The sequence below is a fragment of the Vallitalea pronyensis genome (assembly GCF_018141445.1).
In the GTDB taxonomy this organism is placed as follows: domain Bacteria; phylum Bacillota; class Clostridia; order Lachnospirales; family Vallitaleaceae; genus Vallitalea; species Vallitalea pronyensis.
In genome coordinates this window covers 2,800,217-2,915,559 of record NZ_CP058649.1, presented here as the reverse complement: position 1 = coordinate 2,915,559, position 115,343 = coordinate 2,800,217, and the positions used below count along the sequence as shown (strand labels likewise).

General features: G+C 36.0%; 104 protein-coding genes, 2 pseudogenes and 1 other annotated feature (2 of these 107 running past the window's edge). Of the genes and pseudogenes, 9 read left to right on the top strand and 97 right to left on the bottom strand.

Going from position 1 to position 115,343, the window contains the following annotated elements; genetic code table 11:
• The 27 genes from HZI73_RS12090 to HZI73_RS11960 all read right to left on the bottom strand — a co-directional run.
• Positions 1–1,222 carry the 5' portion of a DUF512 domain-containing protein gene (locus HZI73_RS12090; protein WP_212698479.1) on the bottom strand. Its footprint begins 92 nt before the window's first position, so the window shows 1,222 of its 1,314 coding nt (coding positions 1–1,222); the start codon lies at positions 1,220–1,222; its stop codon lies off the left edge, out of view.
• A 131-nt stretch (positions 1,223–1,353) separates the two neighbouring features.
• Positions 1,354–2,199, bottom strand: coding sequence for a peptidoglycan editing factor PgeF (gene pgeF, locus HZI73_RS12085; RefSeq protein WP_212698478.1), 846 nt, complete (start codon positions 2,197–2,199; stop codon positions 1,354–1,356).
• Positions 2,200–2,490: 291 nt separating this feature from the next.
• Positions 2,491–3,675: an iron-containing alcohol dehydrogenase gene (locus HZI73_RS12080; protein ID WP_212698477.1), complete on the bottom strand. Its 1,185-nt coding sequence runs from the start codon at positions 3,673–3,675 to the stop codon at positions 2,491–2,493.
• Between the two features lie 160 nt (positions 3,676–3,835).
• Entirely contained in the window at positions 3,836–4,468 is a 633-nt protein-coding gene (locus HZI73_RS12075) for a non-canonical purine NTP pyrophosphatase (RefSeq protein ID WP_212698476.1), read from the bottom strand.
• Between the two features lie 48 nt (positions 4,469–4,516).
• Positions 4,517–4,702, bottom strand: a complete 186-nt coding sequence (locus HZI73_RS12070) for a hypothetical protein (RefSeq protein WP_212698475.1) — start codon at positions 4,700–4,702, stop codon at positions 4,517–4,519.
• 74 nt (positions 4,703–4,776) lie between these two features.
• The gene (locus HZI73_RS12065; RefSeq protein WP_212698474.1) at positions 4,777–5,127 is read right to left on the bottom strand and encodes a YraN family protein; all 351 of its coding nucleotides are present in this window, start codon (positions 5,125–5,127) and stop codon (positions 4,777–4,779) included.
• Complete coding sequence (locus HZI73_RS12060; protein WP_212698473.1) at positions 5,114–5,410, bottom strand: EscU/YscU/HrcU family type III secretion system export apparatus switch protein; 297 nt, start codon at positions 5,408–5,410, stop codon at positions 5,114–5,116. Before HZI73_RS12060 ends, HZI73_RS12065 begins: the two co-directional genes overlap by 14 nt.
• Positions 5,411–5,423: 13 nt before the next feature.
• The gene (locus HZI73_RS12055; protein WP_212698472.1) at positions 5,424–7,049 is read right to left on the bottom strand and encodes a flagellar hook-length control protein FliK; all 1,626 of its coding nucleotides are present in this window, start codon (positions 7,047–7,049) and stop codon (positions 5,424–5,426) included.
• A gap of 42 nt (positions 7,050–7,091) precedes the next feature.
• Positions 7,092–7,859 carry a ribonuclease HII gene (locus HZI73_RS12050; protein WP_212698471.1) on the bottom strand — a complete coding sequence of 256 codons (768 nt, stop codon included), beginning with the start codon at positions 7,857–7,859 and terminating at the stop codon, positions 7,092–7,094.
• 203 nt (positions 7,860–8,062) lie between these two features.
• Positions 8,063–8,758 carry an HDIG domain-containing metalloprotein gene (locus tag HZI73_RS12045; protein WP_212698470.1) on the bottom strand — a complete coding sequence of 232 codons (696 nt, stop codon included), beginning with the start codon at positions 8,756–8,758 and terminating at the stop codon, positions 8,063–8,065.
• A gap of 88 nt (positions 8,759–8,846) precedes the next feature.
• Positions 8,847–9,695 carry a ribosome biogenesis GTPase YlqF gene (ylqF, locus tag HZI73_RS12040; protein ID WP_212698469.1) on the bottom strand — a complete coding sequence of 283 codons (849 nt, stop codon included), beginning with the start codon at positions 9,693–9,695 and terminating at the stop codon, positions 8,847–8,849.
• Between the two features lie 206 nt (positions 9,696–9,901).
• Complete coding sequence (gene lepB, locus HZI73_RS12035) at positions 9,902–10,435, bottom strand: signal peptidase I (RefSeq protein WP_212698468.1); 534 nt, start codon at positions 10,433–10,435, stop codon at positions 9,902–9,904.
• A gap of 282 nt (positions 10,436–10,717) precedes the next feature.
• Positions 10,718–11,068 (bottom strand): 50S ribosomal protein L19, encoded by a 351-nt coding sequence (gene rplS / locus HZI73_RS12030; RefSeq protein ID WP_212698467.1) that lies wholly within the window; start codon positions 11,066–11,068, stop codon positions 10,718–10,720.
• Positions 11,069–11,159: 91 nt separating this feature from the next.
• Positions 11,160–11,888, bottom strand: coding sequence for a tRNA (guanosine(37)-N1)-methyltransferase TrmD (gene trmD / locus HZI73_RS12025; RefSeq protein WP_212698466.1), 729 nt, complete (start codon positions 11,886–11,888; stop codon positions 11,160–11,162).
• A complete protein-coding gene (rimM, locus tag HZI73_RS12020) occupies positions 11,885–12,394 on the bottom strand; it encodes a ribosome maturation factor RimM (RefSeq protein ID WP_212698465.1) in 510 nt (169 codons plus the stop codon). The genes trmD and rimM overlap by 4 nt, the downstream gene beginning before the upstream one ends.
• 87 nt (positions 12,395–12,481) lie before the next feature.
• Entirely contained in the window at positions 12,482–12,712 is a 231-nt protein-coding gene (locus tag HZI73_RS12015) for a KH domain-containing protein (protein WP_212698464.1), read from the bottom strand.
• Between the two features lie 18 nt (positions 12,713–12,730).
• Entirely contained in the window at positions 12,731–12,976 is a 246-nt protein-coding gene (gene rpsP / locus HZI73_RS12010; protein ID WP_212698463.1) for a 30S ribosomal protein S16, read from the bottom strand.
• Positions 12,977–13,071: 95 nt separating this feature from the next.
• Positions 13,072–14,415 carry a signal recognition particle protein gene (ffh, locus tag HZI73_RS12005; RefSeq protein WP_212698462.1) on the bottom strand — a complete coding sequence of 448 codons (1,344 nt, stop codon included), beginning with the start codon at positions 14,413–14,415 and terminating at the stop codon, positions 13,072–13,074.
• Positions 14,416–14,493: 78 nt separating this feature from the next.
• Positions 14,494–14,865 (bottom strand): YlxM family DNA-binding protein, encoded by a 372-nt coding sequence (gene ylxM / locus HZI73_RS12000; RefSeq protein ID WP_212698461.1) that lies wholly within the window; start codon positions 14,863–14,865, stop codon positions 14,494–14,496.
• A gap of 154 nt (positions 14,866–15,019) precedes the next feature.
• Positions 15,020–16,582: an FAD-dependent oxidoreductase gene (locus tag HZI73_RS11995; protein ID WP_212698460.1), complete on the bottom strand. Its 1,563-nt coding sequence runs from the start codon at positions 16,580–16,582 to the stop codon at positions 15,020–15,022.
• A complete protein-coding gene (locus HZI73_RS11990; protein ID WP_212698459.1) occupies positions 16,579–18,990 on the bottom strand; it encodes a DUF4127 family protein in 2,412 nt (803 codons plus the stop codon). The genes HZI73_RS11995 and HZI73_RS11990 overlap by 4 nt, the downstream gene beginning before the upstream one ends.
• On the bottom strand, positions 18,987–19,685 hold the full coding sequence (locus HZI73_RS11985) for an N-acetylmannosamine-6-phosphate 2-epimerase (RefSeq protein WP_330619734.1): 699 nt from the start codon (positions 19,683–19,685) through the stop codon (positions 18,987–18,989). Before HZI73_RS11985 ends, HZI73_RS11990 begins: the two co-directional genes overlap by 4 nt.
• A gap of 14 nt (positions 19,686–19,699) precedes the next feature.
• Positions 19,700–20,539, bottom strand: a complete 840-nt coding sequence (locus tag HZI73_RS11980; RefSeq protein WP_212698458.1) for a carbohydrate ABC transporter permease — start codon at positions 20,537–20,539, stop codon at positions 19,700–19,702.
• An 11-nt stretch (positions 20,540–20,550) separates the two neighbouring features.
• Positions 20,551–21,426 carry a carbohydrate ABC transporter permease gene (locus HZI73_RS11975; protein WP_212698457.1) on the bottom strand — a complete coding sequence of 292 codons (876 nt, stop codon included), beginning with the start codon at positions 21,424–21,426 and terminating at the stop codon, positions 20,551–20,553.
• Between the two features lie 69 nt (positions 21,427–21,495).
• Positions 21,496–22,836, bottom strand: coding sequence for an ABC transporter substrate-binding protein (locus tag HZI73_RS11970; protein WP_212698456.1), 1,341 nt, complete (start codon positions 22,834–22,836; stop codon positions 21,496–21,498).
• 222 nt (positions 22,837–23,058) lie between these two features.
• Positions 23,059–23,871, bottom strand: a complete 813-nt coding sequence (locus tag HZI73_RS11965; RefSeq protein WP_212698455.1) for a MurR/RpiR family transcriptional regulator — start codon at positions 23,869–23,871, stop codon at positions 23,059–23,061.
• Between the two features lie 127 nt (positions 23,872–23,998).
• Positions 23,999–24,853: an AraC family transcriptional regulator gene (locus HZI73_RS11960; RefSeq protein ID WP_212698454.1), complete on the bottom strand. Its 855-nt coding sequence runs from the start codon at positions 24,851–24,853 to the stop codon at positions 23,999–24,001.
• A gap of 187 nt (positions 24,854–25,040) precedes the next feature.
• Between HZI73_RS11960 and HZI73_RS11955 the strand changes: the two genes are divergently transcribed.
• Complete coding sequence (locus HZI73_RS11955) at positions 25,041–26,816, top strand: ABC transporter ATP-binding protein (protein ID WP_212698453.1); 1,776 nt, start codon at positions 25,041–25,043, stop codon at positions 26,814–26,816.
• Complete coding sequence (locus tag HZI73_RS11950) at positions 26,806–28,605, top strand: ABC transporter ATP-binding protein (protein WP_212698452.1); 1,800 nt, start codon at positions 26,806–26,808, stop codon at positions 28,603–28,605. Before HZI73_RS11955 ends, HZI73_RS11950 begins: the two co-directional genes overlap by 11 nt.
• Before the next feature lie 257 nt (positions 28,606–28,862).
• Here HZI73_RS11950 and HZI73_RS11945 read toward each other — a convergent pair whose 3' ends face one another.
• From HZI73_RS11945 to pta, 18 genes and pseudogenes are all read right to left on the bottom strand, one after another.
• Positions 28,863–30,377 carry an alpha-L-fucosidase gene (locus HZI73_RS11945; RefSeq protein ID WP_212698451.1) on the bottom strand — a complete coding sequence of 505 codons (1,515 nt, stop codon included), beginning with the start codon at positions 30,375–30,377 and terminating at the stop codon, positions 28,863–28,865.
• A 313-nt stretch (positions 30,378–30,690) separates the two neighbouring features.
• Positions 30,691–31,908: pseudogene (locus tag HZI73_RS11940) on the bottom strand (ammonium transporter); the annotation flags it as partial.
• 37 nt (positions 31,909–31,945) lie between these two features.
• Positions 31,946–32,287 (bottom strand): annotated as a pseudogene (locus tag HZI73_RS11935) (P-II family nitrogen regulator); the annotation flags it as partial.
• A 323-nt stretch (positions 32,288–32,610) separates the two neighbouring features.
• Positions 32,611–34,173, bottom strand: a complete 1,563-nt coding sequence (gene lysS, locus HZI73_RS11930) for a lysine--tRNA ligase (protein WP_212698448.1) — start codon at positions 34,171–34,173, stop codon at positions 32,611–32,613.
• Positions 34,174–34,956: 783 nt separating this feature from the next.
• Entirely contained in the window at positions 34,957–35,919 is a 963-nt protein-coding gene (gene ftsY, locus HZI73_RS11925) for a signal recognition particle-docking protein FtsY (protein WP_212698447.1), read from the bottom strand.
• A gap of 9 nt (positions 35,920–35,928) precedes the next feature.
• A complete protein-coding gene (gene smc, locus HZI73_RS11920; RefSeq protein WP_212698446.1) occupies positions 35,929–39,489 on the bottom strand; it encodes a chromosome segregation protein SMC in 3,561 nt (1,186 codons plus the stop codon).
• 183 nt (positions 39,490–39,672) lie between these two features.
• Positions 39,673–40,362, bottom strand: a complete 690-nt coding sequence (gene rnc, locus HZI73_RS11915; protein WP_212698445.1) for a ribonuclease III — start codon at positions 40,360–40,362, stop codon at positions 39,673–39,675.
• A gap of 80 nt (positions 40,363–40,442) precedes the next feature.
• Positions 40,443–40,679, bottom strand: a complete 237-nt coding sequence (gene acpP / locus HZI73_RS11910) for an acyl carrier protein (protein ID WP_212698444.1) — start codon at positions 40,677–40,679, stop codon at positions 40,443–40,445.
• A gap of 49 nt (positions 40,680–40,728) precedes the next feature.
• A complete protein-coding gene (plsX, locus tag HZI73_RS11905) occupies positions 40,729–41,727 on the bottom strand; it encodes a phosphate acyltransferase PlsX (protein ID WP_212698443.1) in 999 nt (332 codons plus the stop codon).
• Positions 41,728–41,843: 116 nt separating this feature from the next.
• Positions 41,844–42,020, bottom strand: coding sequence for a 50S ribosomal protein L32 (gene rpmF / locus HZI73_RS11900; protein ID WP_212698442.1), 177 nt, complete (start codon positions 42,018–42,020; stop codon positions 41,844–41,846).
• A gap of 15 nt (positions 42,021–42,035) precedes the next feature.
• Positions 42,036–42,572 (bottom strand): YceD family protein, encoded by a 537-nt coding sequence (locus tag HZI73_RS11895; protein ID WP_212698441.1) that lies wholly within the window; start codon positions 42,570–42,572, stop codon positions 42,036–42,038.
• A 185-nt stretch (positions 42,573–42,757) separates the two neighbouring features.
• The gene (locus HZI73_RS11890) at positions 42,758–43,396 is read right to left on the bottom strand and encodes a response regulator transcription factor (RefSeq protein WP_212698440.1); all 639 of its coding nucleotides are present in this window, start codon (positions 43,394–43,396) and stop codon (positions 42,758–42,760) included.
• Positions 43,377–44,471, bottom strand: a complete 1,095-nt coding sequence (locus tag HZI73_RS11885) for a sensor histidine kinase (protein ID WP_212698439.1) — start codon at positions 44,469–44,471, stop codon at positions 43,377–43,379. The genes HZI73_RS11890 and HZI73_RS11885 overlap by 20 nt, the downstream gene beginning before the upstream one ends.
• A 37-nt stretch (positions 44,472–44,508) precedes the next feature.
• Entirely contained in the window at positions 44,509–45,600 is a 1,092-nt protein-coding gene (locus tag HZI73_RS11880; protein ID WP_212698438.1) for an ABC transporter permease, read from the bottom strand.
• Complete coding sequence (locus HZI73_RS11875) at positions 45,587–46,687, bottom strand: ABC transporter permease (RefSeq protein WP_212698437.1); 1,101 nt, start codon at positions 46,685–46,687, stop codon at positions 45,587–45,589. Before HZI73_RS11875 ends, HZI73_RS11880 begins: the two co-directional genes overlap by 14 nt.
• Positions 46,688–46,698: 11 nt before the next feature.
• Positions 46,699–47,637 carry an ABC transporter ATP-binding protein gene (locus HZI73_RS11870; RefSeq protein ID WP_212698436.1) on the bottom strand — a complete coding sequence of 313 codons (939 nt, stop codon included), beginning with the start codon at positions 47,635–47,637 and terminating at the stop codon, positions 46,699–46,701.
• A 269-nt stretch (positions 47,638–47,906) separates the two neighbouring features.
• Positions 47,907–49,097 carry an acetate/propionate family kinase gene (locus tag HZI73_RS11865; protein WP_246552486.1) on the bottom strand — a complete coding sequence of 397 codons (1,191 nt, stop codon included), beginning with the start codon at positions 49,095–49,097 and terminating at the stop codon, positions 47,907–47,909.
• A gap of 126 nt (positions 49,098–49,223) precedes the next feature.
• A complete protein-coding gene (gene pta, locus HZI73_RS11860; RefSeq protein ID WP_212698435.1) occupies positions 49,224–50,219 on the bottom strand; it encodes a phosphate acetyltransferase in 996 nt (331 codons plus the stop codon).
• A gap of 281 nt (positions 50,220–50,500) precedes the next feature.
• On the opposite strand from pta, the gene HZI73_RS11855 reads away from it, so the two are divergent.
• Together HZI73_RS11855 and HZI73_RS11850 are read left to right on the top strand one after the other, a co-directional pair.
• Positions 50,501–51,760: a nucleotidyltransferase gene (locus HZI73_RS11855; RefSeq protein WP_212698434.1), complete on the top strand. Its 1,260-nt coding sequence runs from the start codon at positions 50,501–50,503 to the stop codon at positions 51,758–51,760.
• Between the two features lie 80 nt (positions 51,761–51,840).
• Positions 51,841–52,788, top strand: a complete 948-nt coding sequence (locus tag HZI73_RS11850; protein WP_212698433.1) for a hypothetical protein — start codon at positions 51,841–51,843, stop codon at positions 52,786–52,788.
• 18 nt (positions 52,789–52,806) lie between these two features.
• On the opposite strand, the gene HZI73_RS11845 is transcribed toward HZI73_RS11850, so the two are convergent.
• From HZI73_RS11845 to HZI73_RS11815, 7 genes are all read right to left on the bottom strand, one after another.
• Positions 52,807–53,328 (bottom strand): ATPase, encoded by a 522-nt coding sequence (locus HZI73_RS11845; RefSeq protein ID WP_212698432.1) that lies wholly within the window; start codon positions 53,326–53,328, stop codon positions 52,807–52,809.
• A 58-nt stretch (positions 53,329–53,386) separates the two neighbouring features.
• A complete protein-coding gene (gene coaD, locus HZI73_RS11840; protein ID WP_212698431.1) occupies positions 53,387–53,863 on the bottom strand; it encodes a pantetheine-phosphate adenylyltransferase in 477 nt (158 codons plus the stop codon).
• A 42-nt stretch (positions 53,864–53,905) separates the two neighbouring features.
• On the bottom strand, positions 53,906–54,499 hold the full coding sequence (gene rsmD, locus HZI73_RS11835; RefSeq protein ID WP_212698430.1) for a 16S rRNA (guanine(966)-N(2))-methyltransferase RsmD: 594 nt from the start codon (positions 54,497–54,499) through the stop codon (positions 53,906–53,908).
• A gap of 171 nt (positions 54,500–54,670) precedes the next feature.
• Positions 54,671–54,862, bottom strand: a complete 192-nt coding sequence (locus HZI73_RS11830) for an alpha/beta-type small acid-soluble spore protein (RefSeq protein ID WP_212698429.1) — start codon at positions 54,860–54,862, stop codon at positions 54,671–54,673.
• Between the two features lie 192 nt (positions 54,863–55,054).
• On the bottom strand, positions 55,055–57,112 hold the full coding sequence (gene recG, locus HZI73_RS11825; protein ID WP_212698428.1) for an ATP-dependent DNA helicase RecG: 2,058 nt from the start codon (positions 57,110–57,112) through the stop codon (positions 55,055–55,057).
• Between the two features lie 154 nt (positions 57,113–57,266).
• On the bottom strand, positions 57,267–58,934 hold the full coding sequence (locus tag HZI73_RS11820; RefSeq protein ID WP_212698427.1) for a DAK2 domain-containing protein: 1,668 nt from the start codon (positions 58,932–58,934) through the stop codon (positions 57,267–57,269).
• A gap of 40 nt (positions 58,935–58,974) precedes the next feature.
• Entirely contained in the window at positions 58,975–59,328 is a 354-nt protein-coding gene (locus HZI73_RS11815) for an Asp23/Gls24 family envelope stress response protein (RefSeq protein ID WP_212698426.1), read from the bottom strand.
• 303 nt (positions 59,329–59,631) lie between these two features.
• On the opposite strand from HZI73_RS11815, the gene rpmB reads away from it, so the two are divergent.
• Both rpmB and HZI73_RS11805 read left to right on the top strand, forming a co-directional pair.
• Positions 59,632–59,817 (top strand): 50S ribosomal protein L28, encoded by a 186-nt coding sequence (rpmB, locus tag HZI73_RS11810; protein WP_212698425.1) that lies wholly within the window; start codon positions 59,632–59,634, stop codon positions 59,815–59,817.
• The gene (locus HZI73_RS11805) at positions 59,784–60,116 is read left to right on the top strand and encodes a hypothetical protein (protein ID WP_212698424.1); all 333 of its coding nucleotides are present in this window, start codon (positions 59,784–59,786) and stop codon (positions 60,114–60,116) included. The genes rpmB and HZI73_RS11805 overlap by 34 nt, the downstream gene beginning before the upstream one ends.
• Positions 60,117–60,248: 132 nt before the next feature.
• Here the strand turns inward: HZI73_RS11805 and HZI73_RS11800 are convergent, their stop codons facing one another.
• From HZI73_RS11800 to HZI73_RS11730, 15 genes are all read right to left on the bottom strand, one after another.
• Positions 60,249–60,893, bottom strand: coding sequence for a thiamine diphosphokinase (locus HZI73_RS11800; protein WP_212698423.1), 645 nt, complete (start codon positions 60,891–60,893; stop codon positions 60,249–60,251).
• A gap of 402 nt (positions 60,894–61,295) precedes the next feature.
• Entirely contained in the window at positions 61,296–61,949 is a 654-nt protein-coding gene (rpe, locus tag HZI73_RS11795) for a ribulose-phosphate 3-epimerase (protein WP_212698422.1), read from the bottom strand.
• A 1-nt stretch (position 61,950) separates the two neighbouring features.
• A complete protein-coding gene (rsgA, locus tag HZI73_RS11790) occupies positions 61,951–62,829 on the bottom strand; it encodes a ribosome small subunit-dependent GTPase A (protein ID WP_212698421.1) in 879 nt (292 codons plus the stop codon).
• Positions 62,826–64,763 carry a Stk1 family PASTA domain-containing Ser/Thr kinase gene (gene pknB, locus HZI73_RS11785; protein ID WP_212698420.1) on the bottom strand — a complete coding sequence of 646 codons (1,938 nt, stop codon included), beginning with the start codon at positions 64,761–64,763 and terminating at the stop codon, positions 62,826–62,828. The genes rsgA and pknB overlap by 4 nt, the downstream gene beginning before the upstream one ends.
• A gap of 11 nt (positions 64,764–64,774) precedes the next feature.
• On the bottom strand, positions 64,775–65,497 hold the full coding sequence (locus HZI73_RS11780; protein ID WP_212698419.1) for a Stp1/IreP family PP2C-type Ser/Thr phosphatase: 723 nt from the start codon (positions 65,495–65,497) through the stop codon (positions 64,775–64,777).
• A 12-nt stretch (positions 65,498–65,509) separates the two neighbouring features.
• The gene (rlmN, locus tag HZI73_RS11775; protein ID WP_246552481.1) at positions 65,510–66,592 is read right to left on the bottom strand and encodes a 23S rRNA (adenine(2503)-C(2))-methyltransferase RlmN; all 1,083 of its coding nucleotides are present in this window, start codon (positions 66,590–66,592) and stop codon (positions 65,510–65,512) included.
• Complete coding sequence (rsmB, locus tag HZI73_RS11770; RefSeq protein WP_212698418.1) at positions 66,585–67,967, bottom strand: 16S rRNA (cytosine(967)-C(5))-methyltransferase RsmB; 1,383 nt, start codon at positions 67,965–67,967, stop codon at positions 66,585–66,587. Before rsmB ends, rlmN begins: the two co-directional genes overlap by 8 nt.
• A 15-nt stretch (positions 67,968–67,982) precedes the next feature.
• Entirely contained in the window at positions 67,983–68,921 is a 939-nt protein-coding gene (fmt, locus tag HZI73_RS11765) for a methionyl-tRNA formyltransferase (RefSeq protein WP_212698417.1), read from the bottom strand.
• A gap of 4 nt (positions 68,922–68,925) precedes the next feature.
• On the bottom strand, positions 68,926–69,387 hold the full coding sequence (gene def / locus HZI73_RS11760; protein WP_212698416.1) for a peptide deformylase: 462 nt from the start codon (positions 69,385–69,387) through the stop codon (positions 68,926–68,928).
• Positions 69,388–69,412: 25 nt separating this feature from the next.
• On the bottom strand, positions 69,413–71,641 hold the full coding sequence (priA, locus tag HZI73_RS11755; RefSeq protein ID WP_212698415.1) for a replication restart helicase PriA: 2,229 nt from the start codon (positions 71,639–71,641) through the stop codon (positions 69,413–69,415).
• Positions 71,642–71,813: 172 nt separating this feature from the next.
• Positions 71,814–72,041 carry a DNA-directed RNA polymerase subunit omega gene (gene rpoZ / locus HZI73_RS11750; protein ID WP_212698414.1) on the bottom strand — a complete coding sequence of 76 codons (228 nt, stop codon included), beginning with the start codon at positions 72,039–72,041 and terminating at the stop codon, positions 71,814–71,816.
• Positions 72,042–72,674: a guanylate kinase gene (gene gmk / locus HZI73_RS11745; protein ID WP_212698413.1), complete on the bottom strand. Its 633-nt coding sequence runs from the start codon at positions 72,672–72,674 to the stop codon at positions 72,042–72,044. It abuts the gene before it with no gap.
• 124 nt (positions 72,675–72,798) lie between these two features.
• Positions 72,799–73,059, bottom strand: coding sequence for a DUF370 domain-containing protein (locus HZI73_RS11740; protein ID WP_212698412.1), 261 nt, complete (start codon positions 73,057–73,059; stop codon positions 72,799–72,801).
• A 17-nt stretch (positions 73,060–73,076) separates the two neighbouring features.
• Complete coding sequence (locus HZI73_RS11735) at positions 73,077–73,952, bottom strand: YicC/YloC family endoribonuclease (RefSeq protein ID WP_212698411.1); 876 nt, start codon at positions 73,950–73,952, stop codon at positions 73,077–73,079.
• A 303-nt stretch (positions 73,953–74,255) separates the two neighbouring features.
• Positions 74,256–77,066 (bottom strand): tetratricopeptide repeat protein, encoded by a 2,811-nt coding sequence (locus HZI73_RS11730; protein WP_212698410.1) that lies wholly within the window; start codon positions 77,064–77,066, stop codon positions 74,256–74,258.
• A 176-nt stretch (positions 77,067–77,242) separates the two neighbouring features.
• On the opposite strand from HZI73_RS11730, the gene HZI73_RS11725 reads away from it, so the two are divergent.
• Positions 77,243–78,856 carry a fibroblast growth factor gene (locus HZI73_RS11725; protein ID WP_212698409.1) on the top strand — a complete coding sequence of 538 codons (1,614 nt, stop codon included), beginning with the start codon at positions 77,243–77,245 and terminating at the stop codon, positions 78,854–78,856.
• A gap of 103 nt (positions 78,857–78,959) precedes the next feature.
• Here the strand turns inward: HZI73_RS11725 and HZI73_RS11720 are convergent, their stop codons facing one another.
• From HZI73_RS11720 to HZI73_RS11700, 5 genes are all read right to left on the bottom strand, one after another.
• Positions 78,960–80,945, bottom strand: coding sequence for a class I tRNA ligase family protein (locus tag HZI73_RS11720; protein WP_212698408.1), 1,986 nt, complete (start codon positions 80,943–80,945; stop codon positions 78,960–78,962).
• A gap of 344 nt (positions 80,946–81,289) precedes the next feature.
• Positions 81,290–81,527, bottom strand: a binding site (T-box leader).
• A 66-nt stretch (positions 81,528–81,593) separates the two neighbouring features.
• A complete protein-coding gene (locus HZI73_RS11715; RefSeq protein ID WP_212698407.1) occupies positions 81,594–82,514 on the bottom strand; it encodes an AEC family transporter in 921 nt (306 codons plus the stop codon).
• 49 nt (positions 82,515–82,563) lie between these two features.
• Positions 82,564–83,757 carry a class I SAM-dependent rRNA methyltransferase gene (locus tag HZI73_RS11710; protein ID WP_212698406.1) on the bottom strand — a complete coding sequence of 398 codons (1,194 nt, stop codon included), beginning with the start codon at positions 83,755–83,757 and terminating at the stop codon, positions 82,564–82,566.
• A 77-nt stretch (positions 83,758–83,834) separates the two neighbouring features.
• Complete coding sequence (locus HZI73_RS11705) at positions 83,835–84,536, bottom strand: hypothetical protein (protein ID WP_212698405.1); 702 nt, start codon at positions 84,534–84,536, stop codon at positions 83,835–83,837.
• A gap of 374 nt (positions 84,537–84,910) precedes the next feature.
• A complete protein-coding gene (locus HZI73_RS11700) occupies positions 84,911–86,269 on the bottom strand; it encodes a citrate/2-methylcitrate synthase (RefSeq protein ID WP_212698404.1) in 1,359 nt (452 codons plus the stop codon).
• Positions 86,270–86,794: 525 nt separating this feature from the next.
• Between HZI73_RS11700 and HZI73_RS11695 the strand changes: the two genes are divergently transcribed.
• Positions 86,795–88,540: an Rqc2 family fibronectin-binding protein gene (locus tag HZI73_RS11695; protein ID WP_212698403.1), complete on the top strand. Its 1,746-nt coding sequence runs from the start codon at positions 86,795–86,797 to the stop codon at positions 88,538–88,540.
• A 109-nt stretch (positions 88,541–88,649) separates the two neighbouring features.
• Here the strand turns inward: HZI73_RS11695 and HZI73_RS11690 are convergent, their stop codons facing one another.
• From HZI73_RS11690 to HZI73_RS11680, 3 genes are all read right to left on the bottom strand, one after another.
• Positions 88,650–88,838, bottom strand: a complete 189-nt coding sequence (locus HZI73_RS11690; RefSeq protein ID WP_212698402.1) for a hypothetical protein — start codon at positions 88,836–88,838, stop codon at positions 88,650–88,652.
• A gap of 107 nt (positions 88,839–88,945) precedes the next feature.
• Positions 88,946–89,647 (bottom strand): DUF4652 domain-containing protein, encoded by a 702-nt coding sequence (locus tag HZI73_RS11685; RefSeq protein WP_212698401.1) that lies wholly within the window; start codon positions 89,645–89,647, stop codon positions 88,946–88,948.
• Positions 89,648–89,663: 16 nt separating this feature from the next.
• Entirely contained in the window at positions 89,664–90,848 is a 1,185-nt protein-coding gene (locus HZI73_RS11680) for an AAC(3) family N-acetyltransferase (protein WP_212698400.1), read from the bottom strand.
• 92 nt (positions 90,849–90,940) lie between these two features.
• Between HZI73_RS11680 and HZI73_RS11675 the strand changes: the two genes are divergently transcribed.
• Positions 90,941–91,117, top strand: a complete 177-nt coding sequence (locus HZI73_RS11675) for a hypothetical protein (protein WP_212698399.1) — start codon at positions 90,941–90,943, stop codon at positions 91,115–91,117.
• A gap of 119 nt (positions 91,118–91,236) precedes the next feature.
• Here HZI73_RS11675 and gatB read toward each other — a convergent pair whose 3' ends face one another.
• The 22 genes from gatB to HZI73_RS11565 all read right to left on the bottom strand — a co-directional run.
• Entirely contained in the window at positions 91,237–92,667 is a 1,431-nt protein-coding gene (gene gatB / locus HZI73_RS11670; protein ID WP_212698398.1) for an Asp-tRNA(Asn)/Glu-tRNA(Gln) amidotransferase subunit GatB, read from the bottom strand.
• A gap of 17 nt (positions 92,668–92,684) precedes the next feature.
• Positions 92,685–94,145, bottom strand: coding sequence for an Asp-tRNA(Asn)/Glu-tRNA(Gln) amidotransferase subunit GatA (gene gatA / locus HZI73_RS11665; RefSeq protein WP_212698397.1), 1,461 nt, complete (start codon positions 94,143–94,145; stop codon positions 92,685–92,687).
• A gap of 18 nt (positions 94,146–94,163) precedes the next feature.
• A complete protein-coding gene (gatC, locus tag HZI73_RS11660; RefSeq protein WP_212698396.1) occupies positions 94,164–94,451 on the bottom strand; it encodes an Asp-tRNA(Asn)/Glu-tRNA(Gln) amidotransferase subunit GatC in 288 nt (95 codons plus the stop codon).
• A 583-nt stretch (positions 94,452–95,034) separates the two neighbouring features.
• Entirely contained in the window at positions 95,035–97,017 is a 1,983-nt protein-coding gene (gene ligA, locus HZI73_RS11655) for an NAD-dependent DNA ligase LigA (protein WP_212698395.1), read from the bottom strand.
• Between the two features lie 118 nt (positions 97,018–97,135).
• Positions 97,136–97,315, bottom strand: a complete 180-nt coding sequence (locus HZI73_RS11650) for a hypothetical protein (protein ID WP_212698394.1) — start codon at positions 97,313–97,315, stop codon at positions 97,136–97,138.
• Positions 97,316–97,544: 229 nt separating this feature from the next.
• The gene (locus HZI73_RS11645) at positions 97,545–97,733 is read right to left on the bottom strand and encodes a hypothetical protein (protein ID WP_212698393.1); all 189 of its coding nucleotides are present in this window, start codon (positions 97,731–97,733) and stop codon (positions 97,545–97,547) included.
• Positions 97,726–98,781 (bottom strand): hypothetical protein, encoded by a 1,056-nt coding sequence (locus HZI73_RS11640; protein ID WP_212698392.1) that lies wholly within the window; start codon positions 98,779–98,781, stop codon positions 97,726–97,728. The genes HZI73_RS11645 and HZI73_RS11640 overlap by 8 nt, the downstream gene beginning before the upstream one ends.
• A gap of 185 nt (positions 98,782–98,966) precedes the next feature.
• Complete coding sequence (locus tag HZI73_RS11635; protein ID WP_212698391.1) at positions 98,967–99,692, bottom strand: YebC/PmpR family DNA-binding transcriptional regulator; 726 nt, start codon at positions 99,690–99,692, stop codon at positions 98,967–98,969.
• Positions 99,693–99,828: 136 nt separating this feature from the next.
• Positions 99,829–101,007 (bottom strand): FtsX-like permease family protein, encoded by a 1,179-nt coding sequence (locus tag HZI73_RS11630; protein ID WP_212698390.1) that lies wholly within the window; start codon positions 101,005–101,007, stop codon positions 99,829–99,831.
• Positions 101,004–101,693: an ATP-binding cassette domain-containing protein gene (locus tag HZI73_RS11625; protein WP_212698389.1), complete on the bottom strand. Its 690-nt coding sequence runs from the start codon at positions 101,691–101,693 to the stop codon at positions 101,004–101,006. The genes HZI73_RS11630 and HZI73_RS11625 overlap by 4 nt, the downstream gene beginning before the upstream one ends.
• Before the next feature lie 42 nt (positions 101,694–101,735).
• Positions 101,736–103,442, bottom strand: coding sequence for a hypothetical protein (locus tag HZI73_RS11620; protein ID WP_212698388.1), 1,707 nt, complete (start codon positions 103,440–103,442; stop codon positions 101,736–101,738).
• A gap of 85 nt (positions 103,443–103,527) precedes the next feature.
• Positions 103,528–103,989, bottom strand: coding sequence for a hypothetical protein (locus HZI73_RS11615; RefSeq protein ID WP_212698387.1), 462 nt, complete (start codon positions 103,987–103,989; stop codon positions 103,528–103,530).
• A 510-nt stretch (positions 103,990–104,499) separates the two neighbouring features.
• The gene (locus HZI73_RS11610) at positions 104,500–105,852 is read right to left on the bottom strand and encodes an MATE family efflux transporter (protein ID WP_212698386.1); all 1,353 of its coding nucleotides are present in this window, start codon (positions 105,850–105,852) and stop codon (positions 104,500–104,502) included.
• Positions 105,853–105,917: 65 nt separating this feature from the next.
• Positions 105,918–106,844 (bottom strand): AEC family transporter, encoded by a 927-nt coding sequence (locus tag HZI73_RS11605; RefSeq protein WP_212698385.1) that lies wholly within the window; start codon positions 106,842–106,844, stop codon positions 105,918–105,920.
• A gap of 189 nt (positions 106,845–107,033) precedes the next feature.
• Entirely contained in the window at positions 107,034–107,381 is a 348-nt protein-coding gene (locus HZI73_RS11600) for a type II toxin-antitoxin system PemK/MazF family toxin (RefSeq protein WP_212698384.1), read from the bottom strand.
• 223 nt (positions 107,382–107,604) lie between these two features.
• Positions 107,605–108,768, bottom strand: a complete 1,164-nt coding sequence (gene alr / locus HZI73_RS11595) for an alanine racemase (RefSeq protein WP_212698383.1) — start codon at positions 108,766–108,768, stop codon at positions 107,605–107,607.
• A 224-nt stretch (positions 108,769–108,992) separates the two neighbouring features.
• Entirely contained in the window at positions 108,993–110,519 is a 1,527-nt protein-coding gene (locus HZI73_RS11590) for an NAD(P)H-hydrate dehydratase (RefSeq protein ID WP_212698382.1), read from the bottom strand.
• 48 nt (positions 110,520–110,567) lie between these two features.
• A complete protein-coding gene (gene acpS / locus HZI73_RS11585; protein WP_212698381.1) occupies positions 110,568–110,942 on the bottom strand; it encodes a holo-ACP synthase in 375 nt (124 codons plus the stop codon).
• On the bottom strand, positions 110,942–111,577 hold the full coding sequence (locus HZI73_RS11580) for a peptide chain release factor 1 (protein WP_212698380.1): 636 nt from the start codon (positions 111,575–111,577) through the stop codon (positions 110,942–110,944). The genes acpS and HZI73_RS11580 overlap by 1 nt, the downstream gene beginning before the upstream one ends.
• A 278-nt stretch (positions 111,578–111,855) precedes the next feature.
• Positions 111,856–114,216: a sensor histidine kinase gene (locus tag HZI73_RS11575; protein WP_212698379.1), complete on the bottom strand. Its 2,361-nt coding sequence runs from the start codon at positions 114,214–114,216 to the stop codon at positions 111,856–111,858.
• Positions 114,194–114,880, bottom strand: coding sequence for a response regulator transcription factor (locus HZI73_RS11570; RefSeq protein ID WP_212698378.1), 687 nt, complete (start codon positions 114,878–114,880; stop codon positions 114,194–114,196). Before HZI73_RS11570 ends, HZI73_RS11575 begins: the two co-directional genes overlap by 23 nt.
• Before the next feature lie 166 nt (positions 114,881–115,046).
• Positions 115,047–115,343 carry the end of a LysR family transcriptional regulator gene (locus HZI73_RS11565; RefSeq protein ID WP_212698377.1) on the bottom strand. 591 nt of this gene lie beyond the right edge of the window, so only the last 297 of its 888 coding nucleotides appear in the window; its start codon lies beyond the right edge, outside the window — the gene reads right to left on this strand; the stop codon is at positions 115,047–115,049.

The window sequence follows — 115,343 nt, the reverse complement described above, 5'->3', positions numbered from 1 at the left end:
TATCATCTAATAATGTCTCTTCACCAGAGCGTAATAGATTAATAGGCAAGAGTAATTCATCACCTACATCCATACCCTGTAGTTGTTTGATAATATCCGTACCTGTTAGTAAACCCGATACGGTTATTTGTTCACCAAAAAAGTAATTGATGATGGGTTTCACCCTTATATCAAGCTTGGGATATTTCTCATGTAATCGTGCTACCATATCCCTTATCATACCTTCTGCTAAAACACCTGTAACAATGGTTTTGTGACGACTTAGTACCCCATTGCCCTCCAAATCCTTATAACAGATATCAAATTCATCCCTTAACAATCTGGACATACCCACACCGTTTTCAAGTTGTACATAACCATCGTAATTATCTTCTTCTGGAAATGGTTGTTCAGCCAGTAAATAGAACTCATCACCACCATGAATAAAATGGGTCCCATACTCAGCATATAGGATATCCTGCCACTTATGAATGGTTTTGATAACCTGTTGTGCATCTTCTTTAGTAAAGGGTTCTAATGAATATAAGCCTGTTCTATATTTAGAAAGACCTACAGGTACGACCGATACACTCTGCATATGAGGGGCGAATTTTGATAAAGCCTCAATGGAATGATTCAGTTCTTTTCCATCGTTAATCCCTTTGCAAAGCACAATCTGGCCATTCATGGTAATCCCAGCTTCATAAAACTTTTCCATGTACCCGATTAAGCGATCTGCAAAACGATTATGCAGCATGTTTTTCCTCAGTTCCATATTCATGGCATGAACGGATATATTAATGGGTGCTAATCGGTATTTGATGATGCGTTCCACATCTTCATCTTTCATATTAGTTAATGTAATGTAATTCCCTTGTAAAAAAGATAATCTTGAATCATCATCTTTAAAATAGAGTGTATCCCGCATGCCTTTTGGTAATTGGTCAATAAAGCAGAATATGCATTGATTACTGCATGATTTATATTCATCCATTAGGTTATTTTCGAATGTGATGCCTAAGCTTTCATCATCATCTTTTTCTATATCTAACAGCCATTCTTCTCCATTACTTTTTTTAATGCATACCTCTAAGGCTTCATTCTCCACAAGAAAATGATAATCCAGAGCATCTTTAACAGGCTGGCCATTAATACTCACTAATAGATCTCCCTGTTCCACGCCTACTTCATAAGCTATACTCTCTTTTTCTACCTGTATAATCTTATGGTATCTATTTTTCATTTAAAACATTCCTTTCGGTGTCCCTAAGCTCAATTGCATCCTAGCTGTCAAGACTACCTCTGTTCTCCTACTCAGATAGTAGCTCCACTCTACTACTATATAGTTTTCTCACAAAAAATGCAAACATATTCCTAATAATAGAAGTGCTTAGGCTTCAACTGCATAATAGCGGCGAGGCTGCCTCGCTTCCCCTTGGTTGCTCGATGAGAAAACATGACGTCATGATTACATTTTGTACATATATCTGTTACTGTGATATGTTCAGGAAGAATGCCTGCACTCAGTAATACAAGCTTATTTGCAGTCCATAAATTAATCTTATATTTACTTTCAGGCATCTTTCGTATTACTTTTTTCTGTTCGTACTCATTAAATGTTTGTCTAAATTCCTGGACAACCTCTTCCCCAACTTCAAAACAACAAGGACCAATGGATGGTGCTATACATACAAGAATATCCTCTGGCTGACTATCATATGCCTCTACCATCTTATTGACCGTCTTAGCTCCAATTGCTTTTACTGTGCCACGCCAACCTGCATGGGATATAGCAATAACCTTTTTAACAGTGTCCAAAAAATATAAAGGTACACAATCAGCATAAGTGGTATGTAAGGGCACTTTCACCCTATTGGTCATCAAGCCATCCACACCGACTATATCATTCTCTCGCACAATACCTTTACCTCTATCGTTCTCACCTACTGTCATGATCACATCTTTATGAATCTGATCTGAGAAAACCAAATCCTTGGCATCAATGCCTATAGCACCACATAAGATCTCCAGGTTCTTCTTTACATTCTCATCCGAATCACCTCGACCAAAAGACACATTCATACTTTCATATATACCTTCACTAACACCACCAAGTTTCGTACTAAAACAATGATGAACAAGCCCTGTCTTATCAAAAGCTGGTATGGTTAAATACATTAAATGACCTTCTCTATGTATAGTAAACACATCTGATTCCATGGTAATACCTCCTATTTCAATCAACGTATACCTTACTAATATATAATCTTATCACAAAATATGCAACTAATTCTTGGTATCCATATTTAATCCCAATTCTCCTACGAAAAATAAACGCAACAAATGGTTACTCCAATAGTAAAGAGAAATATTCCCACTTAGTATTGTATACCTTGTGTACGCATTTCATAGACATTTAACAAGAAAAAAGCACCTAATAGATGTGTGTCTACTTGATGCTTTCTACATTACGTAAGCGTTCTTTATCCATGTTAATCCATCTAACAATGACTAATCTTGGTATGTTATGAATTCTCGATAAATCTTTTTGATGTCTTCTTTTGAAACTTCTCTTGGATTAATCATGCGACAACCATGAATATAAGCATCTTCTGTCATGGCTTCTATGACTTGATCATCCATGATGTATTTTTCAAGACCTTCTTCTAGATGTATCCCTTTAACAAGTTTTTTAATCATTTGAATCAGATATGTATAGGAGGCTCCTTCGTTTATTTCATCTGCATCCATATGGAGATTGTGCAGAATGTATTTTATTTTATCTTCCAAGACATGACCATTAAAGGCCAACATAGGAATCTGTAATAAACCAACAGCTAATCCATGAGGCATGCCTGTATGACCTGTTAAGGGACAAGCAAGAGCGTGGGGGATGGTTGCACCACAATGACTCATGGCTACGCCTGCTAACATGGATGCATAGGCCATATTATTTCTAGCATCCATATCCCCTGTATTCACTGCATCTGGTAGATGCTTGAACACCAAGCGAATGGCCTCAAGGGCAAATAAATCGGTCATGGTGTTGTCTATGGTGGATGTATAGGCCTCTAACGCATGTCCTAGAACATCCATACCTGTACAAGCAGTTATATAAGAAGGAAGATTGGCTGTTAATACAGGATCAATAATGGCTGTTCTTGGGTATATTTTATGGGATGATATAGAATCTTTTATCTTGGTTGTTTCATCTGTTAAGACGGAGTAAAAAGATACTTCTGAACCTGTACCTGCTGTTGTAGGTATGGCAATGATAGGTAATGGCTCATGGATAATTTCTTTCTTTTGTTCTCCTCTACCATCTAGATAGTCATAAGCACTGCCGTCATGAGTAGCAACCACTGCTATGCCTTTTGTTGTGTCCATCACACTACCGCCACCAACGGCAAGAAGCAGGTCACAATGTTCTTCTTGACATCTTTTAGCTGCCCTGTCAACACTATTAATGGTTGGATTGGCTATCACATCATCATACATATAATAGTCTATACCAGCTTTTTCAATGTCCTTGATAACACCATCTAATAAACCGGCCTGTATCAGTCCTTTATCTGTTATAATCATTGGCTTTGTTGCTTTCATGGTCTTTAACTCGTCTATTAGTGCATGCATCTTATTTTCTCCAAAGATGACTTTCGTTGATAATAAAAATTGAAATGCATTGACTTTATCCATGTTGTCACATCCTTAAATGTATTTTTTTGTAGTGTCTGCTAATAAGATTATAAGCCAGTTATTTTTTCATTTCAATCAATATATCCTTATGTCATTAACCAAATTTCTGCATCAATCACTGCAAATATATAGTCAAGAGATCCCTTTGCCACTGTTTATGTCAATGGACATGCTTAAGACGATAGTCCATCATCGCATGGGTAAAAAAGTCTTGAAAACCTTTGTCGCTCACATGATATCCTGTCTCAGGTGGTTTATCAAAAAAATATTTTCCTGACTGCATGTCCTTGGATAATGAATCCAATGGAAACCCTGATTTTCTTAGATGATGAGGGTTACTGACGAGTAAAAATGGTACAGAAGCTATGTCCTTACCATCATATGTATAGGTATGATTTTCATCCACTATGAAGCAAATAGCATTGATATACTGAGCTACAATCTGACCCCCATGTTCTTTCACCAGTTTGCTATAATAATCAATCATCTCATCATCCGATAAGGTTTTGTTCTTCACCCTTCTCACATGAACACCCGGTTGTCTATCTTCTTCTACCCCTTCTAAATACAGACCTGAATCACAAGAAAAAACGGGTCTATTATAAGCTTTAAAATATGCCCTTGCCTTGATACATGCATTTTCTAAAGGACTGTTCCCATTTTCATTTATGTCTGGCATCATCCTTGCATCTACATCATCTAGACATATGATATCAAAGCATGTGTCCCCTAACAATGTGCGCATATGTTCTATCTTAGCTCTATTATAGGTGCCGTATAGTACTTTTATCATCTGTACCTCCTCATGTATATCCTATAGCCTGATGGACTATTTCTATCTCTACTTATGGCGCTTATCTACCATGTCCATACGTGTTATGTCGTAACCAATGGCTTTCATCATTTGGCCAATCATCCGTTGTTCTACTTCTAATTTCTCTTCTTCTGTGAGTGAATCATAGGATACTTCTTCCCCTGTGGTAAGATTGGTTATATAGGATTCTATTGTATAGCCATCGATGGTCATAGCGTCACCTCTCTACAGTATATGCTGTATTGGTTGTACATCAGTACATGAGTACAAGGTAACGCTCACATGTGCTAACAACTAAAAGCGTTCTTAATCACTCTAATTTTCTTGTCTACAATCTCAACCACATCAAACCTGACATTACACTTGAACAATCCTTTAACTTTAGCATAATGCATAGCCGTCTTAATGATCCTCTGCTGCTTATAATAACCTACAGCTTCACTAGGATACCCTGTCTTTGTATCCTTACGATACTTCACTTCAATAAAGACAAGGTAATCCCCGTCTTTACCGATAATATCAATCTCACCTATCCGACATCGATAATTCCTATCTAAAATCGTATAACCATTCTTTTCCAAAAACCAAGTGGCAATGGCTTCTCCTTTAGCGCCAACTGCACGGTTATTTCTGCTCATACTTTCTCCTATCATACAAGGCATCTAAATCATTTACAAAAACCATGATTTCTGCCACAATCTGATACAATTCCTCTGGTATTAAGTCACCAATATCCAACTGGGTTAATGTGTTTGCTAATGCCTCATCTTTATAGACAGGCAGCTTTTCATCCTCTGCTTTTTCTAAAATATTATCTGCCACAATACCTTTACCCCTAGCAATAACTCTAGGAGCAATATCCCCTGGGTCATAGCGTATAGCTGCTGCTTTTTTTATTTTATTCTGTTTCACGATGATCATCCTTTCATGCTTATTAGACGCGCATATCAAAAGAATATCGTTTAACACTGGCTGCTTGCTCTTTTCTATCCAGAAAATCTTCAACCACTTGAAAAGTATCCTGCTGCTTACTGACGGATATATTCGTCATATGATACCCGAAGCTATCTATTTGCTTGTACAGCTTATGCAAATGTTCATTTATTCTCTTGTATTTTTCATCATCTTCTACATAAAACTTGCACTCCACATGATGACCTTGTTTCTTCACATAGATATCTAAATGTCCAAGATTAAGGTAATCCAGCCTTAATAGAGCTGAGACCGCATCTGTCTTACCTTTTGATTTCAATTCTTTTTTATTTTCAAAAATATACAGTTCACTATTTAATAACCCCTGGCTAAACTTAAAGGGCAACTCCACATATGTATACTGTTGGTTCAGGTAATGCATAAACTCAATATTCTGTTTAGCCTTAACAGCATGTTTCATCAAACCACCATTTTTTTGTCCCATGGCTTCCTTGCTCTGAATAATCTGTGACAGCTTATCATAGATCTCATGATAATATTCTTTAATAAGCTCGGGTTGTTTTAAGGCATCCTTACTTAAGAAAACACTTTTATCAACAGCTGCCATGAGTATTTTATTGGTAATGGTCTTATGCAAAGACTGCTTATCCTCTTCATCCAATTCTAAACCTGCTACCCATGCTTCTAGCTGTTCAAGGGTCATGTCTCCTGTTAGCGGTGGTATCGGCTTACTCCCATTAGAAAAGGTGTGGACTGTATCATTTATGTCTTTTAAAACAGATTCAGGTAGAATACGTTCCAGCTTAGGGCTTTGCTCCGTGGTCAGTTGTTCAACAGGATGCTGACTATTTTCTTGACTGATAATCTGTCCTTCTTTATTGCTTATGCTTTCTTGATTGGTTACGTTTTCTTGGCCGGTTATATGTGCTTCATGTACTGGATTTTCTGGATTTGGAAGTCCTTTGCTGACCGTGTTTTGTTGGGTATTTTCCATGCTTTGCCCATCCAACAAAATTCTAATCAGCTCTTGCTGAGTCTCCTTCGTTGCTTCGTGAAGGATACTATGACTTAAATCCAGTATATTTTGCTTCATATTGTTTTGGTTATGTATGAATTGTTCTAAGTGCTGAACATTCTCTTTTGTTACAGGAATATCCTTTTCAAGCATGAGTAGTAAACGTTCTAAGGGTACATCATTAAACTTATAGGCTAATCGCATCATTTGATTAAGGGATTTTTTATCCACAGGCATATGACGGCTTAAGAGTTCATGGACCAATTTCATATTTTTTTCATTAACAGTTACACCTGCTTCATCTAATACCTGTAACATCTTCGTGTCTTTTGGATTAAACATCTCTTCCAGCATGGGTTTTAGAAACACTTGCTCCGTACTGGCATCTTTAACTTGAAATAAAAGCTCTTGACCGATGGATAGTTCAATGTCTTTTGTCAGTGTTGCCGTAAGGTGCGTACCATTTGCCAATTGTATCGCTACATTTTTTTGTTGTATGTCGAGTATTTCTCCTTTTAACACTTGTCCTTTTGTAAAACTTTGTCCATTAACTTTGGCAACTTTTGATACCTGTATTTTTCGATTCAACGGTTCATGATGATGTATTCTCATAGAACTTCCCCTCCAACACTTAACAGAAAGAATCTAACACGGTTAAGAACTTAACACGGTCTGTACAAATATTTTACGATGTAATGGGCATGGGCCATAAGTCTTAAGGGCTTCAACATGCTCTTTGGTACCGTAGCCTTTGTTCTTGGCAAACTTGTAGGCGGGATATAGTGCATCATATTCTTTCATCATTCTATCCCGGTATACTTTTGCTATGATACTTGCAGCAGCAATGGATATGCTTTTTGAATCCCCTTTGACAATGGGTTCTTGTGGAATCGTTACATCGGGTATCGTCACTGCATCCACTAAGATAACTTCTGGCTGCACATCCAAACCTTTTAATGCCATTTTCATGGATGCATAGGTTGCATTCAGTATATTGATTTCATCAATGATGGCTACATTGGACAGCCCTATATTGATGGCAATGGCTTTTTCCGTGATGATATCATAGAGTTCTTCTCGTTTAGCTTCATTTAATTTTTTTGAATCATTGATATAATGGATATGTGTATCCTTAGGCAAGATAACAGCAGCACTAACGACAGGTCCAGCCAAAGGACCTCTTCCAACCTCATCCACGCCGCATATGTATTGTCTATGGCTATATTTATTTTCATAAGTGCGCATGGCTGCCACCCGTTTTAATTCATCTTCATAATCCAATATTTTTTTACGATACCGATCGATTAACCGTTGCACACCTAGTCTTTCATCCACTTGAAAAAGACGTATTTCTTCTTCTAATCCGTGAATCGGTATGGCATCTAGCTTATCTTTTATATCGGATATTGTCATTTTCCCCATTATACTTTTCTTCCTTTCTTTTGTAGAACATTCAAAAAAACCATTAGGACAGATTCCTTTTGGTTTTTTATTAAAAAGCTTCGTCCGATGAATCTACCTCACCATTATATACGTTTAGTAAAAATCCATCAACAATTATTCTGCTTTTCTTGACGGCATCTTATATAATATTGCAAAATCCTATAGACTTATTACTTTTTTACTTATTTTGAACTTAGATGGTGACGCGCATGATTGTTTAAGTAGTTTTTTATGTCTTCAAGATGTTTTTCATGGTTATGATGATGCAAATGAACCTTACATTTATCAAGAAACGTTATTTCCATGATTATAGCTTCTTCCATGTTCTGCTTTGTCAATGGACCTCTACCCATACGGTCGCATAGGGATAGTAAAGCAACTTCTCCTACAGATACATCACCTATCATAGCTTTAATATCCCCAAAGGGTAGGTCTTTTACAACAAAAAAAGGCTGCATATGCCAACGTACCAGACTTTCTACTTCTTGTATGAGCACCTTATCTTCCGTTAAAACGTCTAATAGCTTCTTAGCAAGGATTGCTCCTTTTTCATCGTGGCCATAAGCCGTTATCCTTCCTTTTCTAACCTTAGTGGTGGTAAGTTTCCCAATATCGTGTAATAGAGCTGCCCACATAAACACTTCTGGATGTAAACTCTTATGTTTTACTTTTGCCCCATGATCCACCACTTCCATGACATGGTTAAAAACACTACCTTCTGGATGATATTTTGGGTTTTGTTTTATCGCCTTAAGCCTGGACAGCTTTTCTATAAGTACATTGCCTTCTTGCTCCCGAAGGAGCCTTTTTATAAATCGAGAAGGTTGATCATCCTCCATGAGGTGCTGACTTATATCCTTAAAAAGTTTTGAATACATACCATCAATCTCCTATCAAGTGAGGGTTTCTATTATATACCAAGTATGAATAGACTGACCCTCATATAGTCAAAAACAGCTAGGTGCATTACCCAACTGTTTCTAATGTTATTCTACCAAGAACACCATTTCTATATTCATCTAATAGTATTTTTGATGCTTTATTCAAATCAAGTGCATTACCTGATTGAATGAAATGACGGTTTTTTGCAATGGTTTCAAGTATTTCAATAGGCTCTTTCTGGGATATATTCTCTAACTGATAGCGTTTTATAAGTAAATCTTCATAATGCTCTTTTAGGTACGTTATAAGCATTAATGCAAGTTCACTTGTATCCAGTATCTCATCTCTTATAGAACCAATGAACGCTAAGTTGATACCCACCTGCTGATCCTCAAATTTAGGCCATAAAATACCTGGTGTATCCAATAATTCCACGTCTTTTTTTAGTTTAATCCATTGTTTACCTTTGGTGACACCTGGTTTGTTTCCGGTCTTAGCACTGGCTTTCCCAACCAGTTTGTTAATAAACGTGGACTTTCCCACATTGGGAATGCCAGCCACCATGGCTCGTATAGGTTTATTAATTAATCCCCGTTTACGGTTACGTTCAATTTTTTCTTTGCAAACTTCCAAAGCTTTACTCATCACTTGATTAATACCTTTACCACTCTTAGCATTTACCAAGACAACACTTGCTCCTCTTTCTTCATACCATTTAATAAAAGCATTTGTTCGAGCTGGGTCGGCTAAATCTATTTTATTAAACACAACAATACGTGGTTTTTGTCCTGCGATGTTAGCCATATCTGGATTTTGACTACTAATGGGGATTCTTGCATCCACCAATTCAATAATAACATCAACCAGCTTTATGTTCTCCTGCATCATACGCTTGGCTTTGGTCATATGTCCTGGGTACCACTGTATGTTCATACGGATTCTTTCCTTTCAGTGTGGTTATCTTATCGAATACATGATGATAACCCTCTATAACTTCTTCTTTTAAAAAAGGGACTGTCATAAAAGATAATTTTCATGTCATCTGCAACCTACATTTTCCTAAAGGAAATTATCTTTTAAGGCATCCCCTATTTCTTATATGTGATGTTGTATATGTTATTATGGTGTAGCCACCATCATTATTTCACAAAACCAAAGTCCTTAAGAGGCCATATTCTTAGACCAGCTTTACCAATAATATCCTCCCGGTTAATGGTACCAACGTCTGAATAGCGACTATCTGAACTATGGTTACGGTTATCACCCATAACAAAATATTCGCCTTCTGGTACAATTAGTGGATAGTCACGATTACCCATCTTGCCTTCATCAATAAGGTCATATTTTTCTTCTAGTTTTTCACCGTTAATGTATACCTGACCATCTTTTATGTTCACCTCATCACCTGGTAAACCAATGATGCGTTTAATATAGCTTTGTGATGGCTTTTTCTTATATGGAAATACCACAATATCATACTGTTTAGGAGACGTAAAACGATAACTAATTTTGTCAATAATCACATGATCGCCATTATGAAGTGTTGGTTCCATAGATTGCCCAATAACACTGGTTTTTTGAAAAACAAATGTTGTAATAAGTAATACAGCAACAATGACAATCCCTATGTCCAGTATCCAACTCAATATCTCTTTGCCTAAAGAATCCTTCATACATAAACCTTCTTTCATTCAACCTCTAATCATACTATTTCTATTTCTTCAACATATCATGCAACTAAAAAGATATCTACTGCTATGCTTATTATATAGTAGAAACTTATCTGGAAAACTTTCCTATAAGAGAACCCAAATAGAGCTTCCTATAGGTCAAGAAAAGGGACTAATACATCGTACTAAGTCCCTTACCAAGTCTAACATTATCAATAATCGCTCATAATACCATGTCATATCTGTATTTATTGGTCTTCGTCTGCTTCTTATTAATCAGACAAACTATCTAATTAATTCTTTAACCTTAGCAGCTTTACCAATTCTGTCTCTTAAGTAATGAAGACGAGCTCTTCTAACCTTACCACGTCTAATCACATCGATATGATCAATGTTTGGTGAATGTAATGGCCACGTTTTTTCTACACCTACACCATAAGAAATTCTTCTCACTGTAAATGTTTCACGATTACCACCATTTTGGCGCTTAAGTACAACACCTTCAAACATCTGGATTCTTTCACGAGTTCCCTCTTTAATGTTGGCATATACACGAATTGTATCTCCTACATTAAATTCTGTTAAAGCTTTTTCTCTTAATTGATCTTGCTCAATTTTACGTATTATATCGTTCATTGTTTCCTCCTAATATCCTAGATATTCTTAATACCTTTTGTAACAGCGGAATATCCGTACTCACATTAAAATACTATAACATATTTCAAACCTATTTGCAATATTTATCTAAGAATTTCCTGTCTGCTTCTGTTAAATTCGCTGTTTCAAGCAAATCTGGCCTTTTATGATACGTCCGGATGAGTGATTGTTGTCTCCGCCAAACATCAATGTTCTTATGATGCCCTGATAACAATACATCTGGGACTCTATCATCCATAAACACAGCTGGTCTTGTATACTGAGGGTATTCCAATAAATTATCATCAAATGTTTCAATCTCTGCTGATGTTTCATTGGATAAAACATCAGGTATAAGCCTTGATATGGCATCAATCATAACCATGACAGCTAGTTCTCCACCTGTTAAGATATAATCACCTATGGATACTTCATCGGTAACAATCCTGTCAATTACCCGCTCATCAACACCTTCATAGTGACCACATAGAAAAATCAGTTCTTCTTCTTTTGAAAATTCTCGTGCCATGGTTTGATTAAAGGGCTTTCCTTGTGGTGTAAGATAGATAACACGTGGTGTCTTATTACCATCTTCTATAACACTTTTATACGCTTCATAGATTGGTTCTGGCTGCATGACCATACCCGCACCACCACCGTAAGGGTAATCATCCACTTGTTTATGTTTATTATAAGCATAATCCCTAATGTTAACAGCTTCTATTTGGATTAACTTTTTTTCTTGAGCCTTTCCCATAATGCTGGTATTAAGCCCTTGTTTAATCATATCAGGAAATAAGGTTAAGATGGTATATTTCACTCTTCAATCAACCCTTTCATGAGTACAACAGTCATGGTTTTATCTTCCATGTTCACCTGCTTAATACACGTTTTTAGGGCTGGTATTAAAATTTCTTTTTTTCCTTCTTTCTGAACCACATACACATCATTACTTCCCGTAAAGATAATGTCTTTAATCTTGCCAAGCTGTTGTCCTTCTTCTGTATTAACCACAACACCGATAAGGTCTTGTACATAATATTCATGTTCCTCTAGTGGCAGTGCAAGCTCTCTTGGTATTTTAATAATGGCTTGTTTAAGAGCCTCTGCTTGATCCATATCCTCTACTTCTTTGAATTGAATGATGACCATGTTTTTAAAATACTTAATGTGGTCAATGGTGTACGCATCTACCTTACCACGGTGTTCAATAAAAACCTGTTTAAGCAACTCAAATCGTTTAGGGTCATCCGTTAATGGAAGAATCTTAACTGCTCCTTTTATACCATGGGTGTTTACGATTTTACCAATATTAAAATAGTCCATACCTATCACCTCTTTATTATACCTAATAGGCTCTATTGGGATACATACAAAAATGGCTAACCAAAAAGGTTAGGAAAAATCCTAACCTTACTGTAAAATTTCAACAACAACTCTTTTTTCTTCTTTTGTTGCTGCCGCCTTAACTACAGTTCTTATAGCTTTAGCAATTCTACCTTGTTTTCCAATAACTTTTCCCATATCGTCAGGTGCAACTTTTAATTCTAAGATGATTGAACGTTCTCCCTCAATCTCATTTACTCTTACATCATCAGGATTATCGACTAATGATTTAGCGATAACTTCTACTAATTCCTTCATGTTGTACACCTCCAATAACTACTTTACAACGCCAGCTTGCTTTAATAATCTTTTAACTGTATCAGAAGGCTGAGCACCATTGCTTAACCACTTGTTAGCAACTTCTTCGTTAATTTTTAAGTCAATTGGATTCTTGGTTGGATCATAGTAACCTACTTGCTCAATAAAACGACCATCTCTTGGTGATCTTGAATCAGCAACTACAATTCTATAAAAAGGAGCTTTTTTTGCACCCATTCTCTTTAAACGCATTCTTACTGCCATGTTTTTCACCTCCCTATCATGATCTATCTATTTGGTACGCTAGACATAGCATCATAACCGTACCTTAGGCTACTACATGATGTAAATCCACTGTATTAGCCCATAAAAGGAAATTTGTTTAATAATCCTTTTTTACCTTTGCCTTTCATCATACCACTCATCTGTTTCATCATTTTCTTAGCTTGCTCAAATTGTTTGATGAAGCGGTTAACATCTTGAATGGGATTACCAGAACCCTTGGCTATTCTACGCTTCCTTGAAGGATTAATCACAGCAGGGTTATTTCTTTCTTCAAGGGTCATGGAATAAATCATGGCTTCTACTTTTGATATTTCTTTATCATCCACTTCCACGTCTTTTAGCTGTTTATTCATTCCTGGAAGCATGGACATGATATCACCTAATGAACCCATTTTCTTTACTTGCTGCATTTGCTCAAGAAAATCATCAAAGGTAAATTCTGCTTTTCTGAATTTCCTTTCCATCTCTGCGGCTTTCTTAGCATCAATGGCTTCCGAAGCTTTTTCTATAAGGGTTAACACATCACCCATACCTAGAATACGAGAGGCCATTCTCTCAGGGTGAAACACTTCGATATCTGTAAGTTTCTCACCAATACAAGCAAATTTAATAGGTTTGTCTGTAACGGCTCTAACAGATAAAGCCGATCCACCTCTTGTATCCCCATCAAGCTTTGTTAAAATCACACCATCAATGCCAATTTTCTCATTAAAATTCTCAGCTACATTAACAGCATCTTGACCTGTCATGGCATCAACAACCAACAATACTTCCTGAGGTCTTATTTCTTCTTTTACTTCAATTAGTTCATCCATCATATCTTGGTCAATATGAAGACGTCCTGCTGTATCCACAATGACAACATTTTGTCCATTTGACTTAGCCGCCTCTATGGCTGCTTTTGCAATGTTAACAGGCTTGTTTTTATCCCCCATTGTAAAAACAGGTACACCCACTTGTTCACCAACCACTTGCAACTGTTTGATGGCTGCTGGACGATAGATATCACAAGCTGCTAATAGTGGCTTTTTACCATTTTTCTTTAACATACCTGCTAATTTAGCCGTTGTTGTTGTTTTACCAGCACCCTGCAAGCCAACCATCATATAGATTGTAGGCGGTTCACTGGAAGTGGTTAAATCCACTTTTTCTTCACCCATTAATTTAATGAGTTCTTCATTCACAATTTTGATGACATGTTGACCAGGTGTCAAGCTTTCCATGACCTCTTGGCCAACTGCTCGCTCTTTAATATCATTTATAAAACGCTTAACAACTTTGAAGTTAACATCTGCTTCTAATAGGGCAAGTTTTACTTCCCGCATAGCAAGTTTTACATCTTGCTCATTTAATTTCCCCTTTTTCTTAAGGTTCGCAAATATATTTTGAAACTTATCTGACAAACTTTCAAAAGCCATTATAAACCTCCCATCTGTATAACTGAATACATCTCATATCTACCTGGACCTTCTATATCTACTTTTCACACACATTCTCTATAGGTCTTCTAGTATCTTTTGGCATATCTTCCGAATCTCTGCTACTTTGCCAACTGTTTCTTCACACGTCATCTGTTCTTCTGATAGTTCCTTAAGCACTTCTTCAACGTACTTAGAAACTTGATTTACCTTTTCTTTGTTCCTTAAAAACTTATTCACCAATTGCAACTTATTTTCATAATTCTCCAATAGCTTGTCACAACGTTTAACTGTATCGTATACACCTTGACGACTAATCTTAAGTTGTTCAGATATTTCTCCTAGAGAAAGATCGTCCAAATGATAGCGTTCATAGATTTCTTTTTGATGATCTGTCAGTAACTCACCATAAAAATCATAGAGTAATGTCTTTTCAAAAATAGTCTTCAAAAAAAATCACCACCTGTAAAGGTTATTCGCTTTACAGATGGTATTATATGCTACTGTGGTGTAATTGTCAAGGTTTTATTAAAAAAAGTTACAATATGTGCGCCTTTTTGGCTAACTATGGTATTCAACTTAATCCTATCATTGTAACCACTGATTAATTGAATGACCAATGTAACTGTATACCCTCTCGTTCAATGTATGCTTGAAATGCGACTAACTTGTTTTTGTCATGGTATATTTCTTGTACACTTAATCCATGATTGATACAATATACGGCTAATAGTCCAGCTACTTCTCCAATATTCCATTCACAAGGATGCACGCGAAAACAGCTATTCGTGATATGTGTTGTTCCTACATTTTTGGATGCTGGAATACAATTGTTCATTTTTTTAGAAACCATAATACCTAATGGAATTTCAAATGGTAAACATGTATCATACATAAAACGATTTGTTTGAGTCGTCATATGAAGATCTAAGTGATAATAACCCACCCCAATAGTATCTTCAAAAGAAGCCACGCGTTGCCCTTTCTTCTTGGGTTTTATATCTTGTTCTTTAACTATAAATTCAGCGTCTAAGCGCCTACCTTCTCTTATATAAGGAGCTTTTGCCAAACCATCCTTTGTTCCTAAAGCATCACCCGACAATCTTAAATGAGGGTAGCCTTTTCCTCCATCAGGTCGTTCAGCTTCTGTTTGAAGCCAATAAACCAATGATAAGCTTAGCTCCTTGGCTGCTTCTTTATGTTCATCAATATGCATATTTTCAATGATGTTTCCATCTATATAATCGTTTTGTGGCCAGTTAATAAGCGATCGTTCACAACCCTTATTATCACCTAACCGTTTAGGATCAATGATTCTTCTATAAGACCAAAGGGCTGGATGATTCCCTTTTTCATGACCGTACATTTTAAATGTATGAAGACTTTGCGTGTTGGAGTCAGGACCAAACCAACTTAATTGATGATAATAACTTGCCTTCATGGGCAATAACTTATTACGAATGGCTTCATAATTCTTGGGCTTATGAATTGGTTTTTGTATGGCCTCTGTTTTTTCTAAGCAAGCTACCCACGTAATGGGTTGTAAATCAAGTGGATTTGGTGTTACTTCACCAAGTTCTTCTTGAAACATCTTACCATCTGATCCCACATGGTAATCCTCACCAATAATAGGAAAGAGATCACCTTGGTCCGTAGCATCCAGGTATATCTTGCCTTTTACTTTTGTACATGCCTTTGTCCATAGATGCTCCATGGTCAACTCTTGTATTTCTGTCATGGGCTTTGATCCATGGATAACTTTTGTTACCCCATCCACTATTTTATGATGGTAACAAATATCCAATTGACCATTCTTTACATAGGGCTGTAACCATGACTCCAAAATCTGTACAGCAACAATGGGTTCGTGTGTAATACGACTTACCCACCCATTACCTGGATTTTTATAACCTTCTTCCTGGCCATTTGGATAATGTTTTCTATAATAGGCTCTAATAGCCTCACGTAATTGTCGATAGGTTTTTGTGCAGCCTTCTTCTTCAATCCAAGGGTGTTCATCAGGGGGAACAGCTTGCGACGTCAACTGCCCTCCTATCCAATCTGTTTCTTCTATTAATAAAACTTTTTTACCAGCTTTACAACATTGGTAGGCAGCTATGGTTCCACCTAAGCTAGCGCCTATAATCACTACATCATACGCCTTCATGATTTACACCTACTTTTTATTTGTTGTAATGCCATCCAAGCTGCACCCATATATCCAGCATGATTACCTAACCTAGCAGGTAACAATTGAGCTTGTATATACGGTTGTTTATCCTCTAAAAGATGCCACCATAGATGAGCTGATTCCATAACACCACCACCTATAATGATACATTCTGGATCAATAATAACCTCTAAATCAGCAATGAATGCCTGCATATCTTCTATTAGCCTATGCATGATTTTTACAGCTCTTTGGTCATTTTCTTTATAATACATCATGAATTCTTTACCATGTTTTATATGGGGGCTAATTGCTTCTTGAGCACTTTTTATCAACGCTGTGCCTGATAAATATTGTTCCACACATCCTTGACGACCGCAATTACATTCCTTTCCGTGTCGATATAAGGTCATATGGCCTAATTCACCGCCATGATAGTGAGCTCCTCTAAGAATATCACCTTTTTGAAATATTGCTCCTCCCACACCTGTACCCAATGTAATCATGACCGCATCTTTGTAATGTTTCCCAGCTCCTAACCACATTTCACCTAATAGTGCTGTGTTACCATCATTATCCACAAAAGTTGGTATGTTATATGCCTTTTCCATACATGCCTTTAATCCAACCCCTTGCCATCCAGGTAGATTATCTGTTGCATAGATTATCTGCCCTGTTTCTGTGTTTACACGTCCAGCTGTCCCAATACCAATTGCACTTACCGTATGTGCTTCCATCAATGATTCGACAACTGTGCATAGTTGGCTAAGAATACCTTGTCTACCTTCCTGGGCGTGAGTAGGTATGCATTCTTCTTGCATCACATAGCCATCTTCACATACAACAGCACCTTTTATTTGGGTACCACCTAAGTCAATACCTATTGTCTTTAAGGGGGTATCAAGTGTTAAGTCTACTTGAACTTCAAACATACGCTCCCAAGGTAACAAACACTGTCTTAAATATATGTTATAAGGCGTATCGGCGAATAATAACTCTATTTCTTCTTCTAAACGATGACCCACATCACCTGCAACTTGACCTTGTGGTCCATCTACACGAAAATAGGTGCAATGATACTGGTCTAGCTTATGGTGTATTATCTCATCTCTTGTTTTAGCTTGATAGAGATAATCCTCTACATACCGATGGGCAAGATTCATATTTTTATGACGAAGATGTTGTGGGTTATGACCATAGAAATGATGCATAACCAGCATGCTAATGGCGGTACCTAGTGTGTTAGATGAGGTATTCCATCCAGCATACCCGTGGACAGTAAATAACAGTGCCCTTTCTTGTAACCCTTGTATAAGACATGTGTCTGATCCGTTAGTATAATACACATCTGCAATACCTTTTGTTCCATCATAATCCTCCACATGATTTAAGAATTCCTGTAAAGATACGTGATCATAACGGGAATCTTCTTGTAAATGAGGTAAAAGGTCTAACATTGATCCATTGGTGTTATTTAGGAATAACACCGCATCTGCTTCTTCTAAGGTTAATGCTAGTTGACAACCTGCACTCTTTATTTGGGCTTCAACAGACATGCTTAATGGACGGTCTTCATAGAGCGGTATAATATTTTTGCCTTCTACATGTCGATAATAAGGATAGATCAGAAATGTTTTTTCTTTATGGGTTATCAGCCTTGCTAATAGCGTTAACGATACTTCATCTGCACCTGGGTAAATAAGAATGTCATTTTCTAAATGGGCGTCCTTGATATATTGAATCATCTCAAGTTGATCTTGTTTAGTCAGCCCATAAGGTGATGAATCATCTTGAGGTATGACCAATTCATCAACTATGCCTTGTTTCTTAAGCTGGACAATTTTCTTATTCATTATTTTGTTGGTGTGCCTACGGTGTGTATAATCTTCGTAATAGGCTAATGGCATTGTTTTTTGGATGGATTCTAGTTTAGATACTTCATGAGACGTTAATGTGCCTAATAATTTCTTATGCTCATATACACCGCGCATATGAATGGCTTCTCCCCATTCTTCATAATAATCAGGTTCTTCATCGTTACTTGAATAGGAAGGGTTACGCATGATTAACGAATAACCATATATTTTAATTTGAGGATTATTTTCTTTTATCTTAAATAGGATGTTAAGTCTATGGGATAATGTAGCCACATCATTATTATGTAATCTAGAAGGTATGATGCCACCATATAATAACATATCAAAAGCGACTACTATGGCAGTAGCTTCCTTTGCTTCTTTCAATAGCCAATTGTGTATCGCTTCTATATTGGCTGGTTGTTTCTTGTGCCCTAATAATGCTATGGGGGGAACAACAACCGTATTTGGACTCATATGAGACAATTGTATTGGATAAATAGCATTACATGGTCTTTCATCTAATGGTATAACAATTATTTTACTCATAATAGCTCCTTCATAGCTGAAACAAATTTTTTGGTTATCTCTTGAGGTCTTGTGATAGCTGTACCAACTACAACGGCATAAGCACCTTTTTCTAAGGCTTTTCTTGTATCCTGATAATCCCATATGCCACCTTCCGCAATAACTGGAATAGATAAGGATTGCGTCATGGCTTCAACTAAATCCAAATTAGGCAATACAGATGTCATGGTGTATTCTGTATAGCCATTAAGTGTGGAAGATACTAAGTCAAAGCCAATTGATTCGGCATAAATAGCTTCTTCCAATGTGGCCACATCTGCCATCATGTATAGGGAAGGAAATGCTGTTTTGATCTGTTTCACCATATCAACAAGCAATTCCCCTTTTGGTCGAATACGATGCGTTGCATCTATAGCCACAACCTCAGCACCTGCTTCTGCAACTTCTCTAACTTCTCTCATGGTTGGTGTAATATAGATTGGAGAATCATCATAATCGCGTTTTACTAGTCCAATAATGGGTAAATCTACTTCTTCTTTAATTGCTTTTATATCTTCATAAGAATTTGCACGTATGCATACAGCACCGCCTTCATAGGCCGCTAATGACATTTTTGCCATAATAAATGAACTATGAAGAGGCTCATGGCTAAGTGCTTGGCATGAAACAATTAATCCCGTTCTAATAATATCTGTTATTTCTTTTTTTCTATTCAATGTATTCGTCCCCTCTAACCTTTAATTGCACCTGCTGTCGCACCTTTCACAAAATGTTTTTGTAGTGTAATAAAGACGACAATCATGGGTAAAATGGACAAAATAGCACCTGCTGATATGACCCGCATATCCGAAACAAAGATGCCATTAAGCTTATTCACTCCTAATGGTAACGTATATAGATTTTGATCGTTAACGATTATAAGAGGCCATAAGAAGTCACCCCATGCTGCAACAAAGTTAAATATTGTTAAAGTAACTAATGATGGTCTAACCAATGGCAATAAGATATGCACAAGTATCTGAAAAGTAGATGCACCATCCATATAAGCGGATTCATCTAGCTCTTTTGGTATTTGTATAAAAGCTTGACGCATTAAAAAGATACTGAATGCTGTTATGGCATGGGGTATAACCAGCCCTATATAGGAATTTTGTAAATTCATTTTGAAACACAATTCATAGAGTGGTATCATGAGTAATTGAAAAGGTACAATCATGGTGGATAAAATAAGAATAAATACCACATGTTTACCCTTAAAGTTAAACCTTGATAAAGGATACGCTGCCAAAGATGCAAAAACCAAGTTGCATACTACAATGATAAGCGATACGATGACACTGTTCATTAAATAACGTACGAATGGAAACGCATCCATGGCTCTAACATAATTATGAAGTGTTGGTTGATCGGGTATCATCATTGGAGGATAGCCATATACTGCCTCTCCGCTTGATTTAAGTGATGTACCCACCAACCATAAAAATGGCCCTAATGTCATACAGGCAATGAGTATCAGTAGCCCATATGCTAATACCATATTGAGTACTTTTTTAAACTGCTTAGTTTTCATGCAAACTACTCCTATCCTATATGTTCTTCTGATTTACGTGACAAAAAGATATGCATAACTGAAAACAATAGTGATATAGCAAACAAGATGACACCTGCCGCACTAGCATAACCTACATTCAACTTATCAAAAGCTTGATTATAGATAAAATAAACTAATGTCTCCGTACTTCCAATTGGCCCTCCTTGAGTCATGATGTATATCTCATCAAAAATCTTCAAAGCATTAATGGTTGTCATAACTGCAACAACAACAATTGAAGGCATTAACATAGGTACGGTTACTGATATAAACTGTTTAAATCTATTTGCACCATCAATTCTTGCTGCCTCATATAAGCTTTCTGGTATATTCTGCAATCCAGCAAGATAAATGACCATATAGTAACCTAATCCACGCCAAATAATCACCATGCCAACAGCCATAAGGGCTGTATTTGGATTGGTTAACCAATTAAATGATTCTTTAATCAGCCCTAATTCAAGTAATATATAGTTAATAATGCCATACTCTGCATATAATCCTTGCCATATAATACCCACTACAACCATAGACGTAATAACGGGTACATAATAACTTGCTCGAAAAAAATTGATAAACTTAAATTGTCTATTAACCAATACTGCTAATAGAATAGGTAATATAATATTGGCAATAATAACCACAACAGATAATCGTGCTGTATTCCATAAAGCAGCTAAAAAATTCTTATCCTCTATCAGTTCTTGATAGTTTTCCATCCCATTAAATGAAGGAGAACCTATAAAATTAAAGTTACTTACGCTTAGCGATAGGGATCTAATCATAGGATAAAACATGAATACTGCTAAGATAAGAATAGCAGGCATTAAGTAGATCCAAGCTAGGAGTTCTTTTCTTCTTTTCATTTGCCAACACCTTTCAAAGACTTTATAAGAGGGCTATCGCAGATAACCCTCTGGTAAATAAGAATATGGTTAGAAATCTATTGGGTGTTCAACTTTTTCTAACACTTTATTCCATCCTTCAAGAGCATTGTTAATGGCATCATCACTACTTTGATTACCAATCATTGCCTTTTGAACTTCATCTACCATAATATCGTTAAGATCTGATAATTTTTCCATTGGAGGAATAAGCGCTTTAGAGTTTTCTAATTGCGATGCAGCAATCATTTTAGCTTTTCCTTCTATGGTTTGGTCATCATTTTTAAAATAGCTATCTTCTAAACTGGCTTTTGTAGCTGGTAAAATTGTGCCTGCTACCTTACAGAACGCCAATTGGTTTTCTGCATTGGTTACAAATAGAGCAAATTTAGCTGCAGCTTCATACTTCGTATCATCTTTTTGCTCTGGGATGGCTATATTCATAATAGCAGCATTGTGATGGCCAACTGCACTGGTTGGGGCTTCTTCAACATCTGTTATATCATAAATAGCAGGTGCATCATTCTTGATAGGTCCTAGCATGGTTGGTCCACTGATTAAAGTAGCCACATCACCTGACATATACATTTCTCTAGCTTTTTGATGCCCACCTGTTAGAATCTCTGTTGGAATAAGCTTTTCTTTGTATAAGGTGGTATAGAGCTCAATCATCTCTTTCATGTCATCTGTGTTAAATGCGGCTTTTCCATCTTTCACAAGTGGAATGCCTTTGGATGCAATGGTTTCCAATAGATGTGTACCGTCAAAGGATGGAAAATAAGCATATTTTCCTGTTTCTTCTTTAATCTTTCTCGCTACTTGAATTAAATCATCATAGGATGTAAACACATCAGCCCCTGCTTGTTCATAGAGATCCGTATTATAGATTGTGATGCTATTGGTTATATACCAAGGCAATGCAAATATATTACCTTGATATGCATTTGATTCATAAATGAACTTAAAATAAGCATCTTTTTCCTGCTCACTCATATATGCTTCAGGATTAATCAAGGACCCTGCAGTAGCTAGTTTTGCTGCAAATTGTGGATTAAGGTTAACAACATCAGGAGCAGAACCTCCAGCAACGGCTGTTAATATCTTTGTCTCCATATTTCCCCAAGGTACATCTGTCCACTTCACTTTTATGGATGAGTGTTCTGCCTCAAAAGCCTCAATCATACCGTTGATATAATCGTCAAAAGTTGGTGATAAAGACATGGTCCAAAAATCAATCTCAATGATCTTATCTTTTTCTTTATCACCACTACTATCGACATTACCATTACTGTTTTGCTGATTGTCATTATCTTGTGATGTTTCTTTGTTACCACATGCTACCATACTGAGTGTTAAGCTTAATACCAATAAAACAACCATAAATTTTTTCATCAATTACCCTCCTTGGATTATTTATCCTAAAATATTTTTATAAAATGGAGCGTTACTCCTATTCGGATTATAGCAAACTTCTTATGAAAAAGCAATAAAAAAATATCATAACTGTTAATAAAAGTTATGCTCAATGTTTAATATGCCAATTTTGGGTAATAAATAAGCCAAAACCATTTAAAAAAATGGATTTGGCTTCAATTGTCAACATAAATGACATGTTCAGTTATTAAAAATGGCTTGGGATGTTTTTTCCTTGATTTCAAGTGTATGCTGATAATCCTCTAAGGATAATCCTGTACATAATAAATCGATAATATATAATTGAGCTATTTTAGCTATAAGAGATCCTCCTTCTAAAGGTTTCTCTTTCCCAGCTGTTATCAACACAATATCAGACAAAGTAGCTAACAGTGACTTTTTTTGATTGGTTATGGCGATGATGCAAGCACCATTTTCTTTAGCAACTTTCACAGCATCAATAATTTCTTTTGTTGATCCAGATAAACTAATAGCAACGATCACATCCTGTTGTTTAATGATTGCAGAATGAATAAGTTGATAATGATTATCACTTATAGCCTGTGTAAAATATCCAATCCTCGTAAAACGCCCACTAGCTTCTGATGCCGTTATACCCGATGCACCAAGGCCATAAAAAAGTATATGTCTAGCCTGCCGAAGTCTTTGAACGGCTTGGTCCAATGCTTTCTGATCAATAATCATTCGTGTGTTATCAATGGACGTCATCATATTTTGAGCAATTCTATCCACATAATTATCAACAGTTAATACTTCTTCTATTTCTTGATGCGATTGTTTGGCAAGTTCTATTTTAAAATCTTGAAACCCACTGTATCCTAATTTACGACAGAATCTTAATATGGATGTCTCCCCTACCTTTACTTCCTTTGCCATCTGTGTTAGGGACGAATATATAACTTCTTGTTCATTTTTGATAATATAGGCCTTTATTTTTTTATCTGCCTTAGTCAACTCAGAATCATATATGTCCATTAACTTCCATATATCCATAATGCCCTCCTTTAGCGACGTCACATATTCTAAATGCTATTTTATATCTGCTTTTTCATCTTATCATAAAATAATAAGACGCTCAATACATATGATGTAAGGTCAATCACCCAACACGTCTATTGCTTTACAATAATGTTTTTTTCTTTGCCACAAGGTATTTAGATGGGGACAATCCCAAGTGTTTTTTAAACACTTTACTAAAATAATAAGCATCCTCATAACCCACTTTTTTGGCTACGATTTTAATGGCTGTCTCTTCTTCAAAAAGTTCACAAGCTTTTTTTAAACGGTATTTAATTAAATAATTAATGGGCGAATCCCCCATCACTTCTTTGAAGATTTTTGAAGTATACACCGGACTTAAGTATATGTTTTCTGCTATTTTAGTCAGTGATATGGGCTTCATATAGTTTTCCGTAATATAGTCAACAATTGTATTCACAATGGATTGTTTATCATACTGTTTAATAATGATACCGTTACTTTTTTCTAATACCGTAGAAAAATACTTTTCTTTGAGTATCAGCACAATCAGTTTCATGGTCAATGATTTTAGTAGCAATGGTTTACCGGCGTCATTTTTTTCTTGCTCATGAATAATTTCCTCACAGCAATTGTGAAACGACTGACCGTATTTTACAAATTCAAGTATCGGTGAATCATGCTCTGAAATAATCTGTTCTTTGGGGAATCCTTGCAACTTTAAGTTACAGAAACCAATATGTAGTTCTTCAACTTGCTCTTCTGGAGCCAACAAGCGATGGTGATAAACACCTGCATTACAAATGATCAGATCGCCAGGTTTGACCTGATAATGTTCCTGACCAATTTTGTAACGACAACTTCCAGATAATATATATATTAAAGATATAAAATCGTGTTGGTGTGAAGGCGTTGGACTCTCTCCATCAAAGGACAGGGTAAAGCAATACAATATCTTCGGGTTAAAATGATCGGGTTTAATATGATACTCTTCCATAGACTTCTCCTTAATATAAAATATAACTCTATCATAAACTATTTAGTATTCAAAGTAAATTCATATAGGATAAAATATTACATCTATAGGATAAAATGAACCATTTTTATCATCTAATAATCCACATAGAATAGAACTAAATATTTATAATGACCAAAACTAACGAAAGGTATACGAGGTGGGTTCTGTGAAAGCATTAAAATGGATATGGCAGTATATGAAGTTACATAAACGAAAGATGGCCTATGGCTACACTTCCGTCATTATTTTTTCTTTTCTAGGTGTCATTATACCCTATTATATTGGAAAAATTGTGGATGAGGTGATTGAAGGAAAAGATTATAGTCTGCTGCAGCCTTATCTACTGACAATTATTGGCGTCGCACTTCTAAGAACGCTCATGGCTTATGGACATAATATGGCATTTGAATCTTTATCTCAAGGCGTCATATTTAAAATTCGTTCTCAAATGTACGATTTGCTTCATCGATTAGACTTTACTTTCTTTGACAGTAATAGGACAGGTGACCTGATGTCACGTATGACAGGTGACATTGACGCAATCAGGCATTTTACAGCACATGTGTCCCATCAACTGCTTAAAGCTGTTGTGATGTTTGTGTTTGCCCTAGGTATGATTTTTACAATTAATGTGAAGTTTTCACTGGTTGTTTTATCGGTAGCCCCTATTATTCTTGGTGTAGCACTTCTATTTTCTAAGGCAGTTCGGCCACGATTTTCAGATATCCGAAAACAATTCTCAAAACTGAATACAGTTGTTCAAGAAAATGTCAGCGGAAATCGTGTGGTTAAGGCTTTTGCTAATGAAGATTTTGAGACCGAAAAATTTACAAAAGAAAACGAAGCCTATAAGGAAAAAATGATATTAGCAGCATCTGTATGGGAAAAATACCTGCCTATCATGGAATTTTTCTCCAAATCCATGTTTATAGTTGTTATTCTTGTAGGCGGTCTCTTGGTGATTAACGACAACCTGTCCTATGGTGAGCTTGTAACACTCAATACCGTTATATGGCGGGTCAATATGCCTTTACAAATGGCAGGATGGCTCATTAATGATACACAGCGCTTTATAGCAAGTGCTGAAAAAATACAAGGCCTCATTGATACAAAACCTGTCATTAAAAACGAAGGGGTTGTCTTAAATGAAGAAGACTTTCCTCTTAATGGAAAAATTGAGTTTAAAAATGTAAGTTTTAAATATAAAGATGAACCTGTGTTAAAAGATGTCTCTTTTTGCATTAATCCAGGACAAAAAGCTGCTTTTATTGGTGCAACAGGATCAGGCAAGTCCACCATTATGAATCTCATATGCCGATTCTATGAAGTTGATGACGGTCTTATTACCCTTGACCGGGTGAATGTTAAAAACATCGATCTAAAGACCCTTCGTTCTGTGGTTTCCATTGCCATGCAGGATGTCTTTCTCTTCACGGATACCATTGAAGGAAATATTGCTTATGGTGTACCCGATGTGAGTGTTGAGCAGGTCTATGAAGTTGCAAGATTAGCGGATGCTCATGAGTTCATTAAAAGCTTCCCAGAGGGCTATGATACCATTGTTGGTGAACGAGGCGTTGGTTTATCTGGTGGACAAAAACAAAGGATTGCTCTGGCAAGAACACTATTAACCAAACCAAACGTGCTTATATTAGATGATACAACGTCTAGTCTTGACTTGAAAACAGAACAGCAAATTCAAAAGAATATCGAAACCATTAATTATAAAAATACAACACTCATTATTGCCCATAGAATATCTTCTGTAAGAAATGCTGACCAGATTTTTGTCATGGAGGACGGTGTTGTTATTGAGAAAGGCACCCATGAATCTTTATTGGAACAGAAAGGGCATTATTATGATGTCTATAAAAATCAATTGGGTGATTTTGACCATGTAGCTAGCAACACAAGTCAGAAGGAGGTCAACTATGGCGCGTAATAAATTTGATGTAGATGAAGAATTACAAACCCTTTTTAACGGGCAACACCTTAAACGGTTGATGGGATACATTAGACCTCATAGAAAAGCATTAACCATAACCGTTATGCTGATGATTATTTCCAGTATCGCACTACTATTAGGACCCTATCTGGTCCGAGAAGCCATTGACCATAAAATTCCAGACAAAGATGTTGATGGTTTAATCATGATATCCATCGGTTTAGCTCTGGCCATGTTAACCAGTAGTGTCTGTCTGAAGTTTAGAATACGTTTGATGTCTTCTGTTGCCCAGAAAATAATATATACATTAAGGGAGGACATTTTTTTACATCTACAAAAACTGCCTTTTTCTTACTTTGATAATCGCCCTCATGGTAAGATTATTATCCGTGTGGTGAATTATGTAAACGCCCTTAATGATTTACTGCAAAACGGGATCATCAATGTCATTACGGATATGTTTAGCCTCATCTTTATTGTTATATTCATGTTTGCCATTGATGTGCGCTTAACGTTAATTAGTATGGTAGGTTTACCTGTACTCATTGTGGTTACATTCTTACTTAAACGGGCACAACGTATTCGTTGGCAAAGGGTGAGCAGCAAACAATCCAATCTAAATGCCTATGTTCACGAAAGCATCTGCGGTATTAAGGTGACCCAATCTTTTGCCCGTGAAGAAGAAAACAAAAACATATTTAACACGTGTAATTCCGCCTATAAAAAATCATGGATGTCAGCTGTGCGCTTGGTACATCTTATGTGGCCGATTTCTGAAAATATATCAACCTTAAGTATTTCACTCCTTTTCTACATGGGTACGTCCTGGCTTGCTTATGGTGAATACATCATCACTGTAGGTACACTCGTTGCATTTGTAAGTTATATTGGCAGGTTCTGGGGTCCCATTATGAACCTTAGTAATTTTTACAATCAAATTATTATGGCCATGGCTTATTTGGAGAGAATATTTGAAACCCTTGATGAAGAAATTGTTGTTAAAGATCAAAAAGATGCTTATCCCATCCCAACCATTGCAGGCAGTGTCACTTTCTCCAATGTGGGATTTGCTTATGAGGAAAATAATCCAATTCTAAAAGGGATTAATTTTCATGTTGAAGCAGGTGAGAGAATTGCTCTCGTTGGTTCTACAGGTTCAGGAAAAACAACCATTATTAATCTTATCAGCCGTTTTTATGACATACAAGAAGGTGACATCTTCGTTGACGGTCATGATATACAGAAGGTAACACTTGCATCACTTCGTCAGCAGATGGGCATTATGATGCAAGATACATTCATCTTTTCTGGTACAATTATGGATAACATCCGCTACGGTAAAAGGGATGCAACCGAAGAAGAGATTATTCAAGCTGCTAAGGAAGTGAAAGCACATGACTTCATCATGAAAATGCAAGATGGTTATCAAACAGAAGTCAATGAACGAGGTTCCAGGCTATCTGTTGGACAGCGGCAACTTATTTCTTTTGCTCGAGCTCTCCTTGCCAAGCCTGCCATACTCATCTTAGATGAAGCCACTTCAAGCATTGACACCAAAACTGAGATGGCACTCCAAGAAGGCTTAGAACGTTTATTAGAAGGTCGTACTTCCTTTGTTGTTGCTCATCGCCTTGCAACCATCAAGAATGCTGACCGCATCTTCTATATCCGTGATGGTAGAATTATTGAAGCAGGCACACATGAAGAGCTCATTGACTTAGGAGGCGCTTACTATAAATTATTCATGACACAGTATGAGATTCTGAATAATGACATAGCACTTTAAAGGATTAATGTATAACTTTACAAGGATTTATATTTCGGAATACTGAACTGACATTTACAAAATGGACTACATAATAGAAGCCAAGAACGCTACGCATCCTAGCATAGAGTTCTTGGCTTTTTTAACAATAATAACATGACCAGTTGGTGATTTACATACCATAGTGAAACCATCTCTTTTCAGGTATGATGTTTGAGAATATACATTACATATGACTTGAGCTATTGTAGTATACAATGGGTAGTAACTTATAGCTTTTATTCCCCATTGGTAGAAACCTTTAATGTAAATGCTATGTCCGTTAATGGCTCTTTGGGAAGGTTAACAACTAATCCATTATCTATAAATGCATACCCAATGGCTTCATTACAACCCAGAAGTTTCACATGGGTCACATGATCTGATGGGTTAATGGCCTGTATACGAACTTTACCATCCTTTGGCCATGTAAATCCAAAGACATAGATAACATCGTCTTTTTTCGTGAAACGCAGTTCCCTATCTCCTATGATAAAGTCATCTTCATTTTTACTCTCTGTAGCCTTCAATTTTGTTTTTATATTTTCCCCGTATACCCGCCAAGGTCGTGTTCCGTATATGGCCTCACCATTTATATCAAGCCACTGACCTAATATTTTAAGTAAAAGGTCACAAGTTTCGTCAATTTCCCCATTGGGCATAAGGGGTACATTGAGAAGCAAATTACCGTTTTTACTGACGGTATCAACGAGAAATGCTACCACTTGATGAATTGTCTTATATGGGTAACCTTTTTCATAAAACCAATTTCCAAGGCATGTATCAATTTGCCAAGGCTCTTCGGTAATCTTATTTGCCACGCCACGTTCCAAGTCCAAGGTACCTACCCCTTCTACATATTCACAGAGGTTGGAAATATTCTTGATGTTAAATACACCTTCCAGCTTTTTATTGGATAGAAGATTATGGTTATAATAGTATGCCATCAGTTGGCGTCCAACGTCTCCAAAGGGTATACCCCCATCAATGTAGAATAAGTCTGGATCATGTTGATCAATTAAATCCTTCATTCTGTGGAACCATTCATGCTGCCAATATGCAGGTGTTATATCCGGTGTATTAAATACCCTCATATCTGTGCCATGTACTTGTGAAAAATACAAATCCGCATAATCCGGGTCATTACCATCATAGAGGATATCTTTATGGCTGCCATCTTGGTCCGCCAGTTTACTTGGCCCTAACCAGTAATAATAATTAGAAAGATGTTCTGAAACACCAAATCTTAATCCTCTCTTTTTTGCAGCTTCTTGCCACATACCTACAATGTTTTTCTTAGGCCCTAACGTGACTGCATTCCATTTCGTATACTTGGAATGCCAGCAATCATAATTGTCCACATGCACACCAAGTGCAACAAAATACTTAGCACCTGCCGCCACATATTTATCCATTAATTTTTCTGGATCAAAGGTTTCAGCTTTCCAAAGAGGTATAATGTCTTTAAAACCAAACGTTGATGGATGCCCATAATGTTCTCGATGATACTGATATGCTTTGGAACCTTCCATATACATGTTCCGGGCATACCAACCATCACACATGGGGACACATTGAGGACCCCAATGTGCCCATATGCCAAATTTAGCATCTCTAAACCATTGGGGACACTGGTACTGCTTCAACGATTCATCTGTGGCTTTAAAGGGACCGACCCCTTCTGTTCTGGGTAACCTAAGCATATCGTCACGACGTTTTTTATATTTTTCTTTTATGGCATTATTAAAATACATCTATGCCAGCCTCCTTATGTGAAGTCTTTTTTTTAGATTACACTGTCCTGAGTAATTAATCCATGTACTTATTAACCATATATATGTACTTTTCTTCTTTTTATGGATTCGTTGGGAAAGTATCTTCACCCCATATGAAAATGCTTCTATTTCATATGCTTCATTCAAAGACTTTTTAAAGTTAAAATAGCCCCCGATTAAGAATAATCAGAGGCTCATTATATTTATTTTACTACACACCATTTAGCTGACATTATTTCAATTATAACCTGCAAAGACTGTAACTCAGCATTTCCTAAGCTCCTCTTACTTCGAAATCCGCATAGCTTTCAATACCATGTTCTTCAATATCTAACCCCACGTGTTCTTCTGCTTTACTAACCCTTAATCCAATAACCTTATCCACTAACTTGAATATGATATAAGCAGATGCAATGACCCAAAAACCAACTGCTACAACACCTAGTGCTTGAACACCGAGTTGCTTAAAGCCACCTCCATAAAATAAGCCAAGACCAACGCCACTATCTGCCGAGAATAATCCGACCATAAGTGTACCAAATGCACCACATATACCATGTACGCCTACTGCACCAACAGGATCGTCGACTTTAAGTACTTTATCAACAAATTCTATACCAAATACGATAACGATACCTGCCAATGCACCTATTATAGCAGCACCTACAGGTGTTACAACAGCACATCCAGCTGTTATAGCAACCAGTCCAGCTAAAGCACCATTTAATGTCATGGATACATCCGGTTTTTTATACTTAACCCAAGTAACACCCATTGTAACGATTGCTGCAACTGCTGCGGCTAGGTTCGTCGTTACGAATATCTTACTAATTGCTGCTGCATCAGCAGAAGAGGACGCTGCAAGCTGGGACCCAGGATTAAAACCAAACCATCCAAACCATAAAATAAAGACACCAAGAGCTCCTAAGGTTAAACTATGTCCTGGGATGGCATGGGATTTACCATCTTTTGAATATTTACCAATACGAGGGCCTATGATGGATGCACCAATTAATGCACACCAACCACCTACTGAGTGAACCACTGTGGAACCTGCAAAATCATGGAAACCTAAATCAGATAACCAGCCGCCTCCCCAAATCCAATGTCCTGCTACCGGATAGATAATAACCGATATAAAGAAACTGTATATGAGGTATGCTTTAAACTTAGTTCTTTCAGCCATAGCTCCAGATACAATCGTAGCTGCCGTCGCACAAAAAACAGTTTGAAAGATAAGTGATGTATAATCTGTACTTCCTAAAAAGAACAAATCAGGCTTTCCAATAATTGAACCTAATGTATCACCATACATAAGCCCATAACCTATAGCCCAAAACATTAATGAACCCACTGCAAAGTCCATTAAGTTTTTCATGATAATATTTCCTGCATTCTTGGATCGCGTAAAACCAGTTTCAACCATTGCAAAACCTGCCTGCATAAAGAAAACAAGTGCTGTAGCAATTAATACCCATATTGTATCTAAGACCATTTTAATTTCATCCATTTTATCTACTCCTTTAACATTTTATTATGACATCATTTTATAGCGCATCCACGCCTTCTTCCCCAGTTCTCACTTTAATAACATTTTCCACTGGGTAAATGAATATTTTCCCATCTCCAATTTCACCTGTCCTAAGAACCTGCTTAGCTGTCTCCACCACTTTTTCAACGGGTACTTCACAGACGACAATTTCTATCTTAACTTTTGGTAATAAATTAATACTATACGCTGTACCACGATAAAATTCTGTTTTCCCCTTCTGTAATCCACATCCTAACACATGAGAAAATGTCATACCCGTAATATCAATCTGACTTAACGCTTCTTTTAATTCTTCTACCTTACTTGGTCTTGTTATAATATCGATTTTGGTGATTTTATGCATGTAGTTCCCTCCCTTAATTCACGAGTATATGTTTGAAAATAAACAAAAAAGGTCTACACACTCCTACCCGGAGTATGTAGACCTCATTGCCCACTCATAATACCTCGTTGCATTTATGATGATTTAAATTCTGATTATAGTATAAACGTGCTTTTTGTATTTGTCAATAACATTTTATATTTTTTTGAATTTTTACCAATGACAACCTTCATTTATTCTATAATTCTATACATATTTATCCTACTATAATGGATTATTTATTTTATTTTCATGTATTTTTGCAAGCACACATTAATTTCTTGCATTTTCTATCCTAACTACATCTCTTCAAACGTCAGCAGGTACAGAAGCCTCTTAGACCCTATGGCTTTCATTAATAGCGGTAGTCTTGGACCACTGGTGGCATTAATGGTTAATCCATAAATCATCGTAAACAAACGCTTCTGCTGAGTCCGCATAATTTTCTTATCTTCATCATGACAGATGGCATAGATATCACCCATTAATACATCCATATCCTCATCACCATTCTCACCAATTAATTGACAAAAATCTTTCAGCCACTTCTTCTCCAAGATACTTAAGGTACCATAATATGCCTTATCTTGCTCCTCATTTAAACGAATCATTTTCTCTGGACACCAAGTAGTAATCCAATGTTCTACCCGATGACTAATGCTCTCAATGGCCTCTTTATCGTATATTAACCCAACCTTTTCAAGCACATCTTGTAACACGCATCTATCAAAATTTACAAGAGGAAAGACGCCTGCTACCTGACTGTAACTGGGCAAACACCGCCATGTATCAGCAACTTCTGATAACGTCATGGCATAACACAAATCCTCATCCGTCAATAACCCCTTATTGTACCGTTCCCTATAGCGCTCATACTCTGTATAATGCCTCACCACATCACCATCTAACCCAATATTAAAAGCTGCACTAGGCTTATACTTGGCAAACATATATAAAATTAGCTCTGGCGTATACACCTTCAATAGGTCCTCAGGGGTCATAATATTACCTACTGAACTGGACATCTTACCCTGACTGCCTTTAATACCAATAAACTCATAAGCTGCATACTCTGGACCAGGATGATTAAAAATATGCTTGACCACTTCCTTGGACACCATATAACTCCCACCAACATCCGAATGATCACGTCCACCTGGCTCAAAGACCACATCCTCAACCATCCACCGCATAGGCCAATCCACTTTCCATACCAGCTTCATGCACCTAGCCTCCAAAACATCAACAACGCCTTCATAACCACATGCACATCCATAACTTAACCGAGAACCATCATAATCCTTAACCTCAGTCAAATCTTTACCACACTGCTCACAATATACCGTCACCGGATAATATGCCTGTCTCTCTTCCTCAGAAGGCTCCTGGGTCTTAAAACCCATAATGACATCATAGATCTGTTGCCTGCAATCAAGTGCATGCTTGATATACCGATTATAACGCCCACTCTTATAAGCTCTACTCTGATAAATCATCTGGGCATCAATACCAAATTCACCCAAAGAAGCCTCAAATGCCTTCTCAAAATGCTCTGCATAAGACCCATGACATCCATAAGGGTCCGGAATCTCCGAATAAGGCATCCCAATGTACTGCTCATATGACCCATCAATCCCCTTGGGCACCTTCCTAAACCGATCATAATCATCCCAAGAAAAGATAAACCTGGTCCTCTTACCAAGCCCCTCCAACGCCTTCACCACAAAATACGTAGTCACTATCTCTCTAAAATTCCCTATATGCACCGCCCCCGAAGGACTAATACCCGAAGCACAAACATACGTTTCTCTCTCCGGATACTTCTCAATTAACTCCCTAGCTATTCGCTCTGCCCAATGCATCCTCAACACTCCTTCATCTATTTTCTATTACAAACACATCATTTTTTACATCACCTATCCCATACCACCATCAAATCCAATACTTTAACCCCTATAAAACACCAAACAACACAGCCCAGTAGGTAGGTATCTCTATAAATCAAGTGATTTCCAGTCATCCATTAGAAAATCTTAGCGAATGGAAGTCGATGTTACATTAAAAACCTTAATTGTCTGACCGCAGGGAGTTTTAAGGTTTCGTAACATCTACTGGAGTGAGCTTAGTTTTTCTTATGGATAACTGGCCTGAACTGATTTATAGAGATACCTACCTACGCCGTCTTGCCCTATCCTTACCTTCATTCACTCAACCTTCATAAAACATTCCTGCAATTATAGACAAATATTAAGCATTAAAAAAACTCCCACCCCCAAGAATCCAATTCTTGAGGACGAAAGTTATCACTTCGCGGTACCACCTCAGTTTATTGACATGTCACCATATCAACCTCTTCAAGTACGGCAAGAAAACATCTTACGTATACTCTATCTCTATAACGTGAGAAACACGTCGTAACATCCCTAAGACAATCTTAGTTCCATACGAAGCTCAGAGGCTTTTTCATTAAGTTATCATCGTCACTCCTTTTCAGCTACCGGAGCTCTCTGTTCACGTGTCAACTTAACCATCTATCTCGTCATCGCCATTTGCTCAGATTACAGCTTATCATCAGCCTTAATCCTATAATATTATACATAGTATATAAAAAAACAATATCTATGTCAAGTTATTCTTTTAATTCTTTAACCCTCTTCATTAAACAAAGCTGTCACAAACTCTTCTGAATCAAAACGCTGCAAATCATCCATACCTTCGCCAACACCAATATACTTCACAGGAATATTAAGCTCCGTCTGTATGGCAATAGCAATACCACCCTTAGCTGTCCCATCAAGCTTGGTCAACACAATACCTGTAATATCTGCAATGTCTTTAAACTGCTTGGCTTGCTGTAATGCATTCTGCCCTGTTGTACTATCCAGTACAAGCAAAACCTCTTTATGGGCTTCTGGATACTCCCGACTAATAATTTTAAATAGCTTTCTAAGCTCTTCCATGAGGTTTTTCTTATTATGGAGACGTCCAGCTGTATCGCAGATTAATATATCGGCATTACGTGCTTTAGCCGCTTGAACAGCATCATAAACAACAGCACCCGGGTCAGAATTCTCCTGTTGTGAAATCAGTTCAACGCCAGCCCGATTGGACCACTCTGCTAACTGGTCAATGGCTGCAGCCCGAAAGGTATCACCTGCTGCAAGTATGACCTTCTTACCTGCTTCCTTGTATTGATGAGCCAGCTTGCCGATGGTTGTTGTCTTTCCAACACCGTTAACACCAATGATTAGAACAATGGACTTCTTCTCTGTAAAATCATAGAGATTCTCTTCATTCTTCATGAGTTCTTGTAACTCTTCCATTAATAAATCTCTAACTTCAGCTGTATCTTTTATCTTTTTCTCTTTTACTTTTTGGCGCAAGTCTTCCATAATGGTCATGGCTGTATTGACACCTAGATCAGCCACAATTAATGCTTCCTCTAACTCCTCATAAAAATCTTCATCTATCTTTGTAAATGAACCCAAGACTTGGTCAACACCACCTAGAATATTATCCCGTGTCTTGGTTAATCCCTTAACCAGCTTACCAAAAAAACCTTTTTTTTCTTGGGTATCTTTTTCTTGATTATCCTTCTTTTTAAACATATGTTCCTCCTAACCTGTCAATTCATTCTCTATTAACTTTACTGAAACTCTTGTTGATATACCCTTTTCCTGCATGGTTATACCATACAAAGCATCTGCTGCTTCCATTGTACCCCTTCTGTGGGTGATGATAATAAACTGGGTATTTTTGGAGAGTTTCTGTAAATACTTTGCAAATCGTTCCACATTGGCATCATCTAAAGCCGCTTCAATCTCATCAAGTACACAGAACGGTGAGGGCTTCAGCCGCTGGATAGCAAATAGCAGAGCGATTGCTGTAAAAGCTCTTTCACCACCGGATAATAACATCATACTCTGTAGCTTTTTTCCTGGTGGCTGGGCTTCAATGGTTATCCCTGATTCTAAAATATTATCTTCATCTACAAGGTATAATAATCCTTGTCCACCACCAAACAACTCACGAAATACTGCATTGAATTGATGCTTAATTTCATCAAATCGTGACTTGAATTGCTTTGTCATTTCTTTATCCAGTTCACCAATTACCTTAATGAGCTTCTTCTCTGCCTCAATGAGATCATCTCTTTGCTCTGTTAAGAAGTCAAATCTTGTCATGACCTCTTTATATTCCTCGATGGCATTGACATTCACGTCACCAAGTAATTTAATTTCCTGCTTTAAATGCTTCACTTTACTTTTTAACTGGGTCATGCTGCCACAATCATCTTTATAGTCCAAAACCATATTATAGGTTACAGCATATTCATCCCACATATAGTTGGTAATATTTTCAATCTGTAATTCATACTTTATTTTAGAATTACCCAGTCGCAAAACTTCTTTCTCTAGAAGATTCACCTTTTGACTTAAGTCTTCACGTTCTTCAAATAACTTATTTTGAGAAAGGGTCATGGCCTCTTTTTCCCTAGTCAACGTTTCAATTTCTTTTTCCATGCTTGCTATTTTCTCTAATATAAGGGCCACGTCTTGTTTATATTGATGAATGATATCTGTTTTGGCTGCAATATCCTCTTGATTTTTTGTTATTTCTTCTTGGTTTTTTTCCTTTTGCTGCTGGATGTCATTGGATTCATCTTCCAATCGACTAAGATTCTCTTTTGTGCTTTTTATTTTCTGTTCTGTTGATGTTAGGCTTATCTTTAGATGGGTTATTTCTTCCGATAAGGCTTCTTTATCAACCTTTTTCTTTTGAATCATATCCGTTAAATAGACAACTTTATCTTCTGCGTCTGTATTTTCATTTTCTGTCCCATATAATTTTTGATTATAGGTATTAGTGGTTTCTTTTAATTCTCTGCTTTGAACATCCAATTCCATAAGTTCACGTTGTCCATCTTCCATTTCCTGAGACTTCTGTTGCCTATCTTTGTTCATTTGTTTCATACGCATCTGGGATGCATTTAACTCAATATTAAGGCCATGACTACGGCTAACAAGTTCATCTAATTGTTTTTTTAATGCCGTTTCTTTTTCCACAAGTTTTTCTTGATGGTCATTGCCTTTTTCAATACGACTTGCAACCTCTTTAATTTTTACCTGATATTCTTCTAATTCTCGCTTACGGGATAAGAAACTGTTACCCTTACTTTTAAAGCTACCACCTGTCATGGAGCCTCCTGGATTCAGTACCTCACCAGATAACGTGACAATCTTTAACTTATAGTTGAATTTCTTAGCTAACCGTACACCATTGTCAATATGGTCTACGATGACCACACGACCTAACAGATACTTAATGACATTCGTATAGAGCTGGTCATGATTAACCAACTCACTTGCATAACCAATAAACCCTTTCTCTTGGCTAAGGGTCTGCTGATACCCGTTTGTACGTATACTGGTTAATGGCAGGAATGTAGCCCGTCCATAACGATTGGTTTTTAGATGATTAATTAATAACTTTGCCGTTTCTTCATCCTTGGTAATAATATTCTGTATGCCGGCACCAAGAGCTGTTTCGATGGCTGTTTCATATTGTTTATCCACTGAAATAATATCTGCCACAACGCCTAATACACCTGATAAGTTCTGTTTCGTTTTTAGTTCCATTACCTTGCGAATACTGTAGTTATAGCCTTCATAGTGTTCTGTAATATCATTCAGAGCATTGTATCTGGATTGAAATTGGTTTAACTGTTGATTCAGTGACCCTAGTTTGTCACTGACTTGACGTTTTTCAGTGCTGCACGTGTCCACTTGTTGCTCTAGCTCATTGATTTGCTGCTTTGTATGAGTAATATCTTGATTTAGATTTGTTAATAAGGTTTCAAGATTTTTATGTTTCTCTTTCAATGCTGCTTGTTCGCCATGGACTTGGGTCATTTTTTCTGTGAGCAATTCTTTTCGCTTCTCAACATTTTCCAACATGGTCTGATAACGCTGTAAATTACTTTTAACAACGGTTATTTCATTCATTCTTTCAATGATATTTGTTTTTATCTCTTCAATGGTTTCTTCTCGAAGTTTAATATCACTGTTTATTTTTTGTAAATTTTCTTCTTTATCATTGAGACCCGCTTTAACTTTTTTATAATCTTCGTTCAAGGATAGTAGCAACCCATGATATTGCTCCACATTGCCCTTATTCATCTCATATCTTGCCTGAAGTTCACCCATATTTTCTTCAATACGTGTAATAGCTTCATTAATTGAACGAATACGTTCACTGGTCATGTTAATGTTATTGTCAATTTTTTCTTTTTCAATGTTGTAGGCTGTTCGTTCATCTTTCTTCTCATCGATCAACCCGCTCATTTGCTCAATATGATCCTGCATCTCATGATGTTTATCCTTAGCCTGTTGATATTGATGTTTAACAGACTGAATCTCTTCATGAATATCCTGCTCTTTTTCTACAATGTCTTTGACCCCATTGTTTAATTTTTCATAGTCATTGATGAAGATATTCACTTCGTGTTTTTTCAGATCTTCTTTCAATACAAGATAATTTTTTGCTACCTCAGCTTGTCCTTCTAACATGTCCCGTTGACCATCAAGCTCTCGAATGATATCATTAATCCTTACAAGATTCTGCTTTTCTTCTTCAAGTTTTTTATAGGCATCTGATTTTCGATGCTTGAATTTCACAATGCCTGCCGCTTCATCAAAAAGATTTCTTCTATCTTCCGGTTTGGTACTTAGAATCTTATCGATTTGACCTTGTCCTATAATGGAATAACCTTCTTTTCCAACACCAGTATCCAAGAATAATTCATGAATGTCTTTTAGACGACAAGCTGACTTATTAATGTAGAATTCACTTTCACCTGAACGGTATACCCGTCTAGAAATGGTGACTTCAAGGTAGTCGATAGCCATGCGTCTATCATGATTATCGATGGTAATGTCCACCTGGGAATAACTGACGGGTCGCCTATTTTCAGTACCAGCAAATATAACATCTTCCATCTTAGAGCCACGAAGCTGCTTAGCGCTTTGGGCGCCAAGAACCCACCTGACAGCATCGGCTATGTTACTTTTACCACTACCATTTGGTCCTACAATACCCGTAATACCTTCATCAAATTCGAAATTTATTTTGTTGGCGAAAGACTTAAATCCTTGTAATTCAATACTTTTTAAATGCATGGTATCCCCTTACCTTACTTTAAGCACTAGCGGCTTTCAATAGGCAATGAACAATGGACAATTATATAATCATATTGTATGATGGCTTTGTTTCCTTGCAAGGACAAAGTCATAAACAATGGCGGGAAACTTTATTGTTACACATATCCCATAATAGTTGTCAATTGTACACTGTCAATTGTGTTATTTAATATTTTTAATAGCGTCGTAAGCACCATCTTGTTCTGCTGATTTCTTACTGCGACCTCTACCATAACCAATGACTTTTCCTTCATGTCTTACTTCAACCATAAATAGCTTGTTGTGATCGGGTCCTTTTTCTTTTACAATTATGTATTCAATTGGATGTTCACTGGTTTTTTGAATAATCTCTTGCAGATGTGTCTTACTATCAATAAATAACTTACGTTTCTCTACATCTTTTAGTAATGTGCGAAGGATAAACCCTCGAGCTGCTTCTAGTTCTCCATCCAGATAGATAGCACCTATAAGGGCTTCTACTGCATCGGATAGTACAGATGCTCGAAATCTTCCTCCAGAGTTCTCTTCCCCTTTTCCTAATCGAATAAACTCACCCAGTCTTATTTCATTAGAAAAATTGGCTAATGTAGGTTCACATACAATGCTGGCTCTAAATTTGGTCAATTCACCTTCAAGCATGTCTGTATATTTCCCAAATAAAAAATCACTGGTTACAATCTCAAGTACCGCATCTCCTAGAAACTCAAGGCGTTCGTTGTTTTCAAACTTAGACATCTTGTGCTCATTAGCATAAGAGCTATGGGTAAGTGCTTGAGACAATAATTTTACATCCTTAAACCTATAACCTACAATTTTCTGAAACTCATTCAAGTTCCGATACTTATTCCTCAAAATATTCCCTCCTCCTTGTTTATGATAACATATTTAGAGGTAGCTAATAATAGTAAAGCCCTTAAACGTAAGGGCTTAGATTAGTCGTTATTAATTTCTGAATTAATGGCTTCAACTGCATCATTAACTGTGACAATCTTTTCAGCTTGTTCGTTGTCAATTTCAATATCAAATTCTTCTTCAACTGCCATAATAATCTGTACTAAATCAAGTGAATCCACATTAAGATCGTCAACAAATTTCGTCTCTTTTGTAATCTTATCCTCATCAATATTGGTGAACTCAGATATAATGGCTACTAACTTTTCAAATTCCATTTTGATTGCCCCCTTTTAAGGATTATTTATTATTTTCTCTTACCTTAAGCTAAAACTTTTGTTTAATTTTATGATTAATGTTTTGTTCTGCAAAGGTTTTACACTGAATAATGGTATTTTTGATGGCTTTCGCATCCGAACTGCCATGTGTCTTCACAACAAGCCCTTCCAAGCCAAGAAGTGGTGCGCCACCATATTCGGTATAATCCAATTGCTTTTTAAACTTTTTAAGAGCTGGTTTTAACAACAAAGCTCCCAATTTGGATCGGGTATCTTGTAAGAAAGCATCCTTCAACATACTGAGTAACGTTAAACCAAATCCCTCTGTATATTTAAGTATAATATTACCAACAAACGCATCACACACCAATACGTCCGCTTTACCTGACGATATATCTCTTGCTTCAATGTTGCCAATAAATTGAATGTCGTCTTCTTGTTTCAATAATGCATAGGCTTCTTTTACAAGACTATTCCCCTTGGATTCTTCTTCTCCAATATTTACTAACGCTACTTTTGGATTCTTTACCCCCAAAACATTCTCGTAATAGATAGAACCCATCTTAGCAAACTGCACCAAGTAACTTGCTTTAGAGTCTACATTTGCACCACAATCAATGAGCAAAGAGACACCTTTTTTATGGGGTATAAACGGTGCAAGTGCAGGTCTTTCAACACCCTTTATTCGACCTACAACAAATGTTCCACCAGCAAGCAGAGCACCTGTGCTGCCTGCAGAAACAAAAGCATCCGCTTTTTTTTCTTTTACAAGCTTTAGCCCTTTTACAATTGAAGATTCTTTTTTTCTTCGTATGGCCATAACAGGTGATTCATGAAGGTCGATTATTTCTTTAGCATCAACTACCTCTATCTGTTCTTTATTATATGTGTACTTAGAAAGCTCATCATTTATGCTAATATTATGACCAACTAAGTAAATCTTTATGTTACGGTTATCCGCTATAGCATCGATCGTACCTTTTACAACTTCTGCTGGGGCATGATCGCCTCCCATTGCATCAACTGCAACAGTTATCATATCCTGCATATAGTACCCCCTAATCTACATTCTAAAAATACTATACTAAACTTTGTTCATCTTTTCAATAACTATTTTGAAATTAATGATATGAATAATTAAAGGCAGCTTACGCTGCCTTATAATTATTCAGTTTCAATAACTACTTTATTCTTGTAAGTTCCACATGCTTTACACACTCTATGAGGCATAATTAATTCCCCACATTTACTACATTTCGCTAAGTTAGGAGCTGTTAACTTCCAATTAGCTCGACGCTTATCTCTTCTAGCTTGGGATACTTTTCTTTTTGGTACTGCCATGTGCCTAACACCTCCTTAAAACTCTTTCATTAAATCTTTAAAAACGGCTAATCTTGGATCTATGTCACTGCGGTCGCAGCTGCAAGTTTCTTGATTTAAGTTAACACCGCATTGGTTACAAATACCTTTGCAGGTTTCACTGCATAAAACTTTCATAGGTAACTCAATAATTAATTCGCTTAAAGCTAATTTTTCTAAATCTAGATGATGACCTTCTACATAATAGATATCAGGATCATCTAATTGTACATCTTTAGAAAAATCAGTTTCAAAGGTGTAGTGAACTTCATCCATACATCGGTCACAAGGCATCATCAATGTGCCTGTTAAGCAACCTTCCAAATGAATTTTCTTTTCTCCCAGATTTGTCATTTGCAAATCAAGATGAAGAACATCCTCTACTTGAATCTTATTTCCGCCAAGAGTTAACTGTTTAACACCTAAGTCTGACGATAATTCTCTATTCGTCTCATGATCGAATAAAAAGTCAGTTAAATTAATGTGCATAACCTCACCCCATATATATTTTATATTTGGAAAGTTTACTCGCATAAAATAACCACATGTAATTATACATATCAATCATACTTTTGTCAACGCTTTTAGCAAAAATAGGATACTTTATAGGCCTTTACAACATCTGCATGCATTCATAATTATCTGGCGAAATAAGTCATAGACTATCTTTTCTTATAAATGTATGCTTATCATGTTATTTGCTTTATACAAAAGACACGTCAGTGGCCATGTAGTTTTAGGTACAATATAGCCAATTGTGTTCTGTCCCTTAATTGTAATTTATCAAGAATGGATGTAATATAATTTCTAACCGTTCCTGTACCGATATAGAGCATCTCGCCAATTTCCTTATTGCTTAATCCTTTTGCTATGAGGGCTAGAATCTCTATCTCTCTTGCACTCAGACCATACTGATCTAAGGCATCTAGCTGCTGCTTAGGCTTTTGGTGAATCATGCTCTTGAATACATCCATAATCCCTTTTTCACACACAAAAGTACCTTTATTTAAGGTTCTTATACTTTCAATGATGACATCCGCTGATTGATTTTTTAATAAATAACCTTCTGCACCGTTTTTAATGGCTTCAATAATATAAGCCTCATCCTTAAATGTCGTCAGCACAAGAACTTTTATATGAGGAAACTTTTCTTTAATCATCTTGGTGCCTTCAATGCCATCAACCAATGGCATTCGAACATCCATTAAGACAATATCTGGTGTTTGAGTAGCGCATTGTTCAAAAGCTTCTCTACCATTAGCTGCAACGCCTACCACTTCCATATCCTCTTCTGTTTCTATTAGAATTTTTAGACCATCACTAACCAGTGTATCATCATCAACTATCATAATTCTCATGTTCATTCTCCGTTCTTACGGGTATAACACATACAATGCGTGTGCCATTTTCACCATCAATACTAAAATATCCATCCAATTGTTCAATCCGCTCTCTCATAATTCTTAAGCCAACACCTCCTGCTGTACCCTGATAGCCTTTACCATTATCCTTTATTTGCATTCTAAGAAGCTTGCCAGTATTGGTCATATGTACCTGTACATGAGAAGCACCTGAATGTTTACTCACATTGGTAAGAGCTTCTTTTAGTACAAAGCTTAATACTTTAAAATGATTCTCAGGGATATGCAGGAAATTTCCTCCGTAGGTGGCATCAATTGTACAATAGGTATATTGGTCTATTATCCTTTTAAGGGTATCCATAGTCACACGTTTAACGTGATACATATTATGCACCGTATCCCGTATGGTTTCCAAAGATGTTTGAAGCTTCGTTACACACCCATATAACATGCCTTCTGCCTTCGGTTTATTGGTATGAAGAATTTTTATTGCTGCTTGTAATTGCATCAACATACCTGCCATACTATGCCCTATGTTATCATGTAAATCTCTGGCGATACGATTCCTTTCCTTTACCTCCGTTAAACGCTCAATTTCTTTATTGGATTGTATCAAGGCATGTTGCACCACTTCCAAATCATACCTGACACGTCGTTCATTATCCAATATACTTCTATCACGTATTTCTTTTGCCTTACTTCTTTTCAATACATATGCGGTGGCTCCTGTCATGACAAATAGTAGCATGTGATGCATCATTGAAAACATGGGTAAACCCGTAAGCATCATGTACAAAACAGGTAGTAAGCCCACATAAAATCCAAAATATAAACTATCGAATATCATGAGTGTTAAAACTGTACTGGAAAAACCCAACCCTTCATACATATAGATCATCATGATGCACTCGAACAAAAAAATCAATGTTTGCCACTTTCTACCTACTTCTTCCATAGACAAAGTGACCGTTATTAATAACAGGAAGAAAATAATATCCATGGATGTAATGGACACCTGAGCCATTTCAAATGCAATGCTCCCTATGATTAAAGCTTTTACCATATACTTCATCACATGAACGCCTGACCTTTCATCAAATTAAACAGTTCTAATAAATGGTATTTTTACGATAAGCTATTATACTCATCATAAAAAATGTTATTGCAAATGTCAAGAGAACAGCATAGTTGTTAAAGATTTTGCTGGTATCATAATGGATGAGTAGGTCTCTAGCCCCATCCATTACCCAAGTTGTGGGAACAAACTTAGCCACTTTTTGTAAACCATCAGACATCATAGCCGGATCAAAATACCCTCCCCCAATCATCACCAGTGGGGTTGCACTAAATAAAATAACACCATAGGCGATTATCTCTCGCTTTACCATGGATACAATGAGCATACTAAAGGTCATGGCTACGACTGCAAAAAGAGATATAAGTATTAATGTATAACTTAGCTCATCAAAGTGAAAACCCATTATCCCTATATAAACGCCAAAGATAAATAGGATTTGAATCATAGCAATGGTAATAAAACTTAGTAGATTTTCCGCCATGTATCTCATCTTTGACATATTGGATGTCATGATACGTAAGATGGTTTTTTTCTCTTTATCAATGAGGAGTAATGCGGTTGTTACGACGGACATGAATAATATAAACTGTAACATCATACCAATGGCTGCAACAGCTTCTTCAGGGGATTTTTTATATTGGGTCTCTTGATGAACCCTGAAATAAGCCTTTTGGTTATCCAAACGATGGTATACATCATCCTTATTACTTGCGTTTGCAATGGTTTGCTGTATATTATCCATATAGTTATTGATATATATTCTAACCGGTTGAATCTTTCCAGAATCGATAAAGTAATGTTCGTTTATATGCACTTCTTCTCCTTGTAACAAACGCTCTGTAAAGCCTTCCTCTATGGTGATGGCATAATCCAAAGCACCTATAATTAATAAATCGTTGATGGTATCTTCCTTTTGCTCCACTATGCTGTTATGCTTGCTTAGTGCTTTGATTAAATCCCTTGTTACTTTAGTCTGATCATCATCCGTTACTGCCATCTTCACTGTGATTTCGTTACTATCACTTAAGAATAGTACACAAAATAAAAGGGGTAGAACAAAAATAATAAAAAGCCTAGCCTTGTTTGTGAATAAACGTTTTATATTGTTCTTATAAACAACCATAATTTTCCCTCCTATTCCATCCATATACCATACAAAATGAAACGAAGATAACCAATAATATAATGATTAAAGCAACCATGGATTCTATCATTAAACCATGACTTCCTTGATAGATGGTCCCATACAACAGGTTTTTTGCATGGACATTTGGGGACATGTAAGACAATATCCCAGTGGTTGGGTCTGGTCCAAATGCTCCTGATAACTTAGAAAAAATAATTTGAAAGATAATCATGATGCCAATAGAAACACTTATTGATTTCGATACTAAGCCTACAAACATACCTAGGCCTGTCACAATGGTCACGTGTAAAAGAATGGCTATTGCTATGATGCCATAATTTCCAGACCAATTGGCACCAAATAGAAAGGCTGAAAGCCCAATAATCATCACCGCTATTGTAAACAAATAACAGATGTTCGCTGCTAATCTGGCAATCATGATACGTATTTCTGTGACAGGAGAACTTTTAAGACGTATATAGGTATTTTTGTCTACATCTTCAAGCATTGAAAACACACCTACTATGCCCCCTAATACCAACATCTGCAAAAGCGTTTGTACACAGTAATAATCAATACCTATGGGTGTACCCCCATGGCTTTGCTCTTTCACTAACATACTTTTTGGGTTCTCCTTCTCCCATTGTTCTCCCCTAATATGGGCATTAAGCTTAAAATTAGATGTTTCAGCAAAGGTTGATACAATGCTTCCCATTGGAGACAAAGGGTTAATGGAATAGATCGTCAATACATTTTGACTCCCCTCCTTAACAGCATGTATAAATGTCTCAAACTTCCTATCTTCAATGCCTTGTAACCCTTCTTCTATGTTTTCCATGTTCATGACATGAAACACATCACCAAATGTTTCGTCCTCCATTAACTGGTCCAACATTTCACCATAATGACCATCTAATGCATTCAGCAATGCAATTTTTTCATGGTATATAACTCCTGTCTCTTGTCTTTCTTCCAAAGCATTACCAATAACATAGATTAATACTAAGGTTAATAGAATTAAAAAAAACGTAAATGGTACCATTCGCATATTCCTTTTTAATGTTAATCGAAACACAGCAAACATAAGTCTCCCCCCTAATCTCTTAATGTTCTTCCTGTCAACGTTAAAAAAACATCCTCAAGACTGGATTGCTTCATGTGAATACCCTCAATGGACCCTCCACTTGCTTGCACGGTGGCAACAATGGCTTCAATATTTTTGTGTTGGGAGATAATGGTCAATATATGATGATCCATCGTCACTTCTTTAATACCACCTATTTTTTTAATGGCTTCAACAAGGGTATAATTAGACGCCGATAATTCAATCTGTATAGTATGATCATCCGAAATCATATTTTTTAACTGATGAAGGGTACCTCCTACGATGATTTTCCCTTTATCCATGATTTCTACGTGATGACACAGGGCTTCTACCTCTTCCATATAATGAGTTGTATAGATAATGGTTGTTCCCTGCTGATTAAGGTAACGAACAGATTCTAGTATATGATTTCTAGATTGAGGGTCAACACCCACTGTTGGTTCATCCATAATGATAAGCCGAGGCCGATGAGCAATTGCACAAGCAATATTTAATCTTCTTTTCATACCACCTGAGAATTTTTTGGGTTTATCTTTTCGCCTATCCCATAAGTTGGTAAACATCATGGCTTGTTTTACTTGCTCTTTGAGCTCATTGCCTCGAAAACCAAATAAGGATGCAAAAAAAGAAACATTATCGTAGGCACTAATATCATAATAGACGGATAATTCTTGGGGTACGATACCAATATATTTTTTTAATGCTTTCAAGTGTTTTCTCATGTCTTTTCCAAATAACTGAACATGACCGGAATCATAAGGTATAATGGACGATATGGTGTTGATAAATGTGGATTTACCAGCTCCATTAGGTCCTAACAAACCAATAATCTTACCTTCCTCTATGTTCACGTTTACATGATCAAGAGCAATATCTTGACCATATCGCTTAATTAAATCATGGGTTTCTACCACATACATCACGTTCATTCCTTTCTTATATTAACTATGCCATAACTACGCAAACTTCTATATGTCATAAACATCGCAAAAACCAAACACTTTAACGAAGACATATTAGGTTATAATGACATTATAAAAAAAGTATCTCCCTCTTGGTAGTGAGGAAAATACTTTTTTACACATGACAATTGTCATATCTCTTCTATTGTTCTATAGCCATTCAATTATATTTGCTCTTATACAAGTCATACAAATGATTATCTAAATAATCATAGCCTAACTAAGAAATTGATTATTTATAGTAATTTAGCTGTTTCACGAGCAATCATCATCTCTTCATCCGTTGGAATAACAAGTGTACGTACTCTTGCGTCTTCATGAGAGAAATCTCTTTCAATACTGCGACACTTGTTGGCTTCTTCGTCTACATTGACGCCTAAGAATGTAAGATAAGAACAGATTTCACTTCTAACTGCGCCATTGTTTTCACCAAGACCAGCCGTAAATACAACGGCATCTATGCCATTCATAGCAGCAGCATAAGCACCCACATATTTTGCTACACGATAGCAGAATACATTCATGGTTAATGCTGCTTTTTTGTCCCCCTGTGCTATGGCATTCTCTAAATCTCTAAAGTCACTGGAGATTTCAGAAATACCAAGAACACCCGACTCTTTATTTAAAACGGATGTTACTTCTTCCAGGGTTTTATTTTCTTTTTCTGCTAGGAATTGAAGAATGGCTGGATCAATGTCACCAGAACGTGTACCCATTACAAGACCTTCAAGAGGTGTTAGACCCATACTTGTGTCAACAGACTTGCCACCATCAACAGCGCATACACTGGCACCATTACCTAAGTGACATACGACAATTTTCATGTCCTTTATATCCCGATTAAGGAATTCTGCTGCACGATAAGCCACATATTTGTGAGACGTACCATGGAAACCGTATCTTCTTAATTTATATTTTCTATAATATGCATAAGGTAAAGCATATAGATATGATTTTTTAGGCATGGTTTGATGGAAAGCTGTATCGAATACACCTACCATTGGGATATTTGGCATGATTTGCTTACATGCATCAATACCAATTAAGTTTGCTGGGTTATGTAAAGGTGCTAAGTCTGAACATGTTTTAACAGCTTCAATAACCTCATCTGTAATCACTGTTGAGCTAGCAAATTCTTCACCACCGTGCACAATACGATGACCCACTGCATTAATTGCATCCATACTGTCAATAACACCATGTTCTTTGGACACGAGTGCATCAATCACATACTGTACTGCATTCTTGTGGTCTGGCATATCCCCTTTGATAATAACAGCCTCTTTACCAATAGGTGTATGTTTAATCTGTGAATCATTGATACCGATTCGCTCACAGATACCTTTTGCCAATACTTTCTTTTCCTCCATATTAATTAATTGATACTTAAGTGATGAACTTCCACAGTTTAATACTAAAATATTCAATTTCCTTGTCTCCTCTGCCATTTTATTGTTACTTGACTTACTATTCAAGTAACGTTTTATATCTACTTCTACTACGGATAATTAACTAACGCCATTTCATGTACGATTACACATGTGATTTACAGATTATTGATTCTGAGCTTGTACCGCTGTTATCGCAACAACACCTACAATATCTTCTGCTGTACAGCCTCTTGACAAGTCATTAACAGGCTTAGCAATACCTTGCGTTACTGGACCATAAGCATCCGCTTTTGCTAGTCTTTGTGTTAATTTATAACCAATATTACCTGCATCAAGGTCTGGAAAAACAAGAACATTAACTTTTCCAGCTACTTTACTTTCGGGAGCCTTAGAAGCACCTACACTTGGTACAATTGCAGCATCTAATTGAAATTCGCCATCTAATTTCACATCAGGGTTCTGCTCTTTTGCTAAACGTGTAGCTTCCAGTACTTTATCCACATCAGGGTGTTTTGCACTTCCTTTTGTAGAATGGGACAGCATGCCAACTACGGCTTCTTCAGCCACTAGATTTTCAAATGATTTGGCTGAACTTAATGCAATAGATGCTAATTCTTCTGCATTTGGATTCTGGACTAAACCACAGTCGGAGAATATGAATGTGCCATTAGCACCATAGGTACAGTCAGGTACAACCATAACAAAGAATGACGATACCAGTTTCGTACCTGGAGCAGTTTTTAAAATCTGTAAGGATGGACGAAGCACGTTAGCCGTTGAATGAATGGCACCTGCTACCATACCATCTGCCATACCGTCTTTTACCATCATCACACCCAAATAAAGAGGGTCCGATTTAAGAATATCTTCTGCTTTTTCTCTTGTCATCCCTTTCTTGCTACGCAGTTCTACTAATAAATCAATGTAAGCATTCATTTTTTCAAAGGACATGGGATCAACAAAAATAGCCTTAGAAATCTCCAGACCTTCTCCTGCTTTCTCAATGTCCTCTTTGTTGCCAACTAAGATGACATCCGCAATATCTTCTTTGATAATCTGTGCTGTAGCTTCTAAGGTTCTTCTTTCTAAGGACTCAGGTAATACAATTGTTTTTTTTGCTTGTCTTGCTCTTTCCTTAATGCTGTTTATAAAACTCAACTTAATAATCTCCTTTCAAAACCTCAACAAAAATAATCTAGGTGGTATAAACTTTCCTCTTTAACTCTATTATAATATCAATGTTTATTGTATACAATGTTTTTTTTAATTTTTTTAATATTTTTTTTGCTTTTTTTACTATTTTTGTCAAAAACCTTTTATGTTATTACGGTTTTTCATTTATCCCTTGATTAAATAGATATTATACTTTAATATTAAGTCATACATGGTGAGATTGTGCATCAATCCCGAATTTTTTTATAGATAGTAGGTGTTATATATTGAGTACAGTTGGCATTATTGCTGAATATAATCCTTTTCATAACGGTCATCAGTATCAATTGGAAGAAGCTAAACGCATCACAGGTGCGGACCAATGTGTCATCATTATGAGCGGTCATTTTGTACAACGTGGGCAGCCTGCGCTTGTTGATAAATGGACGAGAACAAAAATGGCACTTTCATGCGGTGCGGACCTGGTCATTGAACTCCCCGTACACTTTTCAACTTCCAGTGCTGAGTTCTTTGCTTATGCATCTGTAAAAGTATTACATGATCTTGGCATGGTTGATTGCCTATGTTTTGGCAGTGAAATAGGTGACCCCCATATTCTTGGGCAGATAGCGTCTATCTTATGCCATGAACCACCACTTTTTAAGGAAAAGTTAAACCAATTCCTCCAACAAGGAAATAGCTTTGTAACAGCTAGAGCAAATGCACTTATTCATTATCTCACTCATCAAGAAGACTTAGATATAGACAAAGATACATTGATTGACTTAATTGGCTCACCTAATAATATACTGGGCATCGAGTACTTAAAAGCCTTGCAAAAACTCCGTAGTCCCATTAAACCATATACCATTAAACGTATCGGCTCATCTTATCATGCAGATGATCTTCAGATGTGTTTATCCTCTGCAACAGCAATACGACAATCATTAGTAAATCAACCTGACATTAGCCATCTTACCCATTGTATGCCCAAAAAAGCTTTAAGGTATTTGGCAGAAGCCATTGATGGATGTATTGCTCCTATGGATTATGATGATTTTTCTACAATGATGAATTATCAATTAAAAAATGCCACATCCAGCTTGCTTGAATCCTATATGGATGTTAGTGAAGGTATTGAAAACCGATTTAAAAAAGCAGTTAGTTGTTATCAGCCCATTAGCTATATCGTTGATTATACCCGTACCAAGCGTTATCCTATATCCAGGATTCAACGGACCTTGTTGCATATTTTATTAGGCCTTACCAAAAAAGATTTCCAAGCATTTGTGGATAGAGGTTATGTGCAATACATTAAGCTTCTTGGTTTTAAGAAAAATAATGGGGATTTACTCAAGCGATTAAAACGTCATGCCACATTACCCATTATATCCAATGTAGCTGATAGTATCCCTTCTCTTGATAATCTTCAGCTGCGGATGTTAGAAGATGAAATGAAAGCGACTGACCTCTATAATATTGCACTGGGTAACAAATACGGCACATCCATTAAAACCGACTATACCCAACCTGTTATTATTTTATAGCGCTTAGTCATGGACCTGTTCTAAAAAAACTTACAGTTCAATATACTTGTATTAATAATGCCAATAGAAAAGGTCCTCTTATGAAAAGAAAAATAACCAAAAACTTTATGATTAACCTCCTTCTCATCCTTTTATTATGCCTTGTCCTTCTTATGCCAAAGTCATCTATGAAAGCTGCTGAAGAAGGTTTATTATTGTGGTTCAATGTGATGATTCCTACATTATTTCCTTTTATACTCTTATCCAATTTGATCATTAATTCCAACATTATCTACTATATTAATATCTTTTTAACGCCTATTATGCGTAGAATTTTCGGTCTACCTGGTGTAGCCGGTTATGCTTTTGTAACAGGTCTTTTATCTGGTTTTCCTGTTGGTGCAAAGATTACTGCTGATCTATTAAAAAAGGGGGCTGTTACGTTACCACAAGCTCAATACATGCTTACTTTCTGCAATAATGCTAGTCCCATGTTCATCATAGGCTTTATCGCCACAGGCTTGTTTGGTCGAGCAGCCATAGGCATCCTCATGCTCATGGTCATCTATACTGCCAATATAATAACCGCCTGTATTTATCGTATTGTTTATGCTAAGGCATTATCCCATAACCATCATGAAGGCTCAGCAAAACATACTAGTCGAAAAATTACTTTTTCCATATTCGATGAGAGTATCATGAATGCTATTACCCTTATTGTAAAAATTGGAGGCTATATTATTTTTTTCTCCATTATCATGAACTGCCTCAAGTTAATTCCTATTCAAGGTCATATTCTTAAAGATTTTACCTTTGGTTTGATGGAGTTAGCCAATGGTACCAAGCTCTTAGTAAGTGCATCTGCCACTTTGCCCGTAAGATTTGTATTATTATCCACTTTGGTTGCTTTTGGAACTTTTTCTGTTCATGCCCAAACAGCCAGCGTTATTCATGACACAGACTTACACATAAAACCCTATATCATGGCAAAATTAATAAATGCTGTAATAACATTTATCACAGCATTTCTATTCATACCATTATTATAGAGCATAGCTATTATGCACTTAGCTGCTTTTTCTTTTGACTTTCCTATCTTGCAGGTCTTGACGGTTATTCAAAAGCATCTCCACTTGTCCATTCATAAAAGCTTCCATTTGTTGATAGGCACTTTGGGTTTCTATCATGGTAGCTCGTGCTGCTTCCTCAATCTTAACTAATATTTCATCAGCATATTCGTAAGCACCTAATTTTAACTCTCGTGATGTATTTTTTGCTTCCGTTAAGATCGTTTCCGCTTCTGAATAAGCTTGCTGCATGATTTCATGTTCGTTAACCATCTCAAGCATTTTGTTTTCTGTTTCTTTTTCCACATTAAGGGCATGCTGCTTTGCTTCCATGATGATTTTATCTTTTTCATCAAGGACTCTTTGACATCTTTTTATCTCTTCAGGAATTTTAAGACGCATATCGGTGATTAACTCATAGATGACTTCAGGATTAACCATGATCTTGCTGGAAAAAGGTACCTTGTTACAACTTTCAAAATAATCTTCCATTTCATTTATTAAATCCATGATACTACTCATTCTTGTTCCCCCTCCTATTATGCTTAGCACATTATTGTTTTTTTATTGTCAATACGTTTTACTGAAATTTTCTTTTCATATACTCAATGGTTTTTTCTGGTACCATGTTGCTGATATCGCCACCATACATGGCTACTTCTTTCACCACACTTGCACTTAAGAAGGAGTATTCTACCCGGGTAATGAGGCATATGGTTTCAACACTGTTGTCCAAACTATAATTTGTTTGAGCTATTTGTAATTCATATTCAAAATCAGATACAGCTCGAAAGCCTCTTACAATGATCTCAGCGTTTTTTTCCTTGAGAAAATCCACTAATAAACCTGAAAAACTATCCACTTCTACATTGCCCATATCTTCCGTTAGCTCTTTTAACAAATTAACTCTTTCTTCAATGGTGAATAATGGATTTTTTGCACGATTATGCAAGACCCCCACAATCAGCTTATCCACTAATTTAGCACTTCTTTTAATGATATCTAAATGACCCAAAGTAGCAGGGTCAAAACTTCCAGGATAAACACCAATTTTCATATCTGTCACCTCTATTTAACAATCTATTACATGATGAAAGGTTCATCCAATGAACGTAAATTTATTTGTTTTAAAATACTTTTCTTTTAAAATCATACAAGATAAATCATCAACGAAATCCATTGAGGTATCAATAGCACTTTCACAGATGATCATACCACCCTCATTTAATAATCCATAAGATACAATAAGAGGTATAACACGACTTTCCCATCCATGGTTATAGGGAGGATCCATAAATATGATATCAAATGTTTGCTGACGTTTATTAAATTGTTCCAAAGCTTTAACAACATGCATACTGCATATGTCTGCTGCTTCTATTAACATGGTCTTATTAAGATTTTCCTTAATACATGTGAGTGCTGCCTTATGCTCATCCACAAATACTGCATGTTTTGCACCTCTGCTTAACGCTTCTATGCCAATAGCACCACTACCACTGAATAAATCTAAAAAGTCACAATCGTACACATCATGTTGAATCATATTGAATAATGTTTCTTTTGTACGATCGGTTGTCGGTCTTACTTGAAGCCCTTCTGGTGATACCAATGGTCTCCTTCTAGCCTTTCCAGCTATTACTCTCATGCTGTATTCCTTTCTATACACAAGCTTTGAAAATAAATTGTACATTCTTATTTTATCGTATTAAGCATAATTGTCAATAAGAATTCTGTCTTATGGTCATGAATTCAAGAAAAAACAAAAAGAATGACATAGTTTAAGAGGGTATCCCAGCCAAAGGCTTATAGGACACCCTCTTTATTAGCGATTACGAAATCGCTTCTTAGTCTCATTGATTGATTATTGACCCATTAAACTGTGTTCTGCTCTCTCGATCATTTTTTTAACCATGTATCCACCAACTGATCCGTTTTGAGCAGATGTTAAGTCACCATTGTATCCTTGTTTTAAAGGTACACCAATTTCGTTTGCTACTTCATATTTGAATTTTTCTAATGCTTCTCTTGCTTGTGGAACTACGTTTTTAGCCATTACTAGACCCTCCAATTTTTACAATGTTGTTTTCTTTGACCCTTCGAAGGTTGTTTAATTAGGTTACGCTATTATTATGTGTAATCCTACGGTTATTACACTAGAAAATAATGCCTGTATAACTAAACTTTACTACTTCATAAAGGCCATCTATAACTTCTGTGTTATCAAAAACAGCATAACGAAATGGTATTATAATGCAATTTGTTTCACATGATGGCTAAAATATTTTTTTATTTTATCATGAAGATATCGGTACTCTTCTTCCTCCAAGGTTTGCTTGTGGTTTAAAATATCCTTTGCAAGTGTATTGGTATCTTTTAGAATATCTATATCTCTAAAAATATCTGCAATCTGAAATTCAGGAAGTCCATGTTGCTTTCTACCAAACACATCACCTGGACCTCGTAATTTTAAGTCATACTCCGATATAATAAAACCATCCGTATGTTCACACATGATCTTCATTCTTTTTTTGGTCACTTGATTTTTAGAATCTGAAATAAGCACACAGTAGGATTGATGCTTACCACGACCCACTCGTCCTCTTAGCTGATGTAACCCTGCCAAACCAAATCTTTCAGCATTTTCAATAATCATTAATGTTGCATTAGGCACATTAACACCAACTTCGATCACCGTGGTGGAAACCAACAGGTCGATTTTATGCTCACTAAATTTTTCCATTATTTCATTTTTAAGCTGAGGTTTCATTTTGCCATGTAAATAGTCAATGCGTATGTTTTTATCCAATTTTTTACGAATCTTGTCCGTGTATGCTATAACCGATTCAAGCTCCAAGGTTTCCGATTCTTCTACCATAGGGCAAATAATATACACTTGCCTTCCTTTATTAATTTCTCCTTCTATGAACGTATATATACGGTCACGATAGGATGTATTTACTGTATAAGTTTCAATTTTTTGCCTGCCTGGTGGCATCTCATCGATGATGGATACATCCATATCACCATATACAATCAGTGCTAAAGTCCGAGGAATAGGTGTTGCACTCATAACAAGTACATGAGGATGGTGACCTTTTCCGGCTAAGACTTCTCGCTGTTTAACACCAAAACGATGCTGTTCATCCGTAATGACCATGCCTAGATTTTTAAAATTAACTTTTTCTTGGATAAGTGCATGGGTGCCAATCACAACCTGAACGCTGCCTGTTTCAATGGCTTCATATACTTTTTCTTTGTTTTTTTTTGTCGTAGAGCCTACTAATAAGACCACATGTATACCCAGTGGGTCCAAAAGTTCTGTAACAGAAGCATAATGCTGTTTTGCCAAAACTTCTGTGGGTGCCATCATACAAGCCTGATACCCATGGTCAACAGCTGCTAATAACGCTAATGTAGCAATAACTGTTTTACCCGATCCTACATCACCTTGCACCAATCGATTCATGGTAATGGGTGACTGTATATCCTGTTTAATTTCCTGCCAAACTTTTTTTTGAGCATTGGTTAAGGTGTAAGGCAAAGCATTAAGTAAATCCTTTTCTTTTTTTATCTCACCCATTACATACATGTTAGGCAACTCATGACTATGGGATTTAATAAGATGAAGACCTAATGCAAACAATAAGAACTCATCAAAAACTAATCGCTTCCTTGCCACCTCTAGAGCTTCCATATCATCCGGTTCGTGAATCTGATGGATGGCATAGTTATATTCTGCTAGAGCATAGGTTGTCCTAATAGACTCGGGCAAAAAATCTTTTAATTGTCCCTTTGTATAGGTTAACGCCTGCTTAATAGCACCACTTATAAATTTCATGGATATATCCTTTGTTAATGGATAGATAGGCTTTAAACAGTTGACACGCTCTTCATAAGCATCTACTTCTATAATGTTTGGTGATAGTATCTGTACCATATTGTACTTATATTCTACTTTTCCTTTGAAAATAAAGTGATCACCAGCTTTTAACTTGTTTTTAAGATACGGCTGAGAGAACCATATGGCAAATATCTCGCCACTATGATCCCTTATTTTTGTTTTTGTGATGGTCATGTTACGCTTTTTAATATTTTGCGTATGCATACAGATGGTACCACGAATAACGTTCATCTCATGGATACGGCTGTCAGCAATAGCTGTTATCGGCATGTTTTTCTCATAGTCTCTTGGATAATGATGCAACAAATCATTAATGGAGCTAATAGCCATGACCTGTAATGCACGACTTTTTTTCTCCCCTATACCTTTTAACATGGTGACTGGTAAATTCAAATTCATCATAACGCCGCCTTTATTCGCTTATTCTACAAGAGGCTATCTCATCAAAGCATGATAGATGGCTAGAGGCTTTCTCAGAAGATTATCCTATAACGCTAACACTGCTTTCATGAGATAGCCCCTACTCAACGACTATCTTTAAACAAAAGAAATTCTTTTATTCAACGGATAAAATATAATAATAAAGTGGTTGACCACCATAATGCACTTCTACATCACAATCCTCAAAATGCTCTTCGATGAATTCACCTAGCTCATCCGCTTTATCTTCATTCACCTCTTCACCATAATAAATGGTGACAAGTTCACTATCTTCATCAATTAATTGATGAATAAGTTCTCTTGCTGCAAGATCTAAATCTTTCTCAACTGTAAGAATCTTATCGTTTCCAATGCCTAGAATATCGCCTTCTTTTATATCTTTATTATCCACGCTTGTATCCCGTACAGCAAATGTGAGCTGTCCTGTGGATACATACCCCATGGCATCTTCCATGTTCTTAGTATTCTCCTCAATACCTTTTTCATGCTCAAAGCTGATCATAGCGGATATACCTTGTGGGATTGTTTTGGAAGGAATCACAATAATATGCTTATCTTCACACAAGTGTTTTGCTTGTTCAGCGGCTAAAATAATGTTTTTATTATTGGGTAAAATATAGACATTCTCTGCATGTACTTGGCTAATGGCATTCAAAACATCCTCCGTGCTTGGGTTCATGGTTTGCCCACCTTGAATAATATAATCTGCACCAAGTCCTTTAAATATGTCATTTAATCCTTCACCAATAGAAACGGCAACAAACCCAACTTTTTTTTGTCCTGCTTGCTGGCCTGCTGATTCTACCTGTTCCGTACTCTGAGTTTCCATGATTATTTTGGATGTGTGCTGCTCACGCATGTTATCAATTTTAATGTTAACCAATTCCCCAAGCTCCAGGGCTTTTTGAAGAGCTAATCCAGGATTATCTGTATGTACGTGAACTTTGATAATATCTTCGTCTGTAACGACTACAATGGAATCACCCAGCGTTTCAAGGTAATCTCTTAACTGAAAACCATTTTCTTCTGATGCTTCAGGTTGCTTAGCATTGATAATAAATTCCGTACAATAACCAAATGTGATATCTTCTGTGGCAATCTTAGCCAAATGAGAAACATCCATTTCTTCTGACACACTATCTTCCACATCAAAATCTAATTCTTTCCCTACTTGTAATGATTTTAGAGCCCCTTCCAAGATGTAGATAAACCCTTGTCCGCCAGCATCAACGACACCAGCTTGTTTTAAAACATCCAGCATATCCGGCGTCTTATCCAGTACTTCTTTTGCATAATGAATGCTTTCACTTATGACAAACTCAACATCATCAGAATCCACTGCTAACATAGCAGCCCGCTCAGCTGTTTCTCTTGCCACTGTTAAGATTGTACCTTCTTTTGGCTTCATCACTGCCCGGTAGGCTGTATCGGACCCTTGTTGTAATGCTTTTGCTAAAATTAGCGTATCTATTTTATCATGGTTGCTAATCACCTTAGCAAATCCTCTTAATAATTGTGATAAGATGACACCAGAGTTACCTCTAGCTCCTCTTAATGAACCTGTAGATATGGCCTTAGCTACAGCTTTCATATCATGGTCGTTGGCATTTTTTACTTCTTTAGCTGCTGCCAATATGGTTAAAGACATGTTTGTACCTGTATCACCATCTGGAACCGGAAAAACATTCAGTTTATCCACATATTTTTTATTTGACTCTAAATACTTTGCCCCAGAAACAAACATTCTTTTTAAAGTACTTGACTCAATATATTCTATAGCCACAACTTTTCCTCCTTAATATAGTAACCGTTCCTTCGCAAGCTTAATCAACACGTACGCCCTCTACGTAGATATTGATTTTACCGACTTCCATACCGGTAAATTTCTCTAGTTTGTATTTCACATTGCTAATCAAATTATCTGCAACGGCTCTTATATTAATACCATATTCAATGATGACATGAAAATCTATAGTGATGTTCTTACCATATACATCAACTTTTATACCTTTTGATAAACTCTCACGTTTTAGTAGTCGTGCAAATCCATTTGTTACATTAATGGATGCCATCCCCACGATGCCGTAACACTCAATAGCAGTATATCCAGCAACCTTAGCAATGACATCATTGTCAATGCTAACCTCACCAATATTTGTTCCCATTCTACCAGCCATGATTTAGACCTCCTTTTTATTCTCTAGACGACTTGTTACTATTCCTATCTAAAACAAGCGTTCATACCCTTATTAATAATCTATCCATTATTTAAACTATTTTACAATAACTTCTTATTTTTTTTATCTACTTTATAGAAATTTACGGCTCTATTATTATGTATTATACCATTTTTCCTCTAGATTTTAAAATCTTTTTTTGGGTTTTCTTAAATTATTATAATCTAATGCTTGCATTATGTCCACTTTTTTGTTAAAATTGTTTTGTTGTGAACATGTACGTATGATTAAGGAGGTGCAAGTATGGCTAGATGTGATATTTGTGATAAAAGTGTTCAATTTGGAATTCAAGTAAGCCATTCCCATAAAAGAGCAAATAAAATGTGGAAACCAAACATAAGAAGAGTTAGAGCAATTGTTAATGGTCAACCAAAAAGACTTCATGTTTGTTCTAAATGTTTAAAATCAGGTGCGGTAGAACGCGCATAAAACAATCCCCATTTGTTTGGGGATTATTTTTTTATCTATCCAAAGTGGCTTATAGCCACTTTTTTAGTTACGATTATCCTAAAACCAAAGACCGGCCTATTCAACATCGTTTTAATAGTATTAACCCAATACATAAAAAGGTCAGTGAAAGAATAACACCAATTGCCCCCTTTGGTAATATGGATATAAGTAACATGCCAAAAGCTACGCATATAAGGATTAATCCTGCTAATCGTGGTCGTAAAAACATTTCTTTCACCCATTACAATAATATAAGTATCATTACATTATATGAATAAAACCATGGAATCATGCTATGATCCATGTAAACTTATTGAATATTTAATAGCCTCTACCTGAAAACTAATTATCACCATCTCTAAGTTAATGTTTTTATGTCTATCCAAAATGCCTAGATTCTGTATACTATATTATAAATCCCGTGATTGAATAACAACCAATATACCCTCTTGAAGTGTAACGGCACCTACTTGATTTAATATTTCATTACTAATCCCTACAGAAATTCCTTGTACCATGGTATAGTCATGCAGAGGATATTTCATATCATGGGTGGTAATGCCTTCCACCTTACTGGTAAGGGGTATAAGGGAAACATAGGGATAATGCCCTTTGTTTAACTGAATATGCTCATTGGCAAGACTAATGATATTACTTTCATCAATCATCCTACATAGTATGCCCTGCTCTAAAGGCAACTTCATAATATGGATATTAGCTAACGTGTGATCCATACGGCTTCCAATACCACCTATCATATCAATTCGTGTACTCCCAAGCTTTATAGCCTCTAAAAGTGCCAGATGGGTATCGGTTTCATCTTTTTCTACTGGAAAACAGTGTACCTCTATATCTTTTATATGCTCATAATATGCCACCACATCGCTACTGGCTGAATCAAAGTCACCTAACACCATATCCGGCTTAATACCAGCTTTATACGCATACTCTGCCCCTTTATCAACACCCATGCAAAAATCATACACATGCTCTTTATAAAACCCTTTCAAAAAATCTATATTAACTGTCCCACCTGTTATAATCAATGTTCGCATTTCATACTCCTTATCCTTGTAATCCACAAGTCATCCGCCAAGTTTTATACCTAAACCTATCCCTAAACCTTTTGCACTAGACCCCATCTATCCTATCCCCAGAACAAAAGAGGCTACGCCTCGTTCCGCAAAGCGGATTTGTCCGTTAGGAAAGTTTCCTTGACGCATATGAAAACGTTTCTATTTCATATGCTAAATTCATAGTACTTTCCTATAAGAAGAACAAAGCGACTACGTCGCGTCTTGCAAAGCAAGTTGTTGCGTTAGGAAAGTTTCATTTACGCATATGAAAACGCTTCTACTTCGATATGCTAAATTCAGAAGACTTTCCTATAAGAATAAAAAGCTGCTTCATATCCCCATCATATGAAACAGCCTTCATACATCTATTAAAACGGCTACTTATTCAGCAGCATCTCTAAAAGCCTTAATTCGCTTTTCCACATCATCGCAATTAAAAATGGCTGATCCAGCGACAATCACATTCGCTCCAGCATCTACGATGGACTTTACATTATCAAGGGTTACGCCACCATCCACTTCAATGTCACATGTAAGTCCTCTACCACAGATGACATCTCTTAAGGCGTTGATCTTATGAAGTGCTGATGGTATAAATGCTTGTCCGCCAAATCCAGGATTAACAGACATAACAAGAACCATATCAAGCTGGTCAATGACATATTCAATGACGCTAATGGGTGTGGCTGGATTTAATGAAACCCCTGCTTTTATACCATAACTCTTGATAAGGGATACAACACGATGCAGATGCTTGCAAGCCTCAGCATGAACGGTAATGATATCTGCCCCTGCATTCTTAAAAGCCTCAATATAACGACTTGGCTCTTCGATCATCAGGTGCACATCAAAAACCTTATCCGTATACTCACGAACACGCTTAATGACAGGTACACCTAACGATATATTCGGTACGAACATACCATCCATTACATCGATATGAATATAGTCACAACCTGCTTGATCAATCATCTGAATGTCTTGTCCAAGATTAGCAAAATCAGCTGATAGTATGGAAGGTGCTAATTTAATCATGTTACCATCTCCTTATGTCCTTTAATTCTTCATATAGTAAGGTATAACTATTATAACGTGATTCACTAATTTCACCATCTTGCACTGCTTTTTTGACAGCACATTTTGGTTCACTGATGTGATTACAACCACCAAATTTACATCCATCTTTATAACGTTGAAATTCTATAAAATAGTCTTTTAATTCCTCTTTTTCCATATCTTCTATAAACAAGGAACTGAATCCAGGTGTATCCACCACATAACTGTCTTTGTGAAAGGCCAATAAGGACGCATGTCGTGTTGTATGCTTGCCCCGCTTAATCTTATGGCTGACTTCTCCTGTCTCAAGAATCTCTTCTGATTGAATGAGGTTTAATATGGACGATTTGCCAACCCCTGATGGACCAGCAAAAACCGTGGTTTTGTTAAATAAAATATCTTTTAGAGGCGATATACCAATCTCTTCCACAGCGCTGGTTAGCATGATATGGTACCCTGTGTTGCTGTATACATCTTTGATGGCATTTACGTCCTCTTTGCTTAATGTATCAATCTTATTAAAGCAAATGATAGGGTTCACTTCTTGTCGCTGTGCCATGACCAAAAAACGATCGAGTAAATTAAAACTGGGTTTAGGATTCTCTACAGCAAATACAATAACGGCTTGATCAATATTGGCTACAGTTGGTCGAACTAAACTGTTCTTTCTAGGTAAGATTTCAAGAACATTTCCTAGTTTTTCTTTCTCATCTAGTACAGCTATCTTCACATTATCACCAATATAAGGTTTGATTTTTTGATTCCTAAAAATCCCCCGCGCTTTACATTCATAGACACCTTTGTCCGGTACGTGTATATAATAAAATCCTGCGATACCTTTAACGATCTTTCCTATCATTCACCAACCTCCTTGGTAAAAATAAATGTTTCTTCGTATTGAAATACGTCATCAAGGTATGCTTTTAACACAGCTTCACCTTCGCCTGTAACCATTACACTCAGTGGAAAATCTTCATATTTGACTAATTTTTTAAAGACAACATTTTCCTCACCTTTATTCACAAGAACCAATTTTACATGACCTTCCGTCTGACCTGTCGCAAGTAAATCCGGTACACTTAGTGTTTCGATATAAGTAATCTTTCTACCTAAACTAATGACCACATCAATTTCATAGTCTTCTTTAACCATTTCATCTTCTTTGACATTCTGACTAATGATAATCCCTTTTGGTATGGTATCGTGATGTGTATAGGTTGTGGCACCGATTTCTAAGTTTCTACTATTTAAATTACTCTCTGCTTTGCTGAGCGTTAAGCCTTCAATTTTTGGAACCCGTACCTCAATTTCTTTTTTACCATTACTCACGTAAATGGTCACCAATTCATTTTTTCTAAGCTTTGTATTACCTATTGGGCTTTGCCTAATAACATTACCTGTTTCAACAATATCATGATCTTCCGTAATGATTTTCGATTTTAAATTTTCTTTACGAATCCTATCCTGAGCTGTGGTGAACTTAAAGTTCGTTACATCAGGAACGGTACACATTGGCGGACCCTTGCTGACAACAAGGGAAACCACCTCATTCTTATCCACTAAAGTGTCCTTTTGAGGTTCTTGCTCAATGATTTCATTAAGGGCATATTGATCATCATAGCGTTCTTCCTTGATAAACTTGCCCAACATATGCTCTTCTAATATCTCTTCTGCCTCTTTAATATCATACCCTTGTAATGCTGGGACACTTATCTTTTTAGGTGGTGCAATTTTATCTTTTAATCCATTATATAGTAAAAAGGATACAATGGAGACGAATACGATGGCAGAGATGATACCCATGAATACAACAACCTTTTCTATCATGGATTTGGGTTTATCCGTTGTCTCTCTTCTTTTTTCTTTTTGTTTTTCTTCTTCACTCCATATTTTCTCCATGTCATGGTCCGACATAAAAAGAGTAGGTGCATCGTCGTCCACCCCACGTATATTAACAAAATTCTCTTCTGGTGTCAGATTTGCTTTTTTCAGGTCACTCATCAATTCTGCTGCACTGGAATACCTGAACTCTGCTTTTTTGAGGGTTGCTTTTATGATAATGGATTCAAGACATTTACCTATTTCATCATTTTTTTCACTTGGTTTTGGCAAGTCTTCATGAATATGTTGTAATGCTACAGAAACAGGGCTCTCTGCTTGATAAGGCAACGTTCCTGTAGCCATCTCATACATGGTTATACCTAGGGAATATAGATCGCTTTTTTCATCGCTAAAACCACCTCTCGCTTGTTCTGGTGAAATATAATGAACAGACCCACTTGCATTAGAGGGTACGACAATGGTTGTATCTGTGGATACTCTAGCGATACCAAAATCAGCAACTTTTGCAATACCATCTTTTGTAATGATGATATTTTGTGGTTTGATATCTCTATGTATGATATGGTTGTCATGAGCATGCTCCAATGCAGAAGCAATGGATGCAGCAATCTTAATTGTTTCAGTATCGGATAATGGCGCATTATTTTTTATATACTCTTTGAGGGTGATACCCTCTAATAACTCCATCACAATATAATAGATTTTTTTATCATTTCCTACATCGTATATGTTCACAATATTATGATGGGATAGGCTAGCAGCAGATTGTGCTTCCACTTTGAACCGTCGAACAAATTCTTCATCTGTACAGAATTCATCACGAAGAACTTTTACAGCTACAAAACGCTCTAACTTATTACATTTTGCTTTATAGACAATGGACATACCGCCTGATCCAATTTTTTCAATGATTTCATAACGACCACTTAAAATTACGCCTGGTTGCAACATCTGGTTTCACCTCATTCCCCTTTTATAAGAACAGCTGCTATGTTATCTGTTCCTCCGTTATTCAATGCCAGTTCTATGAGCTCATCAAGTTTATCCTCTAATGTCTGATTCGATTCTACAACACGTAGAATTTTATCATCTTCTAGCATATTGGTCAAACCGTCCGAGCACATCAATATAAATTCGTCATTGGAAACATTCAGTGTAAATATATCACATTCAACATGTTCGTCAACCCCAACAGCCCTGGTAATAATATTTTTATTAGGATGATTCCGCTCTTCTCCTCTTGTGAGTTCACCGCATTTAATCATTTCTTCTACTAAGGAGTGATCTTCAGTAATCTGAGCAATGGTATCGTTAATTAAATATAATCGACTGTCGCCAACATTGGCCACATGAAGACAATTATCTTTAATGGAGCTTACAATAAAAGTCGTACCCATTCCATGGTAACTTTCATTGGATAATGATTTTTTGTAGATAAAATCATTTATGTAATGTATGCCTGACGTAAAAGCATCTTTTACATGTTCGTGGTGATGTGTCTTGGTATAATTCAAGAATTCTTCCACAGCACACAGTGAAGCATATTCGCCTGCTTTATGTCCTCCCATCCCATCAGCAATAATATATAGGTTGGGGAGGTTGCCAACTGCTTCATTAGAAATATAAAAACTATCCTGATTAATACTTCTAATTTTCCCTTTATGGGTCCTTCCAATAGCTTTCATAGGGCCTCCTATTTAATCGGTTTCATTTTTATTTTGATTTTTGTCATGTGTATAAGTTCGTCTTAATTGGCCACACGCTGCATTAATATCGCTTCCAAGTTCACGTCTAATGGTGGCATTAATGTGTCTTTTTTCTAATAGATGTTTGAATGCTTGTATGGTATCCAAACTGCTATGTCGATAATCTCTTTCCTCAATGGTATTAACAGGAATAAGATTCACATGACATAAGATACCTTGTAACACACCAGCTAACGCCATGGCACATTCTTTTGAATCATTAACACCTTTTATCAAGCTGTATTCAAAGGTTATTCGTCGCTTCGTTTTATGGACATAATCCTTACAAGCTTGAATAAGCTTATCATAATCATACTGACTTGCTATGGGCATCATGGTTTTTCTTATGGTTTGATTCGGTGCATGTAAGGATATGGCTAGTGTAATCTTCAAATCTTCCTCTGCTAAATCATAGATTCTATCTATTATACCACAAGTTGAAACGGTTATGTTCCGTTGACTAATCCCCATGCCTTCATTGCTGGTGACAAGACGTATAAAAGATACTAATGCATCATAATTGTCTAAGGGTTCGCCTGTCCCCATGATGACAATATTGGATAGCCGTTTACCGCTTAGTTGGTTAATGGCATATACTTGACCAAGCATCTCAGATGCATGTAACTGCCTTTCTAAGCCTCCAATGGTTGATGCACAAAAACGGCATCCCATACGACACCCAACTTGGGATGATATGCAGACAGAATTCCCATGTTTATATGTCATAAAAACACTTTCAACCACATGACCATCATGTAATTTTAGAAGATACTTGATGGTACCATCTTGTGACACGAATTGTCTAATGGCCTGTAATGGAATGAGTGCACATTGTTCTTCTAATTTATGTTGTAAAGCCTGAGCGATATTTGTCATTGCCTGAAAAGAAGTCACCCTCTTTTCATGTAACCAACTGTATATCTGCTTAGCTCTAAATTTCTTCTCATTCATTGAAACCAATAGGGTTTCAAGTTCACTTAGTGATAGGGATAATATATCCACTTTACCACCTAATCGCTGCATATTCTCATTCATATAAGTCTACCGCTCTCTTTTTTAACTTGGCTATAAAAAAGCCGTCTGTATGGTGAAATCCAGGCAATAATTGAATCATGCCACGTTCATCTTCCTCTAAAGGTTCTGGTAATTCATCTTGTATGGGTACAAGATCAAATGGATAATTGCGGGTAAACCATGTTACATTATTCTGATTCTCTTCTGGATTAACGGTACATGTACTATACATCAGTATGCCTTCTGGTTTTACATACTGCTGTACCACTTTTAATATGTCTTTTTGTAGACACACTAATTCCTTGATACCTTCTTCATGTATGTTATAGCGTATATCGGGTTTTTTACGTATGATACCAAGCCCGGAACATGGTGCATCTACCAGTACAATATCTGCCTGACCAACCATATCCTTATCAATCTCTAATGCATTATACGCTTGTATCTCTACATTTTTCAAGTGTAATCTTTTAACATTTTCTTCAAGTAGTTCTAATTTCTTAGGGTATATATCCCTTGCTAGGACCTGTCCTGTATTACCCATTAATTCGGCAACATGGGTGCTTTTTCCTCCAGGAGCAGCGCATACATCCATAATCCGTTGTCCATTTTTAGGACTGGCAAGATGCCCAACAAGCATGGAACTTTCGTCTTGCACTGAGAATTTCCCTTCTTTAAAAGCCTGTACAGCTCTTAAGTGGTCATAATCTTTAATATGAAGCGCATCGTCCAAGAGATAACCCTGTTCCACTGTAATGTTCTCGGCTTCCAGCTCTTTTTTTAGTGCATAGGCTGTTGTACGTGTTGTATTACATCGAATGGTTGTATCCACTGTTTTGTTACTATTCTCGCACATCTCTTTGACCGTATCATAAGGATAGTGTTTTAACCAAAGTCTGATTAACCATTCAGGAAAGGAATACATGATGGATAGATACTGGATGGGATCATGGACCTCTTTGGGGTAAACAACCTCATCAAGCTTTCTTCCAATAGTCCTTAAAACACCGTTAACAAAACCTGATAATGGATGAAATTTCCTTTTTTTCGTAAGTTTTACGGCTTCATTACAAATAGCTGATATTGGTACTTTATCCATATACTTTATTTGATATACGGCTAATCGAAGAATATATAGAATTATTTTTTTCATCTTAGGTGTCTTGGTTTTGGAAAATTGATTAATGATATAATCAAGGGTGATACAGTGTTCAACGGTTCCCTCAACTAATCGCGTAATAAAAGCTCTATCCTGTTTGGATAATCCCTTGTGCATCTTAAAATAGTGATCAATGGCTACATGGGTATATGCCTGATCCTGGAAAATACTTTGTAATATGGTAAGGGCTATATTTCTTGTATTCACTTGTGTCTTAAGCTGATTTTGATTTGCCATAGTATCTCCTATTGATTAACATCGTCTGCCAAGTATTTCACCTAATTTTACATCATAGCCACGAAGGAAGGCATCTGCTGTCATCCTCTTCTTACCTTGTAACTGAACCTCATTTAATAGTAGACTCTTCTGTCCACATTTTACAATAAAACCTTCTTTGGTTTTCTTAACAATCTCACCTGGTACGCCTGAAATCGTTTCCTCAATGACCGTTGCTGACCATATTTTCAATATTTTATTGCCAAGATACGTGTACGCACTTGGCCAAGGATTAAGGCCTCTAACAAGTAACTCTATCTTGGCTGCATCTTTTTCCCAATCAATATTACCTAAGCTTTTTTCCAGCATGGGTGCATAATTCGAAAGACTATCATCCTGTTTTTCTCTAGGTGCAGTATGCTGTGCCACTTCTTTTAACGTTTTTATTAATAACTTTGCACCTACAACGGATAATTTATCATGAAGGGTACCACCTGTATCGGTGTCTTCAATCTTAACCACTTCTTTGTGAATCATATCGCCTGTATCAATACCTACATCCATATACATGGTGGTAACACCTGTCTCTGACTCACCGTTTATAATGGACCACTGAATAGGTCCCGCTCCTCTATATTTAGGTAATAATGAGGCATGCACATTAATACAACCATACTTGGGCAAGTTTAAAATACGCTTAGGCAGTATCTGACCAAAAGCAATGACAATCATCACATCTGGATTAATGGTTTCCATGGCCTGTATAAAATCTTCTTCTCGCAATTTCTTAGGCTGATATACGGGTATATGATGGGCTATAGCCACTTCTTTCACCGGTGTACACACCACTTTTTTCCCTCTGCCCTTAGGCTTATCTGGTTTTGTTACCACAGCGACAACCTCATGTTCTGAACCTATTAACTCCTGTAAGGTTGGCACTGAAAAATCAGGAGTTCCCATAAATACAATCTTCAAATGATCAACTCCTTTGCTCTTCTTCTATGTTTTCAGCTATATCAATAAACAATCTACCATCAAGATGGTCGATCTCATGACATAACGCAATGGCCAATAGTTCTGTACCCTCAACCATAAAGGTTTCACCCTCAATATTCTGTGCTTGTACTTTCACATAAGTTGGACGCTTAACTTCTCCAGCCTTACCTGGCACACTTAAACAAGCTTCAAGATTGGTTTGCTCCCCCTTGGTTTCAATAATCTCAGGGTTTATAAGCACCAATGGTCCTTCTCCTACATTTATAACCACCATACGCTTGAGTATACCTACTTGTGGTGCTGCCAATCCTACACCACTAGCATGTTCCATGGTTTCAAGCATATCTTCTGCAAGTATCTTGACATTCCGGGTAATTTTTGATACTTCTTTTGATCGTTTTCTTAAAATCTCGTCGCCTTCTGTTCTAATTTGTCTTAAAGCCATTACGCTTCACTCCTTATCATTATCGCTAATATGAAATTAACGGATTCATATCCCACTGAATGGTTATATCATTATATTTAACATGTAATCGGTGCATATATTTATTAAAAAATAGGGTAAGTGTCTTATAATCCTTCGTTTTTAATAAAATAACACGACGATATGTATGATTTATCTTGGATAGGTTGGCAGGCGATGGTCCAATAACTTCGATACCAAGTCCCGGTGCGACTAACCCAATATCTCGAGCCAGTTCAAACGAACGTGTTATCAATTCTTTTTCATGCTTTGATTGAAGCAATAGGACCAATAGGTTCGAAAATGGCGGATAACCCATTAATTGTCGATACATGATTTCTGCTTCATAAAAGCCCTCATAATCTTGTTCCTTAGCACAAGTAATGCTGTAATGATCCGGTGTATAAGATTGTATGATGGCTCTTCCTTGCAGTATACTCCGCCCTGCTCTTCCTGTTACCTGAGTCAACAGTTGAAACGTTCGCTCTGAGGCTCGAAAATCACTCATGTATAAGGATAAATCAGCAGCTATGACGCCTACTAATGTCACCTTCGGAAAATCATGTCCTTTGGCAATCATCTGTGTACCAATGAGGATATCTGCTTTTCCATCTCTGAAACTACCTAATATCGTATCATAACTATTTTTTTTCGTGGTCGTGTCTAAATCCATTCTGAGTATATTTGCCTGAGGGAATTCCCGCTTGGTTAAGTCTTCCACCTGCTGGGTACCAATACCGAATTGCTTAATGTATTTTGATTCACATGCAGGGCATTTTTTTACCATGTTGATGGTTTTCCCACAATAGTGGCATATTAATTGAGCGCCTGTAGCATGATACGTATAAGGTATATCACAATGATCACATTTTACCACATAACCACATTGACGACAGGAAACAAATCTTGCATAACCTCTTCTATTTAGAAAGAGAATGATTTGCTCGTTTCTCTCAAGTTTATCCATGATAGCTATTTTTAATGCTTGGCTAAAAATGGATTTGTTACCGTTAGCTAATTCTTCTCGCATATCCACAACATCCACTTGCAATGAATGAGACGTTGCTGCTTTTTCTTTCAAGGTGACTAACGTGTAATGACCTTTTTGAGCCATATGATAACTCTCTAAGCAAGGTGTAGCAGACCCAAGCACCACGGTTGCACCTGTCATCTCACCTCTTTGGATTGCCACTTCTCTCGCATGATATTTCGGCGAAGTTTCTGACTTGTAGGTCATCTCATGTTCTTCGTCAATGATGACAATTCCTAATCGACTAAAAGGTGTGAAGACGGCTGACCTTGGCCCAATCATAATATCAATATCACCTTCTGTAGCCCTCCGCCACTGGTCATATCGTTCTCCTTGAGATAGTTTACTGTGCATAACGCCCACACGATGACCGAATCTAGCGATGAATCTTTTTACTGTTTGTGGTGTGAGTGCAATTTCTGGTATAAGCACAATGGCTTGCTTGCCTTCACTGATGACTTTATCAATAATCTGCATGTATACTTCTGTTTTTCCACTACCTGTAATGCCGTGTATAAGAAAAATCTTATTTTCCTCACCTAAGTGGTTATTTATCTCATTAATAATACGTTGCTGTTCTTTATTGGCCTTTATTTTATCCGTTGGCTTGATACCTATTCCATATGGATTTCTATATATACCTTGCTCCTTTATCTGAACAATACCTTTTTTCTCTAAGTTCTTCAGTACAGCTGTTGTCACTTTTATATCTTTGGTCATCTGATCCTGCATGACTTTTTTATGGTGCATCAGATACTCGCCTGCTCGATAGAGCCCATGATATTTTTTCTGTTTCCATGCATCTATTGCCTTTTGTAATGTCTCTTCATCCACTAATCGTATAATTTCTTTATTCACTTTTTCATGAACTTTACGATTAACAGGCAGTAGTACCTTTAGTGCTGACCTTACCGTGCAGCCATAACGTTCTTTCATCCAAGCTGCAAGACTGATTAAATGAGACTCTATGGATACACTATCAGAAGCTATACTGATGACTTCCTTAATCTTCGTCACATCATAGTCCGTTGTATCTGATAAACCAATGACATAACCTTTTATCTGTTTGTTACCTTTCCCAAATGGTATGTTGACCACCATACCAACTTGTATTTCATCCATTAAGCTTTTAGGAATACGATATTGAAATATTCGGTCTAAGCTTGAGTGGGAAATATCCACAATAATATCGACATATATTTTCATAACATCTATCCCTTTTTATCGGTTGATACCTACGGTAAAAACCCTTGTGAGTAGGAAACATCCCTATTTATCGTCGTTAATCACTAACTTTTATTATACCACATATATAGATATATAAGCAATGGATGATGTTTATGACTAAAACAACCGAAACGAGGGGTAGATCCCCTCGTTAATTGTTTGATACAATATCAATTTTTCCTTCGAATAACTCATTCACTGCATTGGATAACGGTTTTGTGTATATTTCTTCTGTTAACACATCATCCCCAGCAATAATCTCCCTTGCCCGCTTAGACGAAGCGATAACAATAGAGTATCTACTCTTTAATTTCTCTTCATCACTAGTCATGCGCTCGTTAATCGTTGTCATTAAATCGGTATAAGATGGATGTAACATCTAAACCTCTCCTTTCAATAGTTCCTCAAATTCATTTCTTAATTGCTGTATAAGCTCTTTATTTCGCCTTGATACCTTATGTTCAACATGGATAATAGCTTTAATATCTTCAACACATTGATCGATTTTATCATTTACAATAAGATAGTCATAGCGCTCCATAACGGCTGTTTCTTCATAAGAACGAAGTAAACGTTTGTGTATAACATCTTGACTTTCTGTTCCTCTTCCTTCTAATCTATCCTTTAATTCCTGTACTTTAGGAGCTGTAATAAAAACCAGTACAGAATCAGGATACAACGCTTTTACATTCAGCGCTCCTTGCATCTCAATTTCTAAAATAACATCCTTACCTTCTGCCATTTGTTCTTCCACAAACTGCTTAGGTGTTCCATAATAATGGTCACAGTAAGTTGCCCATTCAATTAATGCATCATTAGCAATCATATCTTCAAATGTTTCACGGCTTTCAAAGAAGTACTCTCTTCCATGTGCCTCATACGCTCTAGCTGGACGTGTTGTGGCAGATATGGATAGTGTATAGTCCCCTTTTTTCATGAGTTCCTTTACAACCGTTCCTTTACCCGCACCAGAAAAGCCTGATATAATTATGAGTATACCCTTTTTTTTCATTTCATCACCTATATATTATATTCTTGTTATGCTTGTAATCATATAAAGGATAATCCAGTGACTTTTCATGTGACCATCGTCACACATACCATGAATCATATATATGCAATAGTCCTACCATTTATTATGCCATATCCATGGTATTTTCCTTTGTCAAACGATGACCTACCGTTTCAGGTAATATGGCGGATAATAAAACTTGACCATTATCCATGATGATGACAGCTCTTGTTTTTCTCCCATAGGTGGCATCAATTAAATTCCCTTCATCTCGGGCATTTTGAACCACTCTTTTAATGGGTGCTGATTCCGGACTAAGTACTGCTATAATTCGGTTTGCAAAAGCAATATTTCCAAAACCTATATTGACCATCTGTACCATCATCTATCACCCCAGTTCTCTTATTCAATATTTTGAATTTGTTCTCTAATTTTTTCTATTTCTGTTTTTAGCTCTAGACCTTGTTCCGATATGTTCATATCATTGGACTTGGATAGAATGGTGTTGGACTCTCGATTCATTTCTTGAAGCAGAAAGTCAAGTTTCCGTCCAATGGGTATATCCTTCTCAAGGGTTTGCCGCATATGTTTAATGTGGCTCTCAAGACGAACGATTTCTTCATCCACGCAACATTTATCCGCAAAAATCGCCACTTCAACTGCTAATCTCGCTTCATCAATTGAAGTATTTAATAAATCATTTATGCGGTTTTCAAGCTTTTCTTTATACTCCATTGTGACATAAGGGGCTCTTTCTTTTATAAGACAAATGAGTTCATTAATGGTATCTAGTTTACTCATGATATCTTGTTTCAATAAGTCGCCTTCTGTTTTTCTAGTGGCTATTAACTTATCAACGGCAATAGACAATGCCTCTTCTAAGATACCCCATAGTAGATTTTCATCCATTTCATGTTCTTCTATTTTAATGACTTCTGGATATCTTGTGATATGGGATACTTTTATATCATTGTCCAGTCCATGTTTCTCACTGATGTTTTGGAAGTATTTTAAGTATTGCGTAATTAAATCTTCATTAAGTTTAATACATTCGTTACCTTCTGAATGGTCCTCATAAGAAACATAGATATCGACTTTACCTCTTGACACCCGTTTTTTAACAAAACTTCTGATGAGATTCTCTAGAAAACTAATCCGCTTAGGCATTCTAATGTTAATATCACAGTATCGATGATTAACGGACTTTAATTCAACGGTCATCTTAATGTCATCGGATACATGCTCACCTCTTCCGAAGCCTGTCATACTTTTTACCATATCATCACTCATTTCTTTTTTAGTGACATGACGCTGTTTACTTGATAAAACATCGTCACAACAGCGTGTAAATGTTCCATTTCACACTTATCCTGATGGTATTATACCTTACTCTATTTATCAAGTCAACTGATGTTACGTTTTCAAGACAATTTATGTAAAAAACCATGGATAACTTAAGTAAAATGTATCTATCCTATTAAAAGAACGATTTTTGTGGCTTGTTACTTTCCTAATCCTTTTTATCAAAAGTAACAAACACAACCTGAGAACGTTAATAGGATTGATACATTTCAATAGCCATCATTGATTGATTTCAGATAAAACTTTATAGGCTTTGATGAGTTCAGGATGATCTTTATTAAAAATTTTTTCTCGAATGGCAATGGTTTTTAATTGGTATTCCAGGGCTTTATCCACCTTATCTATTAGCCGGTAAATACATGATAGATTTTCATAGGAATCTGCAAAATCATGATGATATTCATCAATCATTTTAGCTTTTATATCAATGTCCTTTAATTGATAGTCTAAGGCATTCTGATACTGACCTACTTTTCTGTAAACAATCGATAAATTACTATAAAAATTCGCCAATTGCAGATTTGCTTTGGGATACAATGTCTCAGCTATATGAATAGCTTTTAGTTGGTGTTCCAAGGCTTTATCAAATTCTCCAATATTTCGATAGATGATGGATAAATTATTATGGATAATAGCTGTATTTGGATGATTTTCAGATAAACTATGATACTGTATATCCATAGCTTTCAGTTGATAGTCCAGCGCTTTATCATACTGATCTACTGCGTTGTAGATCATGGATAAATTGCTATAGGAACTAGCGCGTTCAGGATGATATTGGTCACATATTTTTTCGACAATTTGAATGGATTTTAACTGATAACTTAGACACTTTTCCATATTGCCCCGATGTCGATATATAATGGACAGATTATTGTAAGCAACCGATAGTTCAGGATGATACCTATCAAACACCTCTTCCATAATATGCAAAGATTTTAACTGGAAATGCAGCCCCTTGTCAAGATCACCCATGGCACTATAGATATAAGCCATATCGTTATAACATAGGGACAAATCAGGATGATTTTTATCAAATACCGCTTCACGAATAGCAATGGCTTTTAATTGGTAATCTAAACTCTCATCAAACTTGCCCATCTCCACATAGATTGATGATAAGTTAAAATAAGAAGTGGCTAAATCAGGATGCTTCTCATCAAAGGCCTCTTGTCGTATGGCCAGAGCATCAAGTGCGTGTTTTAAAGCTAGGTCTGATTTCCCCATTTCTGTATAGATAACCGATAAGTTGCATAATGAGGTGGCTAAATCAGGATGATTCTCTCCTAACACTTTAGCTCTTATTTGGGTGGCTTTTAATTGATAATCAAGCGCTTTACTTCGTTGACCACAAACCCGATAGATTTTGGACAGGTTATTATACAAAAGACCAATGCTTTGCGTATCTTCATCCAAATATTTTAGAAGACTATCCCCAAGGGCTGTGTACTGGACCTTATCATAGGGATTGTCATAACCACTAAAAAAAAGTTCATCTGCAATGGCTTGAATAAAATGATGGCATTTCCCTGCATCCGGTTTGAGGCTATATCTGGTGGTTTCTTGTATTAAAGGGTGCATGGTAATCTTCCAAAAACCGACTCGCTTAACCCATCCCTTTTCAATGATTGTATGCATGAGACTAGCATTTGGAAGGTTTAACCATTTTAACAGCTCTCTCTCATTAATGTCAACAGGCGGTAAGACAGAAAGATGCATCAGGACCTCCTTTTCCTCTTCACTTACATGGGATAGGGAAAATAATTTTAACAGATGGTTAAAAATCGTCTCCGTTTTTCTCATATTATGCCAGCTGGTCTTTACTTGAGCATTGATCATGCTGCCTAAATTAAAGCCCAATGCTAAAATCCCCTTATACAATTCTTTAATGGTTACACCAGAATAATAAGCTGTTTTAGCCAGAAGCTCAATGGTTAAGGTATGATTACCAGCCAGTTCAATAATCTTTTCTAATATCTCATCATCTTTCTCACCTTCATAAATCGTATAAAATAAATCTAAACAATCCTTCATCTCTAGAAAATCTAACACATACTGGTGGAAACCTTCTAACCGTTTTAGTTCATTGAATTGACACCTTGAATTAGCAATGATTTTAAAAAATGGGATAGCACTCATATCCCATAAGCTTTCATCATCTTTATCGACAATATTATCAATAATTAATAAGGATTCTTCACGAATGCTTTGAAGGAAAAATATTACTTTATCGTATTTCTCATCCAAAGTATCCTGCTCATTGAATAAGACAGGATGCCCATTCATCTGGCTCACAATGGATTCTTTAAAGCTGGATATGTAATTAATCCACCCTATATAACTGTAACTACCTTTTATAACATGGTCATGAATATAAGCTTTACATATTTCTGTCTTACCTATACCTCCTAAACCATTCACTAAAAGAACCCTGTGATTCTCTGATAAATCATGTTCAATATCGGATAATTCTTTTTCTCTACCAATTAATTTAAAAGAGGCTTTAGGAAGCCTTGTTAAATATTGAGTCCTATTTTTTCTCACGCTATTGACGTTGTTGCCTTTAGGAGAAATATGTTGCCAGATAGTTTCTGTTTCTATGGCATATTGTTGAGGATTGTCCAAATACATGATAACGTGTTTGATGTACGCTTCATCTTCTTTTTTCTCATAAAAATTCTGTAGTATATGGATAAATCTATTAAAGGAATCATGGCTATCTGATAAAGCTATGTCATGGCTATTAACGTCAGTATGTACATACGTAACAAGCTCTCGCAGCCATTTCATGTTGTTTTTTGGAATTATATTTTTTTCACTTAATCGAAGATAGATATCTTCAGCACGAAGAGGAATAAAACCCCGCTTTCTATAATAAGGATAATTTTTAGACCCTATACCAAGAGCGCCCTCTATAGCAGAGTAGGTATTAAGTTTTGGTGAATATTTGTTATAATCGGGCCTTAGTCCATTAAATTTTTTTAACAAATAGAAAAAATCAAAAATGTTATGTAAACTTCTATCATGCATATACACATCATTCCTCTTTTTATATCTATTATACAAGCAATTATTAATTAAATCTACTAATTTTACGAATTTTTCTACGAACTATACAATAATAAGTTATATTATAATATTTATCATAGTACATGTACTTATATAAATTTCTTGTATTTTTATAATTTAATAGGAGGTAAAACCATATGAAAAAAATTAACCGATTACCTGTTTTGGCGTTGACTGTCATCATGCTCTTTTCCTTTTGCTTGTCAACGAACCCTATCCGGGCTCATGAGGCATGCCATCAATCTATTGCGTATCGTTTTGACCCCGTATCTGGAGAGTTCATCGAAAGTACAGACCGCCACCTGAACGGGCCCTCGTTACAATTTGACTTAGGGGTATTACATGAATTTTCTGTCAAGCCCAGCCAATTCACAGATGAAAGTCAGTATAAAGTAAAGCTTATAAGTGCCAATTACAATGAACAAAAATCAAAAGCTGCTCCTTACACGGGCTTGAAAAAGCTAGCTTCAATTGCAAATGGACAAATCAAAAGAGTAGCCTCTACCCAAGACCTTACCCATACAAGTATTACATCCATAACGAAAATGAAGTCCTCCAATACTTCATTTAATATGGGGCTTACATTTAATAAAGATTCAGCAACAAAGCTACTTAAAGACGTAGGCTACAATCTTTCTTTAGCTAGTGTCTTAGAGCAATCCCTTGGAAAACAATATACTTTTAAAACATCATATTCCTATACGGAGAAAGATACGACCATAGAAAGTGTCAGCAAAAAAGTGGAAAAAACATTTGAAATACCTTCTTTACCAGAATTTAGCTCCTGTAATTCAGCGGATTTTTACCTTTATTGGGATCATGAAATCTATGATATGAAAGCAGAAATATGGGATGCTAATGGAACAACAGATCCAACAAAAGGTATAATTGATGCCCAAAAAATATATCTTGAAAATGATGGTGGTTCAAACAAAACTTTTTATTGTCCACACTGCGACAAATACGTTCCATATAACATAGGCGACGCTGTTTATGTCCTCCTCTACGCAGATGGACATCATGAACATGTATCCGAACACTTCTATTACTTAGGAAAAGAGCTTGGTAACTATAAATGGTATAAGCATTCTCCTGAAACTGTTATTGAATATGAATTTTATTACCCTATTATTAAGGGAAAAACCTTTCCATGGAAGTTAAATGAAAAATCTCATGAGAATATAATCGCAGATAAGCCTCTACATATGATGCTTCCAGGCAGTGAAGAAATTGTTTATGATAATGGTAAGTATTACCTCCTTAGGGTCTTGGAAAGTTCGCTCGCTGATAGTGGTAATAAAACAGAAAAAACGCAGTTAGGTCTTCCCGTTTTACCTGGTTTTACCCAAGAAGTTAACGTAAACAGGACCATCACCCTAAAATCCTTAAGGCATGAAAAAGTAACAACAGGTCATAGTTCAAGTTCTTCACTGGTTAGCAAATTTTTTAGCTTACTTAGCATAGGCAGCAGTACCAATACCAGCTCTTCTACCATCAAAGAAACCACAGATATTACGGAGAAAAAAATGACTTTAGCTGAAGTGAACACCTATAAATTCCCTAGTTTTTTCAGTAACAATGGTTTTTCTGGAGGTGTTATATATCTGGGTAAAGACTATTTGACTTTTATGGTAAAAGGAGAAATAATACCTATCGCTACGGATGGTTCCTATAATGAATCACAAAAAACCTTTGTAAGCTTTAAACATCAAGAAGAGTTCCCCAAAATTTTTATTGACCCTTATAAATAAATCCAAGAAAAAGGACGGGGCTGTCTCATAAAAAAGCAATTTTGTTGCCTACGATATTGACGTTATTTTGCTTTTTTGAGACAGCACCGTCTCTTCTTATTCCTTATTTAAACTGACTTTCATGTTTTTTAAAGAAATCAATTCTTGGTTCAAGATACTTCAATTCATGGGTAGCTACATCATCCATCAATGCACTAATGGGTTCAAAAATATAATCCCAGTTCCAAATGTTCTCACTCACCTGTAAATAATCCCTCACCATTTCACAACTGGTGGGTGCTATTGGATGAATCAGTGTTAGAGCTGATTTTACACCATAAAAGGCGTCAACAAGTACTTGTTTTCTCAGATCATTATTCTCATCGGTATCGGCTTTTTTCATGTGATTCACCCAATATTTATTGAGTTTACGAATATAGCTGTCAAGGACATAGACAATACGGTGAAAATCATGCCGATACATATGCATCTCATAATTAAGAACAGCATCCTTCGATAAGTGAAGGATTTCTTCACTGACTTCTCCATGGGGTATCTTGGTATCAAAATACTTCTGAGCGGTGTAAAAACAAGATCGTACTAAACGATTAAATACATTGGTTAATAGATTGCCATCTTTTAACACGGTATCAGGACCTTGCCGTTCTTCTTCAGGCATATAAACCTGGGGCATAAAGCTAACACTTTTCTTAGCAAGACCTAAGCTTAAGAAATGCATTCTTAATTGCTCTGCTGTATAGTGGTCTAAGAGTTCTTCTGCCATAGGCGGCTTAATGTCACTGCTACTACTGGCTTTTTTATCCATGAAAAGCACATGATTATTGGGTACTAAGTGAGGTAGATTCACATGCTCCCAGTCCACTTGATCCTTGCTGTCTATACCTAATAAGCTTAGACCCATTGCCATCTCAGCGATACCATAAAAATAAATATTGTCTTCACCAATAAATTGATACACTTTTGACTCTTCAGACAGCCACCAATTCTTCCACTCATCCTTATCTTCTCCAATGGATTCAAGATATGTTTTTGTAAAAGAAATAGGTGCCCACAGGGATTCAGGCCATACCCAAAAAGTTAAATCGTCAAGTCCTTCTTTTTCTGGTACTTTGATGCCCCAATCAATGTTACCAGATAGTCGAAATGGTACAAGGGTTTTACCTGTTCTAAAGTGAAGTCCCATACTGTCCAACACTTCACGGGCTTTATCACGATCATTCAGATTGTCAAATATAAAGGTTATGGATGGTTTCTTAGGTTCATCAATGATGGTATGCTTTGGTAATTTCGCCTGTAAGCTTGCCACACCATCTTCCAATTGCTTACGCTTTACATAGATGATGGGTTGTTTTAGAAATTCCTCAATGGTTTTAATCAGGTATTTTCTAGCAGTGGAATGTTGCTTTAGATAATCCATTTGCCCTTTTAATGCTTCGGTATAATCTTCTAGTTTATAATACCAATTGGTGACATCCCTAAGTTCTGGCTTTTTACCTGATAACACACTCTTAGGATCAATCAACTCGTTTGGCATATACATATGCCCTAGAGCACATTCATCAGCATATGCTTTATCAGATTGACATCCATCAATAGGACATTTACCTACCACTTGGCGACCATTTAATAACACTTTAAAGTCAGGATCATAAAATTGAGGCGTTGACATTTTAACAAGATAATCATGCTCATACAATGTATTAAATATTTTTTCTGAAACTTCTTTATGAATCTCTCCTGCTCTATCAAGCCCTGATGCTGCATACAAATTAAGGTTCATATCATATTTATCCAGGACTTCTTTCTGTTTTTCATAATTTTTTCTCACATAATCTTCTAATGAACCTGTTATTTTACCCTCCTCAACCAGTTGGCGATAATTGGCTGCAATCGGTGAACCATAACAATCTGTACCCGAAACAAAAATAACATTATCCTTACCTATTCTATCTCTTAAGAAACGGGCATAGGTGTCTGCGTGAACAAAAAGTCCGCCAACATGACCAAAATGCAACTCTTTATTACCGTAAGGCATACCTGCCGTTACAACTGCTCTTTTAGGAAATTCTGGTCGTTTTCTTTCTCTCATCCTTTTAGCTCCTTATATGGTATTTTCATGCCTACTTTCAATTGCAAGTACAAAAGAGGCTACGCCTCGTCTTCCGTAGGAAGTTTTAGTCGTTAGGAAAGTTTCCTTAGCACAAATGAGAATGATTCTATCTCATTTGTTAAATTGAGAACTTTCCTATAAGAGTACAAAAGTGACTTCGTCACACTTTATTTTAGCAGTGACTTGCATTTTCAGAAGTTATTTTTGTACTGCGCATCAAGATTTTCTCGTTCACGAGAAATATCTGCGCATAAATTCAATTCTTTTTTTATTGGATAGGAGAACTTTTCTATCCAATAAAAAAAACGCCACCTACAAATAATTGTAGGGGCGAGTTCTATCGCGGTACCACCCTATTTTATTAGTACGTCATCGTACCAATCTCATTAAGTACATCTGTACTATTGTTCTGTAACGGGAACACACGTCATAGCATCACTTATTACATAAGATCCGTATGCAGCTCCGAGGCTTGTTTCATCATCTTATAATTATTCCATCTCAGCAACAGGAACTCTCTGTAAATCTTCACATGATTACTCTTCTCTTCATCGCTTTTATTTTTTTCAAGTATAGTCAATATTCATCCATTTGTCAAGGTATCTTCTTGTATATTTTTACATGGCTTTACATGACTAACATAATGGTTCCTGTGACTGTTATAAAACTTAATAAAGTGGTCAAGAGTACCGCTTGTGAAGCATATGCCGCATCACCTTCAAATTCAATAGACAACATGACACTGTTTACTGCTGTAGGTGCAGAAGCTCCTATAATAAGCACTTGTGCCATTGTGCCTTGAATCCCAAATACATACACCATAGCAAAGGCTAATAAGGGCGACAAAATAAGACGCATGACAGCTGCTATGGATATGGTATAATCCTTAAAATCAAACTTGGTTTCAGCCAATTGAGCACCCATTGTAAACAAAGCAAGGGGTACAACACCATTACCCATAATCGTTAATGTGGTCATGATCGATTCTGGTAACGTAATATGCATATACTTACAGATAATCCCAAGACCAATCGTATAGATCATAGGCATTCTAAGAATTTTACTTAATGCTTCTTTACTGGTATATGTACCACTACTTGCATTGTACAAGCCTACAGTGTTTAATAAAACATTGGTATTGAGTAAAACAACCATATGTATGGATAATGCTAATTCAGCTCCACTTTCTAAATACAATAATGTAATCAAGGGTATACCATAATTAGCCTGATTTCTAAGAATCACAGCATTTTCAAAAGCTTTCCTTTTTTTCTTTGGCAATTTCAGAACTTTTCCAACACCTGCTGATATTATCATGAGTATAAAGAATAACAAAATGGTGAAGCCGCTGATTTGTAAGATATATGCACCACTTAATGTACTGGTATAGAATTTAATAAAGATTAAAGCCGGTATAAATGCATAAATCTGTACCCTTGATAAACTCCTAATATTTAATTTTAATCTTTTCTGCAATAAGAAACCTACACCTATCTGTATGAAAATAGGCAATAAGATAGACGTTATGATAAAAGACATACTTGTCATAAGGTATTCTCCTTCACTTTCTTGTTATCTTAAGTAACATGTAAGAAAATCAACTCTTCTTCTCAATCAATACAACTTTTAAGTAATTCCCTTCCTTAAAATGGTCATTAAGGTGGAAGTCATAAGGTAATGAAAATGTCTCTAAGATGTTATACGCATGCTTACTCTCTATAAAAGCTCGATGAATCATATCCTTAAACTGCTCTATATTAAATGTACTACAATTGGTAGAAACAACGATTATTCCTTGTTTCTGAGTTATGGCTATGGTTTGTTTTAATAAATCTGTATAATCCTTAGCAGCACTAAATGTAAATTTTTTGGACTTCGCAAAGCTAGGCGGATCTAAGATGACCATGTCAAATAGAAGTTTCTTTTTTATAGCATATTTAAAATAATGAAAAATATCTTCAACAATAATGTCATGTTCATCTGGATTAATATGATTCACCATAAATTGTTCTCTCGTCTTAGCTCGACTTCTATTGGCCAAATCAACACTGGTTGTTTTAATGGCACCGCCTAATGCTGCAAATACTGAAAATGCTCCTGTATAAGAAAATGTATTCAGCACTTTTTTTCCTTTAGCATAGTGACTTCGAATAACTTGCCTCACATCCCGTTGATCGAGAAAAAAGCCTACCATAGCACCTTCATTTAGATAAACGGCAAAATTAACACCATTTTCTTGAACAAGGATTGGCATCTTGGCTCTTTCCCCACAGACAAAATCATCATCATCGATATATTGTCCACCTTTATTAAATCGCTTCTTTTCATAAATGCCCTGATAGTCAACAAGTTCCTTTAACACATCAAGTATATTGTTTCTAAAGGTGTATATACCTTGGCTATACCACTGAATAAGATAATAACCAGCATAATAATCAATGGTCATACCACCAATGCCATCACCTTCACCATTAAACACCCTAAAAGCATTGGTATCTTTTTGCTGATACATTTTACGTCGATAATCAATGGCTTTTTTTAAGGTCTCTTTAAAAAAGGCTTTATCAATAGAGGTATTCTTCTCATCATGAAGCACCCACCCATTGCCTTTGTTTTGTTTCCCATAATATCCTTTAGCAATAAAACGGTGTTGCTCATCTACTAATCTAAGAATCATACCCTCTTTTTTCAACTTATTATTATCCATTAAAGCATCCTTCTCAATGAGAGGATAACCTATTCTTAGCTTGTTCACATAATTTTTCTTCACTCTAATTGTTGTTTCCTTCATATATGTCAGCCTGCCTCTTATCTATTTAATATATGTTCAAGATATTATATCACAATCAAAGGTTTTTAACATTAATTTCATGGATCTATGCTCTTATTATCAAATGTTTTGGTATTAGGATTCCATAATAACTCTTTCTGAAATGTATAATCGTATTCTGGGGAAGAGTCCTCTCCTACCAGCACGTTTTTAAAAACTAGCAAACCACGGCTTGTAGCTTCTACACGATGGCCTGCCCAATCCTGCTCATCTTGTTGATAGGATACATGCCATGCTTTGGTTCTTGCTTCAAATAACATGCTTGTATAGGTTGTCCACCCCTGATAAGTGACACTGCCTGTAAACATCATGTATTGTTTTCCATGACTCCCTTCATAAAAAACAAATCTTCCTTCATCGGCGTGAACATCTTGAATCGGACTTTTTAGCAGCAAGGTCTTACCATCAAATACCCCCATGTAGATGGAATAAAAACCTGCTGCATGGGGTACATCCAGCTCTTTCAGTAATACGAGTATTTCATCTTCATGGTCAATAAATTTTCCATAATGTATGGCTTCTAATTCAAACTTTCTGGTCATGTTCATGTCTTTGTGATCAACATATAGTTTTTTTCCTTCTGTCTTGGTTGTATAATCTTGAAAGAACTGTGTTAAAAGTTTTTCATAGGGCTTTGGTTCTGCTTTTAATGCATTTGTTTCGAGTCCATAATAGGTGAAAATAGCACTTAATAATAATAGTGCTATCAACATCATAAAAATTCTATTCATGTGTTTCATGATTATTCCCCTTATCTTCCCTGGTTATTATCGTTTTAGATTATACTTATTATACCATAAACATAACGTTGCATATGTTATTTAATCGTTATTTAGTATTCCAGTTGACGAAACCAATCGTGAGCCTGAGACTTTAAATTATCAGCCGGTCACTCCGATAGCAAAAGGGAATATTACGTCAGCAGATTAAACGTCCATGTTTAATAGTGCAACTTGTAAAAGTTGCTGGAACCTATGCTGAACGCGCTGTTCGTCCGTGGCTCGTAGCTCCATATTCCCCTTTACTATCTCCGCTCGGTATGTCATCAACTGGATAGATTGGTTGTTTCTAAAAATAAAAAGACTACATCTTTAAGATATAGCCTCTCATATATTTATGCTCTTTCTTTTATCTTGGTATAATTTCTATAGTCTGTGATGCTTCGATAGGCTGGACGAATGATACGATTGGCGCCATAAAATTCTTCTATACGGTGTGCACACCATCCACCAATTCTTGCAATGGCAAAAATAGGTGTATATAACTCTGGCGGTATTTGAAGCATACTGTACACAAAGCCTGAGTAAAAATCCACGTTGGCACAGATATCTTTTGTAGACCCTTTTACTTTTGCAAATACTTCTGGTGCCAGTTCTTCGATAATTTCATAGAGTCTAAATTCTTTCATCATATCTTTTTCAATGGCAAGTGCATGGGCTTTCTTTTTGAGCATAACTGCTCTTGGGTCGGATAAGGTATAGATTGCATGCCCCATGCCATAGATTAATCCTGAGCCATCATTTGCTTCTTTTCTAAGTATTTTAGTTAAATAGCTTTCAATTTCAGCTTTATCTTCCCAGTTGTTGATATGAGCTTTAATGTCTTCCATCATCTGTCTAACCTTATTATTAGCTCCACCATGCTTAGGACCTTTTAAGGAACCGATTGCTGCTGCAATTGCCGAATAGGTATCTGTACCTGACGATGATACAACTCGAGTTGTAAAAGCAGAATTGTTACCTCCACCGTGCTCAGCATGTAACACAAGGCACAAGTCCAGTAGTTCAGCTTCTGACTTGGTAAAGTTATTGTCCATCCGCAGCATATGAAGGAAGTTCTCGGCTGTACTAAGATTAGTTGTTGTATTATGTATATACAAGCTCTTATCATCATAATAATGTGATTTTGCTTGGAATGCGTAAGCCACGAGAATTGGAAATCTTGCAATGAGTTGAATACACTGTCTAAGCATATTATTAATGGTTGTATCGTCAGGTTCTTCGTCATAAGAATAGGTTGCAAGTACACTACGTGCTAATTTATTCATGATGTCAGAACTTGGTGCTTTAAGGATCATATCTTCTGTAAAACCATCTGGTAAATCGCGATTCTCACCAAGTACTTCATTGAATTCTTCTAATTCACTTTTTGTAGGTAGTGAACCAAATAACAAGAGATAGCAAATCTCTTCAAAGCCAAAGCGCTCATCTTCTTGAAAGCCATCAACGATATCTTTTACGTCAATACCTCGATAAAACAATTGCCCATGTGCTGGTATTTTTTCCCCATCTTCCATGGCATAACCACTTACATTACCAATCTCTGTAAGACCAGCCAATACTCCCGTACCATTTTTATTACGCAAACCACGTTTTACACCAAACTTATCGTATAATACTGGGTCAATTTTATTATTGTTCTCTGCCAAGTTTGTGAATTTACTAATCCGCTTGAATATTTCCTTGTTACTCACCTAATCAACTCCTTTTATTTATATAATATCATCGCAATACATAATTATTCATTAGCATTGACGTATTTCTGTATACATATTTCATTTTCTTTGATTGGATAACACATTATTCAACAGATAAATGGATCATTCTACATATTGTATACAATCATACAAACCTTTGTCTTTTTTTCTAAAACCTGTTTTTAACCTATTCCAATGCACGATATACTTGTATACTATTGTAATATAAAATGTTTTGTTTTGCAAGCTTTATTCGGAATTTAGGATTGAATTATTGTATACAATAATTGTTTTGCAGTATTCATTTATGCTATATTTCATTTTTTAGAATAAATATTCCCTTGTCTTATGGATTTTTTATACATAACCTCATTGCCCTAAGTAAGCATCATTAGCCCCTTTCATTTTCTGTTTATTAATGCTATACTGATGGTTGATAATTTTTTATAATGATGAAAGCCGCTTATTTGCTTCATAACATTTTTTTATACATAATAGCGGTTGTGAAAGGACTGATGTAACATGGCATTAGATGGAATTGTCATTTCAAATATTGTATACGAACTCACCCAGAAAATAGTCGGTGGTAGAATCGATAAAATCTACCAACCAGAAAGTGATGAAATTGTTCTATCCATACGTCATCAAAAAACTTCATATAAATTACTTTTATCTTCTTTAGCTAATATGCCTCGCATTCATTTAACAGATGTGCCTAAGAAGAACCCTCTTAATCCTCCTAATTTTTGTATGCTTCTTAGAAAACATATTGCAGGAGGTAGAGTTATAAAAGTAATACAACCGCATTTTGAACGTATTGTGGAACTGTACATCGAGCATCTTAATGATCTGGGTGACCGATGTATCAAAATATTGATTATTGAAATCATGGGACGTCACAGTAACATCATTTTCTGTGATGAAGATAAGCGCATATTAGATAGTATTAAACATGTATCCGCTAACATAAGTTCTGTTCGCGAAGTACTTCCTAATCGTCCTTATGCTTATCCACCCTCAAAAGATAAGTTAGACCCAACAGAACCTTTGACTTTAAATGCTTTTGTTGAGAACATGAAAGAAAAGAAAGCCATTATCCTAAAAGCTTTATATTTTACGTTTAATGGTATTAGTCCCATTATATCTGAAGAGTTATGTTATCGTGCTTCTATTAACAGTTCCAGCCATACAGAGGAGCTCCTATTGGATGATTATGAACGCTTATATGACGCATTTATAGAGTTGATACATGGGATTAAGCAAGAACAGTATATCCCTAATATTGTTAGCCTCAATGGGCAGGTCTATGAGGAATTTTCTTCTGTACCTCTTACAAGCTATGGGTCTGAGTCCACCATCACTTATGATTCTATCTCAGAAGTTCTTGATGCTTATTACGCCAAAAGTTCTAATGCATCACGTATGCATCAGAAGTCAAGTGATATGAAAAAACTTGTTACGACGAATTTAGAGCGTTGTTATAAAAAATTGGATTTACAGCTTAAGCAAATAAAAGATACAGAAGACCGTGATAAATATAAAATATTAGGAGAACTGATTACGGCTAATATACATGCCATAAAAGAAGGCGATGAATCGTTGACTACTGTTAATTATTATACCAACGAAGAAATTACCATTAAGCTAAAACCTCATCTTACACCTTCTGAAAATGCTGCAAAGTATTATGACCGTTATAACAAGCTAAAAAGAACTTATGCTGCGTTAACGGAACATATTCAAGATACACAATCAGAAATTGATCACCTTGAATCCATCCAGAATGCTTTATCGTTTATCGATGCAGAAGAAGATTTATTGCTTATACGGCAAGAGTTAATGGAATACGGATACCTGCGTTTCCGTAAGAACAAAAATAAAAAGGCTCTGGAAAAATCGAAGCCTTTTCATTATAAAACATCCGATGGTTTTGATATATACGTTGGTAAGAATAATTTGCAGAATGATGAACTCACCACCAAAGTTGCTGCATCACTTGATTGGTGGTTTCATACAAAGGAAGTACCTGGTTCTCATGTTATTGTCAGAACCGATGGTAAAGAACTAAGCGATACCGCCTTTGAAGAAGCTGCTGCTCTTGCTGCTTTTTATAGTAAAGCCAATAAGTCCTCCAAGGTAGCCGTTGATTATACCTTAAAAAAACACATTAAAAAGCCTGCTGGCTCTGTACCAGGTTATGTCATCTATCATACGAATTATTCCATGTATGTAGCACCAAGTGATGAAAAAGTAACCCTTGTGGAATAAATAATAAAGGACTGTAAGATACATTAGCGCTTTCATGTTGCATGTATCTTACAGTCCTTTTATATCATTCATGATTGATAGCCCTATATGAGACAAACTGTAGGTCATTTTACAAATCTTCTTGCATGATGGGATAGTGTTTTCCATTATTATTACTAAATCTTTCTTGTGGTCGTTGCCCATCTAAAAAAGCACCCTTCATGTATACGTCCCGCCCAACAGATTGTCCTTTACACCCAGCCAAAGACATGGCTATCATTAATACCATGATGCACATCCAATAACATTTTTTTTTCATGATGACGAAGCTCCCTTCAACATTATTGTCTACATACTGTTAGATGCTAGTATGCATAGTATATGTGTAAGGAGCTTATTTTATTTTCATCATTTTTTTATAACATGTTATTGCCCATTAACCATGGCTAATAAGTCTTCCCGTTTATAGATTACTGTATCTGTTTCATATGCATTAAAGGTATCATCTGTCCATGTTGCTCGCTCCACAATAACAGAATCTTTTTTAAAAGCATCTATACGACGATACTCTGATTTTTCATCTGGAATGAGTAGAGGTGTTAGCTTACCTGTGTCACGATGATAAACATCAACTTGCCCACCTTCATGGACTCTTCCATGGCCTAAGCCTCGAATAATCAGTAAGAGCTTATCATCAAGCCAAAGTATGTCTTTAGGGGTCTGCTTGCCTTCGTCATTTCCTAATACCATCTCGTTTTCTTGGCTTTTTACATCATATCTATACAATGCTCCAGGTGCATCATCTTCACCTGTGGTATACATGATGATTCGCTGATCATTGGATACGGCATAAGAACGTATAAAATCTGTCAGCTGTGTATAGTCATCGTTGACTTTGGCATACAGCACATTGTCGTTGCTTATAACAGATAGTTCATCATTAACAACCAACAAACCATATTCACCTGGTGGCAATGAAAAATTTCTATTGGACTCAAGATTATCTTTCCCTTGACTGGTATTACCAACATGATTTCCAGTTTCCACATCCACATCTTTCACATCTGTCATACATCCTACTAACAATACAACACTCATCCCCAATATGATTAAAAACTTATACTTCATCCCTTCACACTCCTCATTATCGATTCTCTTCCATCCAATGACATGCAAAATCAACAGCATCTCGCTGATCCATGAGTAAAGTCTTGGCTTGACCAATGTGGCCTACTGCAATTTTTCCTGCCTCTTCCATAGCCTTGCCAATGAGGTTAAAATCATTCACATTTAAATCAATATCCTTATAACCAACCCACTTGGTCTCTTGGCCTACCTGCATAGGCGACGTGTTCTCTATTTCTTCTCTTTTGCCAATACGGTATTCAGCCAGGTGCAAGGATGTATTTCTATCATTGGATACACCTAGCAATAACACTTTACCGCCTAAATCATAGACTTTTGCTAAAGGAGACGTATCACCAAGACCATAATCCAGTTCATGATTGTCAACAATGGTTTGTGCATGTTTTCCCCATGCTGCAAACGATACCTGAGGATGGTCACTGCGCAATACACCTGGATAATTTCTAAATAATTCTGGGATAATTCCCATACCACATGTAGGTGTATAACGTTTATCAAAAGCTGGCATACTGTCTTTTACAGGTGCTATCCAATCTTTTGGTATCGGTGGACTCTCCCAATGGGTTGGGTCCGAATAATCAGCTGTATGGGCTGGCATAACGATGGTACCTTCTTCTGTTACAGCATCCATTAATCCTTGTATAACCGCAATAGGTCCACCACTAATCCATCCAATCTTACTCATAGCACTATGGACAATAACGGTCATACCTTCTCTTAAGCCCATTGCCCTTAATTGTTCCCCTATCTTCGTACGTGTCATGGGGTGTGATGATTGTTGAATAAGTGTTTCTTGTGTACGGGCTTTTTTACTTTCCGTTTTCTTATTTAATTCATTTTCTTGCTTATTACGATAGGCTTCCATCTCTTGAAGATAGTTCTTCTGCGTATCCGTCATGTTTTGATAGGATGTGTCTTGGGGTGCTTCTGGTGAACCGCCTTGCTGCACCTTTTCCACTAATTGATTAAATAACTCTTTTTTAATAATCCGTCCAGCATTACACTTGGTACATATGAGCATTCTTTTTATACTCACTGGCATAACAGGTATGAAAAAGAGTGTAAACCAAGTTGTCACTTTCACCAATTGCCACCCTGACTCGGTATGACATGTTTGACACATCTGATGACTTAGCATACCGTATCGCTTAACTGTTTTTAACCCCCAACCAAAAATTAACATATGGTTCTCCCTTCATTCTAAGCACTTTTTTCCATTTGGATAAATTCAATAATTATGGAGAAAATACCATAACAGGAGGTGCATATTGACCGATGGACATTAATTGCACACATGATTGTATTTATCAAAATGAAGGTAAATGCCATTTATCTTGTTCTGTAACATTAAGTCATATGAACAATAGTCGTATGGCCCACGTGGACTGTCCTTATTACTTATCCCAAGAAGACTTAGAGCAACCTTCACAGATGCAAGATCAACATTCTTAATCCTATCTAGCCATCTTATCCAGTTGCTCTGTCGTTTCGCACTTATACACATTTCGCATGGTATGAGAACACGTTGAATGCTTCATAACAGTGCGAAACGAATCTTGCTTCATCATCAATTATTGCAGTAAATCCCTTAATAAACCATTGACAATTTTAGGATTTGCTTGCCCCTTTGTTGCTTTCATCATCTGACCCACAAGAGCTCCAATGGCTGCCTGTTTTCCACCTTTATAATCAAGAACAGCTTTGGGATTTGCTTCTATGACTTCTTTCGCTAACGCTTTTAATTGACTGTCATCATTAATCTGGGTGAGTCCTTTTTCTGATACGACTTGACTTGGTGACTTATCAGACCCCCAGCATTCTGCAAAGACAGTTTTACCTATACTATTACTTATTGTACCACTTTCGATAAGATTTACAAGTTCTGCAAGTTGTAGTGGTGCAAGTGGAATACGTGCTTCTTCTTTTTCTTCTTCATTTAAGCGGCTAAAAATTTCAGTAATAATCCAATTGGCTACAGCTTTACTGTTTTTTGCCTGTTTAACTGCCTCTTCAAAATAATCTGCCATGTTTCTTGAAGCAATGAGTAAGGAGGCATCATAGTCGGTAATATTGTATTCTGTTACATAGCGTATTCTACGACTATCAGGCAACTCTGGTAACGATTTTCTTATGGCTTCTATCTTGTCATCTGAAGTGACAATAGGCATAAGATCAGGTTCAGGGAAATAACGATAATCATGGGCTTCTTCTTTGCTTCTCATAGAAACGGTTACGTTTCTTGATTCATCCCATCTTCTTGTTTCCTGGACAATCTTTTCTCCTCGTTCTATCAGACGAATCTGCCGCTTAGCTTCATATTCAATGGCTTTTACTGCAAAGTTAAAGGAGTTCATGTTTTTCATTTCCGTACGTGTTCCAAGTTCTTTTTCGCCTTTTTTCCGAATCGATAAGTTAATATCACACCGGAGAGAACCCTCATTCATTTTACAATCGGATACATCAGCATAGAGTAACACAGACCTGATCTTCTCCATAAACGTTCTTACTTCTTCTGATGAGCGAAAATCCGGCTCTGTTACAATCTCAATGAGAGGCACACCGCAGCGATTATAGTCTACTAACGTGCCACCATATTCATGAATTAATTTTCCCGCATCTTCCTCAATATGAATTCTTGTAATACCGATGTTCTTTTTATTACCATTAACCTCGATTTCCACATCTCCATTATAACATAATGGTAGATCAAATTGGGAAACTTGATAAGCTTTTGGCAAATCAGGATAAAAATAATTCTTTCGGTCTTGCTTACTATGCCCTTGAATCTTACAATTGGTTGCTAAACCTGCGCGAATGGCAAATTCAACAACTTTTTCATTAAGCACAGGTAACGTACCAGGCATACCCATACATATGGGACAACAGTGTGTATTGGGCTCACCACCAAATTCAGTGGAACAACTACAATATATCTTTGATTTCGTTTTTAATTCTGAATGGACCTCCAGTCCAATAACAACCTCATAATCTGCATAACTCATAGGACTTCACCTCTCCCTTATAATTCTATGTTTTTCTCGACTAATTGACGGTTTTGTTCATAAGCATAGGCCATTTGTAAAAGACGTGCCTCTTGGAATGCATTGGCTATAAATTGTACACCTATTGGCATATGCTGTTGATCATACCCACAGTTCATCGATAGGGCTGGTAAGCCTGCTATATTAATCGGTACAGTACAGATATCGTTCATGTACATCTCAATTGGGTTATCACTTTTTTCACCACATTTAAAGGCCGTTGTGGGTCCTGTTGGCGTTAAAATCATATCATATTGATTAAAGACTTCATCGAATTCACCCTTAATCAAAGTTCGTACTTGCTGAGCTTTTTTGTAATAAGCATCATAATATCCAGAACTTAAAGCATAGGTTCCAAGCATAATACGACGCTTGACTTCTTGTCCAAATCCTTCACTTCTTGATTTTTTATATAAGTCCAGTAAACTGCTATATTCATTAGCTCGATGACCATATTTAACACCGTCATACCTTGCTAAATTAGACGAAGCTTCAGCCGAAGAAATAATATAATAAGCTGACAGTGCTAAGTCTGTCATGTTCATATTGACCTCTTCCACAATGGCACCCATATCTTGTAACAATGTGGCAACAGCTAATACATTGGTTTTCACTTCTTCTTGTATACCTTGACCAAAATATTCCTTAGGAAGAGCAATCTTCATACCTTTTATATCTTGTCCTAGATGTTTTGTTAGGGAAGTGTAGTCTACATTAGCAGAACTTGAATCCATTGGGTCATAACCCATGATATGGTCAAGGACAAGTGCCATGTCCTTAACATCCTTAGTGAGTGGTCCAATCTGGTCCAATGAAGAGGCAAAAGCAACCAATCCATATCTAGATACTGTACCATAAGTCGGCTTCATACCTACAACGCCACAATAACCTGCTGGCTGTCTGATAGAGCCGCCTGTATCAGAGCCTAATGTAAAGACAGCCTCCTTGGCAGCTACAGCAGCAGCTGATCCGCCTGAACTTCCCCCTGGTACACGGGATAAATCCCAAGGGTTTTTTGTTGAGTGAAAATAAGAATTCTCAGTGGAAGACCCCATGGCAAACTCATCCATATTTAGTTTACCCAATATCACCACATCTTCAGCTTTTAATTTTTTTGTCACGGTGGCATCATAAGGTGGAACAAAATCCTCTAACATCTTGGAACCGCAAGTGGTTTTTATACCATGTGTACATATGTTATCCTTAATAGCTATAGGTATTCCTGCAAGCTTTCCTAGTTTTTCACCTTTTACCCGTTTGTCATCCACTTCTTTTGCCTTTTTAAGAGCCTCATCTGATGTACATGTAATATAAGCCCCTACCCGGTCATCTACTTGACTTATTTGGTTAATATACGCCTTGGTAATTTCTTCACTGCTTATATGTTTAGCCTCTAAACCCGCTGAGAGTTCATGGGCTTTCATCTTTAATAAATCCATTTCTATTAATCCTCCTTTTTATTCAACCACTTTAGGTACACTAAAACATCCATGCTGCTTACTAGGAGCATTAATAAGTAATTCATCTCTATTATTAGAAGGGTGTACCTCATCTTTTCTAAACACGTTGGTTATGGGTATCACGTGATCTGTGGGATTAATATTTTCAACCTCTTGTTCATTGATTTGATTAGCAAAATTAATGATGGCCACCATATCTTTCGTCATCTGCTCTTTTTCATTATCTGTTAAATTGAGTCTTGCTAAATTGGCTACATGTTCGATTTGTTCCTTTGTAATCTTCACAGTCATTCCTCCTTTTTATTATTTTTTATATTTAATTCATACATACGACCTTAGTCTATAAGGCATATATAAGAATGAAATGCATAAGATAAACAAAATTTCTATATCAAAATAGAAGCGTTTAACGCCTCTATATAACCCATGACTATCCCTTAATTAATATGGAAAAAGGGGCTGTCTCATTAAGCAATATAACGTCAATATCATAGAAAAGTATAAGAAGTTAAGCGTAAAGCAAGCCACGAACCGTAACACAGACCCTCTAAATATGGACATTTAAGGGTCTGAAATGCTTAACTACTTATATTTTCCAAAAACCTCTAGCATTAAATTTGCTTTTATGAGACAGCGCCTTTTTCAAAAAATCCCCTAAAATTCTTAGGATACATTGTACCATATGACTGGATGGAATACAATGCTTAATTTAAATTTTAAATATAACTTTACACTTTATAAAAAATATTGTTTATTACATATGACTAAAATATATGCAAATATCTTCATTATCCCTTGACAAAATAGAACATTATTATTGGGAAAGATTAGAAGCTTTATCTATTCCTTCTTAAAAACTTACCTTATTTCATTGACCTTCAATTAATTCCAAAAATGCTTCTTCATTAATAATAGGTACATCCAGTTCTTTTGCCTTTTTATTCTTAGATGACGTGGATTCTGTATTATTATTAATCAAATAATCTGTTTTGCTGGTTACACTACTCGTTACTTTACCACCAAGATGTTCAATACGCTCTTTCAGAGCCTTACGGTTATCATGTCGCTCTAAGCTGCCTGTAATAACAAATGTCTTTCCTTCTAACACAAGATTAGCGCTACCAACCTCCATCTGTTGGAATACAATATAATGAAGCAAATCATCAATGATTTGACGATTCGTTTCGTTACCAAAATAATGAACGAGCGCTTTTGCAATAACCCCACCATAACCTTCAATGGTCATCAGTTCTTCTTCTGTGGCACATAATATAGCATCAAAATCATAGCGATAATGCTTACATAATAACTTGGCATTGCTAAGACCTACATTAAGTATACCTAACGCATAGATAAAGTTAGGTAAAGCTACATGTTTACTCTTTTCAATGGAATCTATAAGATTAACATAAGATTTTTCTCCCAGTCCTTCCATGGCAATAATCGCTTCTTTATGTTGTTCAATACGGTATATATCTGCAAAAGTCTTTATAAATCCTTGTTCAATAAATTTCTGTAAAGTTGATTCAGATAATCCTTCAATGTTCATGGCATCCCTGCCAACAAAATGTGTGAAGGACTTAAGTTTCTTGGCTTGACAATCCAGATTCAAGCAATATAAAACTTTTACATCATTCACTTGCTTAACATCTGTTTCCCCACCACAAACAGGACATGCTTCTGGAATATGCACATGTCTGTCTTCATCCTCTTGATGATCGTATTCTAATTTCGTTAAGTTTTTGGCTACTTGAGGAATAATCATGTTCGCTTTGTACACTTCAATGGTATCACCGCTAATGAGCTCCAGTGATTCCAGTATACTCACATTATGAAGACTGGCTCGCTTTACAGTTGTTCCTTCTAATTCAATGGGTTCAAAAATAGCGATAGGATTAATAGCTCCTGTTCTAGAAGCGCTCCATTCAATTTCAATCAGTTTTGTGGCTTTGATTTCATCACTCCACTTATAGGCAATGGAATGCCTTGGAAACTTGGATGTTTGCCCTACACTTCTGGAATAAGTGATCGAATCATAGGTTACTACTAAACCATCGGACCCAAAATCATTATCTTTAATTCGATTCTCAAAATCTTCCACAACAGACCCTATATTTTCTTGGTTGACTATCTGATAATCAACTGTATCAAATCCTAATGATTCTAGCCACTGTAAGGCTTTAATCTTCGAATCGTCAAAATCCATTTGCTCAGCTTCTACCACTGCAAATGCAAAATAATGAACATTTCGTTTTGCTGTAATCTCATTATTAAGCTGTCTTACTGTGCCGCTGCATAGATTTCTTGGATTCTTATATTTATCTTTATCAACAATCTGATCATTAATGACTTTAAAATCCGAATACTTGATAACCGCTTCACCACGTACAATCATTTCACCATCATAAGCAATTCTAAGGGGTATATTCTTAAATACTTTGGCATTATTGGTAATCACTTCACCTATTTCTCCATTACCTCGCGTAACTGCTTTAACAAGCTCACCATGCTTATACGTTAGGACGATGGTTAAACCGTCTAGTTTCCATGACATGATGCCTTTTTTATCCTTAATCCACTCTTTCAGCGCAAGGATGTCTTTGGTTTTATCTAACGATAACATGGGAATCTTATGTTTTTCTTTGGGCAAATTGGATAATAACGTATAACCTACCTTAGACGTTGGGCTATGACTAAGAACGATACCTGTCTCTTCTTCCATAGCAACAAGCTGGTCATATAGTTCATCGTAATCATAGTTACTCATAATTTCTCTATCTTCTTGATAGTAGGCTTTGCTTGCTTCATTAAGCTTAGCCACTAACACTTTCATTTCTTTTAACGTATCCATTCCTAACTCTCCTTAATTAATCTCTCTATAAGTTATTCTTTGTATGTTGGACTTTTATTAAACATGCGCTCTCTTATTTTACCATTTTTTTAGGCAAAAAAATAGTCGTATAAAACGACTAAGCTTTTAAAGGAATATGATTGTCTCTCATTTTATCTATAAATTCTATCTTTTTTTCAGTCATTTCCGTAAATTGAGTAGCAGTTATGTTCCCTTGTTGGTAAAGCAAGTCCAAAAATTCCAGAAAATTTTCAGTGAGTTCAATTAAGGTCTTAACTTCTGAGTCGTTTACATACATCTCGACCACACCCATCCCAAATTATTTCTTTCTATCTATTTATTATTTATATATTATTATATATTAATTATACACAATTATTAGAAAAATATGTCAGCTTTTTTAGAAAATAGGACTAATTACCTATAATTTTCTCCTATTATTCGCCTTTTTTCTACAAAATCAGCGTAACTAAAGGTTATTTTATTACCTTTTTGTAAGATTTTTTCCTTGGTATTTTTATGATTTTTTAGCGACAACTGAACATTTTTTTCTCCTCTCTTGTTAAGTATATATAGTCGGTTGCTTCTGCTGTCTTTTGATTTTTTAGTGAGCGGTACAAAATATTATTTAGCTTTTGAAGCAGTACCGGGTCATTGGTCTCACTAATTATTTTTGAAGCCTTTATAAATGCCTCTACTGTGTTAATCTTAGCCATTGTTAGCCTCCCTTTTATTTATAATATCGCACGCATCTATAAACTCTAGTAGAAAGAATTGTATAATCTGATCAATCTTGCAATATTTTAAAAACGATCGATACTCTCTGTACTTGGAGCTATTCCTTATGCGTATCTCCAATTTAATTATATGCACTTTATTAAATTCTATGAACATTATATCTTCATCTTCTCTTTTTTTCTCTTCATTGTCAAGTGCATTTTCTTTTACTGCAAATATGGCATTGTTTCCAGTAACTTTATATATGCTGTCCGTACGGTCTGTATTCGTACATATTTTGTTTCTTATACCATCTACGATATATTCAGCGCATACAACAACATCTTTATTGGTGTCAAACAGCACTTTGCATGTAATCATAGCAATGGCATATATGTAACCTTGGAGAAATTGCTCTTTATTATGTCGATGCTGATTATAATTTTTAATAAACATGTCATTCTTCTTGTAAAGTTGTGTCATATAATTAGCGATGTTCTCAACATATTCTGGTATACGATCGACAAAATACTGTGTAATGGGAATATGCTGCTTGCCTAGGTTCAGATAAACCCCTTGATTAATCTGCTCCCTAACCTTGCGTTCAAAAGTTCTTAATTCTTGTTTCGCAAGCTCTATTTCATTTCCCTTAGCAATTAGCTCTTCATTTTTAATTTTATTACGGCTTTCTATCTCCGCTTCCATATCCCGGTATTGAGCTTCAAGTATATTATAGTTATTCATAAGGATGTCAATGGGTTTTACTTTATAATTTCGGTCTCCTTGTTTGTTTAGATAATAAATGTAAATAGCAAAGCAGAGGATAAAGCCAATAATGAAAAACAAAATAAACCAGATAAAAACGTCGGCCTTGTTTATACTCGGTTCATCTGTAAATACATTGTAGACTGCCATAAACGTACTTACAATGCACCCAATCCCAAAAGATGCAATACTTCTCTTTTTATTATTGATCTGACAGAATAGGATAGCAATGAAAACGCCATATATGAGTCCACATGACATGAAAATGATCCCATACTTCATTCAATTCCCCTCCCATATCATTGTAACATATTATTTTATAATTTTAAATATTAAATTAATTTAATCTTTCTACATTATATTGCACTAAACATCAAAAAAATAAGCCCTTACAATGTTGATGTGTCATACATTGTAATAGCTTATTTTTTAATTGATATTATGTCAAATAGGCATTTGCTTTATCACTAACCTTCAAAGTTATGCCATACATTTTGTACATCATCGTCCTCTTCCAATAGATCAATCATTTTATCCATTTTTTTAAGGTCATCATCTGATGTTAGTGCTGTCAAGGTTTGAGGAATCATGGTAATCTCAGCTGACACACATGTAATACCAGCTTTTTCAATTGCTGCACTTACTTCACCAAAATCTTCAGGGGTTGTTATAATCTCATAATAACCTTCTCGCACTTGAAAATCTTCAGCACCCGCTTCAAGGGCCATCATCATCATATCATCTTCCTCTAGATCATCTTTAAATTCAATAATAAGTTGCCCCTTTTTATCAAACATAAAAGATACACAGCCTGTTGTACCAAGGTTTCCTCCACCTTTTGTAAAAGCATGGCGTACATTAGCAGCTGTTCTATTTTTGTTTTCAGTTAAACAATCTACAATAACTGCTACACCACTGGGTCCATAACCTTCGTATGTAATTTGCTCATAATTAATAGATCCAAGCTCTCCAGAGGCTTTTTTGATACTTCTGGAAATGGTATCATTGGGCATATTACTGGATTTTGCTTTTGCAACAACGTCCCTTAATTTTGAGTTAGTGGCAGGATCGGGACCACCTTCTTTAACAGCAACAGCTATTTCACGACCTATTTTTGTAAAAATTTTTCCCTTTTTAGCGTCCTGTCTCTCTTTTCTATGTTTTATATTGGCAAATTTAGAATGTCCAGCCATAAACATTTCACTCCTTCACATGAATTCAACTGTCATTTTAACATGTTTTTATGAAATTGACAATATGACCTTAATGCCAATATACTGCGAATACTTCACCAAAAAACGTCTAAACGATGACACCAATATGGATTGACTATTTTAGCACTTCCTTGTAATACGCCATGGTATTTTTTGTGTTAAGCAACCTTTTAAGTTTGATGAAACCGTTAATATTAAGAATGCCAACGGATAGTATAAAATTAACGATATAATAGATATATTGATAATTGGTTAATATATCAAAACCTAAAAATACTTTAAAACCATAGAACAAAATTGTCGTGATGAGAGATGTCGCAAAAAATGTTAAGAGACCATATAGGAAGAGTTCAGCCATAAACATCCTCATGACTTTTACTTCTTCAACACCAAATATATCAAATAACACCATATCTCTTTTTCTCAAATTAAATATTTGATTCAAGTTTGACGAAACACTTAAGGTACTTATCAGAAATAGTATGAACATAACAAAAACACTGATCGTCACAATAATGACTGCAAAACGAGGTAAATTACCTGTTGTTTCTAATATGTACCTGGTTTTTAGACTGGGGGATTCTTGTTTTATCACATCTGATATGTCTGCCAATTTATTAACCTCTGGAACAATAACAATTAATCTTGAAAAATAAGGCTCACCTGTTTTTGTCATCCCCATGGCGATTTCTTGAGACATATCCTCATGAATTAAGGACAAATTGTTATTAAACATGGATAAATCGTCACTATCAACAAAACCATAAAAAGTTCTTTCAATTAAATACTCTGAACTGGTCCACGTGTCACCTTCTTTTATGTACTTGTAATCTTTCATATACAGTTTATCGCCAATGGTTAATTGACTAAACTTATCGTTATGTTGTAACGATTGACTCAAGAAAATAAAATCATCATCGACCGCGTCCGCATCGATTTTAAAATACTTCAAGGCCTGTGTGCTAACGCCAAAAATATTGGTCATATCCAGATTATGAAGATCATGACTCAACAATTTAACTGGATGAGAAGCATCCCAAAATGCTTCCTCAACCCCATGGTAATTTTCAAGGTTTTCTTTCAGCTCATGGGGTATACGCATGGGATCATCCTCATTATATACTTCCATAAAATATAAAGAGTTGTTATCCACGATACCCATTTTCATATTGTCATAGACCGACAACACAATACCTAATACGAGGTTTAGAATCAGCAGAAAAGTCATTAATGAAAACATCACCCCAATGAATTTCTTGAAATTCCGGTTAAAAAATAAGCATACGTTTTTCATTTTACCCCACCTCGATTCACTTTGCTTAGATTCCCCTTATGTAACCGATAGATGTCGTCTGCAATGTCATCATAAAAATCATCATGTGACACCAGGAGTATCACTTTACCTTCACGCTTCCATTCTTTAAAATAATTAACAATCATTTTCTTATTTTCTTCATCAATATTGGCGGTAGGCTCATCTGCAAATATAATGGACTTATTCGCTAAGAATGCTCGCATAATAGCAATCCTTTGTCTTTCTCCTCCAGATAATAGTTTAATAAATATACTTTTTCTATCTTCCATTTTAAATTTTTTTAAATAAGTATGGATGTCTGCTTCAATTTCATCTTCTTTTTTGTTTGTTGAAAGACGTAAAAATACTTTTAAATTTTCTTCAAGGGTCAAATCTTCAAATAAATTATAATCTTGAAATATAAAACTCATGTTGACTTTTCTCAGTCTTTTTTTGCCTTTTATATCCAATTGACTTATGTTTTTTTCTTGCCAATATATGTCCCCTGAGTCTATGGGTTCTAATAAGGCCAATATGTTTAATAAAGTCGACTTCCCTTCTCCTGAATCACCTTTAATTAAAATAAGTTCACCATGCTTTAACGCTAAATCCACATTTGACAGTACTACTTTGTCATGATATTTTTTAGATACCTTATTTAATCGGATAATCGTTTCTTTCATCATTAGAGCTCCTTTATATATCTTTAGTCATCAACTGTAAAGGCATTAATTTGAACGGATCATATATTGTATTTCTTGACCCAATTGGGTAGCAAATAAGTTTACATGCTTCGCTTCTTTCGTCCTAGAATAACCACCAGCTACCTTAAATGTCTTAAGTTTATGCAATATTTTTTCTTTAGACGTATCCGAGATTTTAGTTTGTGAATGATGGTATATTTCTGTATAGATATGAAGAAGAAAAATCTCAGAATCTCCCTTATAATTTAACACCTGTTCTTCATAACTGGGTATATCTTCTTGTATCACTTTCTTATGAGCACACGCGTGGGTATTGAGTCGCATGGTTTGCATAAATAATGTTTCATGATCATGACCATCATGTAACACATGCTCAAAAAAATGTATCAGTTTATCGAATACCTTCTTACGACTTTTATGCTCTTTCATTTCCAATGCTTTGTATAACATGAAATGATCATATACATTATTTTTCGTTATGGTCATATCCCCCACATTATCAATCGTATTTTTAATACTTCGTTCTACCAGCTCATTTAACTTTTCGTTATCTATGTAATTTGTGAGCATATATGCATAATAGATATCCCCATTACTTAGCATACTTTGGTTATATACATTCAATATATTATTCAAATAATGATTGGCATGATGTGTGAAATCCATCAGTTTCATATCATTCAATTCAATGGATCTTAAAAAGACATATAAGCTCCTAAACGTGGGTATCATATCAACGGGTTTAAAATAAATATAACCTTCATTGCATGGTATGTCTCTTACCCATTCATAGATTCCTCTGTTCATATAATTTATCACATGAGCCATTTCATAAAATTGTATTTTTACAAAAGCCATAAAATCATTTTTACTTGTTAACATTAAACTGAGTTCATCCATGATACTTGATATTTTTTCATCCTCTATCACAAAGTCGCTAAACAAATGTAACCCTTTATTCAATATAACCATATCACCTATATTAATATGACCATCAATGTCATAATCATTAACTTTATCGATGAACTGTTGCTGATAGCTCTCTTCTAATTCAATATCCCTTATACCCAACATTCTTTTTATGTCTATTAAGCTTAGTCCAATCATCATTTGTTCTTGGTTTGTATAATGGTCATAAGGCATATGACTTATTGTTTCTACCATATCTACAATAACATGCAGTTCTTCTTTTTCTTTATTGAGTAAAACAATTTTACTTAAAATTTGCAGATACATGACGAGATTTTTCTGATCATTTTCTAAAAAACCAGCCACTCGCTCTATATCTTTTTGTATAACTTGGTCATAACGAATAAAATCCATAGCATCTAAGGCTACTTCCTTACAAAAGTTATCAACAGAATAGAGCAAGTCATATTTTTTATATAACCCCATTTCATTTTCTTCTAAACTATCCATTTCATCAATAATCATTTTTTTTAGAGTATGTTGGTCGAGCTTTTTAGGATCATAAGTACCAAATTTATTAATCATTCTTATATTAATTAACGTATCCTCTAATGAGGGTAATTCTGTATACTCCATCATTTCAATGTTATCATTGGTGACGAATTTGCTTAAATAATTACCTATATGCTCATCATAAACGAGATACTTTTCCTGAGTTGTTGAATCCTTCATGGTACTTGATGTATGATTGCTTTTATTCATTGCATAAATGATAACAACACCTATTATAATTAAACCGATATAGATTAAAAATTTTTTCATATTGTTTTCCCCATATTTTAGTTTATTGTTAATAATACAGGGTTGTCTCATCATACCATGAGACAACCCCCATCATCTTAATTCTCTAAACTCTTGCAGTTGTTGAGAATGGTACGCCCGCTGCAAATCCTGAAGCAGTGTTTTCACAACCAACATAAATAGTAAAACCGTTAGCTCCTACTCTTCCTCTATACCAAGCCATGCTTGCGCCATTTGAATTTTTCCAATAGCCACCGCTTGTAGATGTATAGCCAGAACCGGATATTGAACCTGAACCTGCTTTAAAAGTGATGGATGCAGATATGCCAATTACATAAAAATCCCATTCTGTTTTTATCCATGTTGGGCTAGGATAAGAAGAACTATTATAGTCAGCAGTCACTTGAAACTGTCCAGTGCCATCAGAATCAGCAAATGATTGAATCCATACATCTGATCTAATGGTTCCGTTTAATTGTGGGATGTTATCTGTTCTTGTTGCACTTCTTGCAAATACGCTTTGTGATAATAATGCTAAGCAAAATACAATTACTAATGCTTTTTTCATACGACATTCTCCTCCGTTTTTTTACTGTTTTTATCAACAGTTTTTTAATGGTTACTTTTTTCTTAAACTATCTGATCAGGTTAGTTTATCTATGTTAAGTGCTGTGAAGCACTGAACATCTGCATTATGTATAATTTTTTGACTATTTTTATTAATGTTATAAAAAATGATGTGTATTTAAATATTTTTATTTATGTCTTAACATTTCAAAAATATTATATAATCATTATATTGTGTATCAACCTCTTATGTCAAGGGTTACATTCCATAAATTTATAGTTTTTTCTTATAATTTTATGGTTATTATTGATCATTAGTCTCTTTTTACCATTATTTAACTCAACAAATTACCTAATTAACTTAATATTTACATATTTTTTACATATTTTTCTAAATTATATAATCATTTTAACTGGTTATTGCAGCATAACAAAACAAAAAAAAGAGAACCTCAAGTTTTTTGAGATTCTCCATCATATTTATATCTTCTATTTCTATAGCTATATACGACTATACAAGGTTATTTAACCATTTCTTAGAATACATCCGTTTAACAGAAAAAATTAATTTCACCACTTCTTCAAACAAAACAAATGCGTATACATACTGTATATCCAGTTTGAGCCAAAGCCCACTTATAAATGCTAAAGGTACGCCAATGAGCCAAACACCACCCATATCCAATAACATGGTAAATCTTGTATCGCCACCACTTCTCAGAACACCTACAATCAGAATAAGGTTAACCACTTTGAATGGAATATAGATACTAAAAACAATCAAGGATAGCCTTGCAAAATACTTGACATCTTCCGATACATTAAATAAACTTACCACAGTACCTGATAAGGCAATGACCAATACACTCATAAACACAGCTACTAAGATACCCAACTTAATAAATTTCTTCGCGTAGGAAAAAGCACGGTCCAGTTTATCTTGACCAAGATCATTCCCCAGCATAACGGCACAGGCACTTGACATACCAAAGAACCATACCATAAAAAGCTGTTCAATGGTCTGGGTCAATGTCATGGTAGCCATAACCGTCTGCCCCATACAGCCATATACAAATGCATACGTGGCAACACCAAGTGACCACATGACCTCATTACCTATAACCGGTGCAACTGTTGTAAGATACTGCTTGACAAAATCTTTGCTGAAGTTAAAGTAAGACTTGATACGACCACAAATAGGCAGTTTAAAGAAATTGACACTTAATATGAGCAAACACGCTTCAAGAATCCTTGCAATAAGGGTGGCATAGGCAGCACCTCGAACACCAAGGGCTTCAAACCCTAGATGACCATAGATCAACATCCAATTCAAGAAAGTATTCACCAGTATGCAAAGGATGGTGATACCCATGGGTATCTTCACATAGTTCATACCCCGAAGAACAAAAATATACCCAAAGGATACTGCATTAAAGCAATAACTCCACCCAATAATGCGTAGATACTTAGCGCCTTCTACAATAACGGGTTCATCCTGAGCAAAGATATTCATGATAAAACTGGGAAAACATATTGCCCCAATGGAAAAAATAAAGCCACCTGAAAAAGCAATGACTAAGCAGATACCAAGTACTTTTTTAAGGCTGGAAATATCTTTTTTCCCCCAGTATTGAGCCGCGAATATAGCTGTACCGCTACTTGTACCAAACAAAAACAAATTCAATAAAAAATATAATTTATTAGCGCCTCCCACACCAGCTACAGCTGTATCACCAAGTGAACTGATCATAAATACATCCACCATGTTCAGTGCAGATGTGATAAAATTTTGAAAAGCTATGGGTAGTCCTATAGCTAATAATTTTTTATAAAAGTGTTGGTCATTTTTTATTATATTTACCATACTTATCATTCCTTACTATGTCTAAAAAATTGTATAGGGCGACTATGATATTGCTACATGCTGACTTACACCATGCTTAATAAATAAACCATCAGCGGAATGGTGAGAATAGATAACATGGTACTAATAAATACCCCTTCTGAAGCTAACACCTCATTCCCACCAAATTCTTTACTTAATATGACTGCATTAGCTGCTACAGGCATACCTGTAATAATAACAGGTACACCAGCCATAATGGGATTAAACCCAAAATTTCGAATAGCCAATAAAATGGCTACTGGAAAAACAATTAATTTTAGTACACAATATATGTATAATCGACCATTTGAAAATATATTTTTAATGTTTACATTGGCTAATGAAGCACCGATTACAATCATGGATAAGGGGGTTGTAAGACCTCCTATCATGTTTACGGTATCTTTTATGGTAATATGTGGTGACCATTTGAGTGAAAATAGAATAAGCCCAATGATGATCGCACAGATACCAGGGTTTAGCATTTTTTTAAATTCAAACTTAGTTTTTTCCTTATTGTTCGAGGAAACAAAGAATATACCTAACGTATACACCAACGCATAGAATGGCAGATTGTATATAGAAGCATAAAAGACAGCTTCTCGTCCAAATATAGCATTCACAACTGGAAACCCCATAAAGCCTACATTTGAAAACATAATCATAAATTTATAGACCCCCAAGTTGTGCTGTTCAACCCGTAGCAGACGCGGCACAATAAAAGTCATAAGAAATAAACATATGTACACCATAACGGATAGCAATAATATCCCTAATATCTCATCCCTACCTAGATTTGATTTACTCATCATTGAACTTAAAATAAGCATGGGCGCTGTTACATTAACGATGAGACTTGATAATTTTTTACTGGTATGATCGTCAATGATATGTCTTTTTCGAATGAAGTAGCCTAAAAACAGCACTAAAAACAAAACAATTATTTGATTGATAATTGCACTAAAATTCATGATATATCCCCTTTTAATGTTTATCACGTTTCATACATATGTAAAGCAACTCATCTATCATTATATACGTTTTATTCCAAAAGACAAGAACTATTTTTTGCATGATCTACCTGCATTTTTACAAACTACTTCTATTCGGCTTATTTCATTTTGCACACTAATTAAGGCTCCCTTACGGAAGCCTTTTAACTATGTATCAACGCCAAAACTAACAATCAAAGCTTTATCCACTTTTTCCATTACTTGATCTTCCAAATGACACACTTTTTCTTTCAAACGCTTTTTATCGATTGTTCTTACTTGTTCAAGTAAGATAACCGAATCTTTGACGAGGTCATATTTCTTTGCTTCAATTTCCACATGGGTTGGAAGCTTAGCTTTGTTAATCTGCGATGTTATAGCTGAACAAATCACAGTTGGACTATATTTATTTCCGATATCATTTTGAACGATAAGTACTGGACGTATACCACCTTGTTCAGAACCAATAACTGGTCTTAAATCTGCGTAAAATACATCCCCACGTTTTACTACCACATTACTCACTCTCCGCTATTTTGCTGAACTTCTTTACCTCACCTTCAAAAATAACAACATATTTAAATTTTCTTATCATGTGTATTTCTAAAACATATGTAAAAGTTCAACGCTATTCTCTTATATTTACCATTATCACCAAATACTCTTTTCCTATACCAAAAAAAATAATTTTTTTATTCGGTGTGATGAAATAATGGAAATCTAAAAGCTTGCGAAGTATTTATTCAAAGTAGTCCACGCATGCCACTACTTGATGATTCCTCATATATACCCGAGGTATTCTTTTTCCTAATTGACAAACCACCTCATAATTAATGGTCCCTTTAATACGAGCAATGTCATCTGCTGTAATGTGATTTTTTCCTTGTTTTCCTATTAATACAACCTCATCTAAATCCTTAACACCTTCAATGTGGGTCACATCAACCATAAACTGATCCATGCACACGCGACCTACAATGGGTGCATATTCTCCGCCAATCAGTACGCTGCCTTTTGATGATAAGAGACGATCATATCCATCACCATAGCCTACAGGAATTGTAGCAATCTTAGCTTTTCCTTTTGTTCGATATGTACCACCATATCCTATATAGGTACCAGCCTCTACTTCTTTTATATGTATGATATGGCTAATAAGTGATAAAACAGGTTGTAAATCAACTTTATTCTTTTGCACATCCATGGATGGATAAAATCCATATAAAGAAATACCTAGCCTGACAATATCTTTGTGAGCTTCATCTATATCAATAATGCCAGCGCTATTAGCTGTATGCTTAATAGGTATAAAACAACCCTTATCTTCTAATTTCTTCACAAATTGGTCAAATTGATCCAGTTGGTTGTATGTAAACGTCTTGTCAGCTTCATCCGCTTTTGAAAAATGGGTATAAATACCCTCTATCCTTAAATGAGGTAAATCAAAAATACGACTAATCGTGTCTATGGATTCGTCATGAGGTATAAATCCTATTCTACCCATTCCAGTATCCAGTTTCAGATGAATATTTGCCTTTTTCTTATATTGCTCTGCTGCTTTCGATAGATTCTCTGCCATGGAATACTTATATACCGTTTGAATTAAATCGTACGTAATGACCTTGTGAGCCATGTTATCTGGTGTGTACCCTAATATAAGAATGGGTACATCAATATTATGTTTCCTAAGGCTAATGGCTTCCTCCAGTGTAGCAACGGCTAAACGCTTTATACCATTTTCTACAAGTACTTTTGATATAGGTATTGCACCATGACCATACCCATCTGCTTTTACAACCGGCATAAGTATGCTGCCTTCGGATAATCTTTTTCTACAAGCTTTAACATTATGTATTAATGCATCTAAATCAATGGAAGCGTATACTCTGTTGTACTTATCCATAAGAATCCTCCTAAGTATCTATAAGTCATCATATCCTTCGTTATGGGAATGGTATCAATCTGTTATCATCCAATGAACGATGCAGATATGCTGTCATCTGTTATCTCAAACATGATTGTATTATACTACGAATATAAAAAGACTGTCAAAAGTCAATATATAGAACGCATGCTTCGACAGCCTCAAGTTAAACCCACTATATTATATTATTATTCATGAATACTTCATTTCATTACATCTGGAAGATGTCTAATCACATCTGTTGCCATTAAACCATATTCCCCCAGGTTCTTTTTGGCACAATCACCTGCTTTACTGTGCAAATAAACACCTAATAAAGCACCATCATAAGGTTTCAATCCTTGAGCGATTAGAGAAACGATAATACCTGTTAACACATCACCTGAACCTGCTGTAGCCATGCCTGCATTACCATAAACATTAATACATGTATCATCCTCAGGTGATGTAATTATTGTGCGAGCACTTTTTAGAACACATACAAGGTTATACTGCTTACTAAATGCCTGAGCTACGCCTATTATATCTTTTGATACTTCCTCAACAGTCGATCGGGTCAATCTTGCCATCTCTCCTAAATGAGGGGTGATGATAATATCACAACTAGCCGTATCCAGAATGGCTTTATCCAGTGATAAACTACCCAGACCATCAGCATCGATCACTAGCGTCTTGTGGTAATATCTTAACACACATTCTAATAACTCTCTGGTTATACTATCGTTTCCAAGTCCTGGACCTATAGCAACCGCATCAGCCCATTCTAAATTGGCAATTAATTTTTCTTTATCTACTTTGGATAAGAATTCTCCACGACAATAAGTCTCCACAATGGCTTCTGGTACACAACTGGGGATTGTATGGGCTACATTCTCTTCTATAAATACTTTAACCAACCCTGTACCAGCTCGATATGCTGCCAAGGTGGTCATAACAGCGGCTCCAGCCATATTCGATGTACCAGCAATCATCAGTGTCTTTCCATAAGTACCCTTATGGGATTCTTGTTTGCGTTTAGGCAGTAAATGCTTGCACATGTGGTCATCCATCAACATCATGGATGGTTTAACGTACCGGATGGATTTGTCAGGTATACCTATATCTGCAACGACCAATTCTCCTGTATAATCTGTTCCTGGGTGTAATAACAAACCAACCTTTGGTAAACAAAATGTAATGGTACGGTTGGCTCTTATGGCCATACCTAATATCTGTCCTGTATCCACATGAACACCTGAAGGCGTATCAACTGCTATTATGTAGGCATTTGATTGATTGATGCAATGAATGGCTTGTTCATAGATACCTGTAATATGCCGACTTAGTCCCGTACCAAAAATAGCATCATAAATAACATCAGCACAACTTAATAGTTGGGCTAAATCTGCTAAATCATCTTCTGTACGACAAGCGATCATCGGAATCTCAAGATTTCTAGCTACTTGGAAATTGGTATAGGCATCGCCCTGTATCTTTTCATAGTCACCAATAATAGCAATGGATACCTGTACATGGTTGCATTGCAGAATCCTGGCAATGGCAAACCCATCACCACCATTGTTGCCAACACCACAACAAATAACCACCCTCTTTGCTTCCCGTACTTGATTAATGGTCTCACTGACTACAGCCATGGCTGCATTTTCCATTAACACTGGACCAGGCAGTTCTAGCTCTTCTATGGTGTACCTATCGATGTCTCTCATTTCATGACCTTTTACGACTTCCATATTATATCCCCTCTCCATGACTAAGCCTGTAGTGACTTGGTCGTTTACTTACATAGCACCCTCACCAATGGCAACAGCAACAACATAATGTTCTGAATGTGAAATGGACACGTGTATGTCCCTTATTTGACTGGCATGTGCTAGATTTTTAGCTTCTCTGTATAAGTGTATATACGGTTTCCCCTTATGGTCTCTCAACACTTCAATATCTGTCAGTGTAAAGCCTATAAAACCAGTACCTAAAACTTTCGACACCGCTTCTTTCACAGCAAAATTGCCTGCTATGGTTTCCACCCTGTAATCCCTTTTTTTAAACAGTGTGTTTTCTTGAGCAGTGAAGTATTTATCTAAGAAACGTTTATTTTCAATGGATTTTTTTATTCGGGCTATTTCCACAATATCCGTCCCAATACCTTTTATCATCACTTGCCTCCTAGATACTTCTTATCATACTTCTTGTCATACTTTTTATCATACATCTCTATAATCTCATATCCTACAAGGTCATGCATATAAGAATATAATTTATCATATTCTTCCTTTGCTTCTGTTTGCCTTACCAGCTTGTCCTTCAATTCCTGTCTTACCCGCTCTATCCACGCTTCTAATTCTTCCAATTCCTTCTTGTCTTCAAACATGCGCATATAACAGTTTTGCATGGTGTAGGTCAACAACTCTTTATTGATGTTCTCAATATCTTGGGGCAGGGTAACCATACGTTCTTCCATCTTTTCTATTTTATCCTTAATATCCTGAATATATTTCTTGCTCTTGGCCATTTCATGAATGGCATAATCATCTTCATCTTCAAAGGCATCTTTCATGTTTTCCATGATGTCTGCCATCATTTTCTTTTTTAATAAGGTATATTCTTTAAAATCAACGGTCAACTGTCCTTGTTCTGCTAATAATTTGGTTAATTTTTTTTCTAAATCTGCAATATGCCTTGGCTTTTTTATCCCATCAAATAATTCATGCCATCGACTATCCAAAGTTAACATATGCACTTTTCGATTAATCTTGATTGGCTCTTCTATCTTTTGTTTTCTGAAAAACATGCATTCACGTCCTTGTCATCTCTATCTATTGAACTTATTTAACCTATGATTCATGGTGTATGACCCATCATAACTTAAGCTTGCATTGTATAATTCTTAATCGTATTTATTATATCGTACTGAACCTCATAATTCTATAGCCTATTAGTACATATTGCTTAATTATAATGTCATTAAAATACGTAGACCGAAATACCTAACATACACTGAAATTTTTTACACAAAAAACTCCATGTTTGATTGCCGCACAAAATGCAGCATCAACATGGAGGTTTACATTAAATCTTTTCTTTTGGGAACGCAAGGGTTAGTTTAAACAGGTCACCATCTACATGAATCGTCAAACGCCCCCCTTGGAGTTCAACTAAGCTTTTGGCAATGGAGAGACCAAGACCTGACCCTTCTGTGTTCCTTGATGCATCACCTCTGGTAAATCGTTCTGTAATATCATGCACATCAAAGGTCATTTCATAGGCTGAAGTATTCCGGAAGATAATGGTCACTTCCTCTTCTCCATCTATCATATGAATATACACCCGAGAACCCTTCATAGCATATTTCAATATATTAGTCATAATGTTTTCAAACACACGATAGGTCCTTCTACCATCTAACTGACACATAATTGGTTCTTCAGGTACATTAAGACGGATGATCAAATCGCTCTTGTTGAGCTTTTCCTCTAACTCACCCAAAGTCTGACGAAATAATGCGTTAATATCTAAGCTTTCTAGCTGTATGTCTATATTGCCACTGCTTGCCTTACTGGCTTCAAAAAGATCTTCAATCAGTACTTTTAACCGTTTTGCCATTGTATCTAATATAGTCGTATATTCCTTCCTCTTATCTTCGTCTAAAGTCTCGTCTTTCAATAAATCCACATAAGTAATAATAGAGGTTAAAGGTGTTTTTAAATCATGAGATACATTCGATATTAATTCTGTTTTCATTTTTTGGCTCTTTGTGGCTTTATTCACTGCAACACTAAAGCCTTTTTTTATGCGATTCAGATTCTCTGTAATAGGCCTTAGGATACCTCCTGTGCTTTCATCGATGACCCTATCAAAGTTACCTTCTGATAGTTGAGCACTTATGTCATCAAGACTCTTAATGTCATTGGCTAGTTTCGTTAATGCTTTTAGCAGCAAGCCACCTACAGCAATGGCTAATAAGACACCTAATTGGGCAGGTAAAATAGAAATCATCAATAACAGCAATACACTGCCTAAGGCCATTAATATGATCTTCCTTGTACTATGATGGCGTATATCAATGGATAGCAGCTGTTTAAGCCTATTAAAAAACTTTAATAACAAGAGAAGTACAAAACTGTTTTTAATGAAACCATTAACGAAACCCTCATAGTAAATATATTTTATATAGACAACAAACAAATGTATGAACAAGAATAGAATACTAACAACAGTAATACCCATTGCATAATAATAAGTATCTGTGTTCAGAACAGCATCAAACCATAGATTAGGATGAATCATAAAACCCAATTCATGAAAACCACTTGCAATAAATACGCCGATTAATAAGCATAATCCTATTTTGAATTCTATATATAATTTGTTAAAAATACGGAATAAGGGTATGTTGCTCTGAAAACCATAAGGTATAATAAATGCAATAATCATCATGATGAGCATACTGATAAAACCAATGGCTAAAATTAAGAGCACATATTTTTCAACCATATATTGTATCATACCATCTGCGACAACATCATCATATGCTAGCAGGTTATCCTTCACCATATAGGTAATATCAAGGTCTCCAAACTTTCTATGATGACTTGATTCGTCAAACTTATTGTTTGCATTGGTTGTAATGATCTCTATAGTATTATCATTATGGTCAATAAGTCGAATTTCATCATACGCAATTGTCAATTTCTCTTTATAATGATTCATCATATCTTGGTAATCGGATAAATACATTGTTATAACTGTTTTATTCCTCCTATCTACCCTTTCCTCCCCAAAAGTAAATAATTCCTTAATACGATAATCACCAAAACTTATTTCAGGTGTATGTTCTAGCGTCACCTCAGCATTTTCATTAGACTGGATATGCAAATAAAAGGGGTTATTCTTTATTTGGCTGTCTGTAATATCCTCATCATCAAAATTGCTCAAGGTCTTTTTACTTCTTTTATCTATAATTCGATATTTGACACTCATTACATGGATATTCGTATTATTTATAACCTCATCTTCTGGCTGAAGATCTTGACGGAGTTTATCAATAAGATTCCTTGTTAAGTATAGTATTTCCCGATTAAAAGCACTGGTTTCCATATAGCGCTTTTGTTCCGACTCAGTATCAAATACCCTATCCCTAATGGGTCTGTAGCTGCTTACAACTGCAATTGCTGACAAGATAATCATTAGAAATGTTATGCATGTTCTAGGTATATACCTGATTTTATGTGTCGAACCTTTTCTCCCGCTATCCTTCTGGGTGCCTTTTTCATTGCCGACTATCTCGTCCAGCTGCTCTTTACCTTCTTCTATATTCAACTCATAGTAAGCGTCATCGGATTGGTTATCATTGGTTTCAGCTTGTTTAACTTGCCTATCGTGTTCTTGATTCATAGATTCTTGCTCTTTATTTCTGGAATTTGTATCCAATTCCCCACACCACCTTTAGATATTTTGGCTCTTTTGGGTTAATTTCAATCTTTTCACGAATACGTCGTATATGCACGGTTACCGTATCAGGGTTATAAGCAGGTTCTTGCCAAACTTTTTCGTATATGTCATGAATGGAAAATACACGGTCAGGATTGCTCATGAGTAAATATAAAATCTTATATTCTAATGGTGTGATTTTTACAGGCTCCCCATCGACTAATAATCTTTTATAGGTATCATTCAGCTCAATACCACCAATCTGTAACGTATCTCTATCCACTTCATCTGCCTGCCTATAACGGGTATAACGCCTTAAGTTTGAATTAACCCTTGCTAACAATTCTAAGGGATCAAAAGGCTTGGTAATGTAGTCATCTGCTCCAATATTCAACCCTAGAATTTTATCGGTGTTTTCTGACTTAGCCGATAATATGATAATAGGTACCGTGCTTATCTCTCTGATTTTAAGGGTTGCAGCTGTTCCATCCATACGAGGCATCATCACATCCATTAACACCAGATGTATATCCTCCTTTTTAAAAACCTCTACTGCCTCTAACCCATCATAAGCCTTAAACACATTATAATTTTGATTCTTGAGATAAACTTCAATTGCATTAGCTATGGCTTGTTCATCATCAACAACAAGTATATTGTACATATGCACATGTCACTCCCTGACCACTAAGATATCTTACTTGCTTATCTTAGCATATATTTTCTAAATTACTACTACCCTAAACCTTACAAATTTCTTAAGAATTTCTATCTTGATTTTAGATATTTCTATTGAATAGTAAACCATTACATGGTTCTTTTGTTCCATACTAGCAAAGTATTTCTAGAAACTTCTTTCCAGCTGAAGATATGGGTGTATTTTTTAATGTCACAACACCCACATGTCTTATCGGTATTTCTTTTTTTAACTTGATTTCAAAGACATCCTTAGCTATTAACTTTTCTTTTATAAAATTCTTGGTGACGCAAGCAATACCTAATCCAATGCGAGCAAATTTAACCAGTAAATCAAGACTCCCTAACTCTATATCCGGTTCTATTCGTTGTCCATGCTCCCAAAAAAAGTTATCCACATATCGTCGGGTATTACTTCCTTTTTCTAATAA

Coding starts and splice junctions, on each gene's coding strand:
- pgeF (WP_212698478.1), bottom strand. CDS start 2,199: ATGGAATCAGATGTGTTTACTATACATAGAGAAGGTCATTTAATGTAT.
- HZI73_RS12080 (WP_212698477.1), bottom strand. CDS start 3,675: ATGGATAAAGTCAATGCATTTCAATTTTTATTATCAACGAAAGTCATC.
- HZI73_RS12075 (WP_212698476.1), bottom strand. CDS start 4,468: ATGATAAAAGTACTATACGGCACCTATAATAGAGCTAAGATAGAACAT.
- HZI73_RS12070 (WP_212698475.1), bottom strand. CDS start 4,702: ATGACCATCGATGGCTATACAATAGAATCCTATATAACCAATCTTACC.
- HZI73_RS12065 (WP_212698474.1), bottom strand. CDS start 5,127: ATGAGCAGAAATAACCGTGCAGTTGGCGCTAAAGGAGAAGCCATTGCC.
- HZI73_RS12060 (WP_212698473.1), bottom strand. CDS start 5,410: ATGATCATCGTGAAACAGAATAAAATAAAAAAAGCAGCAGCTATACGC.
- HZI73_RS12055 (WP_212698472.1), bottom strand. CDS start 7,049: ATGAGAATACATCATCATGAACCGTTGAATCGAAAAATACAGGTATCA.
- HZI73_RS12050 (WP_212698471.1), bottom strand. CDS start 7,859: ATGGGGAAAATGACAATATCCGATATAAAAGATAAGCTAGATGCCATA.
- HZI73_RS12045 (WP_212698470.1), bottom strand. CDS start 8,758: ATGTATTCAAAACTTTTTAAGGATATAAGTCAGCACCTCATGGAGGAT.
- ylqF (WP_212698469.1), bottom strand. CDS start 9,695: ATGAACATACAGTGGTACCCAGGACATATGACCAAAGCCAAGCGTATG.
- lepB (WP_212698468.1), bottom strand. CDS start 10,435: ATGAAGGATTCTTTAGGCAAAGAGATATTGAGTTGGATACTGGACATA.
- rplS (WP_212698467.1), bottom strand. CDS start 11,068: ATGAACGATATAATACGTAAAATTGAGCAAGATCAATTAAGAGAAAAA.
- rimM (WP_212698465.1), bottom strand. CDS start 12,394: ATGGACTATTTTAATATTGGTAAAATCGTAAACACCCATGGTATAAAA.
- HZI73_RS12015 (WP_212698464.1), bottom strand. CDS start 12,712: ATGAAGGAATTAGTAGAAGTTATCGCTAAATCATTAGTCGATAATCCT.
- rpsP (WP_212698463.1), bottom strand. CDS start 12,976: ATGGCAGTAAGAATGCGTTTAAAGAGAATGGGTGCAAAAAAAGCTCCT.
- ffh (WP_212698462.1), bottom strand. CDS start 14,415: ATGGCTTTTGAAAGTTTGTCAGATAAGTTTCAAAATATATTTGCGAAC.
- HZI73_RS11995 (WP_212698460.1), bottom strand. CDS start 16,582: ATGAAGGCGTATGATGTAGTGATTATAGGCGCTAGCTTAGGTGGAACC.
- HZI73_RS11990 (WP_212698459.1), bottom strand. CDS start 18,990: ATGAGTAAAATAATTGTTATACCATTAGATGAAAGACCATGTAATGCT.
- HZI73_RS11980 (WP_212698458.1), bottom strand. CDS start 20,539: ATGAAAACTAAGCAGTTTAAAAAAGTACTCAATATGGTATTAGCATAT.
- HZI73_RS11975 (WP_212698457.1), bottom strand. CDS start 21,426: ATGAAAAGAAGAAAAGAACTCCTAGCTTGGATCTACTTAATGCCTGCT.
- HZI73_RS11970 (WP_212698456.1), bottom strand. CDS start 22,836: ATGAAAAAATTTATGGTTGTTTTATTGGTATTAAGCTTAACACTCAGT.
- HZI73_RS11965 (WP_212698455.1), bottom strand. CDS start 23,871: ATGGATATATGGAAGTTAATGGACATATATGATTCTGAGTTGACTAAG.
- HZI73_RS11960 (WP_212698454.1), bottom strand. CDS start 24,853: ATGGAAGAGTATCATATTAAACCCGATCATTTTAACCCGAAGATATTG.
- HZI73_RS11950 (WP_212698452.1), top strand. CDS start 26,806: ATGGCGCGTAATAAATTTGATGTAGATGAAGAATTACAAACCCTTTTT.
- HZI73_RS11945 (WP_212698451.1), bottom strand. CDS start 30,377: ATGTATTTTAATAATGCCATAAAAGAAAAATATAAAAAACGTCGTGAC.
- lysS (WP_212698448.1), bottom strand. CDS start 34,173: ATGCATTGGGCAGAGCGAATAGCTAGGGAGTTAATTGAGAAGTATCCG.
- ftsY (WP_212698447.1), bottom strand. CDS start 35,919: ATGTTTAAAAAGAAGGATAATCAAGAAAAAGATACCCAAGAAAAAAAA.
- smc (WP_212698446.1), bottom strand. CDS start 39,489: ATGCATTTAAAAAGTATTGAATTACAAGGATTTAAGTCTTTCGCCAAC.
- acpP (WP_212698444.1), bottom strand. CDS start 40,679: ATGGAATTTGAAAAGTTAGTAGCCATTATATCTGAGTTCACCAATATT.
- plsX (WP_212698443.1), bottom strand. CDS start 41,727: ATGCAGGATATGATAACTGTTGCAGTTGATGCAATGGGAGGCGATCAT.
- rpmF (WP_212698442.1), bottom strand. CDS start 42,020: ATGGCAGTACCAAAAAGAAAAGTATCCCAAGCTAGAAGAGATAAGCGT.
- HZI73_RS11895 (WP_212698441.1), bottom strand. CDS start 42,572: ATGCGAGTAAACTTTCCAAATATAAAATATATATGGGGTGAGGTTATG.
- HZI73_RS11890 (WP_212698440.1), bottom strand. CDS start 43,396: ATGAGAATTATGATAGTTGATGATGATACACTGGTTAGTGATGGTCTA.
- HZI73_RS11885 (WP_212698439.1), bottom strand. CDS start 44,471: ATGAAGTATATGGTAAAAGCTTTAATCATAGGGAGCATTGCATTTGAA.
- HZI73_RS11880 (WP_212698438.1), bottom strand. CDS start 45,600: ATGGTTGTTTATAAGAACAATATAAAACGTTTATTCACAAACAAGGCT.
- HZI73_RS11875 (WP_212698437.1), bottom strand. CDS start 46,687: ATGTTTGCTGTGTTTCGATTAACATTAAAAAGGAATATGCGAATGGTA.
- HZI73_RS11870 (WP_212698436.1), bottom strand. CDS start 47,637: ATGAACGTGATGTATGTGGTAGAAACCCATGATTTAATTAAGCGATAT.
- HZI73_RS11850 (WP_212698433.1), top strand. CDS start 51,841: ATGAAAAGAAAAATAACCAAAAACTTTATGATTAACCTCCTTCTCATC.
- HZI73_RS11845 (WP_212698432.1), bottom strand. CDS start 53,328: ATGAGTAGTATCATGGATTTAATAAATGAAATGGAAGATTATTTTGAA.
- coaD (WP_212698431.1), bottom strand. CDS start 53,863: ATGAAAATTGGTGTTTATCCTGGAAGTTTTGACCCTGCTACTTTGGGT.
- rsmD (WP_212698430.1), bottom strand. CDS start 54,499: ATGTACAATTTATTTTCAAAGCTTGTGTATAGAAAGGAATACAGCATG.
- HZI73_RS11830 (WP_212698429.1), bottom strand. CDS start 54,862: ATGGCTAAAAACGTAGTTCCACAAGCAAGAGAAGCATTAGAAAAATTC.
- recG (WP_212698428.1), bottom strand. CDS start 57,112: ATGATGAATTTGAATTTACCAGTCACCATGTTAAAAGGTATAGGGGAG.
- HZI73_RS11815 (WP_212698426.1), bottom strand. CDS start 59,328: ATGGCTGGTAGAATGGGAACAAATATTGGTGAGGTTAGCATTGACAAT.
- rpmB (WP_212698425.1), top strand. CDS start 59,632: ATGGCTAGATGTGATATTTGTGATAAAAGTGTTCAATTTGGAATTCAA.
- HZI73_RS11805 (WP_212698424.1), top strand. CDS start 59,784: ATGTTTAAAATCAGGTGCGGTAGAACGCGCATAAAACAATCCCCATTT.
- HZI73_RS11800 (WP_212698423.1), bottom strand. CDS start 60,893: ATGCGAACATTGATTATAACAGGTGGGACAGTTAATATAGATTTTTTG.
- rpe (WP_212698422.1), bottom strand. CDS start 61,949: ATGATTAAATTAGCACCTTCCATACTATCAGCTGATTTTGCTAATCTT.
- rsgA (WP_212698421.1), bottom strand. CDS start 62,829: ATGATAGGAAAGATCGTTAAAGGTATCGCAGGATTTTATTATATACAC.
- pknB (WP_212698420.1), bottom strand. CDS start 64,763: ATGTTGCAACCAGGCGTAATTTTAAGTGGTCGTTATGAAATCATTGAA.
- HZI73_RS11780 (WP_212698419.1), bottom strand. CDS start 65,497: ATGAAAGCTATTGGAAGGACCCATAAAGGGAAAATTAGAAGTATTAAT.
- rlmN (WP_246552481.1), bottom strand. CDS start 66,592: ATGAATGAGAATATGCAGCGATTAGGTGGTAAAGTGGATATATTATCC.
- rsmB (WP_212698418.1), bottom strand. CDS start 67,967: ATGGCAAATCAAAATCAGCTTAAGACACAAGTGAATACAAGAAATATA.
- def (WP_212698416.1), bottom strand. CDS start 69,387: ATGGCTTTAAGACAAATTAGAACAGAAGGCGACGAGATTTTAAGAAAA.
- priA (WP_212698415.1), bottom strand. CDS start 71,641: ATGAAAATATATGTCGATATTATTGTGGATATTTCCCACTCAAGCTTA.
- rpoZ (WP_212698414.1), bottom strand. CDS start 72,041: ATGTTACATCCATCTTATACCGATTTAATGACAACGATTAACGAGCGC.
- gmk (WP_212698413.1), bottom strand. CDS start 72,674: ATGAAAAAAAAGGGTATACTCATAATTATATCAGGCTTTTCTGGTGCG.
- HZI73_RS11740 (WP_212698412.1), bottom strand. CDS start 73,059: ATGATGGTACAGATGGTCAATATAGGTTTTGGAAATATTGCTTTTGCA.
- HZI73_RS11735 (WP_212698411.1), bottom strand. CDS start 73,952: ATGGTAAAAAGTATGACAGGCTTCGGAAGAGGTGAGCATGTATCCGAT.
- HZI73_RS11730 (WP_212698410.1), bottom strand. CDS start 77,066: ATGCATGATAGAAGTTTACATAACATTTTTGATTTTTTCTATTTGTTA.
- HZI73_RS11725 (WP_212698409.1), top strand. CDS start 77,243: ATGAAAAAAATTAACCGATTACCTGTTTTGGCGTTGACTGTCATCATG.
- HZI73_RS11720 (WP_212698408.1), bottom strand. CDS start 80,945: ATGAGAGAAAGAAAACGACCAGAATTTCCTAAAAGAGCAGTTGTAACG.
- HZI73_RS11715 (WP_212698407.1), bottom strand. CDS start 82,514: ATGACAAGTATGTCTTTTATCATAACGTCTATCTTATTGCCTATTTTC.
- HZI73_RS11710 (WP_212698406.1), bottom strand. CDS start 83,757: ATGAAGGAAACAACAATTAGAGTGAAGAAAAATTATGTGAACAAGCTA.
- HZI73_RS11705 (WP_212698405.1), bottom strand. CDS start 84,536: ATGAAACACATGAATAGAATTTTTATGATGTTGATAGCACTATTATTA.
- HZI73_RS11695 (WP_212698403.1), top strand. CDS start 86,795: ATGGCATTAGATGGAATTGTCATTTCAAATATTGTATACGAACTCACC.
- HZI73_RS11690 (WP_212698402.1), bottom strand. CDS start 88,838: ATGAAAAAAAAATGTTATTGGATGTGCATCATGGTATTAATGATAGCC.
- HZI73_RS11685 (WP_212698401.1), bottom strand. CDS start 89,647: ATGAAGTATAAGTTTTTAATCATATTGGGGATGAGTGTTGTATTGTTA.
- HZI73_RS11680 (WP_212698400.1), bottom strand. CDS start 90,848: ATGTTAATTTTTGGTTGGGGGTTAAAAACAGTTAAGCGATACGGTATG.
- HZI73_RS11675 (WP_212698399.1), top strand. CDS start 90,941: ATGGACATTAATTGCACACATGATTGTATTTATCAAAATGAAGGTAAA.
- gatB (WP_212698398.1), bottom strand. CDS start 92,667: ATGAGTTATGCAGATTATGAGGTTGTTATTGGACTGGAGGTCCATTCA.
- gatA (WP_212698397.1), bottom strand. CDS start 94,145: ATGGATTTATTAAAGATGAAAGCCCATGAACTCTCAGCGGGTTTAGAG.
- ligA (WP_212698395.1), bottom strand. CDS start 97,017: ATGGATACGTTAAAAGAAATGAAAGTGTTAGTGGCTAAGCTTAATGAA.
- HZI73_RS11650 (WP_212698394.1), bottom strand. CDS start 97,315: ATGTATGTAAACGACTCAGAAGTTAAGACCTTAATTGAACTCACTGAA.
- HZI73_RS11645 (WP_212698393.1), bottom strand. CDS start 97,733: ATGGCTAAGATTAACACAGTAGAGGCATTTATAAAGGCTTCAAAAATA.
- HZI73_RS11640 (WP_212698392.1), bottom strand. CDS start 98,781: ATGAAGTATGGGATCATTTTCATGTCATGTGGACTCATATATGGCGTT.
- HZI73_RS11635 (WP_212698391.1), bottom strand. CDS start 99,692: ATGGCTGGACATTCTAAATTTGCCAATATAAAACATAGAAAAGAGAGA.
- HZI73_RS11630 (WP_212698390.1), bottom strand. CDS start 101,007: ATGAAAAACGTATGCTTATTTTTTAACCGGAATTTCAAGAAATTCATT.
- HZI73_RS11625 (WP_212698389.1), bottom strand. CDS start 101,693: ATGATGAAAGAAACGATTATCCGATTAAATAAGGTATCTAAAAAATAT.
- HZI73_RS11620 (WP_212698388.1), bottom strand. CDS start 103,442: ATGAAAAAATTTTTAATCTATATCGGTTTAATTATAATAGGTGTTGTT.
- HZI73_RS11615 (WP_212698387.1), bottom strand. CDS start 103,989: ATGAAAAAAGCATTAGTAATTGTATTTTGCTTAGCATTATTATCACAA.
- HZI73_RS11610 (WP_212698386.1), bottom strand. CDS start 105,852: ATGGTAAATATAATAAAAAATGACCAACACTTTTATAAAAAATTATTA.
- HZI73_RS11605 (WP_212698385.1), bottom strand. CDS start 106,844: ATGAATTTTAGTGCAATTATCAATCAAATAATTGTTTTGTTTTTAGTG.
- alr (WP_212698383.1), bottom strand. CDS start 108,768: ATGGATAAGTACAACAGAGTATACGCTTCCATTGATTTAGATGCATTA.
- HZI73_RS11590 (WP_212698382.1), bottom strand. CDS start 110,519: ATGGAAGTCGTAAAAGGTCATGAAATGAGAGACATCGATAGGTACACC.
- acpS (WP_212698381.1), bottom strand. CDS start 110,942: ATGATAAAAGGTATTGGGACGGATATTGTGGAAATAGCCCGAATAAAA.
- HZI73_RS11580 (WP_212698380.1), bottom strand. CDS start 111,577: ATGTTTTTCAGAAAACAAAAGATAGAAGAGCCAATCAAGATTAATCGA.
- HZI73_RS11570 (WP_212698378.1), bottom strand. CDS start 114,880: ATGTACAATATACTTGTTGTTGATGATGAACAAGCCATAGCTAATGCA.